The 115,343-nt window shown below is 71.4% G+C and carries 98 protein-coding genes and 1 pseudogene (1 of these 99 running past the window's edge); 71 read left to right on the top strand and 28 right to left on the bottom strand.

The genetic code is table 11. From position 1 onward, the window contains the following. A protein-coding gene (locus ACFWVV_RS18250; protein ID WP_384351862.1) for a NaeI family type II restriction endonuclease crosses the window boundary here: on the top strand, nucleotides 1-2,122 show its end. 2,360 nt of this gene lie to the left of the window's left edge; 2,122 of the gene's 4,482 nt are visible here — the last part of the coding sequence; the start codon falls outside the window, past its left edge; its stop codon occupies nucleotides 2,120-2,122. 32 nt (nucleotides 2,123-2,154) lie between these two features. Here the strand turns inward: ACFWVV_RS18250 and ACFWVV_RS18245 are convergent. Together ACFWVV_RS18245 and ACFWVV_RS18240 are read right to left on the bottom strand one after the other, a co-directional pair. After that, nucleotides 2,155-2,795 (bottom strand): annotated as a pseudogene (locus ACFWVV_RS18245) (IS3 family transposase); the annotation flags it as partial. Between the two features lie 1,366 nt (nucleotides 2,796-4,161). After that, nucleotides 4,162-4,818, bottom strand: a complete 657-nt coding sequence (locus tag ACFWVV_RS18240; RefSeq protein WP_384351859.1) for a hypothetical protein — start codon at nucleotides 4,816-4,818, stop codon at nucleotides 4,162-4,164. Between the two features lie 190 nt (nucleotides 4,819-5,008). On the opposite strand from ACFWVV_RS18240, the gene ACFWVV_RS18235 reads away from it, so the two are divergent. From ACFWVV_RS18235 to ACFWVV_RS18185, 11 genes are all read left to right on the top strand, one after another. After that, nucleotides 5,009-5,212, top strand: a complete 204-nt coding sequence (locus ACFWVV_RS18235) for a hypothetical protein (protein ID WP_384351856.1) — start codon at nucleotides 5,009-5,011, stop codon at nucleotides 5,210-5,212. 30 nt (nucleotides 5,213-5,242) lie between these two features. Continuing rightward, nucleotides 5,243-5,764, top strand: a complete 522-nt coding sequence (locus ACFWVV_RS18230) for a cation-translocating P-type ATPase C-terminal domain-containing protein (RefSeq protein WP_384351853.1) — start codon at nucleotides 5,243-5,245, stop codon at nucleotides 5,762-5,764. 477 nt (nucleotides 5,765-6,241) lie between these two features. After that, nucleotides 6,242-7,321 (top strand): IS110 family transposase, encoded by a 1,080-nt coding sequence (locus tag ACFWVV_RS18225; protein WP_384351851.1) that lies wholly within the window; start codon nucleotides 6,242-6,244, stop codon nucleotides 7,319-7,321. 382 nt (nucleotides 7,322-7,703) lie between these two features. Then, on the top strand, nucleotides 7,704-9,005 hold the full coding sequence (locus tag ACFWVV_RS18220; RefSeq protein ID WP_384351848.1) for an alpha/beta fold hydrolase: 1,302 nt from the start codon (nucleotides 7,704-7,706) through the stop codon (nucleotides 9,003-9,005). Between the two features lie 37 nt (nucleotides 9,006-9,042). Beyond that, nucleotides 9,043-9,675 carry an MBL fold metallo-hydrolase gene (locus tag ACFWVV_RS18215; protein ID WP_384351911.1) on the top strand — a complete coding sequence of 211 codons (633 nt, stop codon included), beginning with the start codon at nucleotides 9,043-9,045 and terminating at the stop codon, nucleotides 9,673-9,675. Nucleotides 9,676-9,731: 56 nt separating this feature from the next. Then, nucleotides 9,732-10,511 (top strand): exodeoxyribonuclease III, encoded by a 780-nt coding sequence (locus tag ACFWVV_RS18210; protein WP_384351846.1) that lies wholly within the window; start codon nucleotides 9,732-9,734, stop codon nucleotides 10,509-10,511. 102 nt (nucleotides 10,512-10,613) lie between these two features. Continuing rightward, complete coding sequence (locus tag ACFWVV_RS18205) at nucleotides 10,614-11,045, top strand: DUF6278 family protein (protein WP_384351843.1); 432 nt, start codon at nucleotides 10,614-10,616, stop codon at nucleotides 11,043-11,045. Nucleotides 11,046-11,279: 234 nt separating this feature from the next. Next, on the top strand, nucleotides 11,280-12,023 hold the full coding sequence (locus ACFWVV_RS18200) for an amino acid ABC transporter ATP-binding protein (RefSeq protein WP_384351840.1): 744 nt from the start codon (nucleotides 11,280-11,282) through the stop codon (nucleotides 12,021-12,023). A gap of 11 nt (nucleotides 12,024-12,034) precedes the next feature. Further along, complete coding sequence (locus tag ACFWVV_RS18195) at nucleotides 12,035-12,940, top strand: glutamate ABC transporter substrate-binding protein (protein WP_384351837.1); 906 nt, start codon at nucleotides 12,035-12,037, stop codon at nucleotides 12,938-12,940. 17 nt (nucleotides 12,941-12,957) lie between these two features. Then, nucleotides 12,958-13,602, top strand: a complete 645-nt coding sequence (locus ACFWVV_RS18190; RefSeq protein ID WP_384351834.1) for an amino acid ABC transporter permease — start codon at nucleotides 12,958-12,960, stop codon at nucleotides 13,600-13,602. Further along, complete coding sequence (locus tag ACFWVV_RS18185; RefSeq protein ID WP_384351831.1) at nucleotides 13,599-14,471, top strand: amino acid ABC transporter permease; 873 nt, start codon at nucleotides 13,599-13,601, stop codon at nucleotides 14,469-14,471. Before ACFWVV_RS18190 ends, ACFWVV_RS18185 begins: the two co-directional genes overlap by 4 nt. 43 nt (nucleotides 14,472-14,514) lie before the next feature. Here the strand turns inward: ACFWVV_RS18185 and ACFWVV_RS18180 are convergent, their stop codons facing one another. Both ACFWVV_RS18180 and ACFWVV_RS18175 read right to left on the bottom strand, forming a co-directional pair. Next, nucleotides 14,515-16,134: a CocE/NonD family hydrolase gene (locus ACFWVV_RS18180; RefSeq protein WP_384351828.1), complete on the bottom strand. Its 1,620-nt coding sequence runs from the start codon at nucleotides 16,132-16,134 to the stop codon at nucleotides 14,515-14,517. Between the two features lie 136 nt (nucleotides 16,135-16,270). Further along, entirely contained in the window at nucleotides 16,271-17,464 is a 1,194-nt protein-coding gene (locus ACFWVV_RS18175) for an Ig-like domain-containing protein (RefSeq protein WP_384351825.1), read from the bottom strand. Nucleotides 17,465-17,721: 257 nt separating this feature from the next. Here ACFWVV_RS18175 and ACFWVV_RS18170 point away from each other — a divergent pair, with 257 nt between their 5' ends. The 33 genes from ACFWVV_RS18170 (at nucleotide 17,722) to ACFWVV_RS18010 (ending at nucleotide 55,913) form a co-directional block, all read left to right on the top strand. Then, a complete protein-coding gene (locus ACFWVV_RS18170) occupies nucleotides 17,722-18,876 on the top strand; it encodes a nucleoside hydrolase (RefSeq protein ID WP_384351822.1) in 1,155 nt (384 codons plus the stop codon). Nucleotides 18,877-19,008: 132 nt separating this feature from the next. Continuing rightward, a complete protein-coding gene (locus tag ACFWVV_RS18165; RefSeq protein WP_384351820.1) occupies nucleotides 19,009-20,169 on the top strand; it encodes a LacI family DNA-binding transcriptional regulator in 1,161 nt (386 codons plus the stop codon). Beyond that, on the top strand, nucleotides 20,159-21,139 hold the full coding sequence (locus ACFWVV_RS18160) for a ribokinase (RefSeq protein ID WP_384351817.1): 981 nt from the start codon (nucleotides 20,159-20,161) through the stop codon (nucleotides 21,137-21,139). Before ACFWVV_RS18165 ends, ACFWVV_RS18160 begins: the two co-directional genes overlap by 11 nt. Beyond that, nucleotides 21,132-21,521 (top strand): D-ribose pyranase, encoded by a 390-nt coding sequence (rbsD, locus tag ACFWVV_RS18155; protein ID WP_384351815.1) that lies wholly within the window; start codon nucleotides 21,132-21,134, stop codon nucleotides 21,519-21,521. The genes ACFWVV_RS18160 and rbsD overlap by 8 nt, the downstream gene beginning before the upstream one ends. Nucleotides 21,522-21,561: 40 nt before the next feature. Continuing rightward, on the top strand, nucleotides 21,562-22,554 hold the full coding sequence (locus ACFWVV_RS18150; protein WP_384351812.1) for a sugar ABC transporter substrate-binding protein: 993 nt from the start codon (nucleotides 21,562-21,564) through the stop codon (nucleotides 22,552-22,554). Continuing rightward, nucleotides 22,551-24,116: a sugar ABC transporter ATP-binding protein gene (locus ACFWVV_RS18145; protein ID WP_384351809.1), complete on the top strand. Its 1,566-nt coding sequence runs from the start codon at nucleotides 22,551-22,553 to the stop codon at nucleotides 24,114-24,116. The genes ACFWVV_RS18150 and ACFWVV_RS18145 overlap by 4 nt, the downstream gene beginning before the upstream one ends. Beyond that, on the top strand, nucleotides 24,113-25,147 hold the full coding sequence (locus ACFWVV_RS18140; RefSeq protein WP_384351806.1) for an ABC transporter permease: 1,035 nt from the start codon (nucleotides 24,113-24,115) through the stop codon (nucleotides 25,145-25,147). The genes ACFWVV_RS18145 and ACFWVV_RS18140 overlap by 4 nt, the downstream gene beginning before the upstream one ends. 120 nt (nucleotides 25,148-25,267) lie before the next feature. After that, nucleotides 25,268-25,858: a hypothetical protein gene (locus ACFWVV_RS18135; RefSeq protein ID WP_384351803.1), complete on the top strand. Its 591-nt coding sequence runs from the start codon at nucleotides 25,268-25,270 to the stop codon at nucleotides 25,856-25,858. A gap of 145 nt (nucleotides 25,859-26,003) precedes the next feature. Next, nucleotides 26,004-26,777: an alpha/beta fold hydrolase gene (locus ACFWVV_RS18130; protein WP_384351800.1), complete on the top strand. Its 774-nt coding sequence runs from the start codon at nucleotides 26,004-26,006 to the stop codon at nucleotides 26,775-26,777. Further along, the gene (locus tag ACFWVV_RS18125; protein WP_384351797.1) at nucleotides 26,774-28,057 is read left to right on the top strand and encodes a cytochrome P450; all 1,284 of its coding nucleotides are present in this window, start codon (nucleotides 26,774-26,776) and stop codon (nucleotides 28,055-28,057) included. Before ACFWVV_RS18130 ends, ACFWVV_RS18125 begins: the two co-directional genes overlap by 4 nt. Before the next feature lie 211 nt (nucleotides 28,058-28,268). Beyond that, nucleotides 28,269-30,116 (top strand): gamma-glutamyltransferase, encoded by a 1,848-nt coding sequence (gene ggt / locus ACFWVV_RS18120; RefSeq protein WP_384351794.1) that lies wholly within the window; start codon nucleotides 28,269-28,271, stop codon nucleotides 30,114-30,116. A 158-nt stretch (nucleotides 30,117-30,274) separates the two neighbouring features. Continuing rightward, entirely contained in the window at nucleotides 30,275-30,667 is a 393-nt protein-coding gene (locus ACFWVV_RS18115; protein WP_384351791.1) for a PPOX class F420-dependent oxidoreductase, read from the top strand. A gap of 204 nt (nucleotides 30,668-30,871) precedes the next feature. Next, a complete protein-coding gene (locus ACFWVV_RS18110; RefSeq protein ID WP_384351788.1) occupies nucleotides 30,872-31,714 on the top strand; it encodes a nitrilase-related carbon-nitrogen hydrolase in 843 nt (280 codons plus the stop codon). After that, entirely contained in the window at nucleotides 31,711-32,994 is a 1,284-nt protein-coding gene (locus ACFWVV_RS18105; RefSeq protein ID WP_384351786.1) for an aspartate aminotransferase family protein, read from the top strand. The genes ACFWVV_RS18110 and ACFWVV_RS18105 overlap by 4 nt, the downstream gene beginning before the upstream one ends. Before the next feature lie 99 nt (nucleotides 32,995-33,093). After that, nucleotides 33,094-34,485: a dihydropyrimidinase gene (gene hydA, locus ACFWVV_RS18100; protein ID WP_384351783.1), complete on the top strand. Its 1,392-nt coding sequence runs from the start codon at nucleotides 33,094-33,096 to the stop codon at nucleotides 34,483-34,485. A gap of 178 nt (nucleotides 34,486-34,663) precedes the next feature. Then, nucleotides 34,664-35,608: an ABC transporter ATP-binding protein gene (locus ACFWVV_RS18095; protein WP_384351780.1), complete on the top strand. Its 945-nt coding sequence runs from the start codon at nucleotides 34,664-34,666 to the stop codon at nucleotides 35,606-35,608. Then, a complete protein-coding gene (locus ACFWVV_RS18090; protein ID WP_384351777.1) occupies nucleotides 35,605-36,429 on the top strand; it encodes an ABC transporter permease in 825 nt (274 codons plus the stop codon). The genes ACFWVV_RS18095 and ACFWVV_RS18090 overlap by 4 nt, the downstream gene beginning before the upstream one ends. 165 nt (nucleotides 36,430-36,594) lie before the next feature. Continuing rightward, a complete protein-coding gene (locus tag ACFWVV_RS18085; RefSeq protein WP_384351774.1) occupies nucleotides 36,595-37,581 on the top strand; it encodes an ACP S-malonyltransferase in 987 nt (328 codons plus the stop codon). Further along, entirely contained in the window at nucleotides 37,568-39,124 is a 1,557-nt protein-coding gene (locus tag ACFWVV_RS18080) for a class I adenylate-forming enzyme family protein (protein ID WP_384351771.1), read from the top strand. Before ACFWVV_RS18085 ends, ACFWVV_RS18080 begins: the two co-directional genes overlap by 14 nt. Next, nucleotides 39,105-39,359: an acyl carrier protein gene (locus ACFWVV_RS18075; RefSeq protein ID WP_384351768.1), complete on the top strand. Its 255-nt coding sequence runs from the start codon at nucleotides 39,105-39,107 to the stop codon at nucleotides 39,357-39,359. The genes ACFWVV_RS18080 and ACFWVV_RS18075 overlap by 20 nt, the downstream gene beginning before the upstream one ends. A 5-nt stretch (nucleotides 39,360-39,364) precedes the next feature. Then, complete coding sequence (locus tag ACFWVV_RS18070; protein ID WP_384351765.1) at nucleotides 39,365-40,543, top strand: PLP-dependent aminotransferase family protein; 1,179 nt, start codon at nucleotides 39,365-39,367, stop codon at nucleotides 40,541-40,543. Next, nucleotides 40,540-42,846: a lantibiotic dehydratase gene (locus tag ACFWVV_RS18065; protein ID WP_384351762.1), complete on the top strand. Its 2,307-nt coding sequence runs from the start codon at nucleotides 40,540-40,542 to the stop codon at nucleotides 42,844-42,846. Before ACFWVV_RS18070 ends, ACFWVV_RS18065 begins: the two co-directional genes overlap by 4 nt. Beyond that, nucleotides 42,846-43,961 carry a 2,3-diaminopropionate biosynthesis protein SbnA gene (gene sbnA, locus ACFWVV_RS18060; RefSeq protein WP_384351759.1) on the top strand — a complete coding sequence of 372 codons (1,116 nt, stop codon included), beginning with the start codon at nucleotides 42,846-42,848 and terminating at the stop codon, nucleotides 43,959-43,961. Before ACFWVV_RS18065 ends, sbnA begins: the two co-directional genes overlap by 1 nt. Continuing rightward, nucleotides 43,958-45,001 carry a 2,3-diaminopropionate biosynthesis protein SbnB gene (sbnB, locus tag ACFWVV_RS18055; RefSeq protein ID WP_384351756.1) on the top strand — a complete coding sequence of 348 codons (1,044 nt, stop codon included), beginning with the start codon at nucleotides 43,958-43,960 and terminating at the stop codon, nucleotides 44,999-45,001. The genes sbnA and sbnB overlap by 4 nt, the downstream gene beginning before the upstream one ends. Then, on the top strand, nucleotides 44,998-45,804 hold the full coding sequence (fabG, locus tag ACFWVV_RS18050; RefSeq protein WP_384351754.1) for a 3-oxoacyl-ACP reductase FabG: 807 nt from the start codon (nucleotides 44,998-45,000) through the stop codon (nucleotides 45,802-45,804). Before sbnB ends, fabG begins: the two co-directional genes overlap by 4 nt. Nucleotides 45,805-45,879: 75 nt before the next feature. Continuing rightward, nucleotides 45,880-46,176: an acyl carrier protein gene (locus ACFWVV_RS18045; RefSeq protein WP_384351751.1), complete on the top strand. Its 297-nt coding sequence runs from the start codon at nucleotides 45,880-45,882 to the stop codon at nucleotides 46,174-46,176. After that, nucleotides 46,173-46,706, top strand: a complete 534-nt coding sequence (gene fabZ / locus ACFWVV_RS18040) for a 3-hydroxyacyl-ACP dehydratase FabZ (protein WP_384351748.1) — start codon at nucleotides 46,173-46,175, stop codon at nucleotides 46,704-46,706. Before ACFWVV_RS18045 ends, fabZ begins: the two co-directional genes overlap by 4 nt. Nucleotides 46,707-46,747: 41 nt before the next feature. After that, complete coding sequence (locus ACFWVV_RS18035; protein ID WP_384351745.1) at nucleotides 46,748-48,835, top strand: GNAT family N-acetyltransferase; 2,088 nt, start codon at nucleotides 46,748-46,750, stop codon at nucleotides 48,833-48,835. 81 nt (nucleotides 48,836-48,916) lie between these two features. Next, a complete protein-coding gene (locus ACFWVV_RS18030; RefSeq protein WP_384351743.1) occupies nucleotides 48,917-49,963 on the top strand; it encodes an aminomethyl transferase family protein in 1,047 nt (348 codons plus the stop codon). Beyond that, nucleotides 49,963-52,413: a beta-ketoacyl synthase N-terminal-like domain-containing protein gene (locus ACFWVV_RS18025; RefSeq protein WP_384351740.1), complete on the top strand. Its 2,451-nt coding sequence runs from the start codon at nucleotides 49,963-49,965 to the stop codon at nucleotides 52,411-52,413. Before ACFWVV_RS18030 ends, ACFWVV_RS18025 begins: the two co-directional genes overlap by 1 nt. An 11-nt stretch (nucleotides 52,414-52,424) precedes the next feature. Beyond that, a complete protein-coding gene (locus tag ACFWVV_RS18020; RefSeq protein WP_384351738.1) occupies nucleotides 52,425-53,177 on the top strand; it encodes a hypothetical protein in 753 nt (250 codons plus the stop codon). After that, complete coding sequence (locus ACFWVV_RS18015; RefSeq protein WP_384351735.1) at nucleotides 53,174-54,385, top strand: hypothetical protein; 1,212 nt, start codon at nucleotides 53,174-53,176, stop codon at nucleotides 54,383-54,385. Before ACFWVV_RS18020 ends, ACFWVV_RS18015 begins: the two co-directional genes overlap by 4 nt. A 43-nt stretch (nucleotides 54,386-54,428) precedes the next feature. Next, nucleotides 54,429-55,913: an MDR family MFS transporter gene (locus ACFWVV_RS18010; RefSeq protein ID WP_384351732.1), complete on the top strand. Its 1,485-nt coding sequence runs from the start codon at nucleotides 54,429-54,431 to the stop codon at nucleotides 55,911-55,913. On the opposite strand, the gene ACFWVV_RS18005 is transcribed toward ACFWVV_RS18010, so the two are convergent. The 3 genes from ACFWVV_RS18005 to ACFWVV_RS17995 all read right to left on the bottom strand — a co-directional run bounded on the left by ACFWVV_RS18005 (nucleotide 55,907) and on the right by ACFWVV_RS17995 (nucleotide 58,937). After that, nucleotides 55,907-56,542 (bottom strand): response regulator, encoded by a 636-nt coding sequence (locus ACFWVV_RS18005; protein ID WP_384351729.1) that lies wholly within the window; start codon nucleotides 56,540-56,542, stop codon nucleotides 55,907-55,909. The genes ACFWVV_RS18010 and ACFWVV_RS18005 overlap by 7 nt on opposite strands. Nucleotides 56,543-56,545: 3 nt before the next feature. Next, nucleotides 56,546-57,766 carry a sensor histidine kinase gene (locus tag ACFWVV_RS18000; RefSeq protein WP_384351726.1) on the bottom strand — a complete coding sequence of 407 codons (1,221 nt, stop codon included), beginning with the start codon at nucleotides 57,764-57,766 and terminating at the stop codon, nucleotides 56,546-56,548. A 193-nt stretch (nucleotides 57,767-57,959) separates the two neighbouring features. After that, nucleotides 57,960-58,937: a UbiA family prenyltransferase gene (locus tag ACFWVV_RS17995; RefSeq protein ID WP_384351724.1), complete on the bottom strand. Its 978-nt coding sequence runs from the start codon at nucleotides 58,935-58,937 to the stop codon at nucleotides 57,960-57,962. Nucleotides 58,938-59,145: 208 nt separating this feature from the next. Here ACFWVV_RS17995 and ACFWVV_RS17990 point away from each other — a divergent pair, with 208 nt between their 5' ends. Further along, on the top strand, nucleotides 59,146-61,086 hold the full coding sequence (locus tag ACFWVV_RS17990; RefSeq protein ID WP_384351721.1) for a BTAD domain-containing putative transcriptional regulator: 1,941 nt from the start codon (nucleotides 59,146-59,148) through the stop codon (nucleotides 61,084-61,086). Nucleotides 61,087-61,153: 67 nt separating this feature from the next. On the opposite strand, the gene ACFWVV_RS17985 is transcribed toward ACFWVV_RS17990, so the two are convergent. Further along, nucleotides 61,154-61,990 carry a helix-turn-helix domain-containing protein gene (locus tag ACFWVV_RS17985; RefSeq protein WP_384351718.1) on the bottom strand — a complete coding sequence of 279 codons (837 nt, stop codon included), beginning with the start codon at nucleotides 61,988-61,990 and terminating at the stop codon, nucleotides 61,154-61,156. 170 nt (nucleotides 61,991-62,160) lie between these two features. On the opposite strand from ACFWVV_RS17985, the gene ACFWVV_RS17980 reads away from it, so the two are divergent. The 9 genes from ACFWVV_RS17980 (at nucleotide 62,161) to ACFWVV_RS17940 (ending at nucleotide 73,659) form a co-directional block, all read left to right on the top strand. Then, nucleotides 62,161-63,396, top strand: a complete 1,236-nt coding sequence (locus tag ACFWVV_RS17980) for a CynX/NimT family MFS transporter (protein ID WP_384351715.1) — start codon at nucleotides 62,161-62,163, stop codon at nucleotides 63,394-63,396. A gap of 240 nt (nucleotides 63,397-63,636) precedes the next feature. Further along, nucleotides 63,637-64,983: a PLP-dependent aminotransferase family protein gene (locus ACFWVV_RS17975; RefSeq protein ID WP_384351712.1), complete on the top strand. Its 1,347-nt coding sequence runs from the start codon at nucleotides 63,637-63,639 to the stop codon at nucleotides 64,981-64,983. A gap of 406 nt (nucleotides 64,984-65,389) precedes the next feature. Next, a complete protein-coding gene (locus ACFWVV_RS17970) occupies nucleotides 65,390-66,565 on the top strand; it encodes an NAD(P)/FAD-dependent oxidoreductase (protein WP_384351709.1) in 1,176 nt (391 codons plus the stop codon). Nucleotides 66,566-66,573: 8 nt separating this feature from the next. Then, nucleotides 66,574-67,506 (top strand): hypothetical protein, encoded by a 933-nt coding sequence (locus tag ACFWVV_RS17965; RefSeq protein ID WP_384351706.1) that lies wholly within the window; start codon nucleotides 66,574-66,576, stop codon nucleotides 67,504-67,506. Between the two features lie 45 nt (nucleotides 67,507-67,551). Continuing rightward, nucleotides 67,552-68,790, top strand: coding sequence for a cytochrome P450 (locus ACFWVV_RS17960; RefSeq protein ID WP_384351704.1), 1,239 nt, complete (start codon nucleotides 67,552-67,554; stop codon nucleotides 68,788-68,790). Between the two features lie 76 nt (nucleotides 68,791-68,866). Further along, on the top strand, nucleotides 68,867-70,015 hold the full coding sequence (locus ACFWVV_RS17955) for a MerR family transcriptional regulator (RefSeq protein ID WP_384351701.1): 1,149 nt from the start codon (nucleotides 68,867-68,869) through the stop codon (nucleotides 70,013-70,015). A gap of 59 nt (nucleotides 70,016-70,074) precedes the next feature. Next, nucleotides 70,075-70,743, top strand: a complete 669-nt coding sequence (locus ACFWVV_RS17950) for a hypothetical protein (RefSeq protein WP_384351699.1) — start codon at nucleotides 70,075-70,077, stop codon at nucleotides 70,741-70,743. A gap of 288 nt (nucleotides 70,744-71,031) precedes the next feature. Beyond that, the gene (locus ACFWVV_RS17945) at nucleotides 71,032-72,036 is read left to right on the top strand and encodes a TIGR03842 family LLM class F420-dependent oxidoreductase (RefSeq protein WP_384351909.1); all 1,005 of its coding nucleotides are present in this window, start codon (nucleotides 71,032-71,034) and stop codon (nucleotides 72,034-72,036) included. Nucleotides 72,037-72,141: 105 nt separating this feature from the next. Then, on the top strand, nucleotides 72,142-73,659 hold the full coding sequence (locus tag ACFWVV_RS17940) for an NCS1 family nucleobase:cation symporter-1 (RefSeq protein ID WP_384351696.1): 1,518 nt from the start codon (nucleotides 72,142-72,144) through the stop codon (nucleotides 73,657-73,659). Here ACFWVV_RS17940 and ACFWVV_RS17935 read toward each other — a convergent pair. Next, entirely contained in the window at nucleotides 73,637-74,620 is a 984-nt protein-coding gene (locus ACFWVV_RS17935; protein ID WP_384351694.1) for a carboxymuconolactone decarboxylase family protein, read from the bottom strand. The genes ACFWVV_RS17940 and ACFWVV_RS17935 overlap by 23 nt on opposite strands. A 301-nt stretch (nucleotides 74,621-74,921) precedes the next feature. Here ACFWVV_RS17935 and ACFWVV_RS17930 point away from each other — a divergent pair, with 301 nt between their 5' ends. Further along, nucleotides 74,922-76,037, top strand: coding sequence for a sensor histidine kinase (locus tag ACFWVV_RS17930; RefSeq protein ID WP_384351906.1), 1,116 nt, complete (start codon nucleotides 74,922-74,924; stop codon nucleotides 76,035-76,037). Then, nucleotides 76,034-76,699, top strand: a complete 666-nt coding sequence (locus ACFWVV_RS17925) for a response regulator (RefSeq protein ID WP_384351690.1) — start codon at nucleotides 76,034-76,036, stop codon at nucleotides 76,697-76,699. The genes ACFWVV_RS17930 and ACFWVV_RS17925 overlap by 4 nt, the downstream gene beginning before the upstream one ends. A 114-nt stretch (nucleotides 76,700-76,813) precedes the next feature. Here ACFWVV_RS17925 and ACFWVV_RS17920 read toward each other — a convergent pair whose 3' ends face one another. Further along, the gene (locus ACFWVV_RS17920; RefSeq protein ID WP_384351687.1) at nucleotides 76,814-78,232 is read right to left on the bottom strand and encodes a phytoene desaturase family protein; all 1,419 of its coding nucleotides are present in this window, start codon (nucleotides 78,230-78,232) and stop codon (nucleotides 76,814-76,816) included. A gap of 128 nt (nucleotides 78,233-78,360) precedes the next feature. Then, a complete protein-coding gene (locus ACFWVV_RS17915; RefSeq protein WP_384351684.1) occupies nucleotides 78,361-79,419 on the bottom strand; it encodes a biotin/lipoate A/B protein ligase family protein in 1,059 nt (352 codons plus the stop codon). 143 nt (nucleotides 79,420-79,562) lie between these two features. Between ACFWVV_RS17915 and ACFWVV_RS17910 the strand changes: the two genes are divergently transcribed. Beyond that, entirely contained in the window at nucleotides 79,563-80,186 is a 624-nt protein-coding gene (locus ACFWVV_RS17910; protein ID WP_384351682.1) for an isochorismatase family protein, read from the top strand. Between the two features lie 187 nt (nucleotides 80,187-80,373). Then, complete coding sequence (locus ACFWVV_RS17905) at nucleotides 80,374-81,189, top strand: inositol monophosphatase family protein (RefSeq protein WP_384351679.1); 816 nt, start codon at nucleotides 80,374-80,376, stop codon at nucleotides 81,187-81,189. Nucleotides 81,190-81,297: 108 nt separating this feature from the next. On the opposite strand, the gene ACFWVV_RS17900 is transcribed toward ACFWVV_RS17905, so the two are convergent. The 6 genes from ACFWVV_RS17900 to ACFWVV_RS17875 form a co-directional block, all read right to left on the bottom strand. Further along, nucleotides 81,298-82,161, bottom strand: a complete 864-nt coding sequence (locus ACFWVV_RS17900; RefSeq protein WP_384351676.1) for an aminoglycoside phosphotransferase family protein — start codon at nucleotides 82,159-82,161, stop codon at nucleotides 81,298-81,300. A 113-nt stretch (nucleotides 82,162-82,274) separates the two neighbouring features. Further along, nucleotides 82,275-82,796: a methylated-DNA--[protein]-cysteine S-methyltransferase gene (locus ACFWVV_RS17895; RefSeq protein ID WP_384351674.1), complete on the bottom strand. Its 522-nt coding sequence runs from the start codon at nucleotides 82,794-82,796 to the stop codon at nucleotides 82,275-82,277. Nucleotides 82,797-82,809: 13 nt separating this feature from the next. Continuing rightward, the gene (locus ACFWVV_RS17890) at nucleotides 82,810-84,279 is read right to left on the bottom strand and encodes an AlkA N-terminal domain-containing protein (protein WP_384351903.1); all 1,470 of its coding nucleotides are present in this window, start codon (nucleotides 84,277-84,279) and stop codon (nucleotides 82,810-82,812) included. Between the two features lie 101 nt (nucleotides 84,280-84,380). Beyond that, nucleotides 84,381-84,911 (bottom strand): O-acetyl-ADP-ribose deacetylase, encoded by a 531-nt coding sequence (locus tag ACFWVV_RS17885; protein WP_384351671.1) that lies wholly within the window; start codon nucleotides 84,909-84,911, stop codon nucleotides 84,381-84,383. Then, nucleotides 84,908-85,624, bottom strand: a complete 717-nt coding sequence (locus ACFWVV_RS17880; RefSeq protein WP_384351668.1) for an NAD-dependent deacetylase — start codon at nucleotides 85,622-85,624, stop codon at nucleotides 84,908-84,910. The genes ACFWVV_RS17885 and ACFWVV_RS17880 overlap by 4 nt, the downstream gene beginning before the upstream one ends. A gap of 104 nt (nucleotides 85,625-85,728) precedes the next feature. Continuing rightward, on the bottom strand, nucleotides 85,729-86,712 hold the full coding sequence (locus ACFWVV_RS17875) for an ArsR family transcriptional regulator (protein WP_384351665.1): 984 nt from the start codon (nucleotides 86,710-86,712) through the stop codon (nucleotides 85,729-85,731). Nucleotides 86,713-86,828: 116 nt separating this feature from the next. Here ACFWVV_RS17875 and ACFWVV_RS17870 point away from each other — a divergent pair, with 116 nt between their 5' ends. After that, entirely contained in the window at nucleotides 86,829-88,067 is a 1,239-nt protein-coding gene (locus tag ACFWVV_RS17870; protein ID WP_384351662.1) for an MFS transporter, read from the top strand. A 107-nt stretch (nucleotides 88,068-88,174) separates the two neighbouring features. Here the strand turns inward: ACFWVV_RS17870 and ACFWVV_RS17865 are convergent, their stop codons facing one another. Together ACFWVV_RS17865 and ACFWVV_RS17860 are read right to left on the bottom strand one after the other, a co-directional pair. Next, on the bottom strand, nucleotides 88,175-88,672 hold the full coding sequence (locus tag ACFWVV_RS17865) for an NUDIX domain-containing protein (RefSeq protein ID WP_384351659.1): 498 nt from the start codon (nucleotides 88,670-88,672) through the stop codon (nucleotides 88,175-88,177). 105 nt (nucleotides 88,673-88,777) lie between these two features. Then, the gene (locus ACFWVV_RS17860) at nucleotides 88,778-90,478 is read right to left on the bottom strand and encodes a BCCT family transporter (RefSeq protein WP_384351656.1); all 1,701 of its coding nucleotides are present in this window, start codon (nucleotides 90,476-90,478) and stop codon (nucleotides 88,778-88,780) included. 148 nt (nucleotides 90,479-90,626) lie between these two features. Between ACFWVV_RS17860 and ACFWVV_RS17855 the strand changes: the two genes are divergently transcribed. Next, nucleotides 90,627-91,817, top strand: coding sequence for a glycerate kinase (locus tag ACFWVV_RS17855; RefSeq protein WP_384351652.1), 1,191 nt, complete (start codon nucleotides 90,627-90,629; stop codon nucleotides 91,815-91,817). Between the two features lie 286 nt (nucleotides 91,818-92,103). Here the strand turns inward: ACFWVV_RS17855 and ACFWVV_RS17850 are convergent, their stop codons facing one another. After that, the gene (locus ACFWVV_RS17850) at nucleotides 92,104-93,318 is read right to left on the bottom strand and encodes a PucR family transcriptional regulator (RefSeq protein WP_384351649.1); all 1,215 of its coding nucleotides are present in this window, start codon (nucleotides 93,316-93,318) and stop codon (nucleotides 92,104-92,106) included. A gap of 217 nt (nucleotides 93,319-93,535) precedes the next feature. Between ACFWVV_RS17850 and ACFWVV_RS17845 the strand changes: the two genes are divergently transcribed. From ACFWVV_RS17845 to ACFWVV_RS17800, 10 genes are all read left to right on the top strand, one after another. Next, the gene (locus ACFWVV_RS17845; RefSeq protein ID WP_384351646.1) at nucleotides 93,536-94,384 is read left to right on the top strand and encodes an ABC transporter ATP-binding protein; all 849 of its coding nucleotides are present in this window, start codon (nucleotides 93,536-93,538) and stop codon (nucleotides 94,382-94,384) included. Continuing rightward, nucleotides 94,381-95,220 carry an ABC transporter ATP-binding protein gene (locus tag ACFWVV_RS17840; protein WP_384351643.1) on the top strand — a complete coding sequence of 280 codons (840 nt, stop codon included), beginning with the start codon at nucleotides 94,381-94,383 and terminating at the stop codon, nucleotides 95,218-95,220. The genes ACFWVV_RS17845 and ACFWVV_RS17840 overlap by 4 nt, the downstream gene beginning before the upstream one ends. Then, complete coding sequence (locus ACFWVV_RS17835) at nucleotides 95,217-96,107, top strand: branched-chain amino acid ABC transporter permease (RefSeq protein ID WP_384351640.1); 891 nt, start codon at nucleotides 95,217-95,219, stop codon at nucleotides 96,105-96,107. Before ACFWVV_RS17840 ends, ACFWVV_RS17835 begins: the two co-directional genes overlap by 4 nt. After that, nucleotides 96,100-97,254, top strand: a complete 1,155-nt coding sequence (locus ACFWVV_RS17830) for a branched-chain amino acid ABC transporter permease (protein WP_384351637.1) — start codon at nucleotides 96,100-96,102, stop codon at nucleotides 97,252-97,254. Before ACFWVV_RS17835 ends, ACFWVV_RS17830 begins: the two co-directional genes overlap by 8 nt. Beyond that, nucleotides 97,251-98,525 (top strand): ABC transporter substrate-binding protein, encoded by a 1,275-nt coding sequence (locus tag ACFWVV_RS17825; RefSeq protein WP_384351634.1) that lies wholly within the window; start codon nucleotides 97,251-97,253, stop codon nucleotides 98,523-98,525. The genes ACFWVV_RS17830 and ACFWVV_RS17825 overlap by 4 nt, the downstream gene beginning before the upstream one ends. Before the next feature lie 725 nt (nucleotides 98,526-99,250). Further along, nucleotides 99,251-101,587, top strand: coding sequence for an ATP-binding cassette domain-containing protein (locus ACFWVV_RS17820; RefSeq protein WP_384351631.1), 2,337 nt, complete (start codon nucleotides 99,251-99,253; stop codon nucleotides 101,585-101,587). Nucleotides 101,588-101,842: 255 nt separating this feature from the next. Beyond that, entirely contained in the window at nucleotides 101,843-102,046 is a 204-nt protein-coding gene (locus ACFWVV_RS17815; RefSeq protein WP_069572018.1) for a cold-shock protein, read from the top strand. A gap of 413 nt (nucleotides 102,047-102,459) precedes the next feature. Continuing rightward, nucleotides 102,460-103,965: a DEAD/DEAH box helicase gene (locus tag ACFWVV_RS17810; RefSeq protein ID WP_384351627.1), complete on the top strand. Its 1,506-nt coding sequence runs from the start codon at nucleotides 102,460-102,462 to the stop codon at nucleotides 103,963-103,965. A 50-nt stretch (nucleotides 103,966-104,015) separates the two neighbouring features. Next, the gene (locus tag ACFWVV_RS17805) at nucleotides 104,016-104,330 is read left to right on the top strand and encodes an SCO5918 family protein (RefSeq protein WP_384351624.1); all 315 of its coding nucleotides are present in this window, start codon (nucleotides 104,016-104,018) and stop codon (nucleotides 104,328-104,330) included. 122 nt (nucleotides 104,331-104,452) lie between these two features. After that, nucleotides 104,453-105,874 (top strand): PLP-dependent aminotransferase family protein, encoded by a 1,422-nt coding sequence (locus ACFWVV_RS17800; protein WP_384351621.1) that lies wholly within the window; start codon nucleotides 104,453-104,455, stop codon nucleotides 105,872-105,874. Nucleotides 105,875-106,041: 167 nt separating this feature from the next. On the opposite strand, the gene pssA is transcribed toward ACFWVV_RS17800, so the two are convergent. The 8 genes from pssA to ACFWVV_RS17760 form a co-directional block, all read right to left on the bottom strand. Next, nucleotides 106,042-106,896, bottom strand: coding sequence for a CDP-diacylglycerol--serine O-phosphatidyltransferase (gene pssA, locus ACFWVV_RS17795; RefSeq protein ID WP_384351619.1), 855 nt, complete (start codon nucleotides 106,894-106,896; stop codon nucleotides 106,042-106,044). Beyond that, entirely contained in the window at nucleotides 106,883-107,554 is a 672-nt protein-coding gene (locus ACFWVV_RS17790; RefSeq protein WP_384351616.1) for a phosphatidylserine decarboxylase, read from the bottom strand. Before ACFWVV_RS17790 ends, pssA begins: the two co-directional genes overlap by 14 nt. Before the next feature lie 170 nt (nucleotides 107,555-107,724). Next, nucleotides 107,725-108,930, bottom strand: a complete 1,206-nt coding sequence (locus ACFWVV_RS17785; protein ID WP_384351613.1) for an acyl-CoA dehydrogenase family protein — start codon at nucleotides 108,928-108,930, stop codon at nucleotides 107,725-107,727. A 2-nt stretch (nucleotides 108,931-108,932) separates the two neighbouring features. Continuing rightward, nucleotides 108,933-109,448, bottom strand: coding sequence for a MaoC family dehydratase (locus ACFWVV_RS17780; protein ID WP_384351610.1), 516 nt, complete (start codon nucleotides 109,446-109,448; stop codon nucleotides 108,933-108,935). A 5-nt stretch (nucleotides 109,449-109,453) separates the two neighbouring features. Further along, nucleotides 109,454-110,431 carry an HpcH/HpaI aldolase/citrate lyase family protein gene (locus ACFWVV_RS17775; protein ID WP_384351607.1) on the bottom strand — a complete coding sequence of 326 codons (978 nt, stop codon included), beginning with the start codon at nucleotides 110,429-110,431 and terminating at the stop codon, nucleotides 109,454-109,456. Further along, a complete protein-coding gene (locus ACFWVV_RS17770; RefSeq protein ID WP_384351900.1) occupies nucleotides 110,428-112,446 on the bottom strand; it encodes a protein meaA in 2,019 nt (672 codons plus the stop codon). Before ACFWVV_RS17770 ends, ACFWVV_RS17775 begins: the two co-directional genes overlap by 4 nt. Nucleotides 112,447-112,508: 62 nt before the next feature. Next, nucleotides 112,509-113,846 carry a crotonyl-CoA carboxylase/reductase gene (gene ccrA, locus ACFWVV_RS17765; protein WP_384351604.1) on the bottom strand — a complete coding sequence of 446 codons (1,338 nt, stop codon included), beginning with the start codon at nucleotides 113,844-113,846 and terminating at the stop codon, nucleotides 112,509-112,511. 417 nt (nucleotides 113,847-114,263) lie between these two features. Further along, entirely contained in the window at nucleotides 114,264-115,109 is an 846-nt protein-coding gene (locus ACFWVV_RS17760) for a TetR family transcriptional regulator (protein WP_384351897.1), read from the bottom strand. Between the last annotated feature and the right edge of the window lie 234 nt (nucleotides 115,110-115,343).

Here is a 115,343-nt window from a genome sequence, read left to right as displayed (position 1 = left end):
TGGAGCGCTGCTGCTGGCCTACCTCTCGGGACAGTGGAGCGACCCAAAGGCCAACAGCTCGGAACATGGCCCTGGGCCCAACCCAGGGATAGCACCGGTGCTCATGAGCACTCTTCGGCGTTGTTTGGAGAAGGACCCCAGCCGCAGACCGACGGCCGCTGCGCTGGGGAAGGCGTTCGCCGCTGGGTACGAAGGCCACACAGCCGACCGAGCATCGACAGGAGCGCCCCCTGTCAGGGCCTCGGGCAAGGACCTCGCGGAGGGAGATCGCTCGGTCGGCAATCCGTTGGCACCAGATGCCGAGGAGACCGTAACGAAGCTGCCCCGTGGCCCGAGAACTCCCGCCGAGGAGTCGGGAACCTTGGTCGAGGGACGCTACCTGCTGACCCAGAAACGGCACGTTGGAATGACGTCGACCACCTGGCAGGCGACGGATGAGCAACAGGGCCGGGACGTCACTCTCAAGCTGTTCAACGCACCGAGGAAGGGCACAGCGTCAGGAGAGGAAAACTTCATCGCGGATGCGGAGCGACTGGCCGCACTCGACATTCAAGGACTCGTACGGGTCACCGGCTATGGGGTGCACGACAGACGTCCGTACCTCGTGACGGATGCCGTCAACGGCGAGGACCTGGAGCAACTGCTCAAACGCGCGCCCGGCACTCTGTCCTTCGACACAATCAGAGACGTCGGCCGGCAGATCGCGCAAGTGCTCGCCGAGTTCCATAGCAACGACTTGCTTCACCTGGACCTCAGTTCCTCAGCCCTGGTGTTGAGCCAAGACGGTCGGGTACTTGTGACCGATCCCGGTCAATGCGTCCGCCGCGTGCCACGCATCGACCTGCATGCGATACGACCAACCCGCAGCCCCTCCCCATTTCTGCCCCTCTACCGGTCGTACGAGGAGATCTTCGAGAACGTCACTGTGGACAGCCGAAGTGACCTGTACTCACTGGGCTGTCTGCTCTACGCCATGGCCACCGGCGCAGCTCCCCTACCACCCACGCTCGCCCCACAAGAAGCAGATACTGACCACGGCCCTCGGCGTCGACCGGAGCTGCCCTTCGGCTTCCCTCCCGATCTCGAATCACTGGTAAGGGACCTTCTGGCGATCAACCCTGAGCATCGGCCAGCCAGCACGACTGCGGTGCTGGACAGGCTGGCGGGTAGGGGTGTGGACGACGAGGAGCTCCTCGCGGCCTACCGAGCACTGCGGGATGCAGACCCGGATGGTGCCCGCATGGGTCGTGTTCTGCGGGATGCCCTCGACGAGGTATTGGACGGCGAGGTGACGGGCCGTTACGACTTGAAGCACATCACCAAGACGGAGCGGACGCACATCGGGGGTCTGGTGCACACCGCGATCCAGCGAGAATTTCGCTTTGAGGACGGCCAGGCTATGGACTTTCGCATCGCCGATGTCGATGTCGACTGCCGGTTCAGCTTTCAATTCGGCGGTTGGATGCTCCCTCCCGGCACGCTGGGGCACCTCTGCCTTCTGGTCTGGGCGGACGACTACCTGAGCCGGTGGAGCGTCGGGTTGCTGCGGGTCAACCGGGAGTTGCTCAACCGAGGGGGCAACAGAGACCTAAGGACGACGCTCAAGGCCGAGCATCGCAACAAGATCGTCTGGCTCTGGCGCGATGCCCAGCTCGCGGAGAACATCCTCCTGCACATCTCCGAGGCCGACCGGGAAGCGGTCTTCGCCAGTGGCTCGGGCCAGGCCCGGCTCAACGAGTTGTTCCGGCGCGTCCAACGGCGCCGGATCGCACGCAACACCGTACGCACCGTGGTGCAGCAGCGGGACTACATGAAGCGCGTTCGTGGAAACGGCGGATCCCGCTCAGCACTTCGGGACGAAGGAATCATCATCTTGGGCGACTACGACTCACATCGGCGCATTGCCCGTCAGCTCGGTCTCCCCGTCCCCAGGGAAGGAGAGTTCATCAGCGCAAGGGTCGCACCGGCTGTGCCTGGGGCTGGCAAGGCTGTCGTGGAGATGGACGGCCGACTTTGGTCTCTGGCCTCGCCCGGAGATCCCGTACACCGTGCGCCGGCGCTTTCTTCGCATCTGCCTCCGACGGCAAGCACTGATCGTGCGGACGGACCCCGCGGGGACTGATGCGGGCTTCGTACTCCCACCGCTGCCAGAACGAACTTGCGGTTGACCAGGTCGTCGGAGGTGACGATGCCACGCAGCTGCTTCACACGCACCGGGCCGGGCAGGCCGTGGATCCCGGCTTGCGTCATGAGTACCGACACAGTCCTGGAGCAGACCTGGATGCCCATGCCCAGGGTGAGTTCGGCGTGGATGCGGCGGTAGCCGTAGGTGCCCCGGGAAGCGACGTGGACCTCCCGGATCAGGCTGGTCAGCCAGTCCCGCCGAAGCTGCCGGGGAGTCCTGGGCGTGCGCTTGTGCTTGTAGTAGTTCTGCCGGGCGACACCAAGAATCCGGCAGCACCGGTCGACCGGTGCCCCGGCATCGACGAGTCGGTCGATCACCGGGTAGAGCCTTTTGGGCGGGGCTTGTCCTCGCCCAGGAACTTCGCCGCCTGGCGGACGATTCCCAGCTCGGTTTCCAGCTCACGGATCCGCCGGCGAGCGGCCCGCAACTCAGCAGACGCACTCGACGGCGTTCCCGCTCGCCGCCCGTTGTCGACGCCGTCCTGCCGCAACCACTTCGACAACGTAACGGGATGGATAGCGAGTTCGACCGCCGTCTGCTTGGCCTGCTTGCCGGCGCGGACCAGCGCGATAGCACGCGCCCGGAACTCCGGAGGATAGGGACGAGGCATGACTGCCAGCCTTCCGTGAAGGACTGCCAGTCAGCCACCAGAACTGGAACCCGGGACAGGGGGGCAGGCCAAGGTGTCACCCGATCGTGCGGCAGACCCATGCCCGCTGTGCGGGTGGGGCACGGGCCGAACCCTTGACCACTACCTGCCCAAGAGAGCATTTCCTGCTCTCTGTGTCGACCCCCTCAATCTCATACCGGCCTGCGGCGACTGCAATCACCGCAAGGGCGAGGTGGCCCCCTCAAGTTCCGAAACCAGCTCCCTCCACCCCTACGTTGACCGCATAGATAACGACTCTTGGCTTCAGGCGCGCATCGTTCATGGCACCCCGACATGGTTGGAGTTCTACGTTGCCCCACCATCATCGTGGGAGCGATGCCTGGCCGCTCGAGTGAAGCACCACTTCGAGTTATTCGATCTGGCACGGCTATACGCCACTCAAGCCAACCGCACCCTCCACGGGATTAAGCGGCTCTTGACCGCAATGCTGGAGGCCGGAGGCAGCAAGGCGGTAACAGCCTATCTCCATGATGAAGCCGATACTCGGTTAATGGACCGGCGTAACGGATGGGAAGGAGTCACCTACCGCACCTTGGCCGAAAGCGATGATTTCTGCGGTGGGGCGTTGACTTACTGAAAATCCATGTCGAGCGATTTGCGGCATCGCGATTATACGAGTGGAGATTGGGCGGTACTGTCGTCAATGACGGGCGGGTTGACCCGGCGTCCGGCCAGTCGCCCCGGAAGGAACGAAGTTCTCCCGATCAGCCACGATGACGACCAGGTGGCCAGCTCTTCATTGCATATGAGCCACACCTAACTGGAAGAACGGGGCCAGCGGATACGCTGACCCCGCTCCGAGGCACACAAGCTCGGTTAGAGCCGACTCTCTCCTTCACTTCGGAAGCCCTCGGGGTCATGAGATCCCGAGGTGATTCGCTCATCCGGCGCGGTCAATGAATCCCGCTCGGTGGCCTCGGCGCTTACGGGCCCACCAAGGTGCCTCCGCCGATCGATAGCGAAGGAAATTCCTTGAAGCGCCAGGCAGCCTACGCCTGCACCCGCAGAGATCCATGTGGCCCAAGCATTCGCATCCATCATCGGTCCTCTTGTCATGTAGGACCGGCACACCACTACGCGGTCAAGCGCCCTCCGCGCTCTCCGCATTGCCGCAGTCGCTTCCGGCCCAAGGTCCTGGGACGAGGAGGGGACGCGCTTGCTGGTGCTCGGGGCACGCAAGGCCCGGCCAGAACCAACTCACCTGGTGGACAGCACGGACGAACAGGGACTGGAACCTCCCGGACCGAGGATTCGTTCCCGTCATCGGACTTGTTGGCGATGGCTTCCCAGAGCACCAGTAGTTCGGTCAAATAGGAAGGCGCGGCACCAAGAATCGCGAGCGCACGCAAGAGGCGAAGAGCTGACTCCGCTTGGCTAAGGGAGATCTCATAAGGTGCGAGAGATCTCCTAGGTCGTCGCGCCCGGCCCGAACCAGAAGCTCCTTTGGCGTCACGGTCTGCAGTTCCGGGAGAGGCATGCCCTGCACAACCTTCAGCACCCACAAGGGAATTTCAGCCTCGGTCAACATCTGCATCCGACGAGGGTGGCGCTGGCTTCGTGCCCTCTGATCAGCTTCGAGCTTTTCGATCTCTGAAGCAGCCCACCACAGTTGCCAAGACACTTCGAGCACCGCACTCGCCAGCATGCAACTGGCAGCAGGATTCCGATCACCGAGAACCAAGAGATCCTCGACGTAGTGCTGGAACCGAGCTGCGTAGTACTCGGGAAGCAAGACGACTACTGATCGAACCAGTTCAGCCCGCTCCCGTGCGCTTACCGACGCGAGAGGGTGCCGTCCTTCCCAGGCTCCCTCGTAGCGAAGGTGGGCGATGTCGTTCCGACCGCGCTTGAGGTTCTCCGCATCAGGGCGGGGAATGGTGGCCATGACCAGCTTGGCCTGACGAGTCGTCAGCGATTCAGTGAGCGTGAAGAATCGCCCGAACTTACGCCCCCAAGCATCCATGGCTTGAGGCTAGCGGATACATCCCTGCTCAGACGTCCGTTCACTCGGTCCAGTCAGAAACTGGACGGAACCGGAAGGCGAGCGCTGCTCTTTGCCGTGGATCGACGCGTTGGTGGTGAGCGTGGGCACCGACGGACGCTCGGCGGACATTGCTTCGGCTGCGTCGCCATGGGCAAATCGGGGAACGGACGTGGCCCGCGAAGCAGCCACGATGGTCCTCACCAACGACAACTTCGCCACCATCGTCTCCGCTGTCTACGCGGGACGACGTGTCTTCGACAACGTCCGCAAGTTCGTGCGCTACATCTTCGCCCACGCCGTCCCTGAAGTCGTCCCCTTCCTCTTCTTCGCGCTCTCCAGAGGCAGCACTCCGCTTCCGCTCGACGTCCTATAGACCCTGGCCATCGATCTCGGCACCGAGACCGTGCCCGCGCTCGCCCTCGGACGCGAACCCGCCGAACCCGGCCTCGTGACCCGCCCGCTCCGCTCCCGTACGGCCGGAGTCATCGACCGGGCCCTCCTCTTCCGTGCCTGGGTTTTCCTCGGGACCCCCTCCGCGATCTTGGCCACGGGCGGATTCCTCCTCACCCTCGATAGGCAGGCTGGCACCTTCGAGGTCCCACGGGCAGCGGCACCGCTCTTCACAGGCATACCTAGAAGCCACAACCGTCACCTTCGTCGCCTGCCAGATCGGCGCGGCAATCGCCGCCCGCACCGATCGCGCCTCCCTGTTCACCGAAGTGGTGAACCGCGCGTGAAGCTTCCTCTTCTTCCGTGTTGTGCCACAGGAACGCACCGAGCGAAGAGAAGAAGTAGCCGCACGTCGGGTGTCCTGGCGGAGGCCGCCGCTGCGGGGCGGCGGCCTCGTGCCCTGTGCCCGCGGCGCCCTGCTGGCACCGCGGGCACTCCCTCCAAGCCGCCGGAGGGATGGGTTACTGGCCTTTAACTCGTGGTGTCGTAGCTGCTGACAGGTCTTCATCCTCGCGGTACGCCGTTGTCATGAGGTATGCGCAGGGTGGCGGTCTGACGGACGAGCGGCGGGAGTTCCTCGAGAGCCTTCGGCTGGTGGCAGCCGCGCGGTTCACCGCCGGCGAGTTTGCGGGTCAGCGTTTAGGGGAGCTGCTCGCCAGCTTGTCCGCGCAGCTCAAGATCTTCCACGGAATTTGGTACGGCGCACCGGGGCGGGCGGGAGGATTGTGGGGTGCTGTCCCGGGTCGGGGTCTGGCTCATGAGATTTCTGATCAGGGTGTCCGGTTCTAGCTTTGCCGGCCGTGGTCGGGGACGGTGCGTTGCTGGTACCGGGCCGGGTGGGCGTGTCTCGATAGGGGCCTGCTGGTCATTCCGGCGTTGTCACAGCTCTGACCGCCCGCGCGGGCCGGTACCGGCAACGTGACGTGGTGTCGTGGCCGGGAGGTGAACGAGTGTGCCTGAGGAGTCCTCCGCTCTGCGTGCCCGCCGACGCTGGCCCACCAGGGAGGTGGTGCTGGGGGTGGACACGCACAGGGATGCCCATGTGGCTGTGGTGCTGTCCCTGGTGGGGGTGGTGATCGGTACTGAGGGGTTCCCGGCGACTGCGGTCGGATACCGTGCTCTGCTGACGTGGGCCCGGGGGCTGGGTGTGGTGCGCAGGGCCGGGGTGGAGGGCACCGGTTCCTTCGGCGCGGCCCTGTCCCGCTACCTCCTGGGCCGGGGCGTGGACGTTTTCGACGTGAATCGGCCCGACCGCACCGATCGCCGTATGCGGGGCAAGTCGGATCCGCTGGATGCGGAAAACGCGGCCCGGGCGGTACTGAGCGGGCAGGCGCGGGCCCGGGCCAAGTCGGGGGACGGGCCGGTGGAGATCGCCCGGATGTACAAACTCGCCAAGACGTCGGCGCTCAAGTCCCGCACCCAGTCGATCAACCAGCTCAAGGCCGTCCTGGTCACCGCCGACCCGCACCTCCGCGAAGCCCTGGCGGGACTGAGCAATGCTGCGCTCTTGCGAACCTGCGCACGACTCGACGGCGACGACAAGGCCGGTGAGGAGACGGTCTTGCAGGCTACTCGGTTGACGCTGTCCCTGCTGGCCCGGCGTATCGCGCAGCTCACCGTGGAGATCCACCACCTGGACCAGCGTCTGGCCCGCCTCGTGGAGCGTCACGCCCCGCAGCTGCTCAAGGTGGTGGGCGTCGGCCCGGACACGGCCGTCACTCTGCTGATCACGGTCGGGGACAACCCGGCGCGGCTGGGCAGCGAGGCGTCCTTCGCCGCGCTGTGCGGCGCCAGCCCCGTTGAGCGTTCCTCGGGCGCCCGGCAGTGCCGCCGGCTCAACCGCGGGGGCGACCGGCAGGCCAATGCCGCCCTGCACCGAATCGTGTTCACCCGGCTGCGCTGGGACCCCCGCACCCAGGAGTACTACCAGCGCCGCCTCAAGGAGGGCAAGACCCGACGCGAAATCATCCGTTGCCTCAAGCGTTACGTCGCCCGAGAGGTCTTCCACCTGCTCCAGCCCGCACAGCCGTAACCCCCGCCGGGGGAACAGCACGATGGGGCCGTCACGATCGCGACGCAGCAGCTTCTGTACCTTCGCCCCGAGGCCCACATGCCCAGGGTGAGGCCACGGCGGCTGGATTTCAGCTGCGGGCCAGTGCCCTTTGGACGTGGCCGGCGGGAGAATGGTGACTGCGACCCTGGCCACGGTCTGACTAGATGGACAGATGATCACGGAGTCTATGCCGAGCTGTGTCGACCGAGGCCAGGGGTGGCACGCTAACGGAAAAGGGCCGGATGGGGGGGCGCCCCGATGCCGGTCGCGCAACTGCACGGCCAGGTGTTCCACCTGGTCAGTGCCGCCCAATCCCCACCCTCGTTATAGGGGCAGCTGTGAGAGATGGCAGCCTGAGCGGGTGACTCAGACGACCGCAGAGACCCTGCAATACCGCTTTGACGGGCCAGAAGACGCTCCGGTGCTCGTCCTGGGCCCCTCCCTCGGTACCACATGGCACATGTGGGACCGGCAGGTACCGGAGCTGTCCCGCACCTGGCGGGTGTTCCGGTTCGATCTGCCGGGGCACGGCGGTGCCCCCGCGGAGCCCGCCTCGTCGGTCGGGGAGCTGACCGCGCGGCTGCTCGGGGTTCTCGACGAGCTGGGCGTCCAGCGGTTCGGGTACGCGGGCTGCTCCATCGGCGGCGCGATAGGCACCGAGCTGGCGCTGCGCCACCCCCACCGGGTGGCCGCCCTGGCGCTGGTGGCGTCCTCGCCCCGGTTCGGCACGGCCGACGAGTTCCGCCAGCGCGGGGTGATCGTGCGGACCAACGGGACGGAACCGATGGCCGCCGCGGCGCCCGGCCGCTGGTTCACCCACGGCTTCGCCGCCGCCCAGCCCGCCATCGTCGAGTGGGCCGTCCAGATGGTCCGCACCACCGACCCCGGCTGCTACATCGCCGCCTGTGAAGCGCTCGCCGCCTTCGACGTACGGCCCGAACTGGGCAGGATCGCCGCCGAGACCCTCGTCGTGGTCGGCGCGGAGGACCAGGTCACCGGGCCCGCCGAGGCCCGCACCCTGGTCGCCGGCATCCCCGACGCCCGCCTCGCGCTGGTCCCCGGCGCCTCCCACCTGGCCCCCGTCGAGCAGCCCGCCGCCGTCACCGACCTCCTGGTACGCCACTTCACCTCCGCCTGGCAGGACTCCAGCACCACTCTCCTCGCGCCCGTCCCGCCACTGCCGACCCCCGTTCCGGCCCCCGCTCCCGTGCCGGAGGCAGTGGCTCCGGTGGATGCGGCGCCCCAGCCGGAGGCCGCGCCCGCGCACCTGCCGCCCGGCCGCCCCGACCCGTACGACGCAGGCCTCAAGGTCCGCCGCGAAGTCCTCGGCGAGGGGTACGTCGACGAGGCGCTGAGCGGCGCCGACGAGCTGACCGGGGACTTCCAGGAGCTCCTCACCCGCTATACCTGGGGCGAGATCTGGACCAGGGACGGCCTCGACCGGCGCACCCGCAGCGTCATCGCGCTCACCGCCCTCGTCGCCCAGGGGCACCAGGAATCCCTCGCCACCCATCTGCGGGCCGCCCTGCGCAACGGGCTCACCCCCGCCGAGATCCGCGAGGTGCTGCTCCAGAACGCCGTGTACTGCGGCGTCCCGGCCGCGCACGCCGCCTTTGCGACCGCCCAGGAAGTGATCCGACAGGAGACCACCCCCCAGCCGTAGCAGGATGGACACCATGAGCAGCAACGACCCGAGCAGCATCGCGCTGACCAAGAAGTCGCACGCCTGCGTCCGCCTGGAGAAGGAAGGGCGCACCCTCGTCCTGGACCCGGGCTCCTTCAGCGAGGCCGACGCCGCGCTCGGCGCCGACGCGATCCTGATCACGCACGAGCACCCCGACCACTTCAGCGAACAGCACCTGCGCGCCGCCCTGGAGGCCGGCCCGGCCACCGAGATCTGGACGCTGCGCAGCGTCGCCGAGAAGATCTCCGCCGCGTTCCCCGGCCGGGTGCACACCGTCGGGCACGGCGACACCTTCAGCGCGGCCGGCTTCGACGTACAGGTGCACGGCGAACTGCACGCCGTCATCCACCCGGACCTGCCGCGCATCACCAACGTCGGCTTCCTTCTCGACGGGAGCGTCTTCCACCCCGGTGACGCGCTCACCGTCCCCGACCACCCCGTCGAGACCCTCCTCGTGCCGGTGATGGCCCCCTGGAGCAAGGTGTCCGAGGTGATCGACTACGTCCGTGAGGTCAAGCCGGTGCGCGCCTACGACATCCACGACGCCCTGCTCACCGACCTGGCGCTGCCGGTGTACGGCCAGCACCTCGGCAACCTCGGCGGCACCACCCACCGCCACCTCGCCCCGGGCGACACCGCACGGCTCTGAGCTGGTCGTACGCCGAGGACACCCCGACTGTCAGACCCGACGAGTAGGTTGAACACATGCGCATCGCCACCTGGAACGTCAATTCGATCACCGCCCGTCTGCCCCGGCTGCTGGCCTGGCTGGAGAGCACCGGCACGGACGTCCTGTGCGTCCAGGAGACCAAGTCGACGGCCGAGCAGTTCCCCGCCGCCCCCCTGCGCGAACTCGGCTACGAATCCGCGGTCGTCGCCGACGGCCGGTGGAACGGCGTGGCGCTGATCTCCCGGATCGGCCTGGAGGACGTGGTCCAGGGCCTGCCGGGCGGCCCGGTGTACGGCGGGGTGCAGGAGCCGCGTGCCGTCTCCGCCACCTGCGGCCCGCTCCGGCTGTGGTCGGTGTACGTGCCGAACGGCCGCGAGGTGGCCCACGACCACTACACGTACAAGCTCGCCTGGTTCGATGCGCTGAAGGCCGCGGTCGCCGAAGACGCGGCGGGAGCACGGCCGTTCGCCGTTCTGGGTGATTTCAACGTCGCCCCGACCGACACGGACGTCTGGGACCCGGCACTCTTCGAGGGCGCCACCCACGTCACGCCGCAGGAGCGCGCCGCGCTGGCGGCACTGCGCGAGACCGGCCTGAGCGACGTGTTCCCCCGCGCCCTCAAGTACGACCACCCCTTCACCTTCTGGGACTACCGCGAGCTCGGCTTCCCGAAGAACAAGGGCATGCGCATCGACCTGGTCTACGGCAACAAGCCGTTCACCGAGGCCGTCAGCGACTCCTACGTCGACCGCGAGGAGCGCAAGGGCAAGGGTGCGTCCGACCACGCCCCGGTGGTGGTCGACCTCGATCTGTGAGGCCACGGGCGCCTTCCGGGACTCCGCGCGGGGCCCCGGGGGGCCGGTCAACCCCCGCGCGCCTGTGGTGTGCAGGCCCATGTGGGTGCGAACCTGAGCGGTATGAATTTCTTGGACACCTGGCGCAAGCGCCTCGGCCCACACGGCGCGGCGGTGGACATGTCCCGCGACGCCGATCAGGCGGGCATCGCCGCGCTCCTCGCCGAGTGCGAGCTGCTCCGTGTCCGAGCGGCCCAGCAGGGACTCGAACTGGACGACAGCCCCGCCTCGTTGGCGGCCCTGGACCAGCTCCCGCCGCGCTGGCGCGACGACCCGGAAGAGATGCCCTGGCTGGGCAACGACGCGGGCCTCTACCTGGGCACCGTCATCGTGCGCACCGTCCCCGGCGCGCACTGGCACCTGTGGCCCAGCGGAACGCCCGCCGTGGTGCTGGCCTCCGGCCGTGACATCGACGTGGTCGGGGCCGGCCTGGACTGGGCGGCGAGCGGAGCCCCGGAACTCTGCCAGGTGTACGCGGAAGCCGCCGAGGTCTAGTCCTCGCCGCGGGGCCTGCACGCGCCGACCGCAGAGCCTGCGCGGGCCACTCCCGGAGCTGCGCGCGCCGACCGCGGGCCCCCGGGTACCGGTGCGCGTCAACCCCGCGCGTCAACCGCGTAAATACGGCTAATGCCTGGCTTGCCCCTCTTGCGCGTGTCGAGCGTGAAGTCCCTTTCCCGGCTGGATAGTTTGCGCTGACCTCGACACAGCTGAGAGTGGGTAGGGCAGCGTATGGCCGTCGATCCGTTGATCGAGCTGGTGGGCGTCAACAAGCACTACGGAAAGTTGCACGTCCTCCAGGACATCGACCTCACTGTCGGCCGCGGGGAGGTGGTGGTGGTCATCGGCCCGTCCGGCTCGGGCAAGTCAACGCTCTGCCGGACGATGAACCGACTGGAGACGATCGAGTCGGGCAGCATCCGCATCGACGGAAAGCCCCTTCCCGAAGAGGGCAAGGCGCTCGCCCGGCTGCGCGCCGAGGTCGGGATGGTGTTCCAGTCCTTCAACCTCTTCGCGCACAAGACCGTACTGGCGAACGTCTCGCTCGCGCAGACCAAGGTCCGCGGCCGGAAGAAGGAGGACGCCGACCGGCGCTCGCGGGAACTCCTGGAGCGGGTCGGACTCACCGGGCACGCCGACAAGTTCCCCGCGCAGATGTCCGGCGGACAGCAGCAGCGCGTGGCCATCGCCCGCGCGCTCGCCATGGACCCCAAGGTCCTCCTCTTCGACGAGCCGACCTCGGCCCTCGACCCGGAGATGATCAACGAGGTCCTGGAGGTCATGCAGCAACTCGCCGCCGAGGGCATGACGATGGTCGTGGTCACCCACGAGATGGGCTTCGCCCGGTCCGCCGCCAACCGCGTCGTCTTCATGGCGGACGGCCGCATCGTCGAGGACCGCACCCCCGAGGACTTCTTCATCCGACCGGAGAGCGACCGCGCCAAGGACTTCCTCTCCAAGATCCTCAAGCACTGAGGGGGCGGACCATGCTGCGTACGAAGACCACCCTGGCCGCCCTCGCGCTGGCCGTCCTCGCCGTCGCCTGCGGCAAGGAGGGCAGCCCGCCGGTCAAGGGCCCCAGCCCCGATCAGCTCCCGGACTACAAGGTCGCCGCAGGCTTCGCCCTGCCCGCTTCCCCCACCTGGCAGAAGGCCAAACGGCGCGGCCGGCTGGTCGTCGGTGCCAAGGAGGACCAGCCCTACATGGGCGAGAAGGACCCGGCGAGCGGGCGCTACTCCGGCTTCGACATCGAGATCGCCAAAATGGTCTCGGCCTCGCTCGGCTTCACCCCCGGCTCCGTCCAGTTCCGCACGATCGCCTCCGCGAACCGCGAGACCGCCCTGCAGAACGGACAGATCGACTACTACGTCGGCACCTACACCATCAACGACAAGCGCAAGAAGCTCGTCGGATTCGCCGGCCCCTACTACATGGCCGGGCAGTCCCTGCTCGTACGCACCGACGAGAAGGACATCAACGGGCCGCAGGACCTGGACGGCAAGCGCGTTTGTTCCGCCGCGGGATCCACCCCGTTCCAGCGCATGCAGGAGAAGTACCCGCGGGCCGACCTGGTCGCCTACGACACCTACTCGGTCTGCGTCGACAACCTGCTCACCTTCCAGGTCGACGCCGTCACCACCGACGACACGATCCTGATGGGGTACGCCGCCAAGGTCCCCGACGAGATGAAGGTCGTCGGCACCCCCTTCTCGAAGGAGCCCTACGGCATCGGCGTCCCGCGCGGCGACACCGCACTCAGGTTCGCCATTGACGACGCGCTCGAAGCACGCGAGAGAGACGGCGACTGGCAGAAGGCGTACGACGTCACGCTCGGGCTCTCCGGCCGCAAGGCCACTCCCGCGCCGCCCATCGACCGCTACCCGGCGAGCTGAGGGACCGGAGAACCCACATGAACGTACTCACCGAGAACTTCTCCCTCTACGGCAAGGGCTTCCTCGGCACCGTCGAACTCACCGTCTACGCCTCCGTGCTGGCCCTCGTCCTCGGCTTCGTCATGGCCTCCTGCCGGGTCTCGCCGGTCGGCTCCTTCCGGGCGCTCGGCACCGCCTGGGTGACGGTGCTGCGCAACACCCCGCTCACCCTGCTGTTCTTCGCGGTGCTGCTCGGGCTGCCGCGCTTCGGCCTGCTGCTGCCCTTCCAGATCTTCGCGGTGCTCGCACTCGGCTGCTACACCTCCGCGTTCATCTGCGAAGCGCTGCGCTCGGGCATCAACACGGTGCCGCTGGGACAGGGCGAGGCGGCCCGCAGCCTCGGCATGACGTTCGGCCAGACGCTGTCCACTGTCGTCCTGCCGCAGGCGTTCCGCTCCGTGATCCCGCCCGTCGGCTCCACCCTGATCGCACTCGCCAAGAACTCCGCGATCGCCGGGGCCTTCTCCGTCACCGAGCTCCTCGGCACCTACAAGACCCTCAACGAGCTGGGGTACAGCGTCATCTGGTCCTTCGTCTGGATCGCGCTGGGCTACCTGATCATCACCCTCACCATCAGCGCGCTCTTCCACGTGCTGGAGACGCGCTGGGGAGTCGCCCGATGAGCCGCGCCCTGTCCACCCGGTCCACCGCCCTCTACGACATCCCGGGCCCCAAGACCCAGCAGCGCCACCTGATGTACGGGATCGCCTCGACGGTCCTGCTGCTCGGTGCGGTCGGCTGGATCGTGTACCTGCTGTTCCACACCGACCAGTTCACGGCGGCAAAATGGACCCCCTTCCAGTACAAGGGCATCCAGGAACTCCTGCTTCACGGACTTGCCAACACGCTCAAGGCGTTCGCGTACGCGGCGGTGCTCTCGCTCGTGCTCGGGACGGTCCTGGCGATGGGCCGCCTGTCCGAGCACCGCCCGCTGCGGTGGGTGGCCGGGCTGTGCGTGGAGTTCTTCCGTGCCATGCCCGTACTGGTGATGATCTTCTTCATCTTCGTGGCGCTGAAGGTCCAGCCGCTGCCCGCGCTGGTGGCCGGGCTGACGCTCTACAACGGCTCGGTCCTCGCGGAGATCTTCCGTACCGGAGTGAACTCCGTGGACCGCGGCCAGCGGGAGGCGGCGTACGCGCTCGGCATGCGCAAGACGCAGGTCATGACGCACGTACTGGTGCCGCAGGCGGTCCGGGCGATGCTGCCGACCATCATCAGCCAGCTGGTGGTCGCGCTGAAGGACACCTCCCTCGGCTATCTGATCACCTATGAGGAGTTTCTCCATGCAGGAAAGCTCATCGCGTCCAATCTCGACTACGATTTGCCCTTCATCCCCGTAGTGCTGGTGATCTCGCCGATCTACATCGGGATGTGCATGCTGCTCTCCTGGTTCGCCAACTGGATGGCCAGGCGCCAGCGGCGCAATCCCAAGACGGAGGCCGTGGACATCGGTCCGGCCGAGGCGGGGACGCTGCTGCCGAACAGGGGGTAGCTCGACACAGAGGAGCGGGAACCCGTCCGGCAGCAGCCGGGGATCACTTGCCCCGAAGCGGTACCGACAGATAACTCGGGTCGGCCGCCAAGGACGAGAAGGTCAGCTGCGCGCCGGACGGGTTGTGCTCGATGTAGAGCGGATCGACGGTGTCGACCACCAGGGCGAGCCGGTGGCCGGCCGGGACGTCGTAGGCCGTGGAGTTCAGCTCCAGGTCCACGCCGAACGGCCGTCCGGGCTGCTGCCCGTGGAAGGTGTACGGCGCGTTGCTGACCAGCTTGCCGACGCCGAGCGGCCCCACGTCGTAGAGGTACGCGACGAGGGTGCCGCTCTCCTTGGTGCTGGTGACCTGTGTGTGCATTCTGGCGGTGCCGCGGATGTGCTGGGGCGTGCTGTAGCGCTCCGACTGCCAGACCGAGGCGTAGGAGCGCGGCAGCAGCGGGATCGACGCCATCGGCGGCAGCTTCACGAACTGGTCGAGCAGGTTGGACAGCAGGAGCAGGCCGCCGTTGGCACCCGAGTCGACGTTCGCGCTGATCTTCTTCGTACCGTCCAGGGCGATCTTCCGCTGCGTGGCGCCGACCGACTTCCAGTCCGGGTAGCCCTCGTAGCCGCCGCCGGTACGGGACTTGAGCTGGACGGGCTGCTCTCGGTCGATGCCGTTGTCGGCGCCCTTGAGGTAGCGGTCGAACCAGCGGTGGGCGTTGGTCCAGACGTCGTTGGGCAGGCCGAGCAGGCCGGTGGCCTCGGCGGTGGCGTGGTCCCCGGGCCGGAACTCCAGGCGCTTGGGACCGGTGAGCTTCTCGTAGAACTTCGCGTACTGGTGGGGCGGGAAGAGGGTGTCGCCCCAGGCGTTGCCCAGCATCAGGGCCGCGCCGTTCTTGTTGATCTCGTTCAGGAACGTGTCGGGGGAGCGCTTCCTGCCCCACTCGATCATGTCCTGTTCCTTGGCCAGGTTGGAGCCGAGGAAGTCCTTGAGGATTTGCTGGAGTTCGGGTCCCGGGCGGCCGGTGAGCTGTCCCGCGGCGCCGAGCATGCCGGCGGCCTGGAGGTGCTGGGTGCGGCCGCCGTAGATGGAATCGATGAGGTTCGCCCAGCCGCTCATCGCGACGACGGCCTTGATGCGCTTGTCGTGCCCCGAGGCGAGCAGGCTGATGCCGGCGCCGTAACTGACGCCCGCCATACCGATCCTGTCCGCGTCTGCCGGGGTGCGGGCGAGCGCCCAGTCGATGACGGCGGACACGTCGGCGGTGTCCGCGGGGCCCGCGACCTCGATCTGGCCGCCGGACAGCCAGAAGCCGCGCGAGGTGTAACTCACCACCACATAGCCGGAGTCGGCGAGCTTCTTGGCCTGGGCGACGTACTCGATCTGCGGCATGGCCCAGCTCGTCGGGAGCACGATCACCGGGAACTTCTGCCCTGCCTGCGCGCCGGACGGGGTGAAGACGTTGCCCTTGAGGGTGATGCCGCCCGAGCCGGGGATGTCGTAGAACTTCAGGCCGCTCGCGGAGGCGGCCTGCCCCGCCTCCTGCGCGGGCGTGGCGGTCGCGGGTGCGGCCGTATGGAAGGTTCCTGCGAGCAGGGCTGCGGAGAGGGTGCCGACCGCGGCCGCCCGCAGGGGCCGGACGCCCTGCGGGGTGGGGGTGGTGCGCGGGTGTCCCATGAATCGCTCCTCGGTGCGCCGGTGCAAAGTGACCCGACGGTAACCGCAAGGGCTTACCTGGGGTAACTGGCCGGTAAGTTACGCGAGGGTAACGATTGGTCGCAGGGGCACCCGCGAGGGTGCTTTCGTGCCGGAATCAGCCCTTCAGGGCGCTCTTGGACTGCCACTCGGCCCAGGAGACGTTCCAGTTGCCGTAGCCGTTGTTGAGTGCCTGGGTGCCCTTGGCGTCGTCGCCCGTGACCTCGAAGGGGTCGCCGACCTGGACCTGGTCGTAGATCCACTTGGCGTCGGCGTCGCTCATGCCGACACATCCTGAGCTCTTGTTCGCGGTGCCGAAGTAGCCCTTGTTCCACGGGGCGGCGTGCGCGTACATGCCCGACCAGGTCATCCGCATCGAGTAGTCGACCATCTTGTCGTACGCGTCGCCCAGGCCGACGGTCTCGGAGCGCATGTTGATGGTGCCCTCCTTCGACATCAGGACCGTCTTGCCGCGCCAGGAGGCCTTCTTGCCACCCGGGGTGCCCGCGGACATGGGCACGTCCTTGAGCTGCGCGCCGTCGCGGAACAGCTTGAGGCGGTGGTTGTCCAGGTCGACCTTGACGACCTGGTTCTTCCCGATGGTGAAATCCGTCCGGTAGTCGCGGACGAACCAGCCGCCGCCCTTGCCGGAGTCGGTTCCGTTCAGCCCCGCTTCGAGGGAGACCTTGGTGCCGGGCTTCCAGTACTCCTTGGGGCGCCAGTCGACCCGGTCCTTGCCGGAGTAGTCCATCATCCAGCCCCAGGAGCCCTCGGTGTTGTTCGAGGTGGTGACCTTGAGCTGCTTCTCCACCGCGGCGCGGTTCTTCACCGGGTTGTCGAAGACGATCGACAGCGGGTGGGCGATGCCGACGGTGGTGCCCTTGCCGGGGGCCATGGTCAGCTTGTTGACCTTGTCCGCGGCGGCCGTGCGGAATGCGGACTTGGCCGCGGTCAGCCCCGCGGCCTTCGCCTCGACCGTGTAGCTGGTGCCGGGGGCGGTGGTGCGCGTGGAGGTCCAGGACTTGCCGTCGGCGGATATCTGGCCGGTCAGCGTGCCGCCCTTGGTGTCCATGACCGAGACGCTGTCCAGCTTGTCCCCTTCGGTCAGGGTGACCTTGACCGGCTCGCCCGCCTTGGCCTGCTCGCCCGTGGCACTCACCGAGACCTTGGTCGCGGCGCGGGCCTCCGCCGCCGCGGAACCGGAACCCTTGCCGGAGCCGCCACAGGCGGTCAGAGCTGCCGCGGCCAGCACCGCGGTGCCGGTGAGGGCGGCGGAACGGAGCCGCGGGCGTGGGCGGCGTATACGGGTCAACTGAAAAACCTCCGTGGGTGGTGCGCGAATGGGTCCCTGTCTGTCCTCTCTCCAGGAGGTAATCCGGAAGGTCCCGGTTGCACCAAATGGAGGTACCGCTTTGTGACAAGTCCCGCACCGGACAAGGACCAAGGTCCCGGGAGGAAGGTCTTTGGGCCCCTTGCGCCGCAACGGTCCCGATGGGTTGCCGTTGACCGGATTGCTTCTCATAATCGCGCGGTCCACGCACCCCCTTTCTCTCCTGTCGGAGGACTCCTGTGCGCAAGAGAACGATCGGCCCGCTGCTCGCCGCCGTCCTGCTCGTCCCCTCGGTCGCGGCCTCGTCGCCCACCGCCGTGTCCGCCGCCCCCGCGCGGACCGCCGCCCAGGCTCCCGCCGGCCTCGTGGCCGGGGACGGCGGCCGCAAGGTCATCCTCGACGCCGACATGGGCGAGCTGAACGACGACGCCGTCACCATGTTCATGCTGGCCAAGGCCCGGGGCGTCGACTTCCTCGGCGTCACGGTGGTCAGCGGCAACACCTGGGTCGAGGAGGGCACCGCCTACGCCCTGCGTCAGCTGGAACTGATCGGACGCACCGACATCCCGGTGGTCGCGGGGGCCGGCGAGCCACTGATGCCCGGCCGGCAGGAGCGGCTGGACGCGGAGAACGCGCTGTACGGCAAGGCGCCGTGGGCCGGGGCCTTCGACTCCCGGCGCCCGCCGTCGTACGACAAGCTGGCCAGGCCCCCGTACGGCGGCTACCCGAGGACCGCACCGAAGAAGGACACGGCCGCCGCCGACTTCATCGTCGAGCAGGTCAGGCGCCACCCGCACCAGGTGACCGTCTTCGCCGACGGGCCCGCCACCAACCTCGCGCTCGCCGTGCGCACCCACCCCGAGATCGTGCCGCTGATCAAGGAAGTCATCTACATGGGCGGCGCCTTCGACAAACCCGGGAACATCACCCCGGCCGCCGAATTCAACTGGTGGTTCGACCCCGAATCGGCGCGGATCGCGCTGCGCACCCCCTTCCGCAGGCAGACGATCGTGCCGGACGACGCCGCCCAGCACGTGATCTACGGCAAGAAGGAGTACGACCGGATCGTCGCCGGGAAGCAGACCCCGATCAAAAAGATGTTCAAGGACCTGCAGGGCCCCGAGTTCGAGAAGAACCCGCAGGCCACCCACCTCCTCTGGGACGCGATCACCGCCGCCGTCTTCCTCGACCCGGCCGTCGCGAAGCGGACCGAGGTGCGTTACGTCGACGTGGACGCCAACTTCGGCGCGAACTACGGACGTTCACTGGGCTACCCGCTCGCCGAGTTCGACGCGCCCCGCAACCCGAAGGGCACCCGCAAGGCCGGAATCGTCCTCGACGTGGACGCCGAACGGTTCTGGAACCTCTACATCGGGCTGCTGCGCAGCGCATAGCCGTCGACGCACACCCCTTGCGGTTGCGCGGGTTGCTTCTCATAATCCGCCGCAACACGAGTTGCCAACTCGTGTTGCGGCAGTCGGGGTTTCCGTACTGCGGAAAAGGCACGCACGGAACTCGGGGCCGGGATGGCAACGCGCCAGGACGTCGCACAGCTCGCGGGCACCTCGCCCTCGGTCGTCAGCTACGTGCTCAACAACGGACCGCGCTCGGTCGCCCCCGCCACCCGCGAGCGCGTCCTGGCCGCCGTCCACCAACTCGGCTACCGGCCCAACGCCGTCGCCCGCTCGCTGCGGATGAGCCAGACGATGACCCTGGGGCTGGTGGTGCCGGACGCCGCGAACCCCTTCTTCGCCGAGCTGGCCCGCTCGCTGGAGGACCACGCCTGGGCCGCCGGGTACACCCTCCTGGTCGGCAACAGCGGCGACGACCCCGACCGCGAAGCCGGATACATCCGCACCTTCGTGGACCGGCAGGTCGACGGCCTCGTCCTGATCCCCTCCCGCGGCGACCTGCCCTGGCGCGCCGAACTCGCCCGCTCCGGTGTTCCCGGCCTGGTCTTCGACCGCGAACTCGACGGTGTGGCCACCAGCTACGTCCTGGTCGACAACGCCGCCGGGGCCCGCACCGCCACCGAACACCTCCTGGCGCACGGCCGCCGCCGGGTCGGCTGCATCGCGGGCCCGCTCGGCATCCACCCCACCGTCGACCGCGTCGTCGGCTGGCGCACGGCGCTGGAGCAGGCGGGGCTGCGGGCCGGCAGCGGGTCGGGCGGCCGCACGGGCTGGGAAGCCGTACCGGACGCGGCACCCCTGCTGCACGGCTCCTTCGGGCGGCTCGACGGGTACCGGTCCGGGCTCGCGCTGCTCTCGCGGGACCGCTCGGTGGACGCCCTGTTCGTCACCTCCGACGAACAGGCGGCCGGCGTGCTGCGGGCGGCCACGGAACTCGGCATCCGGGTGCCCGACGACCTCGCCCTGGTGTCCTTCGACGGCATCGCGGCAGGCGCCTACACCTCTCCGGCCCTGTCCACCATGGGCCAGCCGTACGAGGAGCTGGGACGGGTGGCGGTACGCCGGCTGCTGGAGCGGATGAAGGACCCGGACCTGCCGCCGACCAGGGACGTCCTGCCGGTGACCCTGCTGGCCCGCGGCTCCTGCGGCTGCCCGGACCCGGCGGGCGGCGAGGCGCCGGACCCCCGTACGACGACACCCCTGGCGGCTCCCGCCCTCGCGCCCCCCACCTCGTACCGCATCCCGGAAAGAACGGTGATACCCCGTGAGCAGTGAGCGACTGGTCGTGGTCGGCAGTCTGAACATGGACCTGTCGGTCACCGTGCCCAGACTGCCGCGGCCGGGTGAGACCGTGTGCGGCGCCGACGTCGTGCGCGGCGCGGGCGGCAAGGGCGCCAACCAGGCCGTCGCCGCCGCCCGGCTCGGCGCCGAGGTACGCATGATCGGCCTGCTCGGCGACGACGCGCTCGGCGGCGAACTGCGCGAACGGCTCGCACAGGAGGGCGTGGACGACGGGGGAGTGGCCCAACTCCCAGGCGTGGCAAGCGGACTGGCGCTCATCGTCGTCCAGCAGGACGGCGAGAACACCATCACCCTCTCACCGGGCGCCAACCACCACCTCGACGTACCCGCCCTGGACACCCTCACCGGCGGCATCGTCGCCGGCCCCGCCGACACCCTGCTCCTCCAGCTCGAAGTGCCCCTGCCGACCGTCACCGCCGCGGCCCGTGCGGCCCGCGGGTCCGGTGCGCTGACGGTGCTCAACGCGGCCCCGCTGCCCCCTTCCGCCCGGCCGGACCTGGACGATCTGCTGCGCTGTGTCGACGTCCTCGTGGTCAACGAGACGGAAGCCGCCGGTCTGCTCGCGCCCGCCCACGGCGACTGGGCGGCGCACGCCACGGCCCTGCGGGCCCTGGGCCCCGGCACCGTCGTCGTCACCCTCGGCGCGGACGGAGCGGTCGCCGCGGGCCCCGAGGGTGCTTGTACGGAGCGGGGGTTCGCGGTCGACGCCGTCGACACGGTCGGCGCGGGCGACGCCTTCTGCGCCCAGCTCGCCCTCTCCCTGGGCGCCGGTACGCCGCTGCCCGACGCGGTCCGCCGCGCCTGCGCGGCCGGCGCGCTGGCCACCACCCGCCCCGGCGCCCAGAGTTCGCTGCCCTCCGCCACCGAGGTCGACGCACTGCTCGCCGACTCCACCGACGTGCCCCCGCAGACACCCACGACGAACGAGGTGCACCATGCGTAACGACGGCCTCTGGCACCCCAGGTTGCTGGAGATCATCACCTCCCTCGGCCACGGTGACCTGCTGGTCGTCGCGGACCCGGGGCTGCCCGTGCCGCCCGGGGTGGAGACCGTCGACCTGGTGTGGCGGCGCGACGATCCCCCCTTCCTGCCCGTACTCGAAGCGGTGCTCGACGAACTCGTGGTGGAACACGCCACCGTCGCCCACGAGGCAGCCGACCCCGGCCTGCTGATGATCTTCGAACAGCAGTTCGCGGGCACCCCCCTCGACCGGGTGCCGCACGCCCGGCTCAAGAAGCTGACCCGGCGGGCCCGCGCGATCGTGCGGACCGGGGAGAGCACGCCGTACGCGAACGTCGTACTGCGCGCGGGCGTCCCCTTCTGACCGAGTGCTCGACCCACCGCACACGGAAGGCAGTTCCCCGATGAACCGCAAGCAGCTCTCCCGCGCCGCCGCATCCGCCACCGCCCTCCTGCTGGCCACCGCCCTGACCGGCTGCGGCCAGGAGGGCGGTTCGGGGGGCGGGGCGTCCGCCAAGCCCAAGAACGGCAAGCCGGTCGTCTGCCTGGTCATGAAGTCGCTCGGCAACGAGTTCTTCCAGACCATGCAGAAGGGCGCCGAGGCGCATGCCAAGAAGCTCGGCACGCTGGAGCTGAAGTCCAGCGGCATCCAGAACGAGACCGACATCGACGGCCAGGTCGCCGCCATCAACCGCTGCATCACCGAACAGGCCGACGCCCTGGTGCTGGCCCCGGCGGACTCCAGGGCGCTGGTCGCCCCGCTCGGACGCGCCGCCAAGGCGGGCATCAAGCTCGTCAACATCGACGTCAAGCTGGATGACGGCGCACTGAAGTCGGCCGGCCTGAACGTGCCCTTCGTCGGCCCCGACAACGCCGAGGGCGCCCGGCTCTCCGGCGAGGTCCTCGCCAAGAAGCTGGGCAGGGGCGGCAAGGTCGTCATCCTGGAGGGCAACCCCGGCGCGGCCAACGCCACCCAGCGCAAGGAGGGCTTCCAGAAGGCCGCCACCGACGGCGGACTCAAGGTCGTGGAGTCCAAGACCGCGCACTGGGAGACCGACGAGGCGTACACCGTCCTGTCGAACCTGCTCACCGCGCACCCCGACATCCAGGGCGTGCTGTCCTCCAACGACTCGATGACCCTCGGCGCGGTGAAGGCGATCGGCGCCGCGGGCAAGAAGGGAAAGATCCCGGTCGCCTCGTTCGACAACATCGCGGCCGTGGCACCCCACCTCAAGGACGGCAGCGTCGTCGCCACCGTCGACCAGTTCGCCGCCCAGCAGGCCGCCGACGGCATCGACGTGGCACTGAAGGCGATCAAGGGCGAGAAGTCCCAGGCCTGGGTGAAGACCGACGTCGAGGTCGTCACGGCGGCGGACGCGGGCACAGCGGGCCGATGACCATGGACGACCCGAACACCACGCGCGCGGCCGACGGCGGATACGTCCTCGAGGCCGCCGGGATCAGCAAGGCATTCCCCGGCGTCAAGGCACTGGACGGCGTCCAGCTCCAGTTGCGCCCCGGCGAGGTGCACGCCCTGCTCGGCGAGAACGGCGCGGGCAAATCCACCCTCGTGCGCATCCTGGCCGGCATCCAGCCCCCCGACGCGGGGGAGATGCGGCTCGGCGGGAAGACGTACGCGCCCAAGGACGTGGCAGCGGCGATGCGCGCCGGAGTCCAGGTCGTCCACCAGGAACTCAACCTGCTGCCCCAGCTGACCGTCGCCGAGAACCTCTTCTTCCAGCACCTGCCCCGCCGGTTCGGGATCGTCGACCGCCGCACCCTCAACCGGCGGGCGGCCGAACTCCTCGACGAGGTCGGGCTCGACGTCGCCCCGGGCACCAGGGTGGAGCGGCTCGGCATCGCCCAGATGCAGCTCCTGGAGATCGCCCGGACCCTGTGGCAGGACTGCCGGGTCCTGGTGATGGACGAACCGACCGCCACCCTCACCGCCCGCGAGACCGAACGGCTCTTCGCGGTGATGCGCCGGCTCACCGCACGCGGCACCGCCATCCTCTACATCTCGCACCACCTGGCGGAGGTGTTCGAGATCGGCGACCGGATGACCGTCTTCCGCAACGGCGGCCATGTCGTCACCAAGGACCTCGCGGGCACCGACACCGCCGAGGTGATCCGCCTGATGGTCGGCCGTGACCTCGCCCAGGAGTACCCGCCGTACGTGGCACGGCGTCCGGGCCCCGAACTGATCAGGGCCGACCGGCTCCACCCGCGCGGCGGCAGCCCCCTCTCCTTCGCCCTGCACAGCGGCGAGGTCGTCGGGGTCGCGGGCCTGGTCGGCTCCGGCCGCACCGAGACCGTCCGCGCACTGTTCGGCGCGGACCCGCACGACGGCGGGCAGGTCTACGTCAAGGGCGAGCCGGTCCGCATCCGCACCCCCAGGGACGCGGTGCGCCACGGCATCAGCCTGCTCACGGAGGACCGCAAGGGCCAGGGTCTCGTCCTCGACATGCCGGTCGCGGCGAACATCACCCTCGCCGCGACCCGCAGGATCTCGCGCGGCGGACTGCTCAGGCGCGCCGAGGAGGACCGGTACGCCCACGAGGCGGTGCGGGGGCTCGGAGTGCGGACCCCGGGAATCCGCACCGCGGTGCGCACCCTCTCCGGCGGCAACCAGCAGAAGGTCGTCCTCGGCCGCTGGCTGCTCGCGGGAACGGACGTCCTGGTCGTCGACGAACCCACCCGGGGCATCGACGTCGGTGCCCGCTACGAGATCCACCAGCAGCTGACCGGCCTCGCGGGCGACGGCAAGGCGCTTCTGGTGGTCTCCTCCGACCTGCCCGAACTCATGGGCATCTGCGACCGGATCCTGGTCTTCTCACGCGGCCGGATCGCCGGCGAGGTGGCCCGCGCCGACTTCGACAGCTCCCGCATCCTCGCCCTGGCCTACTCGGGGTACGTCGCCGACACCCCCGCTTCCAAGAACGGTGAGCCCACCTCATGACCCCACCGACTCCCGCCGCCAAGGTTCCTGCCGCACCCCGCCGCACCGCACGCACCCTCAGCCGGCAGGTGATGGGCGAGGCGGGCATCGGGATCGCGCTGCTGGCCCTCGTCCTGATCTTCACGCTGGCCGCGCCCAAGTTCGCGACCTCCGAGAACCTCACCAACATCGCCACCGAGATCACCCTCAACACCATGCTCGCGGTGGGCATGACCTTCGTCATCCTGGTCGGCGGCATCGACCTCTCCGTCGGTTCGGTGATGGCGCTCTCGGCGGTGGTCTCCGGCGAGATCCTCACCACCACCTCCCTCGCCACCCCGGTCGCCGTACTGCTCGCGGTCGTGGTCGCCGCACTCGTCGGCATGGCCTGCGGGTTCGTCAACGGCTTCGTGTCGGAGAAATGGCGGGTGCCGTCCTTCATCGTCACGCTCGGCATGCTGAACGTGGCGCGCGGCGCGGCCCTTGAGTACACCGGCGCCCAGACGCGGTACGACTTCCCGCCCGGCTTCAGCCACTTCGGCACCTCCACCCTGCTGGGTATCCCCTCCCTCTTCTGGATCGCGCTCCTCATGGTCGTGGTCGGCCACTTCGTGCTCACCCGCACCGTGTTCGGCCGGCTCGTCTTCGCGATCGGCTCCAACGAGGAGGCGGTACGGCTCTCCGGGCACCGTACGAGCATCGTGAAGGTGTCGGTGTTCGTCATCGCCGGATTCGCCGTGGGCATCGCAGCCGTCACCTACATGGCACGGCTGAACATCGCCAGCCCGATCGTCGGCAGCGGCTACGAGCTCTCCGCCATCGCGGCCGTCGTCATCGGCGGCGCCTCGCTCTCCGGCGGCAAGGGCTCGATGATCGGCACTCTGCTCGGCGCTTGCCTGCTCGGCGTCCTCACCAACGGACTGCTCCTGCTCGGGGTCTCCGACTTCCAGCGGCAGATGATCACCGGAGCGGTCATCATGATCGCCGTCGTCGTCGACCACTACCGGGGCAGGCTGGCGGCCAGGATGCCGGAGAGGGCGGTGGCGGGCTGAACCCGCAGGCCCGGGGCGAACCCGCAGGCCCGGGGCGCGACGTGGCCGGAACCTGTGGCGGACCCGGCCGGCCGCCGTCCGGTACTGGTGCTCGGGCCGCACAGCACCGAAGCTCTCACCATGAGGCATGAACAGGATCCGCGGGGCCCGCAGGACGGGACGGACGCGGCGGTCACCCGCATCGAGCTGCCGCTGAGACGGGTACTGGTGGCCCTGCCGGTCGCCGCGGTGGTGGTCACCGTGCTGTGGGGTTACACCATCGCCGCCGTCCTCGAAGGACCGGACCCGGCGCTCTCCGCCACCCTGATGTCCGCGCTCGGCTCGCTGCTCCTCTTCGTCGCCGTGACGTACGTGGGGTACGCGGTCCGGCCGCTGAGCATCGCCGCCGGGCCGAGCGGCCTGTCGGTGCGGCTGCCGCTCTACCCCGAACGCACGCTCCCCTGGGACGACGTGCTGTCGGTGCGGGCGATGGGAGTGCGCGGCGCCCAGTTCGTCGTCGTCGAGGCCCGCGAGTCCGCGGGCTCGCTGCCGTACGTCTGCCGGCCAAGGGCCGCGTACCGCAGGCTCTCCCTGATGACCGGGACCGCCATGCAGGTCAAGGAGGGACTGTGCTTCGAACGGCAGGTCTTCGAACTGGTGCCGGAGGACGTGCTCGGGATGGTCAGGTCGTACGCCCCCGCGCGGCTTCAGGTGGTGGACCAGCGGCGCTGAGCCCGGCCCGGACGCAGGCGGGCGCGGCGTCCGTGGGCCTGCCCCTCCACCGGGATCGCGGTCTTGCCCCGGGGCGGGCGGCCGCGCCACCTTGGGACACGGCGTCACCCGCCGGTGGCGTACGGACCGTGTGATCGGAGACCCCGTGACCCCCTTCGTCCCGCCCCACTCCCTCCTCGGCGACGGCCCGCACCCCGTGATCGCCGTGCACGGCTGGCTCGCGGACCGCGCGGACTACGCCGCCGTCCTGCCCGACCTTGACCTGGAATCCTTCCGCTACGCCTTCGTCGACCTGCGCGGCTACGGAGAGGCGAAGGACCAGCCGGGCGCCTTCACCACCGCCGAGGGCGCCGCCGACCTGCTCGCCCTCGCCGACCAGCACGGCTGGGACCGCTTCTCGCTGATCGGGCACTCCATGGGCGGTGCCGTCGCCCAGCGCGTCCTGGCGGTGGTCCCGCAGCGGGTGCGGCGGCTGGTGGGCATCTCGCCCGTGCCGGCGAGCGGGCTCGACCTGCCGCCCGAGTCCTGGGAACTGTTCGCGGGAGCGGCGGAGCGGGCGGAGAACCGGCGGGCCATCATCGACACCACCACCGGCGGAGTGCGGCCCGGCGCCTGGCTCGACCGGATGACCCGGCAGTCCGTCGAGCGCAGCGACCCCAAGGCGTTCCGGGCCTGGCTGGACTCCTGGGCGCGGGAGGACTTCCACACCGACGTCGAGGGCGCGCCCTGCCCGGCGCTCGCCGTCGTCGGCGCACTCGACCCGGCGCTGAGCGCGGAGGTGATGCGGCAGACCTGGATGCGCTGGTACCCGCACGCCGAACTCGTGGAAATCCCGGGCGCCGGCCACTACGCCATGGACGAGACCCCGCTCCAGCTGCTGCGCACCGTCGAGGACTTCCTGCGCGCGGACGCCGCATGAGCGACGACGTCCTGAGCCGCACCTGTGGCGTCGTCCCCGATGTCTTCGACCCGCGCCAGTACGCCAGGGGCATCCCGCACGAGGCCTACCGGCAGCTGCGCGACACGCGTCCGGTGGCCTGGCAGGACGAGTACGAGGTGCTGGGCTGGCCGGCCGGACCCGGCTTCTGGGCGGTCACCCGGCACGCCGACGTCGTACGGGTCCTCAAGGACGCCCGCGCCTTCTCCTCCCGGGCCGGCGCCACTCAGATCCGCGATCCCGACCCCGACGACCTCCCCTTCATCCGGCGCATGATGCTCAACCAGGACCCGCCGGACCACGGCAGACTGCGACGGCTGGTGAGCCGGGCCTTCACCCCCGGCCGCACCGACCGCTTCGAGTCGCGGGTGCGCGAACGCGCCCGCACCCTCCTCGAAGCGGCGGTGCGCGGGGCGCGGGAAGGCGGTGACGGGGTCCTCGACCTGGTGGCCACCGTCACCGACGACTACGCCCTGCTCAACCTCTGCGACCTGCTGGGCGTGCCCCGGAGCGACCGCGCACTGCTCCTGGAGTGGACCGAGCGCGTGATCGCGTACCAGGACCCGGACGAGCGGGCGCAAGCGGTGCGCGGCCCCGACGGGCGGCCGGTGAACCCGCGTTCGCCCGCGATGCTCGGCGAGATGTTCGCGTACGCGCGGAAGCTGGCGGAGTACAAGCGCAGGTTCCCCAGCGACGACATCATGACGGCGCTCGCGCACGCGGCGGGGGACGGGACCCGGCTCGGCGGCCCCGAGCTGGAGATGTTCTTCTTCCTGCTCACCGTCGCGGGCAACGACACGGTGCGCAGCGCGGCACCGGGAGGTTTCCTGGCCCTGGCCGGGGACGCCCGGGCGCAACAGGCGATGCACGGCGTCCGGACGGCGACGGCCGTCGAGGAGCTGCTGCGCCACCACCCGCCCGTCCTCAGTTTCCGGCGCACCGTCACCGAGGACACCGAACTGGCCGGGGAGCGGTTGCGCGCGGGCGACAAGATCGTGGTCTTCCACGCCTCCGCCAACCACGACGAACGCGTCTTCGCCGACCCGCACCGCCTGGACCTGACCCGCGAGCCCAATCCGCACGTGTCCTTCGGGGACGGTCCGCACGTCTGTCTCGGCGCGCACTTCGCCCGGCTGCAACTGCGCGTTCTGCACGAGGAGGCCCTGCGGACACTGCCGCCCTACCGGTTGGCGGCTCCGCCGCGCCGTCTGGTCTCGCACTTCATCAACGGCATCAAATCCCTGAAGCTGGCGCTGGACTGACGGGCCATCGGATTGCGTGTCCGGGTGACCCGCCCCTACGCCGGTCGGCCGACGGCGCGGTGCGCGTTGCGCGGGGCGCGGCCAGGGGGTCTGCGCCGTCCGTGTCACAGGATCGCTGTCGTGGGCGAGGGGCCGGACGCGCTCGCGGGTACCTGGCACGGGAGGGTCGCTGCGGCTACGCTGCGCGGACGCCGTTCGCCTGGAGGTACGCATGCGTCGACCCACCCGGCCCGCCGTACGGGCACTGTCTCTGCTGGCCGCGACCGCGGCAGTCGTCACGGTGGGGGCGGCCGCGCCACCGGGCGCCGCGGCGCCTGCCGCGCAGGCCACTTCGGCATTTCCCGCCGCTCCCGCCACCCCGCCCGCGAAGGTTCCGGTGGCGGTCGGGCACGGCGGTGCGGTCGCCAGTGTGGACGCCGACGCCTCGGCGGCCGGTATCGAGGTGCTGCGGGCCGGCGGCAACGCCGTCGACGCGGCCGTGGCCACGGCCGCAGCGCTCGGTGTGACGGAGCCGTACTCCGCGGGCATCGGGGGCGGCGGCTACTTCGTCCACTACGACGCCAAGTCCCGCAAGGTGCGCACCATCGACGGCCGCGAGACCGCCCCGCGCAGCGCCGACAGGAACCTCTTCCTGGAGAACGGCAAACCCATCCCCTTCGCCGAGGCCATGACCAGCGGCCTCGGCGTCGGCACCCCCGGCACCCCCGCCACCTGGGCGGCGGCACTGGACTCCTGGGGCTCCAAGCCGCTGCGCACCCTGCTGAAGCCGGCTGAGCGGCTGGCCCGCGACGGCTTCACCGTCGACGCCACCTTCCGCGCGCAGACGCAGGGCAACGAGGCCCGCTTCCGGGACTTCCCCGCCTCGTCCAAGCTCTTCCTTCCCGGCGGTCAACTGCCCGTCGTCGGTTCGACGTTCAAGAACCCGGAGCTGGCCCGCACCTACGAGAAGCTGGGCCGCGAGGGCGTCGGCGCGCTCTACAGGGGCGACCTGGCGCGCGACATCGTCCGTACGGTGAACAGGCCCCCACTCGCCCCCGGCTCGCAGCGCAAGGTGCGCCCGGGCGACCTCACCGAGCGCGACCTGCGGCGTTACGAAACCGAACGGCCGGCCCCGACGAAGGTGCACTACCGGGGGCTCGGTGTGTACGGCATGGGCCCCTCCTCGTCCGGCGGCACGAGCGTCGGCGAGGCACTCAACATCCTGGAGCGGACCGACCTGTCGAGGGCGTCCCAGGCGAAGTACCTGCACCGGTTCATCGAGGCGAGCCGGATCGCTTTCGCGGACCGGGGCCGCTGGGTCGGCGACCCGGCCTTCGAGGACGTACCGACGAAAGAGCTCCTCTCGCAGCGGTTCGCCGACTCGCGCGAGTGCCTGATCAAGGACGACGCGGTGCTGGTGAGCCCGCTGCCGCCGGGTGACCCGCGGCACCCCTCGCGCACGTGCCACAGCTCGGGGCAGGCCGCGCCGACGCCGTACGAGGGGGAGAACACGACCCACCTCACGGCGGCCGACAAGTGGGGCAACGTGGTCGCCTACACGCTGACCATCGAGTCGACCGGCGGCAGCGGGATCACCGTGCCGGGGCGTGGCTTCCTGCTGAACAACGAGCTGACCGACTTCTCCTTCGCCCCCGCGAACCCGGCGGTCCACGACCCGAACCTGCCGGGACCCGGCAAGCGGCCGCGCTCCTCGATCTCCCCGACGATCGTCCTGGACCGGCACGAGCGTCCCGTACTGGCGCTGGGCTCCCCGGGCGGGGCCACGATCATCACGACGGTGCTCCAGACCCTGACCGGCCACCTGGACAGGGGCCTGCCCCTGGTCGAAGCGATCGCTGCGCCCCGCGCGAGCCAGCGGAACGCGGCGGCCACCGAGCTGGAGCCCGGCCTCTGGAACAGCCCCGTGCGGGGCGAACTGGAGGCGCTCGGCCACGTTTTCAAGCTCAACCCCGAGATCGGGGCGGCGACCGGCGTGCAACGGCTGGGGGACGGTCGCTGGCTGGCGGCGGCGGAGAAGACGCGCAGGGGCGGCGGCTCGGCGATGGTCGTACGGCCTTAGCGGGCGGGAACGTACGCCCGGCAGGCCCTGCCGGGGCGGGGGTGCAGACCCATGGGATCCGCCCCCGCCCCGCTGGACGCGGCCCGTGCGCGCGGGCCCGCGAGGACCCTCCCGGGCTCCTTGCGGCGCGGTTGCGGGAGCGCACGTAGGGTCGGGCCATGGATATCCCTGCCGCACGCGCCGCGTTCGCCCGTACGCGCTACATCAGCCTCACCACCTACCGCAAGGACGGCACGCCCGTCGCCGTTCCCGTCTGGGTCGCCGGTGAGGACGGGGTGCTCTACGTGTGGACCAACTCCGGGACCGGAAAGGTCAAGCGCATCCGCCGCGACGGCCGCGTCACGATCGCCCCGTGCGACATCCGCGGCAACATCAAGCCGGGCATACCCTCCGTCGAGGGCAAGGCCACCCTCCTCGACGAGGACGCGCTCGGGAAGGTGCGCAAGCTCATCGCCCGCAAGTACACCTGGCAGTACTGGTTCACCGACCTGTCCGCCACCCTCGCCCGCCGGGGCAAGCGCCCGCACACCGCGATCAAGATCGAAATCTAGGCCTGGTGATCGAGGCGCGGCGGCCGGTCCTTCACCCCTGCGGGTGTGAAACAAGATCGACTCCGCGGGTTCACGGTGATGGTCTTGCCCCGCTCTCCCCGGCGGCTTACGTTCAAGGATCCACGCCCCAACTCTACGGGCGTAGAGGGTCTCTGACGTCCCGTCGGGAACGGGGGACGTCGTCCGGTCGAACGGAGACGAGTCATGGCCACTGTCGTACGCGCCGCCCTGGTCCAGGCCACCTGGACAGGCGACACCGAATCCATGATCGCCAAGCATGAGGAGCACGCCAGGGAGGCGGCCCGGCAGGGGGCGCGGATCATCGGCTTCCAGGAGGTGTTCAACGCCCCCTACTTCTGCCAGGTGCAGGAGGACGAGCACTACCGGTGGGCCGAGGCGGTCCCCGAGGGCCCCACCACCGTGCGGATGCAGGCACTCGCCCGCGAGACCGGCATGGTGATCGTGGTCCCGGTCTTCGAGCGCGAGAGCTCCGGCTTCTACTACAACACCGCTGCCGTCATCGACTCCGACGGCAGCTACCTCGGCAAGTACCGCAAGCACCACATCCCCCAGGTGAAGGGCTTCTGGGAGAAGTACTACTTCAAACCGGGGAACGCGGGCTGGCCGGTCTTCGACACGGCCGTCGGCAAGGTCGGCGTCTACATCTGCTACGACCGCCACTTCCCCGAGGGCTGGCGGCAGCTGGGCCTCGGCGGCGCCCAGATCGTCTACAACCCCTCCGCCACCTCCCGCGGCCTCTCCGCCCACCTCTGGCAGCTGGAGCAGCCCGCCGCGGCCGTCGCCAACGAGTACTTCGTCGCCGCGATCAACCGCGTCGGCCAGGAGGAGTACGGCGACAACGACTTCTACGGCACCAGCTACTTCGTCGACCCGCGCGGTCAGTTCGTCGGGGACAAGGCCAGCGACAAGGCCGAGGAACTCGTCGTCCGGGACCTGGACCTGGACCTCATCGAGGAAGTCCGCCACCAGTGGGCGTTCTACCGCGACCGCCGACCCGACGCGTACGAAGGACTGGTTCAGCCGTGACCGACCTGCACTCCCGCCACCAGGCCGTCCTGCCCGAGTGGCTCGCCCTGTACTACCAGAACCCGATCGAGCTCACCCACGGCGAAGGCCGTCACGTCTGGGACGCCGAGGGCAACAAGTACCTCGACTTCTTCGGCGGCATCCTCACCACGATGACCGCCCACGCCCTGCCCGAGGTCACCAAGGCGGTCTCCGAGCAGGCCGCCCGCCTCGTCCACTCCTCGACCCTCTACCTCAACCGCCCGATGATCGAACTGGCGGAGCGCGTCGCGCACCTGTCCGGCATCCCGGACGCCCGCGTCTTCTTCACCACCTCGGGCACCGAGGCCAACGACACCGCCCTCCTGCTGGCCACCTCCTACCGCCGCTCGAACCAGCTCCTGGCGATGCGCAACAGCTACCACGGGCGCTCCTTCGCCACCGTCTCGCTCACCGGCAACCGGAACTGGTCGCCCACCAGCCTCTCCCCGCTCCAGACGCTGTACGTGCACGGCGGCGTCCGGCACCGCGGCCCGTACGCGCAGCTCTCCGACGCCCAGTTCATCGAGGCGTGCGTCGCCGACCTGGAGGACCTCCTCGGCCAGACCCGGGGCCAGGTCGCCGCCCTCATCGCCGAACCCGTCCAGGGCGTCGGGGGCTTCACCTCCCCGCCCGACGGCCTGTACGCGGCCTTCCGCGAGGTGCTCTCCCGCCACGGCATCCTCTGGATCGCCGACGAGGTGCAGACCGGCTGGGGCCGCACCGGCGACCATTTCTGGGGCTGGCAGGCACACGCCGAGAACGGCCCGCCGGACATCCTCACGTTCGCCAAGGGCATCGGCAACGGCATGTCCATCGGCGGTGTCGTCGCCCGCGACGAGATCATGAACTGCGTCGACTCCGGTTCCATCTCCACCTTCGGCGGATCGCCGATCACCATGGCGGCGGGCCTCGCCAACCTCACCTACCTCCTCGAGCACGACCTCCAGGGCAACGCCCGCCGCGTGGGCGGTCTCCTGCTGGAACGACTGCGGGCGATCGGGGCCGCGGTTCCCTGCGTACGGGAGGTGCGCGGCCGGGGCCTGATGGCCGGCATCGAGATCGTCCGTCCGGGCACCGACGAGGCCTGGCCGGAGGCGGCGGGCGCCGTCCAGGAAGCGGCCCGCGAGGGCGGTCTCCTGCTCGGCAAGGGCGGCGGCCACAACACCAGCGTGCTGCGCATCGCACCGCCGCTCACTCTCACGGTGGCGGAGGCCGAACAAGGCGCGTCCGTCCTCGAACGGGCGCTGCACCGGGTATAGCTCTGCACCAGGTACGACCGGCCACTGGCCGAGGACTCGTTTCGGCACGACAACCCAGCCCGGGACGGCGGGACACCCGGCACCAGGAGGCGCACGCACATGACACGCACTCTGATCACCGGCGGTCTCGTCGTCACGGCCGCCGAGGAGATCCACGCGGACGTACTGATCGAGGGCGGCCGGATCGCCGCCCTGGCGGCCCCCGGCACCCAGCAGTGGACGGCGGACCGCGTCCTCGACGCCACGCACAAATACGTCATCCCTGGCGGCGTCGACGCGCACACCCACATGGAGATGCCCTTCGGCGGCACCTTCGCCGCCGACTCCTTCGAGTCCGGCACCCGGGCCGCGGCCTGGGGCGGCACCACCACGATCATCGACTTCGCGATCCAGTCCCCGGGGCAGAGCCTGCGCGCGGGCCTGGACGCGTGGCACGCCAAGGCCGACGCCAAGTGCGCGATCGACTACGGCTTCCACATGATCATGGCCGACGTCAATGAGTCGTCGCTCAAGGAGATGGACCACCTGGTGGGGGAGGGGGTGACCTCCTTCAAGCTGTTCACCGCCTACCCCGGGGTCTTCTTCAGCGACGACGGCCAGATCCTGCGCGCCATGCAGAAGGCCGCGTCCAACGGCGGCATGGTCATGATGCACGCCGAGAACGGCCTGGCCATTGACGTCCTCGTCGAACAGGCCCTGGCCCGTGGTGAGACCGACCCCCGCTACCACGGCGAGGTCCGCAAGGCCCTCCTGGAGGCGGAGGCCACCCACCGCGTCATCAAGCTCGCCCAGGTCGCCGGCGCACCCGTCTACGTCGTCCACGTGTCGGCCGAGGAAGCCCTCAACGAAATCGCGGCGGCCCGCCACAAGGGCCTGCCGGTCTTCGGCGAGACCTGCCCCCAGTACCTCTTCCTCTCCACCGACAACCTCGCCGAGCCGGACTTCGAGGGCGCGAAGTACGTGTGCTCCACCCCCTTGCGACCCAAGGAGCACCAGGCCGCCCTGTGGCGCGGCCTGCGTACCAACGAACTCCAGGTGGTCTCCACCGACCACTGCCCCTTCTGCTTCACCGGCCAGAAGGAAATGGGCCGCGGCGACTTCTCGAAGATCCCCAACGGGCTCCCCGGCGTGGAGAACCGCATGGACCTCCTCCATCAGGCCGTCGTCGACGGGCACCTCACCCGCCGCCGCTGGATCGAGATCGCGTGCGCGACGCCGGCGAGGATGTTCGGCCTGTACGGGCGGAAGGGGACCATCGCGCCGGGCGCGGACGCCGACGTGGTGATCTACGACCCGCACGCCGAGCAGGTGATGTCCGCCGCCACGCACCACATGGCCGTCGACTACTCGGCGTACGAGGGGCGCAGGGTCACCGGGCAGGTGGAGACCGTGCTGTCGCGGGGCGAAGTGGTGGTCGCGCAGGGCGAGTTCAAGGGGCGGTCGGGGCACGGGGCGTACCTCGCCCGTGCCACTTCCCAATATCTGGGGTAGGCGGTTGCCGGCTCCGCGGTCGAGGAGCGGGTGGCCGGGGCTTCGCCCGGCGGGTGGCGGGTGCAGCGGGGCGAGGGTAGTGACGCGATAGGGCGCGGATGGCGGCGGGCGGGAGAGTGGTTCTCGCCGGTCAGGCCCCGTCCGGACCGGGCCCCCTCACTCCTGATAAGGAACTTCGATGCTGCACACCCCCCAGAGTCCGGTGCGGAAGGAGGTGACGTCTCCGGATGCCGCCGTGCTCAGCAAGGTGGTCAAGCGGTTCACCAGCGCCAAGGGCGAGGAAATCACCGCCGTGAACGGGCTGGACCTACGGGTCGGGCGCGGCGAAGTGGTGGCGTTTCTCGGCCCCAACGGCGCGGGTAAGACCACCACGATCGACATGCTGCTGGGGCTGTCCCGCCCCGACTCCGGCACGGTGGAACTCTTCGGCCTCCCGCCCCAGCAGGCGGTACGGGCGGGAAGGGTGGCCGCCGTCCTCCAGAGCGGGGGACTGCTGCCCGACCTGACCGTCGCGGCCACGGTACGGATGCTGGGTTCCCTGCACCCCGGCGCCGACATCGAGAAGGTGATGGCCAGGGCGGGCGTCACCGCACTGCGCGACCGCAGGGTCGCCGAGTGCTCGGGCGGCGAGCAGCAGCGGCTGCGGTTCGCCCTCGCGCTGCTCAGCGACCCCGACTTCCTGGTCCTGGACGAGCCCACGGCGGGCATGGACGTCGTCGCCCGGCGGAACTTCTGGGCCGCTGTCCGCGAGGACGCCGCACGCGGCATGACCGTCATGTTCGCCACCCACTACATGGAGGAGGCCGATCAGTTCGCCGACCGGGTGGTCCTGGTCGACCGGGGGAACGTCGTCGCCGACGGGTCGGCGTCCGCGCTGCGGGCCTCCCTCAGCGGACGCACCGTCTCCGCGCGGATCGCCCCGCGGGAGGCCGCCGCCGTCGCCGCCCACCACCAGGTCCGCTCCTGCGTGCCGCGCGGTGACCGCCACTACTTCGACTGCGCCGACTCCGACGCCCTGCTCAGGCTGCTCCTGGAGCGCACCTCGGCCACCGAGATCGAAGTCACCCCGCGCAGCCTCGAAGAGGCCTTCATGGCCCTCACCACCCAGGAGGAGTCGCGATGACCGCCACCGACCGCGCCGAACGGGCCGCCACCGGCCGGGCCGCCGGGGAAGGCCGTACCCGCACCTCGCCGTTCGCCGGGGTGAACCCGGTCTTCCTCCGCCACGAACTGGCCCGCCGCTTCAACCGGCAGACCACGATCTTCACGCTGCTGCTCCCGGCAGTGCTCTACCTGGCCCTCTTTCGCACCGCCCCGACCGGTGCGACCCTGCCGCACGGCAACTTCGCGGCCTGGATGATGACCGGCATCGCCGTCTACGGCGCCGCGATGGCCGCCATCAGCTCGGCGGCCACCATCTCCGTGGAGAAGTCCGCGGGGTGGATGCGCACCATCGCGCTCAGCCCGCTCGCCCCGCCCGGCTATCTGCTGGTCAAGGTGGTGAGCTCGGTGGTGATGGCGGCCGTGCCCGTGATCATCGTCGGCGGGCTCGGGGCGTTGACCGGGGCCCGCGCCGACACCGGCGTGTGGGTGTCCTCGCTGCTGGTCGCCTGGCTCGGGGCCGCCGTCTTCGCTGCTCTCGGCATCGCGCTGGGCCTGGCCATGAAGCCCGAGGTCGTGATGCACATGCCCGGTCTGACCATGACCGCGCTGGCCTTCCTCGGCAACCTGTTCATCCCGCTCGAAGGGATCATGCTGGAGGTCTCCCGGTACTCGCCGATGTACGGAGTCGCCACGCTGGCCCGTTACGCGCTCACCGAGGGCTACTCCTTCGAAGGCACGCACTCCTCGCTGACCGGCGCGGTCGTCAACGTCGCCGCCTGGTTCGCCGCCTTCTCCTTCATGGCGGTACGCCGCTTCCGCAAGAGCACCGGACGTCTGTAGGCGGCACCCGGCCCCCCGGCCCCCCGGCCCCCCGGCCCCCCGGCCCCCCGGCCCCCCGGACCCCCGGGCCCGCCGCCCCGCCCCCACATCCCCCGTTTCCTCGTACCGCACCTCCCGTCGGCCCTGGCCGGACGGTGGGCACCTCACACGATGGAGGTAGGACAAGTGTTCGTATTCATCGCGCCGGGACAAGGCTCCCAGACCCCCGGAATGCTGGCCCCGTGGTTGCGCGACCCCGAGCACGCCGCACGCGTACGGGACTGGTCACAGGCGGCCGACGTCGATCTTGCCCACCTGGGCACCCGGGCCTCCGCGGCCGAGATCGCCCGCACCGAGAACACCCAGCCCCTGCTGGTCGCCCACGCCCTGCTCGCCCACACCGCGCTGGGCGGGGCGGGGGCCGGGCACCCGGTGGCGGCCGGTCACTCCGTCGGCGAGCTGGCGGCTGCCGCCGTCGCCGGAGCCCTGGACCCGGCGGACGCGATCCGGCTGGCAGCGGTACGGGGCCGGGCCATGGCCGCCGCCTGCGCCGAAGCCTCCACCGGACTGACGGCCGTGATCGGCGGCGAGAAGGACCAGGTACTGGACCGGCTCGCCGAACTCGGCCTGAGCGCCGCCACGTTCAACGGACCCGGCCAGATCGTGGCCGGTGGCCCGGTGTGCGACCTGCGGCGGCTCGCCACCGCACCGCCGCCCGGCGCCACCGTCAAAGCGCTGCCGGTTGCCGGGGCCTTCCACACCGCCCACATGGAGTCCGCACGGCGCACCGTCGCCGACGCGTTCGCCGCCACCGCCTTCCGCACCCCGCACGGCGCGCTGATCTCCAACGCCGACGGCGCCCTGGTGACCTGCGCCGACGAGATCCGCGACCGGCTTGTCGGCCAGGTGACCCGCCCGGTGCGCTGGGACCTGTGCCTGGAGACCCTGGGCGGGCTCGCCCCCGCGCTGGTGGTCTCGCTGCCGCCCACCCGCACGCTGACCGCTCTCCTGCGCCGCCGGCTCCCGGACCTCACCGTCCTCCCGGCCAACACCCCCAGGGACCTGGCCACGCTCCGGAACCGGCTCGATTCCGTACCGCCCGCTCCCGTACGGCCCCTTCCCGTTCACCCCGTTCCCGTACGCATGGAGGAGCGCGCCCGTGCCTCTGCATGAACTCCTCGACCGCGCCCGCGCCGAGCGCCCCGCCCACCCGGCGGTGGTCGACTCCGACGGCAGCCTCACCTACGCCGGACTCGGGACCGACGTCGACCGTGCCGTCGGCTGGCTCCGCGCGCAGGGCGTCACCGCAGGACAGCGGGTGGTGTACGCAGGCGGCAACGACCGTACCTTCGTCACCCTGCTGCACGCGGCCTTCCGCACCGGCGCCGTACTGGTCCCCGTCCACCCGGGCCTGACCGTCCCGCAGATCGCCCACATCGTCGCCGACTGCACGGCGGCCCTGGCCGTCTGCCCGCCAGGTGCGGGCGACGGCGCGGGACGCACCGTGGACGTCGACCGGGCCCGCCGGGAGATCCGGGACACCGACCCCGACGACTTCACCGCGCAGGTCGATGAGGACGACGTCGCCACCCTCATCTACACCTCCGGCACCACCGGCCGCCCCAAGGGGGTCGTGTGCCCGCACCGGCAGACGGCCGCGGCCGTCGAGGCAGTCAACGCCCGCCTCCGCTACCGCCCCGACGACGTGGTGCTCTGCCGGCTCCCGCTCTCCTTCGACTACGGCCTCTACCAGGCCCTGCTGTGCGCCCGCACGGGCAGCACCCTCGTCCTGGCCGAACGGACCGGGGACCACGCCCTGTTGAAGGTGATCGCGGACCACGGTGTCACCGTCGTCCCGCTCGTCCCCTCGCTTGCCCAGCTGCTCACCCTCCTCCAGCGCAGGAAGCGGTACCCCGCCCAGGTGCGGCTGTTCACCAACACCGGTGCCCGCCCGGGGCGTTCGGTCACCGCCGAGCTCCTCGCGGCCTTCCCCGGATCGTCGTTCGCCTCGATGTACGGCATGACCGAGTGCAAGCGCATCTCGATCCTCGACCCCGCACGGTACGAGGAGCGCCCCGACTCCGTCGGCCCGGCCATCCCCGGCGACACGGTGCGCGTCGTCGACGCGCACGGGCGCACCCTGCCCGCCGGGCAGCGCGGCGAGATCGTCGTGCACGGCGCCACCGTGATGGCCGGCTACTGGGGCGTGCCGCTGGAGGACCAGCGGCGGTTCGTGCGCCACCCCGACGGCTCCCTCGAACTGCACACCGGCGACCAGGGCCACCTGGACGCCGAAGGGCTGCTCTACTTCGCCGGCCGCGACGACGACATGATCAAGCACCGCGGCACCCGGATCGGGCTCACCGAGATCGAGGACGCCGCCGAGCGCATCCCCGGCGTGAGTGCCGCGGTCGCCCTGCGGCCCGCCCGCGAGGGCGCCCCGCTGCGGCTGGCCGTGTGCACCGCGCTCGCCCCGCACGAGGTGCGCGAACTGCTGGCCCGCAGCCTCGACGCGGCCCGGCTGCCCGACCGCATCGTCCCGCTCCCCTCCGTACCCCTGACCGCCAACGGCAAGCCCGACAGGGCCGCCGCACAACGGCAGGCCGACGCGCTCGAACAGGCCTCGGCCGCCGTCCGCCCGCAGCCCACCAAGGCGCCGACGGCCCGTCCGGCCGCCCACACGACGAGGACCCTCCATGCAGCAGCAAGAGTTTGACCGGCTCGTCGAGCAGACCTGCTCGGTCACGGTCACCGACCCGACGGCCCCGCTCGTCGACCTCGGCGTGGACTCGCTCCACACCATCGCCCTGGTGATGGCCGTGGAGGAGGCGTACGGCATCGAGTTCGACCCCGACACCCTCACCCGGCTCCCCCTCACCTCGTCCGCTGCGCTGCGCGAGGCCGCCGAGGACCGGGCAGCCGCCACCGCACTCACCGGGACGGGGAACTGACCGTCATGTGGACCGACTCCCGGCCGACGGCCGGGATGCCCCAGCTCTTCGAGCGGGCCGGCGACGTGATCTCTTTCGCCGGCGGCCTGCCCGACCTGGACCTGCTGCCGCTGCAGGAGATCTCCGCCCAGCTCTCCCGGCTCGTACGCGTCGGCGGCCGGGTGGCCCTCCAGTACAGCACCCCGCACGTCGCCACCTCCCTCGTCCCCGCGATCACCGACCTGATGGCCCGCGAGGGCGGCCGCACCAATGCGCAGAACCTGGTGCCCACCGGCGGCTCCCAGATGGGGCTGCTCGCCGTCGGCCTCTCCCTCGCGGAGCCCGGAGAGACAGTCCTGTGCCAGACCCCCGCCTACCCGGGCGCCGCGGCCGCCTTCCGCACCGCGGGCCTGACCCTGCGCGCCGTCCCCGAGGACGCCCGCGGACTCGACCCCGAAGGGCTGCGCGACACCGTGCTGCGCCTGACGGCCGAGGGCCGCACCACCCGGCTGCTGTACTGCAACCCCACCTTCCAGAACCCGACCGGCGCCACCCTCTCCGCCGAACGCCGGGTCAGACTCATGGAGGTCGCGCAGGAACTCGGGCTGCTGATCGTCGAGGACAACCCCTACGGTCTGCTCGGCTTCGACGGGCGGACCACCCCCACCCTCCAGGGCCTCGACCCCGAGCGGGTCGTCTACCTGGGCACCTTCTCCAAGGTGTTCGCTCCCGGGTTGCGCTGCGGCTGGATCGCCGCACCCGAACACCTCGCGGCCGCTTTGCGCCGCACCACCGAGGTCATGACCCTCTCGCCGTCCCCGCTGGCTCAGGCCGCCCTGGCCACGTTCCACGCCAGGACCGGCTGGACGGGCCTGGTCGACGGCTACCGGGCCGCCTACCGGGAGCGCCGCGACCTGATGTCCGACGCGCTGGAGAGCGAACTCGGCCGGGGCGGCGACTGGCAGTGGGAGCGGCCCGAAGGCGGCTTCTACCTGTGGCTGCGCCACCGCGACGGCGCCGACACCGCGCGCTTCGCCGCACCGGCCGCCGACCACGGCGTCTCCTTCGTCCCCGGCAGCCACTTCGGCATCGACGGGGAGCACGCGGACGCACTGCGGCTGTGCTTCAGCAACGCGCCCAAGGAGCGGATCGCCGAAGGTGTGGCACGCCTGGCGGCGGCCTTCCGGGACGGGGCGAGCGGATGACTACCCCGTTCGGGCCCGTATACCCGTTGGACGGCGGGGACTGGCAGGTGTGGGGGCAGGGGCTGCTGCGCAGCGCCGGATTCCCGGTCGCCGGTCTGGAACTGCTCGGCGGGCCGAACGCAGCCCGTGCCGCCCAGCCCGTCCCCGACAGTCCCGACGCGCGGGCCGCGTTCGGCGAGGCCTACCGGGCCGACGCCGCCGCAGAGTCCGCCCGGCTCGCGGTACTCGCCCGCGACGAGCGGGTGCGCACCGCCATCGCCTGGCAGAACCGCACCGTGTACCGCGTCCTCGACGCGCTCGCCGCGGGCACCGGCAAGGACTCCAAGCGCAAGCAGCGCGAACGCACCCTGGCCATGTACTGGCTCCGGTACTGCGCCAAGGCCGAGACAATCGGGTTCTTCGGCCCCGCCGCCTGGATCGAGGTCGGCAGCCAGAGGCGCGCCCTGGACTTCCAGCCCGGACCCGGCCTCACCCACCGCAGCCGCACCTCCTTCGAACGCTGGGCGGTGGCCGCGCTGGCCGACACCATGGCGGCGCTTCCCGGCGCCCGCCGGTGGTTCCCGCCGGTGCTGCGCCCCGACGTGCACCTCGACGGCGACCGGCTGGTGCTGCCCGGCGGACGCACCCTCGCCCTGCGTCCGGACGACGTCCGGGTGCTGGCGTACGCGGACGGCGACCGCAGCGCCCAGGCCGTCACCGACGCACTCGTCGAACGGGACGGGTGGGAGGCGGCGGGCGCGCGAGCGCGGGTCGAGAGGATCCTGGCCCGGCTGGTCAGACAGCGGGTGCTGTCCTGGGACGCCAACATCCCCGTCGACGTACGGGCGGAAGCCGTGCTGCGGCGCCGGATCGCTGCGGTGGGCGACGCGGAACTGCGGTCCCGCTTCGAGACCACCCTCGCCGAGCTGGACGCGCTGCGGGACGCCGTGGACACCGCCCCCGACTCCGGGCGGCTCGTCGCCGCGCTGGACGCGCTGGACGCGTACTTCGTCCGGGCGACCGGACTCGACGCCTCCCGGGAGGAGGGCAAGGCCTACGCCGGACGCACCCTCGTCTACCAGGACGCGCTGCGGGACTGCCACATCGCGCTGGGCGGCGACTTCCTCGACCGGATCGCCCGCCCGCTGTCGCTGGTGGCGGACGCGGCGGACTGGTTCGGCAACCGGCTGGCCGCACTCGTGGAGGCGGAGGTCGCGGCCTTCGTGCGCGACACGCACACACCGGCCGGACGCGCGTTGACCCTCGCCGACGTCTGGAGCCGGGTGCTAGGTCTGTTCTGGGGTGAGAACGCCACCCCCGTACAGCAGGCGACCCGGGAACTGGCCGCCAAGTGGCGGCAGTTGCTGGACGTCGACCCGGTGGCTGCGCTGCCGGAGCGGCTGGACCTGACGACCGCCAGGCTCGCCGCACGGGCCCGGGAGGTCTTCGCCACCGGACCGGTCGGCTCCCCGCACCTGGCTGTGCACAGCCCCGACCTCCAGGTCGTCGCCGACTCCGTGGAAGCCTTCGACGCCGGAGAGTACACGGTGGTACTCGGCGAGCTGCATGCCTGCCTGGCCACCTGCGACCTGCCCTTCCTGGACTGGACCACCGACGACGGGCAGTCGCTGCGCGACAAGGTCAACACGGCCGTCGGCGCACCCCGCCTCGTGCCCCTGCTGCCCGTCGAATGGAAGCGCAACAGCGGGCGCATGGTGCCCGCCCCGATCGGCGCGGGCGACCGCCTGATCGGCTTCACCAGGGCCCCGTACGACGACCGCTCCCGGATCGACCCCGCGGTCTCCTTCACTCTGGCGGAGGCCGGAGGCAAGGTCACCGCGACCGCCCCCGACGGGCGTGCGTGGAGCCTGCCGGAACTGCTGGCCGTGCCGGTCTCGATCATCGCGGCCGACGCGTTCAAGATCGGCCTCGACCGGGCGCACGCGCCCCGGGTCACGCTCGACGGGACGGTCCTCTTCCGGGAGTCCTGGCGGCTGCCGGCCGGGTCCGTGCTGCTGCCCGCGAAGCCGGACCGGGAGGACGACTACCTGGCGGTACGCCGCTGGGTGACCGAACACGTGCTGCCGGAGCGGGCGTTCGTGAAGTTTCCGCAGGAGACCAAGCCCTCGCTGGTCGACTTCACCAGCCCGACCGTCGTGCTCTCCTTCGCCAATCTCGTGCGCCGGACGTGCCGCCTCGACCCCCACGCCCACATCGGCGTCAGCGAGCCGCTGCCCGCTCCCGAGGGGGCCTGGCTGCCCGACGCGGACGGCGGGCGCTACGTCAGCGAGCTGCGGCTCCAGATCAGCAGAAAGACACCGTGATGACCCTTCTCGCCCCTGACGGCACGGGTGCCGCCGTCCGCGCGGACCGGCCCGCGCGCTCCCGGGCGCCCGCCCCCGCTCCTGCCCCCGACATCGTCGCGACCATCGGCCGCACCCCGCTCGTCGCGCTCGACCGGCTCTTTGCGCCCGCCCGCTTCCAGGTGTACGGCAAGTGCGAACGGTTCAACCCGGGCGGCAGCATCAAGGACCGCGCCGCCCGCTCGATGATCGAACACGCCTTGTCCATCGGGGAGTTGGTGCCCGGCGTCTCCACCGTCGTCGAGTCGTCCTCGGGCAACCTCGGCATCGCGCTCGCCCAGCTCTGCAACTTCTACCGGCTCGGCCTGATCTGCGTCGTCGATCCCCGCACCACCGCCCAGAACCTCGCGCTCATGCGGGCGTACGGGGCACGGGTGGAGGTCGTCGACCGGGACCCGGCCACCGGCGAGTACCTTCCGGCCCGCATCGAACGTGTCCGCGCCCTGCTGGCACGCGTCCCCGACGCGTACTGGCCCAACCAGTACGCCAACGAGCGCAACGCGTTCGCGCACCACGACACGATGCGCGAAATCTGCGAGGCGCTGCCCGGCGGCCCCGACTACCTCTTCCTGGCGGCCGGAACCACCGGAACGCTGCGCGGCTGCGCGGAGTACATCCAGCGACACGGCCTGACGACGAAGGTCGTGGCGGTGGACGCGGTCGGCAGCGTCATCTTCGGTCCGCCCGCGCCGTGGGAACACGGCCACCGGCGCAGCATCCCCGGCCACGGGGCGGCCGTGGTGCCGCCGCTTGCACGCCCCGGGCTCGCCGACCGGGTGGTCAAGGTGACCGACCGGGACTGTGTACGCGGCTGCCGCCAACTGCTGGCCAAAGAATCTGTCCTGGCCGGGGGGTCCTCCGGGGCGGTGGTGGCCGCACTGCTGGACGCCGCCTCCTGGATCGAACCGGGTGCGACCTGTGTGGCGGTCCTGCCGGACGGCGGCGACCGGTACCTCGACACCGTCTACTCCGACACCTGGGTGGCATCCCGCCTCGGCACGGCCCCGGATGCGCCCCACACCCCCGATTCGCCCCCCGCCCACGCCACTTCCTCGGAAAGGAGCCACCAGTCATGAGGATCCTCGGTCGCGACGACGTCCGGGCCGCGCTCGACGGGCTCGATCCACTCGTCCTCGACGCCGTGCGGGACGCCTACCTCCTGCACGGGAAGGGCGATTCGGACCTGCCGTTCTCCAGCTTCCTGCGGCCTCCCCGGCCCGCCGGCTCCAGGATCATCTCGCTGCCCGCCTACCTCGGTGGGGACGAGCCCGTCATGGGGCTCAAGTGGATCTCGTCGTTCCCGGCGAACGTCGCCCAGGGCCTCCAGCGGGCCTCCTCGGTGCAGATTCTCAACGACCTCGCCACCGGCTACCCCGTCGCCCTGCTCGAAGGCAGCCGGATCTCCGCCTCGCGGACCGCGGCGAGCGCCGCGCTCGCCTCCCGGGCGCTGCACGGCGAACGGCCGGTGCGCGCCGCGTCCCTGATCGGCTGTGGCACCATCAACCTGCGCGTCGTCGACTTCCTGGCGCTCACCCACCCCGAGCTGGAGACGGTCGTCCTCCAGGACGCCGTACCGGGCCGGGCGGAGTACCTGACCGCCGAACTGGCCGCGGAACACCCGCGGCTGACCTTCCGGGCCGGTGGTCTCGACGAGGCGCTCACCGCCCCGACCGTGTCCGTCGCCACCACCGACTCCGGTTACTGGCTCGACCTGGCCGACCACCCGGACCGCCCGGCGGGCCAGGTGATCCTGCACCTGTCGCTGCGCGACCTGAGCACCGACTCCGTCCTCGGCGCGTACAACGTGGTCGACGACGCCGACCACGTCCTCCGCGAGCAGACCTCGCTGCACCGCGCCGAACAGGTGGTGGGGCACCGGGAGTTCGTGCACCAGGAGATCGCCGCCGTGCTCGTGGGCGAGGCGACGGCTGCCCCCGCGGGCCAGACGGCCGTCTTCTCCCCGTTCGGGCTCGGCGTGCTGGACCTCGCCGTCGCACGCACCGTACTGCGGGCCGCCGACCGGGCGGGCCTGGGCACGGAGGCCGACGGTTTCGACCCGGGGGACCACCCGGTCACCTCGGGGACCGGGGGCCGGGGCACCGGGGTGACGGCATGAGCGGGGTACTGGCAGACAGTACGGGCACGGCACCCGCCACTTCAGGTGTGCCCGGCTGCTTCCCCGAGGGCAGCAAGGCTCTGGTGACCGGCGCCTCGCGCGGAATCGGCGCGGCCGTCGCGCTCGCCCTGGCCGCCCAGGGCTGCGACGTCGCCCTCAACTACCGCTCCCGCACCAAGGAGGCGGAGGAGGTGGCGGAGCGGATCCGGGCGCTCGGGCGCCATGCCCTGCTGGTGCAGGCGGACGTGTCCGACGAGGCCGCCGTGACCGCGATGTACAAGCGCATCAGGACGGAGTGGGGGCGGCTGGACGTGGCCGTGCTGAATTCCGGGGTGACCTCCGACGGCCACTTTGCCGCGATGAGCAGCGCCAAGTGGCAGGAAGTGATCTCCACCAACCTCACCGGCGCCTTCCTCACCGCCCGCGAGGCCACCAAGCAGATGTACGCGACCGGCGGATCGATCGTTTTGATCGCCTCCACCAGCGGCATCGCGGGCCGCGCCGGGCAGGCCAACTACGCCGCCAGCAAGGGCGGCGTGATCTCCCTGGCGAAGTCCCTGGCGCAGGAGGTTGCCCCGCGCGGCATCCGGGTCAACGTCGTGGCCCCCGGGTTCATCGACACCGACATGGCCAGGAAGGTTCCCCCGGCCCACCTGAAGGAGGCCGTGCGGGCCATTCCGCTCGGCCGGATGGGGACGGCGCAGGAGGTGGCGCAGGCCACCGCCTTCCTGGCGGGACCCGCCGCCTCGTACATCACCGGCAAGGTCCTCACCGTCGACGGCGGCATGATTCCCGTCAACTGACCTTCGACAACACACATCTGACGTTCGGTCAACGAACCAGGACGAATCAGGTCAATGAATGAGAGAGGTATTTCCGTGTCTTCTGCCACCTTCGAGGACGTCCGTACCCGCGCGGAGGCGCGTCTGGAGCGGAACACCATGGTCAAGTCGATGATCATCGACCGGCTCGGCCTGGACGTCGCGCCGGACGTCGTCTCCGACAACCAGCCCCTGTTCGGCAGGGGCCTGGAGATGGACTCGCTGGACACCCTGGAGATCGTCGTTATGGTCAACAACGAGTTCGACGTACTGATCAGCGACGACGACTTCGAGGCATTCGGCTCCATCAACGCCCTCGTCGACTTCATCGAGGACCGGGAGAACGCGGCGTGACGACCGCCCTCAGCCCCGGTGTGCCCGTGACGGGGAAGCCCGCGACGCGGACGTTCGACTACTCCTCGGACGACATCAAGCGGATGCTGCCGCACCGCTGGCCGATGCTGATGATCGACCGGGCCTACGACGTCGTACCGGGCGTCTCGGGACGCGGCATCAAGAGCGTCTCGGTGAACGAGCCGTTCTTCGCGGGCCACTACCCCGACCACTCGATCATGCCCGGCGTGATGATCGTCGAGGCGATGGCCCAGCTGGTGGCCGTCGTGTACGTCGCCGAACTCCTGGAGTCCACCGAGCCCGCCCAGGGCGACCCGGCCGACAGCGTCGGCTACCTCGGGTCGATCAGCTCGATGAAGTTCTCCCGGCTGGTCGTCCCCGGCGACCGGCTCACCCTTCAGGCCCGGCTCGGCCAGCGGCTCGGCGGACTGCGCCAGGTGCAGGTGAAGGCGAGCGTCGACGGCGAGAAGGCCGCGTCCGGCTCGCTGATCGTAAGCACCGGCCGTGCCGGCACCGGCCGCACCGGCTGACGCGGAGCGGAAGAAGGAGGAGACCGAGAAGGAGATACGTCATGTCACTGACGATCCGTCCCTACCAGGACACCGACGCGCGCGACATCGCGGCGCTCTACAACCGGCACCGGGACAACCCCAACCCCGTGACCGGCGGCATCACCGGCGCCGAACTCGGGCGGGAGCTCACCGAACGCGACACCGCGCTGTTCCTCGTCGCCGTCGAGGGCGGCCAACTGGTCGCCACCTTCGGCCTGTTCCACACGACCGGCCGCCGTACCGCCCGCGCCGGCGAGCTCATCGCCGACATGTTCTTCGTCGCCCCGGCCCACCGCAACGGCGTCCTCACCGGACGGCTGTTCACCGAGGCGGTCGAGTGGATGGTGAGCTCCGGCTGCCTGGTGCTGCGGCTGACCGTCAACCCGGCGAACTCCGTCGCCTTCCGGCTCTACCGCCGGGTCGGCTGCGTCTCCGTAAGCCGCACCGTGCCCGGCGAGGACGGCAACGTCGAGCTCCACAACTACATCCCGCTGATCCTGCGCAGCGTCTTCGCCGACCTCGGTGACGAAGCGAAGGCGGCCCTGGGCGGCCTGAGCAGCTTCGCCACCGTGGCGGGCGGCCGGGACGACGAGCTGCGCACCGACATCACGGTGCTGGACGGAGTGCGCACCGTCGCCCACACCCTCTCCCTGGGCGACTTCCGGCTCGCCGCGAGCGTGGACGTCGACCGGGGCGCGGTCCGCGAGGCCGCCCTCACCGGACCCGACGGGAACGTCCGCGCACTGCGGCTCACCCCGCCGCCTCAGTACGCCCGCACCGCCGCCCCGGCGGCCCCGTACCGCTTCGGGGAGGGCGCGCTCAGCGCCGAACTCGACGCCGTGGACGGCACGCTCCGAGTCTGGGCGGACGGCCACCACGGGCCGCTGCTCGTCTCCACTTGGCCGGCCTGCCTGGCCGCGAGCGAGGCGGGCTGGCGCGAGGCCGAACCCCGCGACCTGGAGGTCACCCCGCGCGAAGACGGTCTGCGGGTCGTCGAGCGGTGCGGCGACGACCGGGTCACCTGCGAACTCACCCTCGTCGGCGGCATCCTGGAGCAGGCGTTCACCTGCACCCGCACGCCCGGCCGGATCTTCCAGCACGTGGGCCTGCGGCAGGGGTTCCTGGAGTACGAGGCCGGGGAGCGCCACCCCCTGGGCACCGGCCTCGGGGTGCGGGACGCCTCGGAGGTGGTGGCCGCCGGGCACGAGGCCCCCGCGGGCACCGGGCTCACCTGGGGCGGCGCGCGCTGGACAATCGGCCTGACGGTCGAAGCACCGCTGCGGCTGGTCCACGGCACGCTGCTGGAGCGACGTGCGGTGCCGGGCGCGGACGGGGTGTCCCGGCTGCGGACGGTGTTCCGTAGCAAGGCCGCCGCGGTCGAAGCCGTACCTGCTGGGGCCGCCGCCGGCGCCGCAGCCGGTCCCGCCCCGGGCGGCTCCCGCACGGTGGACCTGCGCGCCGCCGTCGGAGGCGTCACCGTCTGGAAGGAAGGGGCGGTACGCGTCCTGCGCAGCCCGTATCCCCGCAGCCGGGTGTTCGGCTGCAACCCGCGCTGGACGGCCGGGATGTGGGTGACCGGCGAACGCGGACGTGCCGACCGGGCCGACGGCCTGGGGTGGGGCGTGCGCCCGTCCGGCGGCTGGGAGGAGAAGGGGCCCCGCGCCCTGTACGCCCCAGCCGACGGGACCGGCTGGGAGGTTTTCGCACCCGAGGACCCGGCCGAGCCGGTACGGGTCGCCGTCCGCCACCGCCCGCAGGGCCTGCCGGACGGAGAACCGGGCGAGCGTCGCGCTGCCGGTGCGGACGAGGCACGGGACACCGTCCTGTGGCTGACCCCGCACACCCCGCAGCGGACCTCCGTGGTCTTCGAGTCCGCCGGGATCCGCTGGGAGCGGGACTCCTCGCAGTTCCGCCAGGTGTGGGCCGACGCACTCTCGCTGCGGCTCACCGACGGCGGCTGGCTGCACTGCCGCCCGGCCCCTGGGGCGCCCCAGGAGGCCGAATTCGTCCTCCGTACCACCTCGGCGGGACTCATCGTCGGCTGTGCGACCCCCACCGGCACGGACGCCGACTGGCACCTGTCCGTGCACGACGCGCCGCTCACCTGAAGCGCGCGAACCCTCAACCCACCTGGACATCAGGCGACTTCGACGGTTGCCGCCCCATTCTTCCCGAAGGAACCACACATCATGACCACGCTCACCGCCGCCACCGCCGCCCGCACCCTCACCGAGGACTACGCCACCCTGCGCACCGCCGTCGGGGCCTACCGCGTCCAGGCTCCGCTGGTCCGGCTGACCGGGGACGAGCGGCTCACCCTGCTTGACCGGCTGCTGGCCAAATCCGCCGACTTCGTCGAGCCGGAGACCGTCCGCGAGGTGCTGGCGCTGAACGCCGACGGCAGCCCGTTCGCGCTCCTGCTGCACTTCGAACTCGCCGACGAGTCCTGGCTGCTGCCGCGTACCCACGTCACCGCCGACGCGCTGCGCGCCCACTTCGAGACGGTCGGCGTTCCGGCCGGTGCGCACGTCGAGGTCGAGCCCGGGGGCTGGGGTGCGAGCGCCTTCGAAGGCCCGACCGCCTGGTCCGCAGCGGCCGGATTCCTCGACTACGACATCTCCGGCCTGCCGCTGCACGGCATCGCCGCGTCCGGACTGCCCGGGGAGCCCGCCGCCCTCGCCCACCTCGCCCGGGTCGGCACCACCGGCGAGTACGGCTATCTGCTCCTCACCAATGCCCCCGACGCCGCCCACGAGGCCGTACTCGCCGCCGTGGCGGCACAGGACGGCGCGCCGGTCGGCCCCGAGGCGCTGGCCCGGGTGCAGGCGGAGGCGGGTATGGGCGTCTTCGGGTCCGGCTTCGGCGGCCTCACGGTGAACCGGGCCGACCTGTCCTGGCTGGTCGACTGGGACCGGATCGGTGAGTTCCACGGCTCGGACGACCTGGTCGCCCCGGGCGCGGGCGAGACCAGGCTGGCCGCCGTCGCCGCCCCGGCGGGTGCCGGCTTCACCGCCGGGACCCCGGTCACCGTCGCAGGCCGCACAGTGGGCACCGTGCTGTGGCAGGCCCCCTCCGCCAATCCGGAGGAGGAACTCCTGCTGGCCGTCCTCGACAGCCCGTTCGGCGTCCCGGGTCTCGACCTGACCGCCCAGGACGAGCAGGACGCCGACCGCCCGGTGCGCACTGTCACGCTGCCCCGCGTCGTCGCCCGCTCGCTCACCACGAAGATCGCCTGATGGGCAACGGCACGCACGCCCCGACGGGCGAGAAGACGCACGCCCCGACGGGCGAGAAGACGCACGCCCCGACGGGCAAGGAGGCGAGAACCGTCATGAGCACGGGTACGCGCACCAGCCCGGCCGTCGGCGCCCCGGCGGACCGGACCATCGCCCTCACCGGCCTCGGTCTGATCACCGGCGCCGGGGACGACGTCGAGAAGAGCTGGGCGTCCATCGCCTCCGGCACCTCCGGCATCCGTACCAACACCCTCTTCGACACCTCCGAGCTGCTGACCGACTGGGCGGGCATGGTCACCGGCGGACAGCCCGCCGGGCTCGACCGGTGCTACGCCCTCGCCTCCGCCGCCATCCGGGAGGCCCTGCACCACAGCGGACTCGACCTGGACACCGTCGACCGGGACCGCGTAGCCGTCGTCGTCGGTTCCAGCCTCGGCGCGATGCCCACCCTGGAGAGCGTGCACCGGGAGCTGGTGCACGAGGGCCGGCTCGACGCCGAACGGGCTGCAGCCGCCCAGCTTCCCTGCGTCGGCGACCACATCGCCGCCGAGTTCGACCTGCGCGGCCCCCGCGTGGTCCTCTCCAACGCCTGCGCCGCCAGTGCAGTCGCCCTCGGGTACGCGGCCGAACTGCTGTGGAAGGGCGAGGTCGACCACGTCGTCTGCGGAGGCGTCGACCCCCTCGCCGAACTCTCCGCGTACGGCTTCAGCGCACTGGGCGCACTGGATGAGGAGCCCTGTTCGCCGCTGGCCGCCTCCACCGGGCTCACGCTCGGTGAGGGCGCCGGGTTCATGGTGCTGGAGTCGGTGCGGCGGGCAGAGGGGCGTGGCGCGCGGGTGCTCGCCGAGCTCGGCGGGTACGGGCTCTCCTGCGACGGCTACCACCAGACCGCCCCCGACCCCAGCGGCAAGGGCGCCTGCTCCTCCATGGCGCAGGCCCTGGACACCGCCGGGCTCACCCCGAAGGACGTCGACTACCTCAACCTGCACGGCACCGGCACCCCTGCCAACGACGCCTCCGAACCCAAGGCCCTGAAGCTGCTGTTCGGGCCTGACATCCCGCCCGCCAGCTCCACGAAGTCGATCATCGGGCACACGCTGGGTGCGGCCGGCGCGGTGGAGGCCGTCGTCAGCATCCTGGCCCTGGACCGGGGCGTACTGCCGCCGACCGTCAACTCCCGCGGCGTGGCCTCGCCGTTCGGCCTGGACGTCGTACCGGAAGCGGGCCGGAAGGCACAGCCGCAGGTAGTGCTCTCCAACTCCTTCGCGTTCGGCGGCAACAACGCCTCCGTCGTCCTCAACAAGCCCGGCAGAACTGCCCGCCCGGCCCGCCACCCCGCTGCCGAGCACGAGGTGGTCGTCACCGGCGTCGCCGGCCTCGCGGGCTCCGCGGGCGACACCGAGTCCCTCCTCGAAGCGCTGCGCGAGAACCGCCCCTGCTTCGGGGCGACCGAGCACGTGGAGGGCATCGGCGACGTCCCGGTCGGCCGGGCCGACATCAAGGCCGCCGCGCGCGGCACCAACCCCAGCCGGGCCCGCCGGATGGACCCGCTGAGCCTGCTGGCCGCCTCCGTCGTCGGCGACCTGTACGCCCGCCACGGCAAGCCGTCCCGTACGGAGGCGGAGAGCACCGGCATCGTCTTCGCCACCGGGTACGGCCCGGTGACCTCGGTGCTCCAGTTCCACGAGGGCGTACTGCGCCGGGGCATCACCGGCGCGAACCCCTCCCTCTTCGCGAACACCGTCGTCAACGCGGCGGCCGGGCACGTGGCGATGCTGCACCGCTACCGGGGCTACACCGCCACCATCGCGGGCGGCGGCACCAGCTCGGTCCTCGCGCTCCAGCTAGCCACCCGGGTCATCGCCCGCGGCGCCGCGACACGGATCATGGTCGTGATCGCCGACGAGTTCCCCGCCCAGGCACTCGCCACCCAGGCGGCCCTGCCCGGATACGCGCGCTCCCTGCCGGTCGTGCCCGGCGGCCGTACCGGAACCGTCCTCAGCGAGGGCGCCGCCGCGATCCTCCTGGAGAGCGACACGGCGGCGCGGGCGCGGGGTGCGGAGCGGCTCGCCACCGTCCGGGGCTTCGGAGCCTCCGGCGAATCGGTCGGCATCGGACGGCTCGGCCGCGACGGCCTGGCGTGGGCCCGCGCGGTCCGCTCCGCGCTGGCCGACGCCGGGGCGGCCCCCGAGGAGATCGGCACCGTCGTCTCCGCCGCATCGGGCCACCCCTTGGTGGACCTGAACCAGGCCCGTGCCCTGCGAGCCTCCGGTCTGGACGGCCGCCCAGTGCTGGCCCCGAAGGCGGTGCTCGGTGAGACGTACGGCAGCGCGGGTGCGCTCGGCCTGATCGCCGCGCTCGCCGCTCCGGCCGCCCCCGGCCCCGTACTCCTCTCCTCCTTCGCCCACGGCGGCAGCTACGCGGCGGCCGTGTTCGACACGGGGGCGTGATGGGCACCCTGATGAGCCTGATTGCCGACCCGGTGATCCGGGGCGGCGCCGGAGAGCGGCACGCGGCCGGTGCCGGAGCGGGTGCGGCCGGTCCCGCCCCCGCCCCCCTCGGGCGCCCCGGCATCGACCTCCTGATCACCCACCATCCCCGACTGCCCCGCGACCGCACGGGACGCCGCCTCCACGGATCCGGCCGCGCCCTGATCGTCGCCGCCCTGGACACGCTGTACCGGGCTCCGGTCACGGGCGCGGGCCTCGTGCGGGACGCGCACAAGCGGTGGTCGCTGCCCGAGTACGGGCTGTCGGTCTCGGTGGCGCACTGCGACGCGTACAGCGCCGTGGCCTTCGCCGCCGGGCCGCACGTCGGCGTGGACCTCCAGGACGAGCGGGACCGGCCGCACGCCATGCGCTGGCTCGGCACCCTGCTCGGCCGCGAACAGCCAGCCGCGCTGCGGGACTTCGCCGAGTGCGAAGCGCTCATCAAGGCCTCGCACCTGGCCAAGGAGACCTTCGCCGGTACCCGCCTGCCCGATTGGCGGCCCGGCTGGCGCACGACCAACGTCCCCGCCTACCAAGTGAGTTCGACACACCTGGGTGCGCTGCCGGCACCCGCCGCACTCCGTGCGGCGCCCGGCGGCACCCCCGCGCCCGTCCTGCACCTCGCCCTCGCCGCTGACGCCGCCGCCGACGTACGCCGGTGGTGGCAGCCGGGCCCCGGCGAACCCGTACTGCGCCTCGGCGCCCCGACCCCGGAGCCGGTATGACCACCGCCGCCGTACACCCGTCCGGCCGGGCGGCAGCCCCGTACACCTACGTCCGGCGCATGTCGCAGATCGAGCGCGGGTACCTGAACGCCGCCGCGACCGGAGTGCCCCAGCTGATCCAGATGGTGGTCGAGGGAGAGGGCCGGATCGACGCCGGGGAACTGCGGGAGGCGGTACGCGTCGCCACCCTCGCCGGCCCCGGACTCGCCGTGCGGCGGCGCGGGGCGTCCTGGCGGGCGGACGGTCCGCCGCCGTCCGTGACCGAGCTGCCGTACGACGCGGGGTACGACCTGCCGTTCCTGCGGGGCGACCTGGACGTCGTCACCGGGCCGGTCTGCGAGGTCGCCCTGATGACGGGACAGGCACGGGAGCCCGCCGACGCCACGGCCCCCGCCCCCGTCCGGCTCGTCGTGCGGGCCAGCCACGTCGTCACCGACGGGCGCGGGCTGAGGCAGTGGATCGCCGACGTCTTCCGGGCGCTGCGCGGCGAGGAGCCCGTCGGCGCGGACTCCCTCGTCGACGACACCCACTTCCGTACCGCCGCCGGACGCGTAGCGCCCCTGGAGCCGCCCGCCAGGCGGGCCGGGCTGCCCGCGGCCCTCGGGCACGGCCCGTCGGACGGCGTGCCGCTCTGGGTCCGGCGACGGGTAGCGGCCCCTCCGTCCGCCGTCACCGCCCGCATCGCCGCCGCCCTCGCGGGTGCGCTGCCCGGCGACGAGGGCCGCCTGATAGTCCCCGTGGACCTGCGTCGCCATGACCCGGCGGTGCGCTCCAGCGCCAACCTGACCTCCCAGCTGGTGCTGGACTTCACTCGCGACGACACCTGGAGCGTCCTGCACGGCCGCCTCGTGCGTGCCCTGCTGCGCAAGGCCGACGTCGCCTCCCTCGAACGCGACTTCCTGCGCCGCAACCCCTTCGCCAACACCCTCGCGGAAGCAAGGGGGCTGGACGGCACCCGCTTCCCGTGCACCGCCATCGTCACCGACCACGGCCGGATCGACCTCGACGATCTCTCCACCGGCCGCTTCCGCCCCATTGCCTTTTACACGCTGCCCATGCTCGTTCCGTACGCCGAGATGTTCCTCAGCACCTGCCGGATCGGCGACGAGACCGAGGTGACCCTCTCCTGCCGCGACCGGGCCGGTGCCCGTGAGGCGGCCGAGCGGGTCCTCGACGCGATCGAACGCGCCCTCACCGACGGCGTCTGAAACCGGCCCCCCGCGCCCCCTTCCTGAAGGACGACTTCCTGCCATGTCCCTGACCCAAGACACCGAACCCATCGACCCCGCCCCGCCCGAGGAGCCGGAGGCCGCGCCCGCCGGAGCCGCCAGGAGCGGTCCCTCGCCCTTCCTGACGATCGCCGTCGCCGTCGCGGGCGGGTTCCTCGCGCTGCTCGACACCACCATCGTGAACGTGTCCCTGGAGGAGACCACCGCCCGGTTCGGGGCGCTCACCCAGGTGCAGTGGGTGGTCACCGCGTATCTGGTCGCGCTGGCCGCGTCGATGCCCGCCAGCGGCTGGCTGGCCAACCGGTTCGGCGTGCGCAGGGTCTTCGCCGCCTCCGTGGCGGTGTTCGCGATCGGCTCCGCAGCCTGTGCGCTCAGCCCGAGCCTTCCCTCACTCATCGCCGCCCGCGGTCTGTCGGGGGGCGCCGCCGGTCTCCTCGTCCCCGTGTCGACGATCCTGCTCACCAGCGGGATGCCCCGCGAACACCTGGGCCGGGTACAGGCGTTGAACGGCAGTGTCATGCTGATCGGCCCGCTGCTCGGGCCGACGATCGGCGGACTCCTGGTGAACTTCTGGGGCTGGTCCTCCGTGTACGCCGTCAACGTCCCCCTGTGCGTGCTGCTCCTCGTGGCCACCGTGCGCTGGGTGCGCCCCGACGCACCGGCTGCCGGCCGGAGCAAGCCGCTGGACGTGCTGGGGCTGCTGAGCGCGGCCGCCTGCACGGTGTGCACCGTCCTCGCCGTGCACGCCTTTTCCGAGACCGGAACGAGCGCGGACCCCGCCCTGATCACCCTGCTCGCCCTGGCCGCGCTGAGCGGCACGGTCTTCGTCGTACGCGAACTGCGCACCCCGCACCCCCTGCTCGACCTGCGGCTCTTCCAGCACGGCGTCTACCGCACGGCCGCGGTCAACATCTTCTGCCTGGGCTTTGTCCTGTACTCGCCGATGATGCTCATCCCGCTGTACTTCGAGTCCGCGCGCGGCGAGAGCCCGGTGGCCACCGGGCTGCTGATGTCCGTCGGCGGCATCGGCGTGGTGATCGCCGGAGTCGGCTGCCGACCGGTCATGAAGCGCCTGGGCGGCGGTCGTACCGTCGTGCTCGGCATCCTGCTCACCATGCTCGCCACCTGGCCGCTCACTTCGCTGACTGCGGACACCTCCTACCTGCTGGTGTGCGGAGCCCTGGTGGTGCGGGGCCTGGGCACCGGACTGACGATCGTGCCCGCCATGACCCGGGCCTTCGAGTCGATCCGCCCTGAGTCCATCCCGGACGCCTCCGCCCAGCTCAACCTGCTCCAGCGCATCGGCGGCGCTCTGGCGATCGCGGTCGTGACCGTGGTGCTCAGCAACGCCGCGCACGAGACGCACGGCCTGGTGGCGGAGGCCTTCGCCCGCTCCTTCGGCTGGCTCCTGTGGGTGTACGGGGCGACGCTGCTGCCCGCTCTGGCGCTGTACGCGGCGGACCGCGCACAGCGGCGTTCCGCCGTCGACGGGCCGCGCGGTCAGTAAGTACGGGCGGAACGGACCCGGTTGACGGCGTCGAGACGGGAGCTGGCGCCCAGCTTCTCGAACACGTTGCGCAGATGGCGCTTGACGGTTCCCTCCGTGATGCCGAGACGACTGCCGATCTGGCGGTTGCTCAGCCCCTGCGCGACGAGTTCCATCAATTCCCGCTCGCGCGGGGTCAGCGGCGGCGGAGCGGGCTGGTGCCCGGGGCCCGTCGTCGGCCTGGGCAGGAACGTGGTGGTGCCGCCCGCCATGGCACTGCGGATGGCGGAGACCAGGATCTCCCGGTCCACCTCCTTGTGCAGATAGCTGGCGGCGCCCCCGGCGAGCAGCGCCTCGATCAGCCGGGGGTCGTCATGCATGGTCAGGAACATGACCCGGGCGCCCGGGGCGGCCCGCCTGATGTTGCGCAGGTTGGCCATCGGGCCGGGCCCCGGCATTTCCACGTCGAGCAGGACGACATCGGGGCGGTGCAGGGCGGCCAGCTCGACGGCGGCTTCGCCGTCGTTGGCCTGGGCGACCACGGTCAGGCCGTGGTACAGGTCGAGGAGTTCGCTGAGCGCCTGGCGCATCAGCCGGTGGTCGTCCACCGCGAGGATGCGGATGGTCTCGGAACCCGCGGAGGTGCCCATGAGTCAGACCGTCCGCTCGGCGGCGGAACCGGGGGTCCCGGTGGTCCCGGTGGTCCCGGCGGTCCCGGCAGGCACGACGGAACCGGCGGCCCCGGTGGGCGCTTCGTCCGCCGGGAGCGGTATCCGGAACCGGACCTCGGTGCCCTGCCCCCGGGCGCCGACCAGCTCCAGGGTGCCGCCCAGCCCCGTCACCCGCTGGCGCATGGCGATCAGACCGGACCCGCCGGATGCGGAGCACGCCCGGTGTTCTGCCCCGTCCGCCGACGCCAGGGCGTCCGGCAGGCCCACTCCGTCGTCCGCGACCACCCCGTGCACCGCCTCGGGGAAGATGCTGACCGAGATGTCGATGTGCTCCGCCGCCGCGTGCGCGAAGGCATTGCGCAAGGCTTCCCGTACCACCAGGAACACCTCCTGGCGGAAGCGCTCGGGCAACCAGGTCTCATCACCGTCGATCCGGGTCCGTACGTCGGCCGGCCCGGCGGAGGCGGTGGCGCTGTAGGAGTCGATCTCCTGCTTCAGGTTGTCGTGCAGTTCGTTGGCGCGCAGACCGCTGACCAGCGACCGGGTGAGGCGGAACACGTCCCGCAGGGCCTGGCGGGCGTCCGCGAGCCGGTCCCGGCTGCCGTGCACCCCGGTCTCCTGCTCCATCGCGTACAGGTCGAGGCAGCGCAGGGCGAGGCCGATGCTGCTGCCGACGTGGTCGTGGAGATCACGGGCGAGCTGGTGGCGGCGCTGGTTGCTGGCCTCGCCGACCCCGCGCAGAGTGGCCGAGTCGTATCCGATGGCGGCGGCGCCCACCCGGGTGGAGATGGCGCGGTGCAGGGTGCGCACCGCGCTCATGAGTCGGGGCAGGGCGAGTTCGGCGGGCAGGGCGCCGGCGGCCTCCTGCATGGTCGTCACCGCGGCGTCGAACAGGACCCGTGCCGCGTGCACCGAGTCGACGGGGGACACCTCGTCGTGCGAGCGCCGCACGCCCAGCGCCATCGAGACGAACTCGGCGTCCCGGGACACGTCTTCGTCCGCCCCGTACAGCGCGCCCAGACACTCGGTGAGGATCTCCCGGCCCTGCCGCTCGCAGGAGGACCACAGCTTGGGGTGCAGCACCAGCGGGCTGCCGGCCTCGCGGAGCGCCTGGGCGTAGACGCCGAGTGTGATGTCGACGAGCTGTTCCAGTCCCGGCGGCTGCTCGCCCGCACGGGTCAGCTGCTCGGTGGATTCTCCCACGGTCCCCGTCTCCCTTGGTCAGACATGTGGGGTGATCGTAGCAACGGTGTACGAACCGGCGGTTCGCGGCTTTCCGCAGGTGGGAGCGGTCGGACGGCAATGGGCGGCAGGCGGCGGGCCCGGTGCGTCCGGCAGCGGGGGCAGGCGGTGGCCCCGGTGCGCCCCGGCAGCGGGGGCGGGCGGCCTGCCGGGCTCACTCCGGCAGCAGCAACGCCGCCAGTGCGATCAGGTGCACCGCGTACTGCGTGACCATCCAAGTGCGGTACGGGGCTCGGGCGTTGACCTCCGGGTCGGACACGTGCAGGCACCGCATCGCGAGCCACCCCGCTCCCACCACCAGCACCGCGGCCGAGAGGTCCAGCGGCAGCCGGTGCACGAAGACGGCCGCCCCCGCGAGCCCCAGTGCCAGCACCCCGCCGAAGACCGCGCAGAACACCCGCGCCGCTCGCTCCCCGCGCACCACCACCAGGGTCCGCCGGCCGCCCAGCGCGTCACCCTCCGCGCTGCCCAGGTCCTTCGCCACGGCGGCGATCAGCCCCACCCCCAGCGAGAGCACGGTGGCGAACACGATGACCTCCGCGGTCAGTGCGCCGCCCGCCGCGGACGCCCCGGCCAGGTACGTCGTCGCGGCAGCGGCACTGGTGACCAGCGAGGCCGACCAGGAGCGGCGCTTGGCGGCCACCGGGGGCGCGGAGTAGGCGAACCCCAGCGCGAGAAAGACCAGGGCCGACTCCGCCACCACCAGACCCGCGGCACACGCCGCGAGCAGTGCCGTCGCGGCCAGCGCGCCCACCACCCGGCGGGCCGTGCGCTCGCTCAGCACGCCCCTGGCCAGCGGTCTGGCGGAGCCGTTGGCCCGGTCCTCCGGGAGGTCGGTCACCCCGTTGAAGAGGTAGACGCAGGTGGTCGCCGCCCACCAGCAGAGCAGTCCCGGCAGCAGGTGCCGCACGTCCGGGAGCCGGTGGGCCTCCGAGGCGGCCAGCAGTGCGCCGGTGGTGAACCGCAGGACGAACATCACCTGCACCAGCGGGCGGGCTTCCGCCAGGCAGTGTCTCAGGCGGGCGGGGAGGAACGCCCCCGCGCGGGCAGCCGGTCGCGCCACCGGGCGAGTGGCCGGACGAGGCAAGGACGGCTGCGCCAGCGATGCCTGAGAAAGCGTTATGTGGGACATGATGTGAACGTATGTGTGGAACCAGTGGTTCCGACGTGCCTCTTTGGAGGTACGCGCATGTGTCCTGCGAGGCAGGTCCATGGAGGGGGAGCGCCGTGGCCGCCTAGCGTCGCCGATGTCCTGAGAACCCGGTCCGCATTCCGGCCCGAGCTCCGGGACGAGTCCGGGAGGAGTCCGGACGGCGGCGGCGGGGGAGAGGGAGAAGGCCATGGAATTCCAGGTCCTGGGGACGCTGGAGGCATGCGAGGACGGGGTGCCCGTCCTGCTGCGCGGCATGCGCAGACAACGTCTGCTGGCCCTGCTCCTGCTGCACGCCAACCGGGTCGTCCCCCTGCGGGTGCTGGTGGAGGAGCTGTGGGAGGACCCGCCGCACTCCGCCCGCCAGCAGGTCCACAACGCGGTCCGCGACCTGCGCCAGGCGCTCGCCGGGGCACGGGACGTCACCCTGGTCACCGCCGACGTCGGCTACCGGCTCCAGGTCCCCGCCGGCGCAGTGGACGCCCACCGCTTCACGGACCAGGTCCGGGCGGCCGGCGCGGCCGACCGGGAGGGCCGCACCGGCGAAGCGGTACGGCTGCTCCAGGACGCCGTCGACCTGTGGCGCGGCGAAGCCTGGACGGGCATCGACTGCCCGTCCGTCGTCGCTGCCGCGATCCGCCTCGGCGAGCAGCGGCTGGCCGCCCTGGAGACCCTCATGGAACTCCGTCTGCGCATGGGCGAGAGCGCCACCCTGGTCGGCTACCTCTCCGAGCTGGTGGCCGGACACCCGCTGCGCGAGCACCTGCGCGGCAGCCTGATGACCGCGCTGCACCGCAGCGGACGCCAGGCGGACGCGCTGCGCGTGTACGAGGAGGGCCGCCGCTTCCTCACCGAGGAACTCGGGCTCGTACCGGGCCCGCGCCTGCGCCGCCTGCACGCGGAGGTGCTGGCGGACGACTCCTTCCACGGCGACGCGGCGAGCGGCCCGGACGGGCCGGATGCCGTACGGGAGTCGACCGCGGGTGAGTCCGAGCCGACTGGCCCGGACGGGCCGGAAGCCGTACGGGAGTCGACCGCGAGTGAGTCCGAGCCGACTGGCCCGGCCGAGCCGGACGCCCCGAGCGGACCGGGAGAGAACACGGCATCCGACCCCGCCCCCTCGGGCGGCGGCAACTGTCTTCCGCACAGCATCGCCGACTTCACCGGCCGCGCGGGCGAACTCGCCCGCCTCGACGGCATGACCGCCACCGGACGGAGCGGTGAGGACCCCCCGGTGATGGTGGCGATCGACGGCATGGGCGGAGTGGGCAAGACCACGCTGGCCGTACGGTTCGCGCACCGGGTGGCCACGCGTTACCCCGACGGTCAGTTCTACGTGGACCTGCACGGCTACAGCCCCACCCAGGCGCCGCTTCCCGCCCGCGAGGCGCTCGGCATGCTGCTGCGCGCCTCCGGGCTCGAACCCGCCCGGATCCCCGACGCTCTGGCAGAACGCAGCGCCCTGTGGCGGGCGCGGCTGGCGGGGATGCGCTGCCTGGTCGTAATGGACGACGCGGCGGACAGCGACCACGTCGCACCGATGTTGCCGGGCGCCGGGGACACGCTCGTCCTGGTCACCAGCCGACGCAGGCTCACCGCGCTGGACGGAGCGTTGCCGCTGCACCTGGACGTACTGCCGCGGGACGACGCCGAGACGCTGTTCCGCAGGATCGCCGGGGAGCGGCGCACCGCCCCGGAGCCCGCCAGGACCGCCCAGGCAGTCGAACTCTGCGGACGGCTGCCGCTCGCGGTACGGATCGCCGCGACCCGGCTGCGCGACCGCCCCGCCTGGACGCTTGCCGACCTGATCGGCAGGCTCTCCGGCGCCGGCGCGCGCATCCGCTTCCTGCGGACCGCCGACCGTGACCTGATGGCCGTCCTGCGGGTGTCGTACGAGCGTCTGCCCGCGGCCCAGCGGCGGCTCGGCCGCCAACTCGGCCTGCACCTGGCCCCCACCTGCGACGTGGCGCAGGCCGCAGCCCTCACGGGGCTGCCGGACGAGGAGGTGGAGCGCTGCTTCGAAACCCTGGTGGAGGACAACCTCGCCCAGGAGGTGGCCCCGGCCCGGTACGCCCTGCACCGCCTGCTCCGGGACTGCGCACTCACCCTGCCGCTGCCCGCCGCGGGCTGAACGCACGGCCGCTCGCCGCCGCCGGCCGCATGCACCGGGCCCAGGAAGAGATACCGCGGAACGGCCGCTACGAGATGGAACGGAGGCGGCCGTGGGCCTGGTGCTGGAGCTGGTCGATGGCCTGGCTCGTCCGGTCGTCGGCAGGGAGGAAGACCACGAGTTGCTGGGTGTCCGTGGGTAGTTCGAGCGTCTCGCGGACCAGGCGGAGCTGGTGCCCGGACGGGTGGCTGAGGCGGAGAACGCCCCGGCGCGGGACCACGGGGCGGTGGAGGCGGCCGGTGAAGTCCGCTCCGGCGACCGGGGAGAGCTCGGCGGTCAGCCATTCGAGGTTCTCCAGCGACGGGGCGTGCCAGAGGTCGAAGGCCTGCTCGTCCGCGACGTCGTCCCAGTCGACGAAGAACGACCGGGCGCGGGGGTCGGTGAACAGAAAGCGGTTGAGGTTCGGGTGGGCGGCGTCGAGCAGCCCCGTCCCGGTGGTCACCGACCGGTAGCCGCTGGTGTGGGCGAGGACGTCGCCCAGCCTGTTGGTCACCATGGCGACACCGGGTTCCAGCAGGGCGAGGGTCCGCAGCACGGAGGGCCGTACCTGACGGGGCGGCGGCACCGGCCGGATGTGCACCGAGCACTCACCACCGGTGATCTTCGCCAGATAGCGCAGGTGATTGCGCTCCGACGGCTCCAGGCACAGCGCGTCGGCGAGTGCCTTGACCACCATCGGCGAAGGATTCCGGTCGCGGCCCTGTTCGATGCGGGTCAGATATTCGACACTGATACCGGCACACGTCGCGAGGTCCAGACGGCGCAGACCGGGAGACCGGCGGCGCTCACGCACCGGCAGCCCCAGGGATTCCGGCTGGACGCTGTCGCGCTTGGCCCGGATGAAATCCCCCAACGGCGTCCCCATGCGGCCAAGGTACAGCCCCTGTGGCCGGGCGCGCAGGGGCTCGTCGGAGCATGGCTGGTACGAGGGGAGCGGGGGGAGCGGGGGCGGCCGGCCGGGCCGAGGGTGGCCCTGGCGGGGCTAGCCTCGGCACGGCCTCGTTGTCACCGTCGCACGGCTCGATGATGGCCGCCATGGAGAACACGTCGACGAAGCGCTCCGGACAGGCCCTGCTCGTGTTCGCGCTGCTCGTGGTCGCGGCCAACCTGCGGGCGAGCCTGACCGGTGTCGGACCGTTGCTGGACCGCGTACAGGCCGATCTGGGACTGGCCCCGGCCATGGCGGGCCTGCTCAACACCCTGCCGCTGCTGGCGTTCGCGGCCCTGTCCCCGATGGTGCCGCGGCTGTCCGCACGATGGGGGGCCGAACGGCTCCTCGGCGGGGCGCTGGTGGTGCTGACCCTGGGGATCGCGATCCGGTGGGTCCCCTCGGCAGCCGGACTGTTCGCCGGGACCGTACTGATCGGGGCGGGCATCGCGGTCGGCAACGTCCTGCTGCCGAGCCTCATCAAACGCGACTTCCCCACCAAGGTGGGCCTGCTGACCAGTGCGTACGCCACGGTCATGGGCGGTGTCGCCGCGGTCGCGTCCGGGGTGGCGGTGCCGATCAGCGAGGCCGCGCCCGGTGGCTGGTCCACCGCGCTCGGCTGCTGGGTGCTGATCGCGCTGGTGGCCGTCCTGGTGTGGCTGCCGCAGATGCGCGGCTCGCGGCCCGCGGCGCAGGCGCTCCGCGGCCACCGGCTGCCCTGGGGCTCCGGGCTGGCCTGGGCCGTGACGGCGTTCATGGGACTGCAGTCGCTCGGCTTCTACGTCGTGGTGACGTGGCTGCCCCAGGTCTTCCAGGACAACGGGGTCAGCCCGGCCGCGGCGGGATGGCTGCTGTTCCTCTTCCAGGCGGTCGCGGTGCTCACCAGTCTGGCGGTGCCCGGCGCGCTGCGGTGGGCCGGTGACCAGCGTGCGCTGGCGGCGGTCTGCTCGGCGATCCTGTTCGCCGGATATCTGGGGCTGTTCCTCGCCCCTGGCTGGGCCCTGCTGTGGAGCGTGGTGCTCGGCCTCGGCGGCGGAGCCTGCCTGGTACTCGCCCTGGCGTTCATGAGTATGCGTGCCAGGGACGCCGCTTCGGCGGGCGCGCTGTCCGCGATGGCGCAGTCGATCGGGTACCTGCTGGCCGCCGTCGGACCGGTGGTCTTCGGACTGCTGCACACCGTCAGCGGTGGCTGGAAAGTACCGCTCCTGCTGATGTGCGTCGCCGCGGCCGGCCAGACCGCCGTCGCCCTGGTGGCCGGGCGGGGGACGGTGCGCCCGGTGGGCGACGGAGAGTCGGAGAAGGTCCCGCCGACGCCGGAAGGCGCCTCCTCGCCGGGGCGCTGACGGACCGGGCGTCGCGAGTCCGGACGCCGGGGCCCACGGATGGGCGCCGTCACGGGTCCGGACGCCGGGGCCCCGGGAGCCTGCGGGACCAGCCGTCTTCGTCCCGCGAGAGATCCATTTCCGTACGGTGGGAAAAGTGGTGGCCGGCCGGGGGAGGGCGCCGCGCGCGGCCGGCGCAGAGCGGTACACACGGGGGAAGAGTTGTTACCCATAGCCATAGACAGGAATGCGCGGTGCTCCATGGCCGTGCAGATCCAGTCGGCCATCAGAGAACGTATCCAGGACGGCACGCTGCACCCGGGTGTCCGGCTGCCGTCGAGCCGTGACCTGGCCGGAGACCTCGGGGTCTCGCGCAGTGTCGTCGTCCAGGCGTACGCCCAGCTGATCGCCGAAGGCTGTCTGCGTGCCACCCAGGGGTCGGGCACCACGGTGGCGACCCATCTGCCGCGGCTGCGGCGTATCGCACCCCGGCCGGACGGCGGCCCGGAAGCACGCTACGACCTGCGGGTCGACGCGATGGGATCGGCCTTCTTCCCCGCCCGCGAGTGGCTGCGGGCCTACGAGGCAGTGGGCCGGTCGATCGGCGGGGCCGGACCGCGCCGGCACCCGCTGGGGGTTCCCCGGCTCCGGGAGGAACTCGCCGTGTACCTCGGCCGTTCCCGGGGCGTCCTGGCCACCGCCGCCGAGGTCGCCGTCACCGCGGACTTCGACCACACCGTCGGCGTGCTGTGCCACGTCGTCCTCGGTGGACTCGGCATCCAGCACATCGCCGTCGAGAACCCCGGCCTGCCCTGGCAGGTCGGGCTCGCCAAGCACGCCGGACTGCGGGTGACGGGGGTGCCGGTGGACCAGGAGGGCATCGACGTCGAGGCGCTCGCCCGCTCGGGAGCGCGTGCCGTACTGGTCACACCGGTGTCCCAGGTGCCCACCGGAGCCGTACTGTCCCCCGGCCGCCGGGAGGCGCTGCTGCGCTGGGCCGACGCCGCGAACGGCTGGATCATCGAGTACGACCGTGAAGGGCACCTGTGGTTCGGTGCCGGCAGCGGCCCGCTCGCCCTGCAACGGCACCGGCCGGAACGGGTGATCTACACCGGATCCACCGGGGCCCTGCTCGGTCCGTGCGTACGGCTCGGCTGGGCGGTGGCGCCCGCCGCGGTGACCGCCCGGCTCGGCCGGACCCAGCTCGGTGCGCCCGACCCGCTCACCCAGCTGACGTTCGCCCGGTTCCTCGCCTCCGGACTGCTGGACCAGCACGTCCGCCGGATCAGGGGCGTCTTCAGGACACGGCGCGCGGCGCTGGCGGACGCCGTCGAGGAGCATCTGCCGGGCGCCCGGACCACCGGCGGCCCCTCGGGTACGCACGCCTACGTCCAACTGCCGTGCGGGGTCGATGACGTACGGCTGGCCGGCCTTGCCCGCGCCGGGTCGGTGCTCGTGCACCCCGGCCGTCAGTTCCAGCTCGGCCGGCGCCCCACTGCACCCGCGATCGTGCTCGGCTACGGCGCGGTACGCAGCGGGTTGCTCCCCGAGGCGCTCGGCGTGCTGGGCACGGCGCTGCGGCGGGCGGAGGGAGCACTCGCGGTGTGATGCGCCCGGCGCGGTGATCCACCTGCCCCGCACCCGCGGGGCCCGGCGCACTGCCGGGCCGGGCGACCCCTTCCACCTGCACCGATACGTCACCTCGCGTACGCGACACCGGCGTTGGACGGCCGGACCAGTTGGCCTCGTACCGACCGGACCACTGGGGTGATTCGTTGCGCCGCGGCCGAAGACTGTGATGGCCTGCGGCTGGCGAGGAACCCGGGTTGCCCGCCTCCCGGCCACCCCGGGCGGGGACGGGAAAGCAGCCAGGGTCTCCGGCTTTCCGATTCCCCGGCATCCCGGCTCTTCGACTCTTTCAAGCCCCCTTCGATTCGACCTCTTCGCACTCGCCGTAGCGACCACACCCGAACAACGCGTCCGATTCGTGCACGCCCGAAACCTGGAGGGGATTGTGAAAACTGTAGGCGTGGTGGGGGCCGGTGTCATCGGAGCCTGTGTGGCCTTCTGCCTTGTGCAACGCGGAGTGCGGGTGCACTGCGTGGAGCGGGCACGGCCGGGAGGGCTGACGTCCGAGGTCAGCTTCGCCCGGCTGAGCGCCTACCAGCAGCCCACGTACGCGAGGTTCGAGCTGAGCCACACCGGCATCATCGAACACGCGCACTTTGCCCGGCAGTTCGACGTCGCTCCCTGGTGGCACCCCACCGGCAGTCTGGCCTGGAGCGACGCCCAGGGCTCCGGTGGGGGCGTGGCCGGCGACGACCGGTCGTTCGCGGAGATCGTCGACCGGCTCAGCGCCTGGGGGTACCGGGTGAGCCGCACCGACGCGGCCCGGGTGAACCGGGAGTGGGAGCCGGGCATCGCCTTCCCGGACGCCCGCACCCCGGCCGTGCTCTTCCCGGACGAGGGCTGGATCGACGGACCCGTACTGGCCTCCGCGCTGATCGAGGCATCGCAGCGGACGGGACTGCTGTCCTTGTCGCACAGCACGGTCGACGACATCGAGGTCGCGGGCGGACGCGTGGTGGCGATGCGGCTGGAGAACGGCGAGCGCATCGGCGTTGACCACGTCGTCAACGCCGCAGGACCCGAGGCCCCCACCGTGGCCAAGATGCCCGGAGCCCCCGTAACCTCCGCCTTCGCACCCGGCGCGGTCGCCACCCGCAGCAGCCTCGTGGTCGACCTCCTGACCGGCTCCGATCCGGTGGCCCACGTTCTGCGCGGCGCCGAGGCGCACGCCAGGCCGGCAGGTCCGGGGCGGGTGCGGGTCCGCTCCGATCAGGTCGACGCCCGGCTCGCCGCCGGGCTGGGGCCCGACCCCGGCGACGAGGTCGTCAAGGAGCTCCTGGAGCGCGCGTACCGCACGGTCCCGGCACTGGAGTCGTCCACCGTCGCGCGGGCGCGCATCGCCACCGCCGTGTTCCCGGCCGACGGACTTCCCAGCGTCGGCGCACTGTCCAGCGTCCCCGGCTACTACGAGGCGTTCGCCAACAGCGGTATCACCCTCGCTCCTTTCATCGGGCGAACGCTGGCGACGCAGATCACCACGGGGGAGACGCACCCCCTGTGGGCCCGGTGCTCCCCCGACCGTCTGCGGGCGACACCCCGCACGACGTCCGACCCCAAGTGAGGAATGACATGTCCGCCTACCCCGAACTCAGGGAACTCATCGCCGGCTCCATGTCCGAGGAGCCCTCGGAAATACGGAAGATGCGCACGGGAACCCTCCCCGACCTACCCGGTTCGTACGACCAGTACTTCACCGCCTGGGACTTCTCGAACAGTGTGGTCCGCGACTATTCGATGAACCTCTACCAGTTGGTGAAACTGGCGGCGGACGAGAGCGTTCCGGTCGAGAACGTACTGACGGTGTGGCGCACGCTCGACCCCATATACAGCAGCTTTCTCGGCTACAACGGATTCCCGAAACTGGCCGAGTACGCGGAGAAGATCGGACAGCCGGTCGAGGACCGGCGCGCACTGCTGGACAGGCTCTCCACTTTCACCGAGTACGTGAACCGCCTGACGGCCTGGTCGCACCACTACTTCCCGTGGCACGTGGGCGAGCACTACCGCTACGACACGGACGACGTCGCGAAACGGCCGGAGTACAGGCCCGCCCCGGTGGACACCGAGGACGACCCGCTGCTGCGCGTCCCCGTCAAGCTCACCTGGCAGCCGCTGGGGGTGGAGGTCCGCGCCGAGATCGCCTGTGACCTCAACGAGGAACTCTGCGCGGACTTCCTCAAGTCCCTGCCGTTCACGGTGTTGCAGGACCACGCGGTCGTCAGCGGCGAGTCGATGTACGCCTGGGCGCCGCTGGTGAGCCTGGCGCCGACGCCGGTGCGCGAACGCATCTGCGACGCGCCCATCGGCAGGCTGAGGTTCAGCCAGGCGACGGGCAACAAGCTCGTCGTCCAGTACGGGCCGACCTCCGAAACGCTCAGCAACGCCGTGCTGGGCAAGGTGATCGAAAGCCACACCGACCGGCTTCCCGAGGTGGGCAAGGCGGTATGGGAAAGCACTTTCCGCACCAAGGAGCTCATCTGGCTCACGGTCGAACTCCTGTAGAAAAATCCGGCGACAGGGTGTGCGGCACGTCAGAAGGGGTGGGGCATGACCAGCAATCCGAGCATTCCGAGCAATCCGGGAAATCCAAGGACACCGGCCGATCCGGTCAACCCGGGCAAGCCGACCAGGGATCTCCTCTTTCCCGAGCTGGGTGATTCGATCGAGTCACGCATCTCCTGGTTCCAGCACATGCAGAAGAACGAGCCGTTGCGCTTCCGGCCCGAATACAACCTCTGGGAGGTGTTCCGGTACGAGGACGTGCAACACGTCCTCAAGAATCCGGACATCTTCTCCGTGACCAGCAAAACCCATATGGGACTGCCGTTCTCCTTCGGCAGGGCCGACATACCGGAGCACCGTTTCCTGCGCGGCTTCGTGGGCCGTTCCTTCGTACCGGGAAACATCGAGCGCCAAGCGCCGGAATTCACGGCGATGGTCGACTCGCTGCTGGAGCCCGCCCTGCGTACCGGCGGCATGGAAATGCTCGGCGAGTTCTGCTATCCGCTCATGGAACGCGTCGTCGCGGACATGTTCGGCCTGCGGATACCGGGCGTGGGCCGCTTCCGGGAATGGTCGGACCAGATGTTCGGCCAGCTGATCGGGGTGCGCTCTCCCGACCACGCCGACGTGGTGCAGATGTTCAGGGAACAGCTCGAAGCGCGCAAGCACACCCCGGGCGACGACCTGATGAGCGCACTGCTCGCCGAGCGGGGCAAGGACGACCGGCTGGCCGAGGAAAAGATCATCCACATGTGCCTGGACCTGGCGACGGCAGGCAACGCCCCGCTGTCCCTCATGCTGGGCTACGCCTTCGCGCGCTTCTGCCGGGACCCGGAGTTCTTCCAGACCCTGCGGAAGGACCCCTCGCTCATTCCCGGAGCCATCGAGGAGATCCTGCGCTACGACTTCTCGTGGTTCAACCTGTGGCGTGCGGCCCGGCACGACACCGTGCTGGGCGGTCACGAGATCGAGGCCGGTCAGCACGTCGTGGTCTGGGACTCGTCGGCCAACTTCGACGAGAGCCACTTCCCGCAGGCCGAACGGTTCGACATCAGGCGCTCCCCGAACCCCCACCTGACCTTCGGGCAGGGCATGTACATCTGTCTCGGGCTGCCCCTGGTACGGGTGCTGGGACGCATCGTGCTGGAGCGGATCGTCACCTCCTTCTCCGACATCCGCTTCGACGCGGAGAAACCCCTGACGTCCCTGGACCGGATGAAGGACTACCTGGTCTCGCTGGACGTCGTCCTGACACCGGCGCAAGCGAAAGCCACCGCCTTGTGACGACTGCCTCGTGACGGGAGGTTCGTGCGGTCGGCTGTTTGACCTTCAAGCCGCTTGAAAGCCGACAATCGGCCGCATGGACGACAGAAACGACCCCGACGCCCTGATGGGCATCGGCGCCTTCGCCCGCAGAGTGGGGCTCGCACCCAGTGCGCTGCGGTTCTACGACGACTGCGACGTGCTGCGTCCCGCCCGCGTGGACGAGGTGACGGGCTACCGGTACTACGCCCCCGGCCAGGAAACCCGGGCGGTCACGGTCCGGCGGCTGCGGGAGGCCGGGCTGCCGCTCACCGAGGCGTCGGCCGTACTCGACGGCCCTCGCGAGGAGGCGCGGGCCGTGCTGGAGGCGCACGCCAGGAAGGCGCGGGAGGCCGCGGACTCCGCGCGGTCGGTGATCGAGGACATCCTCGGCGGGCTGCCGGGAGAAAACGGAACGCCGCGGGCGGTGGTAAGGCTCGGCGGGGCGGAACTGGCCAGCGCGGTGCGCCAGGTCGCACCAGCTGCCGCGGGCGCTGCCGCACGCGAGGAGTTCCCCGTACTGGGCCACGTACTCCTCGAATGCGAACACCACGAAGTGCGCCTGGTGGCCACCGACCGCTACCGGCTCGCGGTCCGCGCTCTGCGGCCCGCGGACTTCCGGGGTGTCGCGTGCCACGCGCTGCTGAACGTCCGCGGACTGAGCGCTCTCGCCTCCTGGGCGGTCCGGCAGCCCGAACTCTCCGTCGAAATCGGTGAGAAGGAGGTCCTGCTGCACGGGGACGGAAGCACGCGGCAGCTGCGCAGCGCCGCAGGACCTTTCCCCGACTACCGCCTGATGCTGGACAACCTGCCCGCCGCCCGGCACCGGGTCATCGCGGACCGTACGGCACTCGTGGCCGCACTGGTGGAGGCGGCCGGGGAGGGGCCCGGGGAGAGTGCCCCAGCGGCCGCAGGCAGCGCGGCCACTACCGGCGGCCCCGTCTCACTGCGCACCGACCAGCGACAACTCTGGGTCGACGGCGGTGCGTTGTCGGTGGCTCTGCCGACAGCCATCTGCACCGGGCCGCCCGTCACCCTCGCCTTCGACCCGGCCGTACTCCTCCCGGCGCTCGACGCCGGAGTGGGGCCGGACGTGCTGCTGGAGATCTCCGCACCCCACCGGCCCGTGGTCGTGCGCTCCGCCGACCAGGGCAGCTTCACCACTCTGGTGATGCCGGTCCGGCAGGACGCGCCCGCCGAGCGATGAGCTCGCCCCGCCGGTACATCCGCACCCGCCCCGCCCCTCCGGACCTGAAGGATGCCCCCATGGACCCCCACCACCCCGTCGTCCAGCTCTGCTCGCACGGCATGCGGGCCGAGGCCGAAGGGCGGGACGACGACGCCCGCGGTCTCTTCCAGCAGGCCTGGGACCGGGCGGAGGACGACTACACGGCCTGCATCGCCGCGCACTACCTCGCGCGCCACCAGCCCACCCCGGAGGCGACCCTGCACTGGAACCAGGAGTGCCTGACCCGCGCGGACCTGGTCGGTGACGCCCGCGTCAGCGGCTTCTACCCGTCCCTGCACCTCAACATGGCCAAGGTGTACGGCGACCTGGGCTCGCCGGACCGGGCGCGCGAGCACTACGCGTCGGCAGCCGCCCACGCGGACGCGCTGCCGCAGGGACCGTACGGCGACGGGATACGGATGGCGATCGCCGAGGGGCTGCGCACCGCCGACGGGACGGGAGGGCCGCGTTACGGCGCCGACGGCATCCTCGCGGATCTCCTCCGGAACCTGTGCGCACGCGGCGACCTCAAGGCACTCGCGCTGATCCTGCCCGCCCACCTCACCGACCTCGGCACCGAGGAGGACCGGGCCAGGCTGGTCACCGCCCTGCACATGGTGCACGCGGGCCGATGGCTGCCGGACGACGAGCAGACGGCCCTGGGCTCCGCCATCGGCGAGCTGACCGTCACCGCCGGCACCGCCTGACGGGGCCAGCGACCCGGCCCCGTGCCCCGTCGCCGGCGACAGGTGGACGCGCGTCGACCGCTTGCTGCCGGGCCCTTGCCAAGGCCCGGTGGCGGGTCCACGATTGATCCCTTCCCGGCCCGCCCGGGAGCTGTCCCAAGGCCGCCCGCGGGTCTCGTCCGGCGGGGTTCGGCGCGGCCCGGAAGTGGAAGGAACCAGCGGACCGGAACGCATCGCACCGTGCGTGTGTCTACTCCCGACCCACCCGCGCGGCGCGTACCTGAACCAGGAGGCACCCCCTTCATGCCGATGGACTTCGGACTCGTACTGCAAACCGATCCGCCCGCGTCCGAGGTCGTCGGCCTGATGCGCCGCGCCGAACGCAACGGCTTCCGCTACGGCTGGACCTTCGACTCCGCCGTGCTGTGGCAGGAGCCGTTCGTCATCTACAGCCGCATCCTGGAGCACACCGAACGGCTCATTGTCGGCCCCATGGTCACCAACCCGGGCACCCGCACCTGGGAGGTCACCGCCTCCACCTTCGCCACCCTCAACGACATGTACGGCAACCGCACCGTCTGCGGCATCGGCCGCGGTGACTCCGCCATGCGGGTGGCCGGCCGCAAACCCAACACCCTGGCCCGGCTCGGTGAGGCCATGGAGGTCATCCGGGACCTCGCCGAGGGCCGGGAGGCCGAGGTCGGCGGGCAGCCGCTGCGGATCCCCTGGGTGCGGGACGGGAAACTGCCGGTGTGGATGGCGGCGTACGGGCCCCGGGCACTCGCCCTCGCCGGGGCGAAGGCCGACGGATTCATCCTCCAGCTCGCGGACCCGTTCCTGACGGAGTGGATGATCAGGGCGGTGCGCGACGCCGCCACCGAAGCGGGCCGCGACCCGGCGGACGTCAAGATCTGCGTGGCCGCCCCGGCGTACGTCGGTGACGACCTCGCGCACGCCCGCGACCAGTGCCGGTGGTTCGGCGGAATGGTCGGCAACCACGTCGCGGACCTGGTCGCCAAGTACGGTGCCGACTCCGGCTTCGTACCCGCGGAACTCACCTCGTACATCGAGGCGCGGCAGGGGTACGACTACGCGCACCACGGGCGGTCGGGGAACCCGGACGCCGACTTCGTACCGGACGACATCGTGGACAGGTTCTGCCTGCTGGGGCCCGTCGAGGCACACATCGAGAAGCTGCGCGCACTGCGGAAGCTGGGCGTGGACCAGTTCGCCGTCTACAACATGCACGACGCGCGGGAGACGACCATCGACGCGTACGGAAGTGCGGTCATCCCGGCCCTGGCCGACGCGTGACCACCCCTCCCGCAGGGCCGCCCGACCACTACCCGCCTGGCCGCCTGACCACCCCGAGGCATTCGAATTTCTGAACTCCCTTACCCCGACGAAGGGTTCAGCCGCATGACCGCGACCGCTCCAGGAAGCCCCCTCTTCGATGCCGCACCCGACGGCCGTGTCGAGCTGGCACCCGGGGCGGTCCCGGCCGACCCGCGCTTCGTGAACGACGACCTGCTCCCGGTACCGGTGGCCCGCCGCCGCTGGACCACGTACAACTTCGCTGCCCTGTGGGTCGGCATGGCGCACAACATCCCCTCCTGGCTGCTGGCCTCGGGGCTGGTCGCACTCGGGATGGACTGGGTCCAGGCCGTCGTCACCATCGCCCTGGCGAACCTCATCGTGCTGGCCCCGATGCTGCTCACAGGACACGCCGGACCCAAGTACGGGATTCCGTTTCCCGTGCTGGTCAGGGCGTCGTTCGGGCTGCGCGGGGCGAACCTGCCGGCGCTGATCCGGGCGGCGGTGGCATGCGCGTGGTTCGGCATCCAGACCTGGATCGGCGGCCAGGGCATCTTCGTCCTGCTGGGAAAGATCTTCGGCGGATGGGCGGAGGCGTCGAGGATCGGCGGGCAGCCGTGGACGCTGTGGCTGTGCTTCGTCATCTTCTGGGCGGTCGAACTGGCCATCATCTACCGGGGGATGGAGACGCTGCGGCGGTTCGAGAACTGGGCGGCCCCGTTCGTCATCGTCGGGGCCCTGGTGCTGCTGGCGTGGATCACCGTCAAGGCGGGCGGGGTCGGCCCGCTGCTCGACCAGCCCTCGAAGCTGGGCTGGGGTGCGGACTTCTGGCCCGTCTTCTTCCCCTCCCTGATGGGAATGATCGCCTTCTGGTCCACGCTGAGCCTGAACATCCCGGACTTCACCCGCTTCGCTGCCGGTCAACGCGCCCAGGTCTGGGGGCAGTCGCTGGGCCTGCCGACCACCATGACGCTCTTCGCGCTGCTCTCGGTCTTCGTCACCTCCGGCTCCCAGGCGGTCTACGGCGCGCCGGTCTGGGACCCGGTGGCGCTCGCCGCGAAGACCGACAACGTCTTCGGGCTGCTCTTCGCGCTGGTGACCGTGCTCGTCGCCACGATCTCGGTGAACCTCGCGGCGAACGTCGTCTCCCCCGCCTACGACCTCGCGAACCTGGCCCCCAAGCTGATCAACTTCCGGACGGGCGCCCTGATCACCGGAGTTGTCGGCGTACTGATCATGCCGTGGAAGCTCACGGAGACACCCGAGCTGTACATCTTCACCTGGCTGGGGGTGGTGGGCGGACTGCTCGGCACGGTTGCCGGGATCCTGATCGCCGACTACTGGATCGTCCGCCGTACGGTGCTGGAACTCGCCGACCTGTACCGGCCCGAGGGGCGCTACTGGTACACGGGCGGCTGGAATCTGCGAGCGGTCGCGGCCTTCGTCGTGGGCGGCGTGCTCGCGGTCGGCGGGTCCCACTCCGCCCCGGGGAAGGGGCCCTTCCCCGAGGACGGACTCATCCCGCTCCTGAGGCCGCTCGCGGACTACGGGTGGGCGGTGGGACTGGCGGCCTCGCTGCTGCTGTACGCGGCACTGATGGTCAAGCGGGGCTCCCGGCACTGATCAGGCGGGCGGCCTGGCGCTCCGTGGCGGCCATGGCGCCGTACGCGACGAGGTGCACCAGACAGTGCTCGCTGTACGGCGGCACCAGCCATGCCTGTACGTCCGCCTCCGTGAGGTGGTGCGGGGCCAGCGCGGCGAGCAGGGCGATGCGCGCACCGGGGCGGTCCGCGCGTGCGGGCAGCCAGGATGCGTCAGGGGCCGGCTGGGCAAGTCCGTCCCAGGCTTCGACGGTCTTGGCGACGTATGCCACGTCGTCGTCCGCCAGGAGTCCCGCGCCCAGTGCGGCGGCTTCGCGCAGGCCCGCGTAGGCGATCGCGACGGCGGAGCCGGGGACGGCCCAGGGCGGAGCCTCGCCCTCGGTGCGCAGCAGGGCCAGGCTCTCCCCGGGCACGGGTTCGCTCCTGAGGGTGGCGGAGAGGTGCCGGCCCGGTGCAGTGGCCAGGAGCCGGCTGCGGCGGTCGGCGCCGTCGAGCGGCGGGCGGGTCAGGAGCGTGTCGGCGATGCGGTTCATGAAGTGGAAGGCGAGCGCGGTGCCGATGAACTCCTCCGCGTGGGCGGCGGGGAACGGCTGCTCGGTTCCGATGTCCCTGCCCCAGCCCAGGAGCCCGGCCTGGTACGGGTCTTGGGGAGCCAGGCCCTCGCCGATGCGCGTCGCGAGGCGGGATTCGCCGCCGGCGTGCAGGAGGAAGAGGTGGGCGTTGACGCAGAAATGGCAGCCGTTGGCGAGGGAGGTTCCGGTGGCGACGAGTTCCTTGTCGGTGCGCGAGACCTCTCCGCAGATCAGGGCTTCGCGCGCCAAGGCCCAGAAGCCGGTGAGGAGTTGCGGTGAGGGGGAGAGGACCGCGAAGGTGGGCGGATTCGGGACGCCGAAGTCGGCGAGCACCTGTGCGTAGACGTCGGCAGTCGTCCCGGTGGCGGACTCGGGCGACTCGGGCGAGGTGAAGCGAAAGGGTCCGGTCATGGGGACGATGCTCGCTGCAGGCGGGGCGGCGGGGCATCGTACGGGCGGAGTCTCTTCGGCCTGCGCCGGCCAACCCGGGTGCGAGGCGGGCTACTTCGCCGGGAGTAGCGGGAACTTCCCCATCGGGGAGGAGGCGGGGCGGCGAGACGGGGGAGAGGCTGGGGTGCCGGGGATTCCGGGTGTGGTGGCTGCTGTGAGCGTGAGGGGGTCGCCCGTGGTGCGGTTGTTCTCCCGCCCCGCCCGGCGAAGAGCCGGGGCCCGCCCCGCCCGGCGAGGGGTCGGGGCAGCGGGGCGCCATGCCCTGCTCGATCTCCTCCTCGCGGTCGTCATCTGCGGTGCCGTGCTCCTCGCCTCGCTCACCGGGCCCGGGCTCGACCCCCTCGGCGGGCTGCTCGTCGTCTGCGGCTCGCTCGTGCTCGCGGTGCACCGCTGGGCACCCCTGCCGGTCCTGGCCGTCTCGGCGGTGTGCATGCTCGGATACGTCGTGCACGCCCAGCCGGGCACCTCGGCCGCCTTCCCCGTCGTGGCCGGGGTGCACGCGGTCACCCGGCAGGGGCACCGGGCGGGGGCCGTGGTGGTGGGCGTGCTGTTCCTGGTGGGGTTCTTCCTCGCCGAACCTTCGGGCGGCGGGCTGGAACGGACCCTGCTGCTGCACGGCTGGTTCATCTGTGCCGGGATCACCGGACTCGTCGAGAAGAACTGGCAGGCGTACCTGCGGCAGACCGAGCAGCGGGCCGCCGAGGCCGAGCGCACCCGTGAGGAGGCGGCGCTGCGCAGGGCCGGCGAGGAACGCCTGCGGATCGCCCGCGAACTGCACGACTCGCTGACCCACAGCATCTCGATCGTCAAGCTTCAGGCCGGGGTCGCGGTCCATCTGGCCCGCAAGCGCGGTGAGGACGTACCGGCGGCGCTGATCGCCATCCAGGAGGCGAGCGGGGAGGCGATGCGCGAGCTGCGGGCCACCCTCGAGGTGCTGCGGACCGATGTCGTCCCGCCGGGAACCGGCCTCGACCGGCTCCCCGAGCTGATCGAACGGGCCCGTGCGGCGGGGCTGGCCGTAACGGTGACCCGCACCGGGGAGGAGCAGGAGCTGCCCGGTGCGGTCGACCGGGCCGCGTACCGGATCGTGCAGGAGGCGCTGACCAATGTGGCCCGGCATGCGGGGAGGGCCAAGGCGGACGTCCAATTCAACTGTGCGGCGGACGTGTTGACCGTACGGGTCGAGAACGACGGGGACGAGCGCGCCGCCGCGCCGCCGCCTCCGGGGACCGGGCTGACCGGGATGCGGGAACGGGTCGCCGCGCTGGGCGGGGAGCTGGACGCCGGGCCGCGCGAGGGCGGAGGGTTCGTCGTGCAGGCGCAACTCCCCCTGACGGCAGGGATATTCGAACCGAGTGGTGCAAGGGGGAGCGAGTGATCCGCGTGCTGATCGTCGACGACCAGGCGCTGATGCGGGCCGGGTTCAGGGCACTGCTGGCAGCGGAGGACGACATCGAGGTGGTGGGGGAGGCGGCCAACGGGCGCGAAGGAGTCGAACTGGTCCGCAGACTCGTGCCGGACGTCGCACTCGTCGATGTGCAGATGCCGGTCATGACGGGCATCGCGGCGACCCGTGAGATCGCCGCCGACCCCGCCCTCGCCGCCACCCACGTGGTCATCCTGACCAACTACGGCCTGGACGAGTACGTCTTTGACGCCCTGCGCGCGGGGGCGGCCGGATTTCTGCTCAAGGACACCGAACCGGACGAACTGCTCCAGGCGATCCGGATCGCTGCCAGGGGTGACGCACTGCTCTCCCCCTCGGTGACCCGGCGGCTGATCACCGAGTTCGTTTCGCGCCCGCCGGACCGGCACACCGCCCCGGGATTCGAGAGCCTGACGCGGCGGGAGGGCGAAGTCACCGGGCTGGTGGCGCGCGGCCTGACCAACGAGGAGATCGCCACCCACATGGGCATCAGCCCGCTGACCGCGAAGACCCATGTGAGCCGGGCGATGGTGAAACTCGGCGCCCGGGACAGGGCCCAACTGGTCGTCTTCGCCTACGAGTCGGGACTGGTCACACCCGGGCCGGCCGCCTGACGCGGTCTCCCGTGCGGCACTTTCCCCGGGGCGGTCGGCCGTGCCATGCCCTGCTCCTGACGCGGTCGGCCGCGCCGCGCCCCTCACCTGACGTGGTCGGCCGCGCCGTGTCCCTCACCTGACGCCGTCGGTCTCCCGGAGCCTTCGCCAGACCGCCTTCGCCGCGTTGTGGCCCGACATTCCGTGCACCCCCGGCCCCGGCGGAGTGGCCGACGAGCACAGGAAGACGGCGGGGTGCGGGGTGCTGTACGGGAACAGCGACAGCTTCGGGCGCAGCAGCACCTGAAGGCCGGAGAAAGCGCCGCACGCGATGTCGCCGCCCACGTAGTTCGCGTTGCGGGCCATAAGCTCGCGCGGGCCCGCCGTGGCGCGCGCCAGTACCCGGTCGCGGAAGCCGGGCGCGAAACGCTCGATCTGCCGCTCGATCGCCTCCGTGAGATCGCCCTGCCAGTTGTGCGGGACGTGCCCGTACGCCCAGAAGACCTGCTTGCCCTCCGGCGCCCGGGACGGGTCGGCGAGGCTCGGCTGCGCGGCGATCAGGAAGGGGGCCTCGGGGGCCGTCCCCGTGGACACCTGGTGCAGCGCCCTGCCGATCTCGCCCTTCGTCGGGCCTAGCTGTACCGTCCCCGCCCTGCGGGCCTCGTCGGCGGTCCACGGCACGGGTCCGTCCAGCGCATAGTCGATCTTGAAGACGGAGGCGCCGTAGCGGTAGTTTCCGTACGCGTTGCCCAGGCCGGCGATCCGGGCCAGAGCGGTGGGAGAGGTGTCGAAGACGTACGCGCGGGCCGGCGGCAGGTCGTCGAGCCGCTTCACCTCGTACCCGGTGTGCACGACTCCGCCCAGGTCGCGCAGGTAGCCGGTCAGCGCGTCCGGGATGGACTGGGAACCCCCGCGCGGGGCGGGCCAGCCGTTGGCGTGCGCGGCCAGCGCGAACATCAGACCGACCGCACCCGTGGCGACCCCGCTCAGCGGCGCGATCACATGCGCCACCAGGCCCGCGAACAGGGCCTTCGCCTTCTCGTCGCGGAACCGCCGCATCAGCCAGGTCGACGGCGGCAGCCCGGTGAGACCGAACCTGCCCAGCGTCACCGGGTGGCGCGGCAGCGCGGTCAGCGGCAACGACATGAAGTCCCGGGAGAGCGTGTCCCACCTCCCGAGGTACGGGGCGACCAGCCGGCGGTACGCACCCGCGTCCCGCGTACCGAACGACGCGGCCGTCTCCGCGACCGACCGGGACAGCACGGCCGCCGTGCCGTCGTCCCACGGGTGCGCCATCGGCAGCTCGGGGTGCAGCCACTGGAGCCCGTACCGCTCCAGCGGCAGGTCGCGGAACGCGGGCGAGCCGATGCCCAGCGGATGCACCGCCGAACACGGGTCGTGCAGGAAGCCCGGCAGGGTGAGCTCCTCGGTCCGGGCCCCGCCGCCCACGGTCTCCTTCGCCTCGAAGACCTCCACGGAGAAGCCGCGGCGGGCCAGCTCGACGGCTGCGGTCAGTCCGTTGGGACCCGCCCCCACGACCACTGCATCCAGCATCGGCGACACCTTGGACTCCTTACGCCACTTCGCACCAGGGATCCCAGAGTATTCCCGTGCCCGGGCGACCCCCGAGGCGGTGGGGCCCCGGCGGGTGCGCAGAGGCCCGCTCCCCGTCCCCCGGCTGCCTACGGCACCCGCGCCGTCCACTCCGGGGTGCCGAACTTCGACGCGGCGAGTTCCCGTGCCCGGGCCATCTCCCCGTCGCCGACCCTGCCCGTCTCCAGCCCGTACCGGCCCCGGAACGAGGCGATCATCCGCTCGATGACCGCCTCCCGCGCCAGACCCGTCTGGCGGCGCAGCGGATCGACGCGCTTCTTCGCGCTCCTGGTGCCCTTGTCGGAGAGCTTCTCGCCGCCGATGCGCAGGACGTCCGTCATCTTGTCGGCGTCGATGTCGTACGCCATCGTCACGTGGTGCAGCACCGCGCCGCCCGCATCGCCGACCATGCGCTTCTGGGCGGCGCCCGCGATCTTGCCGGCGTCGGTGGCGATGTCGTTCAGCGGCTGGTACCAGGCCTTCACGCCCATGTCGCCGAGCGCGCCGAGCACCCAGTCGTCCAGGTAGGCGTAGCTGTCGGCGAAGGAGAGGCCCTGGACCAGAGCGGCCGGGACGGAGAGCGAGTACGTGATCGTGTTGCCCGGCTCGATGAACATCGCGCCGCCGCCACTGATCCGGCGCACCACCTGGATGCCGTGCCGCTCGGCGGCGGCCGGGTCGACCTCGTTGCGCAGGGACTGGAAGCTGCCGATCACGACGGCCGGCGCACCCCACTCCCAGACGCGCAGAGTGGGCGGCCTGCGGTCGGCCGCGACCTCGGCGGTGATGACCTCGTCGAGCGCCATGTGCAGGGCGGGGGACTGCGGGGAGTCGTGGACGAGCTGCCAGTCGTAGTCCGTCCAGTCCGTGGCGTGCGCCAGGGCGCGGCGGACGGCGACGGCGATCCCGTCGGACGTGAGGCCGAACATGACGGTGCCCTCGGGGAGGGCCGCGTCGATCCGGGCGGCGAGCCCGGCGGCCTCGGTGTCGGCGGAGGCACCATCGAGCGCCCGGTTGATGGCGAGGATCGCCTCGTCGGGTTCGAGGAAGAAGTCGCCCGCCACCCTCACATTGCGCAGTGCGCCGTCCGCGACGTCCAGGTCGACGACGACGAGCTTGCCGCCGGGGACCTTGTATTCACCGTGCACCGTGCTGCCTCCGTGTTGCTGACCGTGTGTGAGCGTTGCTGACCATTTGATCGCCGATTGCCCGACTCGTCCGAGAATCGGCTGCGACGAGGGACAACGCAAATCCCGGGACGTGCATTCCGGCAGTGGCGCATCATGGCCCGATGACCACCCCTGCCGCCGCCCCCGCGCCCGCCGCTCCTGCCCTGCTCCTGGTCGACCTGATGCCCCGCGTCCTCGGCCTCCCGCTCGCTCCGTACGACGGCGACCTGGTGCTCCGGCGCTGCCGCGCGCTGGCCGCCTGCTTCCGTGCCAGGGGGCTGCCCGTGGTGCAGATACGGGTGGACCGGCCGGGTGTCGACCAGCAGCCACCCGGCAGCGGCTTCGCCGAAGGCCTGGTGGCGCCGGGGGACGTGGAGATCGTCAAGCAGACGCTGGGCGCGTTCCACGGGACTTCGCTGCACGAGGAACTCGGCCTGCGGGGCGTGCGCACGGTGGTGCTCGCCGGAGTGGTGACCACCATGGGGGTGGAGTCCACCGCGCGGGCCGCACTCGACCTCGGCTACGACGTGGAATTCGTGGCCGACGCCATGTCCGGCTTCGCCGCCGACGAGCACGACCTCACCGTGCAGCGGATCTTCCCGCGGCTCGGTGAGGTGCGGAACGCCGCCGCGTACGGCGCGCTCCCTGCCGGGCCCGCCGGGCCCGCCCACAGCCGTACCGCCGGGCCCGCCCACAGCCGTACCGCCGGGCCCGCCGACTCCCGTACCGCCGAAGTCTCCGGCTGAGGAAGGGCACGCACATGTTCACCACACGGCCCACTCTCCGGGGCACCTTCGGCATGGTGTCCAGCACGCACTGGCTCGCCGCAATGCAGGGGTACGCGGTCGGGCGATGACAGCGAGGCGGCCTCGGGGCGCGGTGCCCGACGCTGTTCGATGGCCTGTTGTCACAGGGGCGTGCTTTGCTGGAGACATGATCGAGAACACGCTTGTCGCCCAGGTCGAGGCAGCTGTGCGCAAGGCCGCCGCCGACGAGATCATGCCGCGCTTCCGGCAACTGGCCAGCCACGAGGTGCTGGAGAAGAACGGCCCGCACGACCTCGTCACGGTCGCCGACCGGGGGGCCGAGGAACACCTCACCGCCGCGCTCACGGCACTGCTGCCCGGCTCCGTCGTCGTCGGCGAGGAGGCGGTGCACGCGGACCCCTCCCGTTACGGGGCGATACGGGGCGACGCGCCGGTGTGGATCGTCGACCCGGTCGACGGGACCAGGGAGTTCGTCCGCGGCGACCCGGGGTTCTGCACGCTGGTGGCGCTGGTGCACGGGGGTGTCGTACAGGCGTCCTGGACGTTCGCCGCAGCCAGGGAGGAGATGGCGGTGGCGGTACGAGGACGGGGCGCGCACCTCGACGGGGAGCGGCTGCGGGCGGGGACGCCGGAGCCGGGCGCGCCGCTGCGGATCGCGATGTCGCATCCGGACTACACGACGGGCGAGCAGAAGCGTGCGCTGCTCGGCCTGCGCGCCGAAGGGGTGGAGGCGCGGCCGTGCGGGTCGGCGGGGCTGGAGTACCTGGCGGTCGCCAAGGGCGAGTTGGACGCGGTGGCCTTCAGCTGGGAACTGGCCTGGGACCACGCCGCGGGGCTGCTGCTGGTGGAGGAGGCGGGGGGTACGGATCTGACGCTGACGGGGGAGCGGTACCGGATCGTCGGTGACAACGCACTGCCGTTCACGGCGGCCAGGGACGCGAGGACGGCGGGAGCGGTGCGGGGGCTGTTGACAGCCAAGTGAACATGCCGGGCCCCGTTCTGGAGGGTGGTGCGCGGCACGCCCGGCCTCGGAGGGGGACGCGCCGCATGAGGCCTGCGCTTCTTCGTGGCCTGCGCCCCTCCGGGCCGGTTAGGCTCCCCCGGCCAGTAGCCCCGCCAGGACGTGCCGGGCCTTCTCGCCCATGCTGATGTTCTCCGTGCGGTACGCCCTGAGCTCGTTCAGGGCGATGGAGAGCGCCCAGCCGCGCCCCCGCTCCCATGCCGCCGCGTCCGCCCCGGTCGCCGCGCGGAAAGCCTCGCGTGCGGGCGGGGTCAGCAGGTACCAGGCCGCGATGAGGTCGACCGCGCGGTCACCGAGGCCCGCGCAGCCGAAGTCGATGACGCCGCTCAGCCTGCCGTCGGCGACCAGGACGTTCCCCGGCTGGAGGTCGGCGTGGATCCACACCGGCGGGCCCGCCGGACCAGGAACGCGCAGCGCCCTTTCCCACACCCGCAGCGCCGCGTCCGCGTCGACCTCCCGCGCGAGGTCCGCGACGGCCTCGCGGGTGGACGCGTCCCGGTCGACGAGGCTCTCGCTGCGGTAGGAGGGCGGGCCGCCCGCCGGGTCGACGGCGTGCAGCGCGGTCGTGAAGGCGGCCAGATCCTCCGCCAGCTCCTCGCCGCCGCCGACCACCTCCGGATGGGCGCCGTCGAGCCAGCGGTAGACACCCCAGGGAAGCGGGAAAGCGGGTTCCGGTTCGCCGCTCGCCACAGGTGCCGGAATCGCAACCGGCAGGCCGGGCGCGAGCCTCGGCAGCCAGTGACGCTCCATCCGGATGTCCTCGGCCGCACCTTCGTGGCGCGGGAGCCGCACCACCAGGTCCCGGCCCAGCCGGAACATCGCGTTCGCGGTGCTCTCCGCACCTGCCGCGATGACCGGGAGTCCGGCCCACTGCGGGAACTGGTCGCGGACAAGCTCCCGTACCAGAGTCACCGAGGTCTCAAGAGTCGTCATGCGTGCCTTCCGTGTGAGAGCGGGGAGAGTGTAGGAGCAGGGAGCAGGGAGCAGGGAGCAGGGAGCAGGGGGAGCAGGCGGGGGCGGCGCTCACCGTAGCTCCCCGGCAGCACTCAGAACAGCAGGTTTTCCCCGCGCTCCCCGCTCTGCGCACGCACCCCGCCCTCCAGCGCCAGCAGCGCCCGCTTGCGGTCGAGACCGCCGCCGTACCCCGTCAGGCTGCCGCCCGAGCCGATCACCCGGTGGCAGGGGACCACGATGCTGATCGGGTTCTTGCCGTTGGCGAGCCCGACCGCGCGGGACGCACCCGCCTTGCCCAGCTGCGCCGCGAGCTGCCCGTACGACCGGGTCTCGCCGTAGGGAATGGTCAGCAGCTGCTCCCAGACGGACCGCTGGAAGGGGGTGCCGGCCAGATGGAGGGGAAGGGTGAACTCCGTCAACTCGCCCTCGAAGTAGGCGTTCAACTGCTCGACGACCTGGGGGAACGGCCCGTCGTGCCGGTCGCCGAAGGTCTCCGGCGACGGCATGTGACGGTGGTTGACCATGTACACCGCGGACAGGACGCCGTCGGTCGCCACCAGGGTCAGCGGCTCGTACGGGCTGTCGATGACGGTGTGCTGCTTCAACGGGGACATACCGGTAACTCCTCTACTCGGGAAGGTGGTTGATGGGGTGGGAGTCGGTCGCCCACAGGTACTGCACGGCGTACGCCCGCCACGGCCGCCACCGGGCGGCCCGCGCGGTGAGCGCCGCAGGAGTGTGCGGCAGCCCCAGCCCTTGGGCCGCGCGCCGGATGCCGAGGTCCGACGGGAGGAAGGCGTCCGGATCGCCGAGGGCCCGCATCGCGATCACCTCCGTCGTCCACGGCCCGAAACCGGGCAGTGCCAGCAGCCGCGCCCTGGCCGCATCCCAGTCGCTGTCCAGATCGAGGGCCAGGGTGCCGTCCGCGAGCGCGCCGACCAGCGTCGTCAGCGTGGTGCGGCGGCTGCGCGGCAGGGCCAGCGCCTCGGGGTCCAGTGCGGCCAGCGCCGCGCTGGACGGGAAGAGGTGGGTCAGGCCGCCGCCCGCCGGATCCTCGACCGGCTCGCCGTGCGCCGTCACCAGCCGGGCCGCGTGCGTGCGGGCCGCCGCCGTCGACACCTGCTGGCCCAGGACCGCCCGTACGGCGAATTCGGCGGCGTCCACCGTCCGCGGCACCCGCCGCCCCGGCGCCCCGTCCACCAGTGGCGCGAGCAGCGGATCGGTGCGCAGCCGGTCGTCCACCGCCACCGGGTCGGCGTCCAGGTCCAGCAGCCAGCGGCACCTGCTGATCGCCTGGGTCAGGTCCCGCAGGTCCGTGAGGGAGAGCAGGCAGGCGATGTGGTCCGGCCGCGGGGTGAGCGTGGCGATGCCGTGCCCGTACGGCAGCCGCAGGGTGCGCCGGTAGGAGCCGTCCCGCCATTCCTCCACGCCCGGCACGCCGGTCGCGGTGAGGTGCCCGAACAGGTTCGAGGGCTCCAGCGGCGCCCGGAACGGCAGCCGCAGCGCGATCGCGCCAGGCGTCCGCGGCAGGTTCCGGCGGCCACGTGCCCGCAGTTCGGTCGGCGACAGGGCGAAGACCTCGCGCACCGTGTCGTTGAACGTACGGATCGAGGCGAAGCCGGCGGCGAACGCGATGTCCGCCATCGAAAGGCCGGTCGTCTCGATCAGCAACCGCGCCGTCTGCGCCCGCTGGGCCCGTGCCAGGGCGAGGGGCCCCGCCCCCAGTTCGGCGCGCAGCTGCCGCTCGATCTGCCGCGTCGAGTAGCCCAGCCGCCTCGCCAGTCCCGGCACGCCCTCCCGGTCCACCACCCCGTCCCGTACGAGACGCATGGCGCGGGCGACGACGTCGGCGCGGGCGTTCCATTCGGGCGACCCCGGACTGGTGTCGGGCCGGCACCGCTTGCAGGCCCGGAAGCCGGCCTGCTGACAGGCCGCGGCGCTCGGGTAGAACGACATGTTCTGCGGCTTGGGGGGTACGACCGGGCAGCTCGGACGGCAGTAGATACGGGTGGTGAGGACAGCGGTGAACACCCAGCCGTCGAACCGTGCGTCCTTGGACTGCACGGCCCGTACGCAGCGCTCGGTGTCGGTGTGCATGGCGGAAGGCATGACTCAAGAATGGGGCACGGGGGGTGCGGTCGCTGGCGGAAATCCGACACCGGCGTGCGGTGGCCTGGGATGCGCCGGGCGCCGGTCTGCTAGCTCCCCGCGCGCAGCGCCCGCTCGAAGTGCGCGTACGCCTCCGCGTCGAACAGTACGAAGCGCACCTCGGTCAGCGGTGGCCCCGCCGCCTCCCGGCACGCGGCCACCGCGATCCGGGCGCCGTCGTCCATCGGCCAGCCGTAGATCCCGGTGGAGATCGCAGGGAACGCGACCGTGCGCGCGCCCAGCTCCCTGGCGACCCGCAGCGACTCCCGGTAGCAGGAAGCGAGCAGGTCCGAGCGATCGGCACCCGGCCGGTACACCGGCCCCACCGTGTGGACGACGTGCCTGGCCGGCAGATTCCCGGCCGTGGTCGCCACCGCGTGTCCGGTCGGCAGGCCCTTGCCGTAGTGGGAGGCCCGCAGCCTGCGGCAGTCGGCGAGGATCGCGGGGCCGCCGCGGCGGTGGATCGCGCCGTCGACACCGCCCCCGCCGAGCAGGGAGGAATTGGCGGCGTTCACCACCACGTCGGCATCCTGCTCGGTGATGTCGCCCTGCACGAGGGTCAGTTCGACGTCGTAGGTCACAGCGACTCCAGCAGTGCGGGCAGCGAGCTGCCGATGGGTTCGCGGACCACCAGGTCCGCCCGGTCGTCGAACGGCGTCGGCTCGCCGTTCACGACGATCAGCCGCGCCCCGTTGTCCGCCGCCACCTCCGGCAGGCTCGCGGCGGGAAAGACCTGAAGGGAGGTACCCACGGCGATGAAGACCTCGCAGGCCTTGGCAATGCCCACCGCCTCGGCCAGCACGCCAGGGTTCAGCTGCTCGCCGAACAGCACGGTGGACGGCTTGAGTATGCCGCCGCACAGCTCGCACGGCGGGTCGCTTTCGCCCGCCTCGACCCGGGCCACCGCATCGGTCACCGGGCCGCGCGCCCCGCACTCCGTACAGGTCACCGACCTGGCACTGCCGTGCAGTTCGATCACCTTGCGGTCCGGCATTCCGGCCGCCTGGTGCAGCCCGTCGACGTTCTGCGTGATCACCCGCACCGCGACACCGGGCCGCCCGTCGAGCGCCGCGACGGCCCGGTGCGCCGCATTGGGCTCGGCGTTGCGCAGGACATCGGAGCGGCGCACCTGCCAGGCCCGGCGGCGGATCTCCGGATCGTTCATGTAGTGGCTGTACGTGGACAGCTTCTCGGCCTCGGGGTCGCGCACCCACACACCGTTCGGCCCCCGGTAGTCGGGGATGCCGGAGTCGGTGGAGATGCCGGCGCCGCTGAGGATCGCCACGAGTGTCATGCCGCGAGATTAGGGCCGGGCCACCGCTCGCGCGAACGGAATTCGCCGGTCAGGACCCGGACAGGCCTCGGCCACGCGCGGTGTCCTACCCGCCTCGGGCGGCGTCAACCGAGTTCGTCGTGCTGCGAGTCGACCAGTACGTCACCGGCCTCCGTCCGGTAGTAGAGCACCGACCTTCCTGCCCTTCGGCGGCGCACCAGGCGGGCGTCGAGGAGCACCTTCAGGTGGCGGCCCACAGAGCCCAGTGCGAGTCCGGTCAGGGCGACCAGCTGGGTGGTGCTCTTGGGGGAGGCGAGGAGACCGAGGAGGCGGGCCCTGGCCGGGCCGAGCAGGGCGCCCAGGGCGTTCAGGGCGGGCGGTCCGTCCGGTTCTGCCAGCGCGCCCGCACACGGGTAGACCACCGCGTACCGGTGCCGCCCCTCCCAGGCGACCCAGCTCGTCGGGAACGTGACCGGGACGAACAGCAGTTGCGCGCCGGAGATCTCGCGCGGCGGCAGGTCCCGCGTATTGATCTGGAGCCGGTCGCCGCCCAGCCAGCGCATTCCGGGACGCATACCGTCCAGCGCCGTCGCCCAGCCGCCCCGGCTCAACTGGGCGGTGCGCGCGACGATGTCCGCCTCCAGCACCCGGCGCCGGCGCGGCCACTGCGGCAGCACCGTCTCCTGCCACACCCACTCCAGCAGGTCGGCGGCGCGGTCCGCCAGGTCGGTGCGGTGCAGGGCGGCGGGCGGCGGACCGCCCAGGGCGAAGGCCAGGTCGTCCAGTACCGACCCCGCAGGGGTGGCACGCATCCGGTCCAGCTCCCGGGCGAAACTCCGCTCCTCGTCGGCGAGGGGGGCCGGGGTGATGAAATCGGCGTTCCAGGTGGGGCGGAAGGCGGACTCCAGGAGGAGCGCGGTCAGCGGGTCGCCGGCCAGCCGACGGCGGAAGGCGGGGAGGTGGGCGTCGAGCCAGGCGCGCTCGCCCGGGTGGGAGAGGGGGCCGTGCGGCGACAGCAGCATCTTGACGCACGAAATGGCCTCCGTGAGCGGCGAGATGACGAACCGTCCGCCCGCGAGGGTGTCGGCGTTGACCTGCCACCAGCCCATCCGCCCGCCACCCCTCCCCGGCCCCGGTGCCCGCGCCGCTCGGGGACCTTCCCGGGGCTTTCGCGTACGTGCGAAACAGTAACGCCGCCCCGGCCCGGCTGCCGAGACTCCTGCGCATGCGCACCTACCGCGAGTTGTTCCGGCAGCCGGAGTTCACCCCGCTCTTTCTCACCGTCTCCGTCAAGTCGGCGGCCCAGACCGTCACCGGCCTCGCCCTCGGCACCCTCGTCTACGCCAGGACGGGGTCACCGCTGCTGTCCTCCCTCGCGATGTTCGGCCCCTCCCTCGCCCAGCTGCTCGGCGCCACCACCCTGCTGTCCGCGGCGGACCGGCTGCCCCCGCGCGCCGCACTCACCGGCCTGGGACTGGTCTTCGGCGCGGCCACGGCGGTGCAGGCGGCCCCCGGACTGCCCGTGTGGGCCGTCTTCGCCGTCCTGCTGGGGCTGGGCGTCCTCGCCTCGCTCAACGGCGGCATCACGTACGGGCTCCTCAACGAGATCCTCGTACGCAAGGGCTTCCTGATCGGCCGCTCCGTGCTGAACATGGCCAACGGCACCATGCAGATCTGCGGGTTCGCCCTCGGCGGTCTCCTCATCCACGTACTCACCGCCCGCGGCACGCTTCTCGTCGGCGCGGGCCTCTACCTGGCCTCGGCCGCGTTCGCCCGCTTCGGCCTGACCCACCGGCCGCCGCGTGCCGCAGGACGCGCGTCCGTCGCCGAGACCTGGCGGACCAACGCCCTGCTCTGGTCGTCGAAGCCACGCCGCTACGTCTACCTCGCGCTGTGCGTGCCCAACGGCCTGATCGTCGGCTGCGAGTCCCTCTACGTGCCGTACGCACCGCAGCAGGCCGGACTCCTGTTCGCCTTCGCGGCGTGCGGAATGCTGATCGGGGACACGGTCGTCGGCCGCTTCGTGCCGGCCGCCTGGCGGGCCCGCGGCGGGCCGCTGCTGCGGCTGCTGCTCGCCGTCCCCTACCTGGTGTTCTTCCTGCACCCCGCATTGCCGTTCGCCCTGGCGACCGTGCTCGTCGCCTCCATCGGCTTCGCGGCGACCCTGCTGCTCCAGGAACGGCTGATGGCCCTGACCCCCGACGCGCTCAGCGGCCACGCACTGGGACTGCACACCTCGGGAATGCTCACGATGCAGGGGGTGGGCGCGGCCCTGGCCGGCGGTGTCGCCCAGTTCACGTCACCGGCGACGGCGATGACGCTGCTCGCGGCGGCCTCGGTCGTGGTGACCCTCGCGCTGGAACGGGGACTGCGCCCCGACCGCGCACCGGCCGACGCGACGACGGCCTGCGGGCAGGCCCCTCGCCCGGCCCCGGTCCGGGAGGACGGCACTCCCACGGGCTGACCGCACGGGCCCTCGCCCCGCGACCTGACCCGCACGGGCCCTCGCCCCGCGACCTGACCCGCATGGCCTGCGCCCCGCGACCTGCCCCGCCTGGCCTTCGCCCCCGTCTACCCGACCCGCCGCCCGTCCACCAGCTCCACCGCTCCCGCCCCGTCCGCCAGTGCCGCGAGCCCCGCCAGGATGCGGTCCCCCAGCGAGCCCCGTGCGTACGACTTCACCTCGTCCACCGGCACCAGCCGCCAGGACAGCAGTTCCTCCTCCTGCAACCGGATGGCCGCCAGCCGCTCCGCGTCGAGCACCCCGCCGTCGTACAGATAGGCGGCGATCGGAGGGCGGCCCTCGCCACGTGCCCAGTCGGCGACGAGCAGCCGGCCCAGCTCGACGTCCAGCCCGATCTCTTCGAGCGTCTCGCGGCGCGCCGCCTGCCGCGGCGTCTCCCCGCTGTCGGACTCGATCGTCCCACCGGGCAGCGCCCAGCCCTCGCGGTAGTTGGGCTCCACCAGCAGCACCCGCCCCTCGGCGTCACGGAAGAGGGCGGCCGCCGCGGCCAGCACCCGGGGGAGCGAGGCGATGTACGTGTCGTAGTCGGACGGTTCTTGGCTCATCCGCAAAGCCTAGGCCTCGCCCGGCCGTCCCCACTGCACCGCACCCCGGCCTCGGCCGTCCGTACGTCCCCCCGTGCCTTCGCCGTCCGTACGCCACCCCGGGCCTCAGTCGTCCGTACGGGACTTCGCCGCCCGCCGCAGCCGCGGGTGCCTGCGGTCCGGGCCCTGTTCGCTCATCGCGTCGCCGACCATCGCCCGTACCGCGTCCCGCAGCCCGTGCAGCGCGTGGTGACGGGCCGGACCCGCGCCCGGGTCCTCGCGCAGCTCCTTGATCAGCGCCCAGCACAGGCCGAGCATCACCAGGACGAAGGGCAGGGCCACCAGGATCGTCGCCGTCTGGAGGGAGTTGAGCCCGCCCGCGACCAGCAGCCCGGCCGCGACCGCCGCCATCAGCACGCCCCACAGCACCACCAGCCAGGTCGGCGGGTGCAGGGCGCCCCGGCTGGTCAGCGACCCCATCACCAGCGACGCCGAGTCGGCGCTCGTCACGAAGTACGTCATCACCAGCAGCATCGCGATGCACGCGGTGACCGTCCCGAGCGGAAGCGCCTCCAGCAGGGCGAACAGCGAGGCCTCCGCCCCCTCCTTCGCCGAGCTCGCCATGTCCGCCACCCCGGTCTGGTCGAGCCGGATCGCGGAGCCGCCCATCACGCAGAACCACACCACGGTCGCGCCGCTCGGCACCAGCAGCACACCGATCAGGAACTCGCGGATCGTGCGGCCCCGGGAGATCCGCGCGATGAACGTGCCGACGAACGGGGCCCAGGACAGCCACCACGCCCAGTAGAAGATCGTCCAGGTGCCCAGCCACTCACTGTCACCGAAGGCCCCGGTGCGGGTGGCCATGGGCAGCAGGTCGTTGAGGTAGCCGCCGACCGCCGCGGGGATCGCGTCCAGGATGAACACGGTCGGGCCGAGCACGAACACGAACAGCATCAGCAGCGCGGCCAGCACGATGTTCGACGTGCTGAGCCACTTCACGCCCTTGTGCAGACCGGAGAACGCGGACAGCACGAACGCGGCCGACAGCGAACCGATGATGATCAGCTCGACGGTCAGGCTGTCCTCGACGCCCGTGACGATGTTCAGGCCCTTGGACACCTGGAGGGCGCCCAGGCCGAGGCTGGTCGCCGTGCCGAAGACGGTCGCGAAGACGGCGAGCAGGTCGATGACCTTGCCCTGCCAGCCGTCTGCCCGCCGCTCGCCGAGCAGCGGTACGAAGGCGGAACTGAGCCGGTTGCCGCGCCCCTTGCGGAAGGTGGCGTACGCGAGGGCGAGCCCGGCGACGCCGTAGATCGCCCACGGGCCGAGCGTCCAGTGGAAGAAGGAGTACTCCAGGGCCGCGCGGGCGGCCTCCCCGGTCCCGGCCTTCGCACCGCTGCCCGGGGGCGGGGTGAAGTAGTGCTGGAGCGGTTCGCCCACCCCGTAGAACATCAGGCCGATGCCCATGCCGGCGCTGAACATCATCGCGATCCAGGCCAGGTTGGTGAACTCCGGCTCCGCGTCGTCCTTGCCCAGCCGGATTCTGCCGAACCGGCTCAGTGCGATGAACAGGCACATCACCAGGAAGACGTCGGCCGCGACGACGAAGAGCCAGGCGAAGTTGTCCAGGACCCAGGCGAGCGCCGATGACGAGACGCTGTCGAACGAGTCCTGACCCACGAAGGCCCAGACGACGACGGCGGCCACCGCGAGCACACCGACGCCGATGACCGTGTGGTCGGGCGTGCCGTCCTCGTGGGGGTCGCCCGCAGTGGTGCCCGGTGCGGTCGGCGACGGGGGCGGATCAAGGGATTCCGTACTCATGGCGGACACCTTATGGTGCATCATGTCGTGATATTGACGGTTGGCGCGCCGCCGGCAGAGGGGTACGGACCCGATCACCATGGGCAGGGGGCGGGTACGGCGGTTATGGTCGGGGCGGCGCGACTGCCTGTTCGAAAGCAAGGGATGCATGGTGGCGGACGGAGCAGTACACACAGCAGTGGAGGGGTCGGGGAGCGGCGGGGCGCATGTGCTCGTCGCGGCCGACAAGTTCAAGGGCTCGCTGACAGCCGTGCAGGTCGCGGAGCGGGTCACCGCGGGGCTGCGCCGGGCGGTGCCCGGCCTGAGCGTCGAGGCGCTCCCGGTCGCCGACGGCGGCGACGGAACGGTGGCGGCGGCCGTTGCCGCGGGCTTCGAGCGCCGGGAGGTACGGGTCACGGGCCCGCGCGGCGAAGGGCTGACGGCGGCGTACGCCTTCCGCGGCTCCGACGGCACCGCGGTGGTGGAAATGGCGGAGGCGTCCGGCCTCCAGCACCTCCCGCCCGGCGTCTTCGCGGCCACCACGGCCACCACGTACGGCTCGGGCGAACTGCTCAGGGCCGCACTCGACGCGGGCGCGAAGACGATCGTCTTCGGTGTCGGCGGCAGTGCCACGACGGACGGCGGGGCCGGCATGCTGGCCGCGCTCGGCGCACGCTTCCTGGACGCGCAGGGGCAGCCGGTGGGCCCGGGGGGCGGCGCGCTCGCCTCCGTGGCCACGGCGGACCTGTCGGGTCTCGACGCGCGGTTCGGCGCCGCAGGCGGAGTCGACCTGGTGCTGGCCAGCGACGTGGACAATCCGCTGACCGGGCCCAAGGGCGCGGCGGCGGTGTACGGCCCGCAGAAGGGTGCGTCCGAGGAGGACGTGGCAGCCCTGGACGCCGCGCTCGCCCACTTCGCGTCGGTGCTGGGCCCCGCCGCGGACGGTCCCGATGTGGCCGGCTCACCGGGAGCGGGAGCCGCGGGCGGCATCGGCTACGGGGCGCTGACGGCGCTCGGCGCGCGGTTCCGCCCCGGCATCGAGGTCATGCTCGACGTACTGGGCTTCGCCCCCGCGCTGGAGCGGGCCACCCTCGTGATCACCGGCGAGGGCTCGCTCGACGCGCAGACCCTGCACGGCAAGGCCCCGGCAGGCGTCGCCGCGGCGGCCCGCGCACAGGGCATCGAGGTGGTCGCGGTCTGCGGCCGGCTCGCCCTGCCGCCGGAGGAGCTGGGCCGCGCGGGCATCCGCCGCGCCTACTCCCTGAGCGCACTGGAACCGGACCCGGCCCGCAGCATGTCCGAGGCGGGCCCGCTGCTGGAACGGGTGGCGGAGCAGATCGGCCGCGACTTCCTGAGCTAGCGAGAACGGAGCGGCGGGCGGGGCGGGACCACGCGGGCCGAGCGACGGGCGGGGGAGGGCCGGCACAGGCTCCTCCCGCCCGCCGCACGCCCGTGCCCGCTCGCCGCCCGTGCCCGCCCGGCAGCGCGCGACATGCGAACGCCGTACGGCACCCCCATGGCCGCCGGGCCCTGCCCGGTGTGCCGTGCCCGTCCTGCCCCCGCCACCGACCGGCGCCCCGTGCCCGCCCGGCTCTGCCCGGCACGCGAACGCCGTACGGCACCGCCATGGCCGCCGGGCCCGCCCCCTACCCCGCCGCCAGCCGGAACGCGTCCAGGGCCAGCGTCATCTCCGTGAGGTCCCGGGGGCGGGACAGCGACCGCGAGGTCAGCTGTTCCAGCCTGCGCAGCCGGTTGAACACCGTGTTCCGGTGGCAGTAGAGGCGAGTGGCGGCCCGCCCCGCCGAGCCCTCCGCCACCAGCCACGCCTCCAGCGTCTCCAGCAGCACCGCCCGGTCGCCGGGGTCCAGCTCCAGCAGCGGACCGAACACCTCCGCCACCAGCCGCGCCGCCAGCTCCGGCTGGCCGACCACCAGCGCGGTCGGCAGCCGCTCGTCCAGCCGCACGATCCGCGGCGCGTCGGAGAGGTCGGGCGAGGCGCACGCCCAGGTCCGCAGCGCCGTCTCCGCCAGCCGCAGCGCCAGCCCCAGGTCGCCGAGACCGGCCACCACCGGGCTCATCCCGCCCGGCCCCGCCCGCCGCCGCTCCAGCTCCGCCGCCAGCTCCGCGAGCCCCGTCCCGGCGCCCAGCGCGACCACCGCCACCTCGTACTCGGTGCGCATGCGCCAGAAGAAGCGCATCCCGGCGGCGGCCGTCACCCGGTGGAACTCCCGGCCGTCCCGCCGCTCGACCCGCAGGGCCACCACCGCGTACCGCCCCTGCTCGGGCAGATCGAGCCCGGCCGCGGCCCGTGCGACCAGCGCCGCCGAGGTCTGCCCCTCCAGGAGGGCGTCCAGCAGGGCCTGGACGCGTTCGTCGGTGCGCCGCTGCATGTCCTCCTCCGTACTCCGGTATGCGTCCGCGACCGTCGCCACCTGACCGTCCACCGCCGCCCACACCTGGGCCGCCGTGTGCACGAGGACGGGCAGCGCCTCCGGGTCCTCGGTCCGTACGGTCTCCAGGAGCTCGTCCCACACCAGATAGCCCGCCTTGCGGTACGCGTGCAGCAGCAGGTCCAGCGAGAGGCCCTGCTCGGCGCGCCGCCGGCCCAGCCGCTCGGCGTACTCCAGGTCGCGGCGCGGCGCCGAGCGGGGGGCCGCGATGGCCTCGATGCCGTACTTCAGCGCCTCGTTGATCTGCTGCCAGTGTTCGTCTGCCGGTACGGCGATGTCGTATTGCGGGGAGTGCGCGCGGAGCTCGCCGATGAGCAGGTCGGTGAGATGCCCCGCCCGCTCCACCAGCACCTGGGACGCGCTCGCCAGCACCGACCACTCGCGATCCGTACGTGCTCTTCGGCCACTCATGATCGGTGAGGATGCCACCGCCGGAGGCTGCTGGACAGACCCTTTGTGCCCGAGCACAACGGCCGCCGCCCGGCACTGGTCATCCGCAGCGATTCCAGCATACCCGCTGGACGGTTACTCGTGTCAGCTGTTGGTCTGTGCACCCGCGGGCCCCTCAGGACGCGGTCCCAGCAGGTCAGCGGGGTCACCACAGTGCGTTGGTAAGGAGGTTGGTCCCATGGCTTCACCCACGGATACCGGCACCGCGGCGGCTGCCGCAGCGTCGGCGTCCGCCCTGGAGGTACGGGGTCTGTCCGTCGGCTACGGCCCGGTCCGGGCTCTGCACGAGGTCTCCCTCGACGTTCCCGCAGGTGCGGTGGTCGCCGTGCTGGGCGGGAACGGAGCAGGCAAGTCCACGCTGCTGAGGGCCATCTCGCGCACCCTCGGCTACCACCGGGGCGCCGTCACCGGCGGCACCGTTCGCTACGGCGGACGCGACCTGGGCGGAACGAGTGCCGCCAGGGTGGTGGCCGGGGGAATCGTCCAGGTGCCGGAGGGGCGGCAGGTGTTCGCCCGGATGACGGTCGCCGACAACCTCCGGGCCGGGGCCCTCGGCTCCCCGGGCGGACGGGACGCCGCGCGCAGGGCCCTGGCCCGGGTCCACGAACTCTTTCCCGTACTCGCCGACCGCGCCCGCCAGCACGCCGGCCTGCTCTCCGGCGGCGAACAGCAGATGCTGGCCATGGGGCGGGCACTGATGTCCGGCCCCCGGCTCCTGCTGCTCGACGAGCCCTCCCTGGGTCTCGCGCCGCTGATGGCCGCCCGTATCGCCGAGACCGTCCGGCACATCAACACCACCGGCACCTCGGTCCTCCTCGTCGAGCAGAACGCGGCCCTGGCACTGCGACTCGCGACCACGGCGTACGTACTGGACGTCGGCGAGGTCGCCCTGCACGGCCCCGCCGCCGAACTCGCCGCCTCCGACGAGGTGCGGCGCCGCTACCTGGGCGTCGTCGACGAAACGGCCGCCGAGGACGCGGGACGCGCGCAGAGCGCCCCGGCGGCACTCAGCAGGTGGACCGCATGACCACCGGCCCCACAAACCCCACCGGCTCCTTCGACCGAGCCGACAGCGCAGGCACCGCCGACAGCGCCGACGCGACCCTCCAGGTCCGTGACGTCACCGTCAGATTCGCCGGCCTCACCGCCCTCGACCAGGTCTCCTTCACGGTCGAGCCGGGCAGTGTGCACGCCGTCATCGGCCCCAACGGGGCGGGCAAGTCCACCTGCTTCAACGTCCTGTCCGGGGTCTGCCGCCCCGCAGCGGGAAGTGTCCGCTTCGGCGCCGAGGAGCTCACCGGGCTGCCCCCGCACCGCATCGCCGCCCTCGGGGTCGCCCGCACCTTCCAGAACCTCGCGCTCCCGCCGACCGCCACCGTCGCCGACAGCCTGATGCTGGGCCGCCACCGGCTGACCAGGGCGGGCTTCGTCGCCACCGGACTCCGGCTGCCCTCCGCAGCCCGCGAAGCACGCCACCACCTCGAGCGGGTGCGGGAGATCGCCGACTTCGTCGGTCTGGCCGCCGACCTCGACCGGCCCGCCGGAGTACTCCCGTACGGCAAGCAGAAACTCGTCGAGCTCGCCCGGGCCCTGTGCATGGAACCGCGACTGCTCCTCCTGGACGAACCCGTCGCGGGCATGACCGCCGACGAACGGCGTGCCACCGCCGCCGTCGTCGCGGGGGTACGCGACAGCCTCGGCATCTCGATCGTCCTTGTGGAACACGACATGGGGGTGGTGATGCGGCTCGCGGACGCGGTGACCGTACTCGACTTCGGAAAGCGCATCGCGGGCGGCACACCCGCCCAGGTGCAGAACGACCCGGCCGTCATCGAGGCCTATCTGGGAGCTCCCACACCATGACGACCCTTGTCGAACTCCTCCTCGGCGGCCTGTCCATGGGCGCCGTCTACGCGCTGATCGCGCTCGGCTTCGTGGTCATCTTCAAGGCCACCGAGGTCGTCAACTTCGCCCACGCCTCCCTCCTGCTGGCCGGGGGCTACCTCACCGCGGTCCTGCACGACGACCTCGGCTTCTGGTTCGCCATGGCCGTCGGCATCGCAGGCGCCGCCGTCGTCGGCGCGGGAGTGGAATTCCTGGTCATGCGCCGCTACCGGGGCAGCGACCACAGCGTGCTGGCCATCGTCACCATCGGCGTCGACATCCTGCTGATCACCGAACTGACCCGCCGTATCGGCACCCGCGTGCTGTCGCCCGGCGACCCCTGGGGCGACAAGGTCGTCACGATCGGCTCGATCTCCATGGCCCAGACCCGGATCGCCGCCCTGCTCGCGGCGGCCGTCCTCATCACCGCGTTCCTGCTCGCCTTCCGCTACACCTCGTGGGGCGTCGCGATGCGCGCCGCCGCCGAGAACCCGCAGACGGCGGCCCTGATGGGAATCAGGCTCGGCAGGGTCTCGCTCTCCGCCTGGGCGGTCGCCGGCGCGCTCGCCGCCGTCGCCGCGCTCTTCCTGACCGTCTTCCCGACCCCGGGACTCGAACGCACCACCGCGCTCGCCGCGATGAAGGCGTTCCCCGCGGCCATCCTCGGAGGCCTGGACTCCACCACCGGCGCCCTGGCCGGCGGGCTGATCGTCGGCGTCGTGGAATCCCTGGCCACCGGCTACCAGAACGAGCTGTCCTTCCTGGGCCGCGGCATCGGAGACCTCGCCCCCTACCTGGTGATGGTGCTGGTCCTGCTGATCCGCCCGGCGGGCCTCTTCGGAACGAAGGAGCCGGCCCGTGTCTGACACCGTGACCCGCACCAGGTCCGTCGCGACCCCGCCGGCCGCACGCACCACCCGGTGGCGCACGCCCCGGCCGTACCTCTGGACCGCCTGCGGCCTCCTGCTCCTCGCGCTGCCCTTCTACCTCGACCGCTTCTGGCTGCAGGCCGGACTGTTCGCCATGGCCGCCGCCATCGCCGCCCTCGGCCTCAACCTGCTCACCGGCTCCACCGGCCAGCTCTCCATGGGGCACGCCTTCTTCCTCGCCGTCGGCGCGTACAGCTACTGCGTGTTCGCCGCCGACAGCAGCACCGAGAACGGGCACGCCCTCACCGGCTTCGGCCTGCCCAGCTGGCTCGCCGCCCTCCTCGCGGTGGGCGTGGCCGGGCTCGCGGGTGGACTCTTCAGCCCCATCGCGGGACGGCTGCGCGGCGCCTACCTGGGCATCGCGACACTCGCGCTGATCTTCATCGGACAGCACGTCCTGAACAACGCCCGCGAGCTCACCGGCGGCTTCAACGGGCGCGCCGTACCGCCCCTTTCGCTCCTCGGCATCGACTTCGACAACTCGCAGTCCGTCGTCCTGAACGTCCCCTTCGAAGCCACCGAGAAGCTCTGGTACGTCGGCCTGGCCGCGCTCCTGCTCTGCGCGCTCTTCGCGCGCGGCGTGCTGGGCGGCCGACCGGGGCGCGCCATGAACGCGATCCGCGACCACCGCATCGCGGCCGGCGTGATGGGCGTGCCCGTCGCCCGCTACCGGGCCTCCGTCTTCGTGCTGTCCTCGATGTACGCGGGCCTCGCCGGGGTGCTGGTCGCGCTGGTCTTCGAGCGGACCGTCCCCGAGTACTTCGGGATGATCCTGTCCCTGGAATTCCTCGCGATGATCGTCATCGGGGGCCTGGGATCGGTGCGCGGCGCGGTGATCGGCGCCGCCTTCGTCTCGCTGCTGCCCCAACTGCTCACCCGCTACAGCGATGCGCTGCCGCTGGTCACCGCACCCGGCTCGGGCGCCGGAGGCATCACACCCGGCGAGGCGGCCCGCTATCTCTACGGCGCGGCGGTCGTCGCCGTGGTCCTGTTCCTGCCGGGCGGGCTGGCCCGCCTCCGCATCCGCCTGCCGATCCGTACGCCGGTCCATCCGAACCGTCCGCCGCGAAAGGGCTCGAAATGAAGGTACGTACCGTACGGAAGAACCGCACGCGCGCCGCCGTGCTCGCCACCGCTCTCGCCCTGACCCTCGCCGCCACCGGCTGCAGCAGCAAGGCCGGCACCGGCAGCGGGGGCAAGGAGGACGCCAAGGGCGTCAAGACCGGTGACGGCGTCACCGACAAGGTGATCCCGCTCGGCATCCTCACCGACCAGACCGGCGTCTACGCCTCCCTCGGCAAGAGCGTCACCCAGGCCCAGCAGCTCTGGGCGAAGGAGGTCAACGCGGCCGGCGGCATCTGCGGCCGGAAGATCGAACTCATCGTCCGCGACCACGGGTACGAGCCGCAGAAGGCCGTCTCCGCCTACACCGAACTCGAACCGCAGGTGCTGGGTTTCGCCCAGTTCATCGGCTCGCCCTTCGTCGCCGCCGTCAAGCCGCGCATCGACGGGCAGGACAAGGGTCTTGTCCTCCCGCAGGCCTGGTCCGCCTCACTGCTCGGCAGCCCGTACGTCCGCGTCATCGGCGCCACGTACGACATCGAGACCATCAACGCCATCGACTACCTCCTCACGCAGAAGCGCATCGCCAAGGGCGACAGGATCGGCCACGTCTACTTCGAGGGCGACTACGGCGAGAACGCCCTCCAGGGCTCCAAGTACGCGGCCCAGCAGGCGGGCCTCACGGTCGTCGAGCAGAAGATCAAGCCCACCGACAACGACATGTCGGGCCAGGTCACCGCGCTCAAGAAGGCCGGCGTCAAGGCCATCGTCATCAGCGCCGGACCGCGCCAGGCGGCCTCCCTGGTCGGTGTCGCAGCGGCGGGCGGCTTCCAGGTCCCCGTCGTCGGCAACAACTCCGCCTTCGCGCCCCAGCTCCTGGCCACCCCGGCGGGCCCGGCCCTGACGAAGGACTACTACGTCGCCTCCTCCACCCTGCCCATCGGCTCCCCGGAAGCAGGGCCGTCCGGTCTGGCCAAGGCCTATGCGAAGGCCTACCCGAAGGACGGACTCGACAACGGCGTCGTCGCCGGGTACTCGGCGGGCAAGGTCTTCGGTACGGCACTGACCAAGGCGTGCGAGGCGAAGGACCTGACGCGGGCAGGGATAGGGAAGGCGCTGCTGACGATGAAGTCGTTCGAGAACGGGTTCGGGATCACGCACGACTTCTCGGATCCGAAGGCGGCTTCGACGCGGCAATCGGTGATCATGAAGCCCGACGCCAAAACCCCCGGCGGCCTCAAAGTGGTCCAACCCCCCACCGCAGCCCCCTCCACCGAGACCTACACCCCCTGACGAGCCCACCCCTCCACCCGCAGCCGGGGGTCGCCCTACCCCCTCGCCCTCTTGGGCGGCGCGGCCGCCCTGATTACCCCCGCCCCCTTGGGCGGCGGGGCCGCCCCAACCCTTAGCCCCCCAGCCCCCTTGGGCGGCGGGACCGCCCTGATTACCGCCGCACCCTTGGGCGGCGGGGCCGCCCCCCGGGGGCGGGACGGGCGGGCAAGGGGGCGGCCCCCGGCGGAGCCGCACCCTCGGGCCCCGCCCCGCCCCGGCTCCGCCATAAAGGTTCCGCTCCACCCCGGGAGTGGTCCGCTGCGCGGGGCCTCACCCCACCCCGCCCCTTCCCGACTGTGACACTTTGCGGCTCCGCCGCGCGGGTGGCTCCGCCCCGGACCCCCAGGTGGCAGCCCGGCCAGGGGCGGGTGGGGGTGTGCGGGCGGAGTGTGGCTGGCCGCGCAGTTCCCCGCGCCCCTGAAGGGGCACGGTGGGCAGGCCACGCCCACGCGGCGGAGCCGCACAGAGACACAGCCCCGCGCCCCTAAGGCACGGTGTGGCCGACCCCGCCCACGAGGCCCGCGACCAAAGACACAGCCCCGCGCCCCCGACAGGCTCAGCCGCGCCGTACGGCCGCACAGTGACCCGGCCCTGCACCCCAAAGGGCCGCCCCCCGCCCCCGCCCCCAACCCCGGCGCACGCGAATTTCCCGGACGGCTGTCAGTGGCGGCCTCTAGGGTCGGCACATGCCTTCGGACCCCGCCCGCACGACCGCATCCCCGCAGCAGCCCCAGCCCCAGCCCCAGTCCGCCCCTCACCCCGCCGACAGCCACGGCCTCATCCAGGTCCGCGGTGCCCGCGAGAACAATCTGCGCGACGTCTCCGTGGACCTCCCCAAACGCCGCCTCACCGTCTTCACCGGAGTGTCCGGCTCCGGCAAGTCCTCACTCGTCTTCGGCACCGTCGCCGCAGAGTCGCAGCGGCTGATCAACGAGACGTACACCGCCTTCCTGCAGTCCTTCATGCCCAGCCTCGGCCGCCCCGACGTCGACGGCCTGCACAACCTCAGCGCCGCGATCGTCGTCGACCAGGAGCGGATGGGCGCCAACTCCCGTTCCACGGTGGGCACGGCCACCGACGCGTACGCCATGCTGCGCATCGTCTTCAGCCGCGTCGGCACCCCGCAGATCGGCGGCGCGGGCGCGTTCAGCTTCAACGTTCCCGAGGGCATGTGCCCCCGCTGCGAGGGCATCGGCCAGGTCTCCGAGATCGCCGTGGACGAGCTGGTCGACCGGGAGAAGTCCCTCAACGAGGGCGCGATCACCGTGCCCGGCTTCGCCGTGGACTCCTGGCCCTGGCAGATCATGGCCAACTCCGGCTTCTACCACCCGGACACCAAGCTCAAGGACTTCACCGAGCAGGAGTGGGCGGACTTCCTGCACAAACCGCAGGTGAAGGTGCGGGTCGGCAAGAACAACTTCACGTACGAGGGCCTGGTCGTGCGGGTCCAGCGGACCATCCTGGTCAAGGACCGCGACTCGATGCAGGCCCCCACCAAGGCCTTCGTCGACCGCGCGGTGGTCTTCGCCGACTGCCCGGACTGCGGCGGTACCCGGCTGACCCGGGCGGCCCTCTCCTCGAAGATCGCCGGGGTGAACATCGCGGAGTGCGCGGCGATGCAGATCAGCGACCTGGCCAAGTTCGTCCGGGGCATCGAGGAGCCCGGAGTCGCCCCGCTCCTGGCAAGCCTGCGTGACCTGCTGGACTCCCTGGTCGAGATCGGCCTCGGCTATCTGAGCCTGGACCGTCCCGCGGGGACGCTGTCCGGCGGCGAGGCCCAGCGCGTCAAGATGGTCCGCCACCTCGGCTCCCCGCTCACCGACGTGACGTACATCTTCGACGAACCGACCACCGGACTGCACCCGCACGACATCCGCCGCATGAACGACCTCCTGCTCCGCCTGCGCGACAAGGGCAACACCGTGCTGGTCGTCGAGCACAAGCCCGAGGTCATCGAAATCGCCGACCACATCGTCGACCTGGGGCCGGGGGCCGGTGAGGCGGGCGGCGAGCTCTGCTACAGCGGCGATCTCGCCGGCCTGCGCATCTCCGGCACCCTGACCGGGGACCACCTCGCGCACCGCACCGCACTGCGCGCCGACGTGCGCCGGCCGACCGGGCGGATCTCCATCGAGAACGCCGGCCAGCACAACCTGCGCGACGTCAGCGTGGACATCCCGACCGGCGTCCTGACCGTCGTCACGGGCGTAGCGGGCTCCGGCAAGAGCTCCCTCATCCACGGCAACCTGCCCGGCCGCGAAGGCGTCGTGATCGCGGACCAGTCACCGATCCGCGGCTCGCGCCGCTCCAACCCGGCCACCTACACAGGTCTGCTGACCCCCATCCGCAACGCCTTCGCCAAGGCCAACGGGGTCAAGGCCGCCCTGTTCAGCGCCAATTCCGAAGGCGCCTGCCCGCACTGCAACGGCCTCGGACTCGTCTACACCGACCTCGCGATGATGGCCCAGGTCGCCTCTGTCTGCGAGGTCTGCGCCGGCAAGCGCTTCACCGCGGAGGTCCTCGCCTACACGCTCCACGGGAAGAACATCAGCGAAGTCCTGGGCATGTCGGTGACCGAGGCCCACGGCTTCTTCACCACCGGCCAGACCAGGACCCTGCTCTCCCGCCTCCAGGACGTCGGGCTCGGCTACCTCCGCCTCGGCCAGCCCCTCAACACCCTCTCCGGCGGTGAGCGCCAGCGGATCAAGCTGGCCATCCACATGGCGGAGAAGGCGGCGACGTACGTTCTGGACGAGCCGACCACCGGACTGCACATGGCGGACGTCGACAAGCTGCTCGCCCTGCTGGACCGGCTCGTCAACGACGGCAACACGGTGATCGTGATCGAGCACCACCAGGCGGTGATGGCCCACGCGGACTGGCTGATCGACCTGGGGCCCGGCGGCGGCCACGACGGCGGCCGGGTGGTCTTCACCGGCACCCCGGCAGAGCTGGTCGCGAAGGGCGACACGCTGACGGCACAGCACCTGCGCGAGTACGTGCACGGGGCGGGCAAAGCCTGATTCCCCGGGCCGCTGTCCTGCCCTTCTCCCGCAAACTGTCACGGCCGCAACAGATAACCTTTCCCGACGACGGGGATGAAATCGGTGGGGAATGTCTGGGCATGCCGGAGCTGAATTTCCGTGCTACTGTCGATCTCAGTTGCAGTTGTGGTTCCCAAAGATTTTGTTTCCGGCTCACGCCGGACGGGGCAATCATCACGGCGACACGAGGCCCGCGCAGTGCGGGTCCCGGGTACTGCCCCAAGGAGATTAGACATGGCTACTGGCACCGTTAAGTGGTTCAACGCGGAAAAGGGCTTCGGCTTCATCGAGCAGGACGGTGGCGGCGCTGACGTCTTCGCCCACTACTCGAACATCGCCGCCCAGGGCTTCCGCGAGCTGCAGGAGGGCCAGAAGGTGAACTTCGACGTCACGCAGGGCCAGAAGGGCCCGCAGGCCGAGAACATCACCCCCGCCTAAGCATCACAGGCAAGCATCACGCAGCTGGGGCCCGCACCTTGGGGTGCGGGCCCCAGCTCGTTGCTTTTTCCGGGCCCGGGCCGTCGTCCGCCCCGCCCCGTTCTTCCCCCGCAGTGCCTCAGCCGCCCCCTGGGCGGCGCACCGCGGTGCTCGCTTCCCCGCCCCGTACCCCGCGCCGCTGTGCCCCACGGCACGCCGCACCGTGCGGCGGGTTTCTTCCCCCGCGGCGCCCGGCCATTCCGGCTCGGTACCGCTCACTGGCTATTCGAATTCGGTCGCATTTTCGGCCCGGTCGAACACCAGCATTCGTATTCGTATTCCCGGCTCGTTCCTGCGATTCCACGCGGTGTTCACCTGCTGACCGCCGCCCGGAATTCCTCGATACGTGCCGCATCGAGGAAAGGTTCCGACGCATGGACCGCACCACCCGTACCGCTCGTACCAACGACCGGTTCTCCCGTACCCGCACCGGCGGCTCCACCGGATCGGCCGGATCCGGCCGTGGCGGCTACCGTTCCGCCCCCGCGAACCGGTCCCGCTCCGGCGGCTACGGACGACGTCCCGCAGCGGTGCAGGGCGAGTTCGCCCTGCCGGTGACCGTGACCCCGCCGCTGCCGGCCGTCGAGTCCTTCGCCGACCTGGACATGCCCGCGCCGCTGCTGGCCGCACTCGCCGTCCAGGGCATGACCGTGCCCTTCCCGATCCAGGGCGCGACGCTCCCCAACTCCCTCGCCGGGCGCGACGTGCTGGGCCGCGGCCGGACCGGCTCCGGCAAGACCCTCGCCTTCGGCCTGGCCCTGCTCGCCCGTACCGCCGGCAAGCGCGCCGAGCCCCGTCAGCCGCTGGCCCTGGTGCTGGTGCCGACCCGCGAGCTCGCCCAGCAGGTCACCGACGCGCTCACCCCGTACGCCCGCTCCCTGCGGCTGCGCCTGACCACCGTCGTCGGCGGCATGTCGATCGGCCGTCAGGCGAACCAGCTGCGCGGCGGCGCGGAAGTCGTCGTCGCTACGCCCGGCCGGCTGAAGGACCTCATCGAGCGCCGCGACTGCGCCCTGGACCAGGTGGAGATCACCGTCCTCGACGAGGCCGACCAGATGGCCGACATGGGCTTCATGCCGCAGGTCACCGAACTCCTCGACCTGGTGCGCGCCGACGGCCAGCGGATGCTGTTCTCCGCGACGCTCGACCGCAACGTCGACCTGCTCGTACGCCGTTACCTCAGCGACCCGGTGGTCCACTCGGTCGACCCGTCGGCCGGCGCGGTCACCACCATGGAGCACCACGTGCTGCATGTGCACGGCACCGACAAGCACGCGACCACCACGGAGATCGCCGCCCGCGACGGCCGGGTGATCATGTTCCTGGACACCAAGCACGCGGTCGACAAGCTGACCGACCACCTGCTCAACAGCGGGGTCCGGGCGGCGGCGCTGCACGGCGGCAAGTCCCAGCCGCAGCGCACCCGCACCCTGGAGCAGTTCAAGACGGGCCATGTCACCGTGCTGGTGGCGACCAATGTGGCCGCGCGCGGCATCCACGTCGACAACCTCGACCTGGTCGTCAACGTGGACCCGCCGACCGACCACAAGGACTACCTGCACCGCGGCGGCCGCACCGCCAGGGCGGGGGAGTCCGGCAGTGTCGTCACCCTGGTCACGCCCAACCAGCGCCGCGAGATGACCCGGCTGATGCACGCCGCCGGCATCACCCCGCAGACCACCCAGGTCCGCTCCGGCGAAGCCGAGCTGAGCCGGATCACCGGGGCCAAGACGCCGTCCGGAGTGCCGGTGGTCATCACCGCGCCGGTGTCCGAGCGGTCCAAGCGCGGCGGCTCGGCGGCACGCGGCCGCCGCCGCCCCTCGCAGGCACGGCGCACCGGCGGAACCTCGCAGCAGGCCCCGGTCCGCAACGCCGCCTGATTCGCTTCCGTACTGTCAACTCTCCATCCCTTCCACCTTGTTGAGGCACCATGCGTGTAGTCATCGCCCGCTTCCCCTTCGAGCTGGTCAAGAGTGAGGTGCAGGACGCGATGAAGGGCATCAAGCCCGAACCCGTCGTCACGGGCGAGGCCGTCACCATCGGCCGCCGGACCTACCCCGTCAAGCAGGTCGGCGAGGTCATCACCCGGCAGGACCGCAGGGACTTCAGCGCGGGCGAGGTCGTGCGGGCACTGACCCGCCTCGGCTTCACCTGCCGCGACACCCAGCCGCCGGTGGCCCCCGTCCGGGCACTCAGCCCGCTCGAGAACGCGTCGCACCTGCTGGGCTCCGCGGCGCACGTCTGACCGTAGCGGCACCCGGTACAGCGGGGGCGGCCCGTGCACACGCACGGGCCGCCCCTGCTGCCGTACCCCGGCCCGATGCTGCCCGCCCCGGCTCCCAAAGGCCCACGGTAGAGTCCCGTTCCATGCCGGAATCATGGGTCAATTCCGCCGAACGCATCGGTGCGGACCTCCACTTGCACCTCCCCGCCGACAAGGGCGGCAGACAGGCCTCCCTCACCCGCGCGCTGCGCGAGGCGATCCGTGAGGGCCGGCTCGCCCCCGGGACCCGGCTGCCGCCCTACCGCTCGCTCGCCGCCGACCTCGGCATCGCCCGCAACACCGTCGCCTCCGCCTACGCGGAGCTCGTCGCCGAGGGCTGGCTCGCCGCCCGGCAGGGCTCCGGCACCCGCGTCGCCGAACGTGCCGCGCCGCCCCGCCCCGTACGCGCAGCCAAGAAGGCTCCGTCGGCCCCGCCCCGGCCCGCGCACGACCTGCGCCAGGGGCAGCCGGACGCCGCCTCCTTCCCCCGCACCGCCTGGCTCGCCGCCTCCCGTCGCGCACTGACCGCCGCCCCGAACGAGGCGTTCGGCCCCGGCCACCCGCAGGGCCGCATCGAACTGCGCCTGGCCCTCGCCGAGTACCTGGCCAGGGCCCGCGGTGTGCGCACCACCGCCGACCGCATCGTCATCTGCTCGGGCTTCGCCCACGCGCTGCGGCTGCTGTACGGGGGCGTGCTGCGCGGCCCGCTGGCCGTGGAGGAGTACGGGCTGCCCTTCCACCGGGAGCTGCTGGGCGCGGCGGGCGCGCGGACCGTCCCGCTGGGCATCGACGAACAGGGCGCGCGGACAGCCGAGCTGGCGGGCCACAAGGGGCTGCGGGCGGTGCTGCTCACGCCCGCGCACCAGTTCCCCACCGGAGGCCCGCTGCACTCCGAGCGGCGGGCCCAGGTGATCGACTGGGCGCGGTCGCAGCAGGCGCTGGTGCTGGAGGACGACTACGACGGCGAGTTCCGCTACGACCGCGAACCGGTGGGCGCGCTGCAGGGGCTGGACCCGGAACGGGTGATCTATCTCGGCTCGGTCAGCAAAAGCCTGTCACCGGCGGTCCGGCTGGGGTGGATGGCGCTGCCCGAGCACCTGGTCGGGGCGGCCGTGGAGGCGAAGGGGCAGCGGGAGGCATGGGCGAGCGTGCTCGATCAGCTCACGCTCGCCGACTTCCTCTCCTGCGGCCACTACGACCGGCACGTCCGCCGGATGCGACAGCGCTACCGGGCCCGCCGCAACCAACTGGTCGCGGCGCTGGCGGCGTCCGCCCCGCACGTGCACGCCACCGGTGTCGCGGCCGGCCTGCACGCCGTGCTGAGGCTGCCGGACGGGGCCGAGGGCGACGCCCTGCGGGCCGCCGCGCACCAGGGGCTCGCACTCGACAGCCTGGCCCCCTTCCGGCACCCGGAAGCGGATACTGCGGCGCCGGCCGGACTGGTCGTCGGTTACGCCACCCCGCCGGACCACGCGTACCAGGCGGCCCTGGACGCCCTGTGCAGGGCGCTGGGGCCGACGGCATAACCCTGGGCCCGCCGAGAGTCCTGGGCCGCCTGGCGCCCCTCTGAAGCCTCTGCGAGGGCATCCGAGGGGTGCCAGGGCCACCGCCCCCGGCAGCACCACACGCAAGAGGGCCCCGGGGCGGTGATCGACCCGGGGCCCTCTCTTCGTACGGCACACGCAGTCGCGCGCTACGGCAGTTGTGCCGCCCGTGCCTCGCGACGGTTGCCGCGGAAGGTGTTCACGCGTCGCGCGGTGGCGAAGAGCGGAATCACCGCACCCATGACCACCTGGAGCGCACAGCCGGTCTGCAGGAGCAGCTGGCCGCCGGGGGCGTCGAACGCCCACGCCGCCAGCATGCCCATCGCACCGACGATCCAGCTGAGCATCGCGACCGCGAGGATGCCCCGCGGCTTCGGGTACTCGACCCGGCTCACCATCAGCCAGGCCACGCCCAGCACGGCGAGCAGGGTCGGGACGAAGGGCAGCTCCAGCAGCACGATCGACACGACCGTCAGGGCTCCGAAGGGGCTCGGCATGCCCTGGAACATGCCGTCCTTCATCACGACCACCGAGAATCTGGCCAAACGCATGATCACGGCGAGCAGCACCACGATCGCCGCGAGCGCCGCCACCTTCTGCTGTGCGTCGTCCGCCACCATTCCGTACACGAGTACGAAGTAGGCGGGGGCGAGCCCGAAGCTGATCAGATCGGACAGGTTGTCCAGCTCCGCGCCCATCGGCGAGCTGCGCAGCTTCCGGGCCACCAGGCCGTCGCACAGGTCGAAGATCGCGGCGAGGAGCATGAGGATCACGGCGGTGGCGGCGCTGTTGCGCGCCATGCCGCTCTCCTGGCTGCCCTGGAGGTGCGGAATGAGGATTCCGGTGGTGGTGAAGTACACCGCCATGAACCCGCACGTCGCGTTACCGAGGGTGAGGGTGTCCGCTATCGACAGCCGCAGACTGAGCGGCATGTCCTCCGCGGTGTCCTCGTCCTCGGCCTCCGGGACCCAGCCGGCCTGTGTCTCTGGATCAGTCACGGTCAATTCGAGTCACCCCCGCGGTAGTGGTTTGGCCCACCTCGACCGCGACCTCGACACCTTCCGGAAGGTAGATGTCGACCCGCGAGCCGAAGCGGATCAGGCCGATCCGCTCACCCTGCTCGACCTTGGTCCCCTGCGGGAGGTACGGCACGATGCGCCGGGCCACAGCGCCTGCGATCTGCACCATCTCGATGTCACCGAGCTCGGTGTCGAAGTGCCAGACAACGCGCTCGTTGTTCTCGCTCTCCTTGTTGAACGCCGGAACGAAACCGCCGGGCACGTGCTCGACGGACGTCACCGTGCCGGCCAGGGGCGCGCGGTTGACGTGCACGTTCAGCGGGCTCATGAAGATCGCGACGCGGGTGCGCCCGTCCTTCCACGGCATGATGCTCTGCACCACACCGTCGGCCGGCGAGATCACCCGTCCCTGGGCGATCTCGCGCTCGGGGTCGCGGAAGAACCACAGCATCCCCGCCGCGAGAGCGGTGGTGGGAACGGCTGCGGCGGCCCAGCGGCCCGACTTGCGCGCCTTGGCCAGGGTGAGGGCCGCGGTCGCGACGGTCGGCAGGAGCCACGGCGATGCTCCGCGAGCAAGGCGGCCCTTGGGAAGGAGACCCGAGGACTCGCCGTCGCGTGGTGCAGAGGTTTGGCTGTGGGGCATGGATGACCTTCGTAGCGGATGATGCCGCGCAGAGACGGGGGAGGTGGCGGCTTTCCGGCGATGGTATCGGTTGCGGGGTGCAACTGGGCAAGCCGGAAAGCGAGTCAGAGTCCGGAAGACGATGACAGGGTGTGATCTTCTTCGCGCCGAAATCTACGCAAAGGGAACAATCAGCCCTGGAGTCGATATTCTTCCAGCAGGCGCCTACCAATGATCATTTTCTGGATCTCGGCGGTACCTTCACCGATCAGCAGCATGGGCGCCTCGCGGTACAGACGCTCGATTTCGTACTCCTTCGAGAAGCCGTACCCGCCGTGAATGCGGAAGGCGTCCTCGACGACCTCCTTGCAGTACTCGGAGGCCAGGTACTTGGCCATCCCTGCTTCAAGGTCGTTTCGTTCCCCGCTGTCCTTTTTGCGTGCTGCATTAACCATCATCGCATGAGCAGCCTCGACCTTGGTGGCCATCTCGGCCAGTTTGAACTGGATGGCCTGGTGCTGGGCGATCGGCTTGCCGAAGGTGTGGCGCTGCTGGGCGTACGAGACCCCCAACTCGAAGGCACGCTGAGCGACTCCGCAACCACGCGCCGCGACGTTCACCCGGCCGACCTCTACGCCGTCCATCATTTGGTAAAACCCTCGGCCGGTGGTCCCGCCGAGTACGCGATTGGCCGGAATGCGCAGTCCGTCCATGATCAGCTCGGTGGTGTCGACGCCCTTGTAGCCCATCTTGTCGATTTTGCCGGGAATGGTGAGACCCGGGCGGACTTCGCCGAAGCCCGCTTCCTTCTCGACCAGGAACGTCGTCATCGACTTGTGCGGGGCGGTGCCCTCGGGGTGACCCTCGTCACTGCGACACAGGACCGCGACCAGCGTGGAGGTGCCGCCGTTCGTCAGCCACATCTTCTGGCCGTTCAGCACGTACTCGTCGCCGTCGCGGACGCCCTTGGAGCTGATCGCGGAGACGTCCGAGCCGAGCGCCGGCTCCGACATCGAGAACGCGCCGCGCACCTCGCCCAGCGCCATCCGCGGCAGGAAGGTGTCCTTCTGCTCCTGCGTGCCGTGCTGCTTGAGCATGTACGCCACGATGAAGTGCGTGTTGATGATGCCGGACACGCTCATCCAGCCACGCGCGATCTCCTCCACGCACAGCGCGTACGTGAGAAGCGACTCACCCAGACCCCCATACTCCTCGGGAATCATCAGCCCGAACAGGCCGAGCTCCTTGAGCCCTTCCACGATCTGCGCGGGGTACTCGTCGCGGTGCTCCAGCTGCGTCGCGACCGGAATGATCTCCTTGTCGACGAAGTCCCGGACGGTGGCCAGGATTTCCTGCTGAACGTCGGTCAGACCGGCGGTCTGGGCGAGACGGGCCATGGCTACTTCTTCTCCTGGATCTTGGGCTCGGGGCGGCCCGGCTGCTCGCCGCCGCGCTCCTTGATGTACGTCTCGGTGGGGACCATCACCTTGCGGCGGAAGACGCAGACGACCGTGCCGTCCTGCTTGTAGCCCTTCGTCTCGACGTAGACGATTCCCCGGTCGTTCTTCGACTTCGAGGGGGTCTTGTCGAGGACGACGGTCTCGCCGTAGAGCGTGTCGCCGTGGAAGGTCGGCGCGATGTGCTTGAGCGACTCGACCTCCAGGTTGGCGATCGCCTTGCCGGAGACGTCCGGCACGGACATGCCCAGCAGCAGGGAGTAGATGTAGTTGCCGACGACGACGTTCTTGCCGAAGTCGGTGGTCTTCTGCGCGTAGTTGCTGTCCATGTGGAGCGGGTGGTGGTTCATGGTGAGCAGGCAGAAGAGGTGGTCGTCGTACTCGGTGACCGTCTTGCCCGGCCAGTGCTTGTAGACCGCGCCGACCTCGAACTCTTCGAAGGTGCGTCCGAACTGCATGGTGATCAGGCCTCCGGGGCTTCGAACTTCGAGGTGCGCTTCAGGCCGGCCGCCCGGCCCTTGCCCGAGACGACGAGGGCCATCTTGCGGCTGGCCTCGTCGATCATCTCGTCGCCGAGCATCGCGGAGCCCTTCTTGCCGCCCGCTTCCGACGTGTAGTAGTCGTACGCGTCGAGGATCAGCTCGGCGTGGTCGAAGTCCTCCTGGGACGGCGAGAAGATCTCGTTCGACGCCTCGACCTGGCCCGGGTGCAGCACCCACTTGCCGTCGAAGCCGAGCGCCGCGGCGCGCTTGGCGACCTCGCGGTAGCCGTCCACGTTGCGGATCTGGAGGTAGGGGCCGTCGATCGCCTGGAGGTCGTTGGCGCGGGCCGCCATCAGGATCTTCATCAGGATGTAGTGGTAGGCGTCGGCGCCGTAGCCGGGCGGCTGCTCGCCGACGACCAGGGTCTTCATGTTGATCGACGCCATGAAGTCGGCCGGGCCGAAGATGATCGCCTCGGTGCGCGGCGAGGCCTCGGCGATGGCGTTCACGTTGTTGAGACCGCGCGCGTTCTCGATCTGTGCCTCGATGCCGATCCTGCCGACCTCGAAGCCCATCGTCTTCTCGATCTGGGTGAGCAGCAGGTCCAGCGCGACGATCTGCTGGGCGTCCTGGACCTTCGGCAGCATGATGCAGTCGAGGTTCGGCCCCGCGCCCTCGACGACCGTCACGACGTCCCGGTAGGTCCACTCGGTGGTCCAGTCGTTGACCCGCACCACGCGCGTCTTGCCGGTCCAGTCGCCCTCGTTGAGGAACTTCACGATGGTGTGCCGTGCCTCGGGCTTGGCGAGCGGCGCGCAGGCGTCCTCCAGGTCGAGGAACACCTGGTCGGCCGGCAGGCCCTGGGCCTTCTCCAGGAAGCGCGGGTTCGACCCGGGGACCGCGAGACAGGAGCGGCGGGGGCGAAGACGGTTCACGGCGGTGCCGTCGGTGCTGGTCATGCGGGGACCTCCAGAGGGTCGAGCTTGTTCGCTTTCCGGATCTCGTCGACGATACGGCCGATGATCTCCGTGATCCCGAAGTCCTTCGGGGTGAAGACGGCGGCGACTCCCGCCCGCTTCAGTTCTTCGCCGTCGGCGTTCGGGATGATCCCGCCGACGATCACCGGGAGTTCGGGCGCGCCCGCCTCCCGCAGCCGTTCCAGCACGTCGGGCACGAGCTCCGCGTGCGACCCCGACAGGATCGACAGGCCCACGCAGTGCACGTCCTCGGCGAGGGCCGCACTCACGATCTGCTCCGGGGTGAGCCTGATGCCCTGGTAGACCACCTCGAAGCCGGCGTCACGGGCCCGTACGGCGATCTGCTCGGCGCCGTTGGAATGCCCGTCGAGGCCGGGTTTGCCGACCAGCAGCCGCAGCCGTCCGGAGCCGAGTTCGTCCGCCGTCCGCTTCACCTTCTCCCGCACGAGGGCCAGCGGTGTGCCGGGCTCGGCCGTGACGGCCACCGGGGCGGACGACACGCCGGTCGGGGCGCGGAACTCGCCGAACACCTCGCGCAGCGCCCACGCCCACTCGCCGGTGGTGACACCGGCGCGCACGCACTCCAGGGTGGCTTCCATGAGGTTCTCGTCGGTGGCGGCGGCCTCCTTGAGCAGCTCGATGGCCTGCGCCGTGGACGGGTACACCAGCGGATCGCCGAGTCCCTGACGCTCGTTGGAGGCGTCACGCGTGCTGCGCCACTCCCCGAGGGCGGCCACCACCCGTGCCTCGACGGCCGGGTCGACCGTCATGATCGCGGTGTCCACGTCCGCGGTGAGCGGGCTCGGCTCGGTCGACTCGTAGGCGTTGACGCCGACGATCAGTTCCTCGCCGGACTCGATGCGGCCCCGGCGCAGCGCGTGCGAGGAGACCAGCTCCGACTTGAGGTAACCGGACTCGACGGCCGCGAGCGCGCCGCCCATGTCCTGGATCCGGTCGATCTCCTTCAGGCACTCGTCCACCAGGGAGGAGACCTTGGCCGCGATGACGTGCGAGCCCTCGAAGATGTCCTCGTACTCCAGCAGGTCGCTCTCGTGCGCGAGGACCTGCTGGATGCGCAGGGACCACTGCTGGTCCCAGGGGCGGGGCAGGCCCAGCGCCTCGTTCCAGGCCGGGAGCTGGACCGCGCGGGCACGGGCGTCCTTGGAGAGGGTGACGCCCAGCATCTCCAGCACGATGCGCTGGACGTTGTTCTCCGGCTGGGCCTCGGTCAGACCGAGCGAGTTGACCTGTACGCCGTACCGGAAGCGGCGCTGCTTGGGGTTCTCGATCCCGTACCGCTCGCGGGTGATCTTGTCCCAGATGCGGCCGAAGGCGCGCATCTTGCACATCTCCTCGATGAACCGGACGCCCGCGTTCACGAAGAAGGAGATACGGGCGACGACGTCACCGCGCCGCTCGTCCGGGATCTGCCCGGAGGCGAACACCGAGTCCAGCACGGCGATGGCCGTGGACATCGCGTACGCGATCTCCTGGACCGGGGTGGCCCCCGCTTCCTGGAGGTGGTACGAGCAGATGTTGATGGGGTTCCACTTGGGGATGTTGTTGACCGTGTAGCAGATCATGTCGGTGGTCAGCCGGAGCGAAGGTCCCGGCGGGAAGACGTGCGTCCCGCGTGACAGGTACTCCTTCACGATGTCGTTCTGGGTGGTGCCCTGGAGCAGGCGGATGTCCGCGCCCTGCTCCTCGGCGACCACCTGGTAGAGCGCGAGCAGCCACATGGCGGTGGCGTTGATGGTCATCGAGGTGTTCATCTGCTCCAGGGGGATGTCCTGGAACAGCCGCCGCATGTCGCCGAGGTGCGACACCGGGACCCCGACCCGGCCGACCTCGCCGCGGGCGAGGATGTGGTCGGGGTCGTAACCGGTCTGGGTGGGCAGGTCGAACGCGACCGACAGCCCGGTCTGGCCCTTGGAGAGGTTGTTACGGTAGAGCGCGTTGGACGCCTCGGCGGTCGAGTGGCCTGCGTACGTCCGCATGAGCCAGGGACGGTCCTTCTGCCGCGCGTCCTTCTGCTGCCCACCGGGCTGACGGCCCGTCATCAGATGTTCCGGAAACGGTTGATCGCGTCGAGGTGGGTCTCGCGCATCTCCTGGTTCCGCACACCCAGGCCCTCACGCGGGGCGAGGGCGAGGACGCCGACCTTGCCCTGGTGCAGGTTGCGGTGGACGTCGTAGGCCGCCTGGCCGGTGTCCTCGAGGGAGTACACCTTCGACAGGGTCGGGTGGATCTTGCCCTTGGCGATCAGACGGTTGGCCTCCCACGCCTCGCGGTAGTTGGCGAAGTGCGAGCCGATGATGCGCTTCAGCGACATCCAGAGGTAGCGGTTGTCGTACTCGTGCATGTAGCCCGAGGTCGAGGCGCAGGTGGTGATCGTGCCGCCCTTGCGGGTGACGTAGACGCTGGCGCCGAAGGTCTCGCGGCCGGGGTGCTCGAAGACGATGTCGATGTCCTCGCCGCCGGTGTACTCGCGGATGCGCTTGCCGAAGCGCTTCCACTCCTTGGGGTCCTGGGTGTGCTCGTCCTTCCAGAACTTGTAGTCCTCGGCGTTGCGGTCGATGATCGCCTCCGCGCCCATCGAGCGGCAGATGTCCGCCTTCTGCTCGCTGGAGACCACACAGATCGGGTTGGCGCCGCCGGCGAGGGCGAACTGGGTGGCGTAGGAGCCGAGGCCGCCGCTGGCGCCCCAGATCAGGACGTTGTCGCCCTGCTTCATGCCGGCGCCGTTGCGGGAGACCAGCTGGCGGTACGCGGTCGAGTTGACCAGACCGGGTGCCGCCGCCTCCTCCCAGCTGAGGTGGGCGGGCTTGGGCATCAGCTGGTTGGACTTGACCAGTGCGATCTCCGCCAGGCCGCCGAAGTTCGTCTCGAAGCCCCAGATGCGCTGCTCGGGGTCGAGCATCGTGTCGTTGTGGCCGTCGCTGGACTCCAGCTCGACGGACAGGCAGTGCGCGACGACCTCGTCACCGGGCTGCCAGGCGTTCACGCCCGGTCCTGTGCGCAGCACGACGCCCGCCAGGTCGGAGCCGATGATGTGGTACGGCAGGTCGTGACGCTTCGTCAGCTCGCTGAGCCGCCCGTACCTTTCGAGGAAGCTGAAGGTCGACACCGGCTCGAAGATCGAGGTCCAGACCGAGTTGTAGTTCACGGACGAGGCCATGACCGCCACCAGGGCCTCGCCCGGGCCGAGCTCGGGGACCGGCACGTCGTCCAGGTGGATCGACTTGCGGGGGTCCTTCTCGCGGGTGGTGAGACCGGCGAACATCTCCGTCTCGTCCTTGTGCACGGTGATCGCGCGGTAGGACTCGGGGAGCGGCAGGGCTGCGTAGTCCGCGGCAGTCGCTTCCTGCGACTGGATCGCGTCCAGGATTTCCTTCACGGTGTGCCTCCGGCGAAGCGTGTTGAGCGCTTGAGGGTTACGTCGGGGTGCTCACGGGGAGCGGGGTGGAGGTGTGCCGTCGGTTCGGCGGTGGGACGGTGCTGCGGCGGCGGGGGGTGGTGCGCGGGAGGGTGCCTGTGACGCAGGCGTCCGGGCGGCGCACACCGGCAGGAGTGCGGGGACAGCCGGCGTACGAGAGATCTCTGCACGCCGGCCGCCCGGACACTCTCAACGTAATGGCACCGCGTGCCAACGGCAAGACACTGCGTGCCATTATTTTATGAACGATGATCGATCATTGCAGGTCAGGGGTGGTGTGCCCGGCCGGACAGCATGCCGCCGCACAGGATTCCGCCCAAAAATAAGCCCCGCCAGTCACCACAGGGGTGAGGCGGGGCGGCGCGGCGCGAGGCGGGATCAGTCCTTCGCCAGGGCCCTTTCGATGGTCTGCATGATGTCCTCCAGCGGGGCGTCCGTACGGGCCACCGTGACCAGTACCTCGCCGGAGACGGACGCCGAGGCCACCGGAGCGGCCGGGCGCCCGGAGGTGGCGGGCTCCGGGGTGCTGCGGCCCGCGCCGATGCCCGACCCGAAGGTGCGGCGGACGATCGAGAACGCGTGGTCGAGCTGGGTCTCCACGTCGCCCTGGCCGCCGGCCCGCAACCAGCGCCGCAGCACGTGGTTGTGGGCCGTGACGACCGCGGAGGCCGCGACCTCCGCGAGAAGAGGGTCGTCGTTGCCGGGGTGGTGGTCGTGCTCGTCGAAATGGCCCAGCAGATAGCGCGTGAAGAGACGTTCGTAGCGGGCCACCGAGGCGATCTCCGCCTCGCGGAGGGTGGGCACCTCGCGGGTCAGCTTGTAGCGGGCGACGGACACGGCGGGGGCAGCCGCGTACATCCGCATGACCTCCTTGATGCCCCGGCACACCGTGTCGAGCGGGTGCTCGTGCGGAGGTGCCGCGTGCAGGACGGCCTCGGCCCGTACGAGGGTGTCGTCGTGGTCCGGGAAGATCGCCTCTTCCTTGGAGCGGAAGTGGCGGAAGAAGGTGCGGCGGGCGACCCCGCCCGCCGCGGCGATCTCGTCGACCGTGGTCGCCTCGTACCCCTTCGTGGCGAAGAGCTCCATCGCCGCGGCGGACAGCTCACGGCGCATCTTGAGCCGCTGCGCGGCCGCGCGGGTGCCCGCGGCACTTTCCGGGGCGTCGGGCGCGGAGCTGGTTCGAGGAGTCCTGGGGGCCTGGGGCATGCCCTGAACGTAACCCATCGGAGCGGGGCCCCGCGCCGTAGGGGGCGGGCCGCCCGCGGGCCGCAGCAGCCCGCCCCAGCCGTCCCTGCCGCCCGCGGCGGAGGCCACCGGGGACCCGCCGGCCACCGGGTCGCCGTCGGTCACGCCGGACCCGCCGCTCACCGGGTCGCCGGCCCCGGACCCGCCCGGTCCGGAGCCGGGGGGGGGGGTGGGCGCGCGCGGGCGGCACCACCCCCCCGCCGGCTAGGCCGC

The sequence above is a fragment of the Streptomyces sp. NPDC058663 genome (assembly GCF_042716745.1).
Taxonomy (GTDB): Bacteria; Actinomycetota; Actinomycetes; order Streptomycetales; family Streptomycetaceae; genus Streptomyces.
The sequence above is the reverse complement of the archived record's forward strand: the minus strand, read 5'-3'. Positions and strand labels throughout refer to the sequence as shown.

Coding starts and splice junctions, on each gene's coding strand:
- ACFWVV_RS18240 (WP_384351859.1), bottom strand. CDS start 4,818: ATGGATGCTTGGGGGCGTAAGTTCGGGCGATTCTTCACGCTCACTGAA.
- ACFWVV_RS18210 (WP_384351846.1), top strand. CDS start 9,732: ATGCGCATCGCCACCTGGAACGTCAATTCGATCACCGCCCGTCTGCCC.
- ACFWVV_RS18205 (WP_384351843.1), top strand. CDS start 10,614: ATGAATTTCTTGGACACCTGGCGCAAGCGCCTCGGCCCACACGGCGCG.
- ACFWVV_RS18200 (WP_384351840.1), top strand. CDS start 11,280: ATGGCCGTCGATCCGTTGATCGAGCTGGTGGGCGTCAACAAGCACTAC.
- ACFWVV_RS18195 (WP_384351837.1), top strand. CDS start 12,035: ATGCTGCGTACGAAGACCACCCTGGCCGCCCTCGCGCTGGCCGTCCTC.
- ACFWVV_RS18190 (WP_384351834.1), top strand. CDS start 12,958: ATGAACGTACTCACCGAGAACTTCTCCCTCTACGGCAAGGGCTTCCTC.
- ACFWVV_RS18185 (WP_384351831.1), top strand. CDS start 13,599: ATGAGCCGCGCCCTGTCCACCCGGTCCACCGCCCTCTACGACATCCCG.
- ACFWVV_RS18180 (WP_384351828.1), bottom strand. CDS start 16,134: ATGGGACACCCGCGCACCACCCCCACCCCGCAGGGCGTCCGGCCCCTG.
- ACFWVV_RS18165 (WP_384351820.1), top strand. CDS start 19,009: ATGGCAACGCGCCAGGACGTCGCACAGCTCGCGGGCACCTCGCCCTCG.
- rbsD (WP_384351815.1), top strand. CDS start 21,132: ATGCGTAACGACGGCCTCTGGCACCCCAGGTTGCTGGAGATCATCACC.
- ACFWVV_RS18150 (WP_384351812.1), top strand. CDS start 21,562: ATGAACCGCAAGCAGCTCTCCCGCGCCGCCGCATCCGCCACCGCCCTC.
- ACFWVV_RS18145 (WP_384351809.1), top strand. CDS start 22,551: ATGACCATGGACGACCCGAACACCACGCGCGCGGCCGACGGCGGATAC.
- ACFWVV_RS18140 (WP_384351806.1), top strand. CDS start 24,113: ATGACCCCACCGACTCCCGCCGCCAAGGTTCCTGCCGCACCCCGCCGC.
- ACFWVV_RS18135 (WP_384351803.1), top strand. CDS start 25,268: ATGAGGCATGAACAGGATCCGCGGGGCCCGCAGGACGGGACGGACGCG.
- ACFWVV_RS18125 (WP_384351797.1), top strand. CDS start 26,774: ATGAGCGACGACGTCCTGAGCCGCACCTGTGGCGTCGTCCCCGATGTC.
- ggt (WP_384351794.1), top strand. CDS start 28,269: ATGCGTCGACCCACCCGGCCCGCCGTACGGGCACTGTCTCTGCTGGCC.
- ACFWVV_RS18115 (WP_384351791.1), top strand. CDS start 30,275: ATGGATATCCCTGCCGCACGCGCCGCGTTCGCCCGTACGCGCTACATC.
- ACFWVV_RS18110 (WP_384351788.1), top strand. CDS start 30,872: ATGGCCACTGTCGTACGCGCCGCCCTGGTCCAGGCCACCTGGACAGGC.
- hydA (WP_384351783.1), top strand. CDS start 33,094: ATGACACGCACTCTGATCACCGGCGGTCTCGTCGTCACGGCCGCCGAG.
- ACFWVV_RS18095 (WP_384351780.1), top strand. CDS start 34,664: ATGCTGCACACCCCCCAGAGTCCGGTGCGGAAGGAGGTGACGTCTCCG.
- ACFWVV_RS18090 (WP_384351777.1), top strand. CDS start 35,605: ATGACCGCCACCGACCGCGCCGAACGGGCCGCCACCGGCCGGGCCGCC.
- ACFWVV_RS18075 (WP_384351768.1), top strand. CDS start 39,105: ATGCAGCAGCAAGAGTTTGACCGGCTCGTCGAGCAGACCTGCTCGGTC.
- ACFWVV_RS18070 (WP_384351765.1), top strand. CDS start 39,365: ATGTGGACCGACTCCCGGCCGACGGCCGGGATGCCCCAGCTCTTCGAG.
- ACFWVV_RS18065 (WP_384351762.1), top strand. CDS start 40,540: ATGACTACCCCGTTCGGGCCCGTATACCCGTTGGACGGCGGGGACTGG.
- sbnA (WP_384351759.1), top strand. CDS start 42,846: ATGACCCTTCTCGCCCCTGACGGCACGGGTGCCGCCGTCCGCGCGGAC.
- sbnB (WP_384351756.1), top strand. CDS start 43,958: ATGAGGATCCTCGGTCGCGACGACGTCCGGGCCGCGCTCGACGGGCTC.
- fabG (WP_384351754.1), top strand. CDS start 44,998: ATGAGCGGGGTACTGGCAGACAGTACGGGCACGGCACCCGCCACTTCA.
- ACFWVV_RS18035 (WP_384351745.1), top strand. CDS start 46,748: ATGTCACTGACGATCCGTCCCTACCAGGACACCGACGCGCGCGACATC.
- ACFWVV_RS18030 (WP_384351743.1), top strand. CDS start 48,917: ATGACCACGCTCACCGCCGCCACCGCCGCCCGCACCCTCACCGAGGAC.
- ACFWVV_RS18025 (WP_384351740.1), top strand. CDS start 49,963: ATGGGCAACGGCACGCACGCCCCGACGGGCGAGAAGACGCACGCCCCG.
- ACFWVV_RS18020 (WP_384351738.1), top strand. CDS start 52,425: ATGAGCCTGATTGCCGACCCGGTGATCCGGGGCGGCGCCGGAGAGCGG.
- ACFWVV_RS18015 (WP_384351735.1), top strand. CDS start 53,174: ATGACCACCGCCGCCGTACACCCGTCCGGCCGGGCGGCAGCCCCGTAC.
- ACFWVV_RS18010 (WP_384351732.1), top strand. CDS start 54,429: ATGTCCCTGACCCAAGACACCGAACCCATCGACCCCGCCCCGCCCGAG.
- ACFWVV_RS18005 (WP_384351729.1), bottom strand. CDS start 56,542: ATGGGCACCTCCGCGGGTTCCGAGACCATCCGCATCCTCGCGGTGGAC.
- ACFWVV_RS17995 (WP_384351724.1), bottom strand. CDS start 58,937: ATGTCCCACATAACGCTTTCTCAGGCATCGCTGGCGCAGCCGTCCTTG.
- ACFWVV_RS17990 (WP_384351721.1), top strand. CDS start 59,146: ATGGAATTCCAGGTCCTGGGGACGCTGGAGGCATGCGAGGACGGGGTG.
- ACFWVV_RS17985 (WP_384351718.1), bottom strand. CDS start 61,990: ATGGGGACGCCGTTGGGGGATTTCATCCGGGCCAAGCGCGACAGCGTC.
- ACFWVV_RS17980 (WP_384351715.1), top strand. CDS start 62,161: ATGGAGAACACGTCGACGAAGCGCTCCGGACAGGCCCTGCTCGTGTTC.
- ACFWVV_RS17975 (WP_384351712.1), top strand. CDS start 63,637: ATGGCCGTGCAGATCCAGTCGGCCATCAGAGAACGTATCCAGGACGGC.
- ACFWVV_RS17965 (WP_384351706.1), top strand. CDS start 66,574: ATGTCCGCCTACCCCGAACTCAGGGAACTCATCGCCGGCTCCATGTCC.
- ACFWVV_RS17960 (WP_384351704.1), top strand. CDS start 67,552: ATGACCAGCAATCCGAGCATTCCGAGCAATCCGGGAAATCCAAGGACA.
- ACFWVV_RS17955 (WP_384351701.1), top strand. CDS start 68,867: ATGGACGACAGAAACGACCCCGACGCCCTGATGGGCATCGGCGCCTTC.
- ACFWVV_RS17950 (WP_384351699.1), top strand. CDS start 70,075: ATGGACCCCCACCACCCCGTCGTCCAGCTCTGCTCGCACGGCATGCGG.
- ACFWVV_RS17945 (WP_384351909.1), top strand. CDS start 71,032: ATGGACTTCGGACTCGTACTGCAAACCGATCCGCCCGCGTCCGAGGTC.
- ACFWVV_RS17940 (WP_384351696.1), top strand. CDS start 72,142: ATGACCGCGACCGCTCCAGGAAGCCCCCTCTTCGATGCCGCACCCGAC.
- ACFWVV_RS17935 (WP_384351694.1), bottom strand. CDS start 74,620: ATGACCGGACCCTTTCGCTTCACCTCGCCCGAGTCGCCCGAGTCCGCC.
- ACFWVV_RS17920 (WP_384351687.1), bottom strand. CDS start 78,232: ATGCTGGATGCAGTGGTCGTGGGGGCGGGTCCCAACGGACTGACCGCA.
- ACFWVV_RS17910 (WP_384351682.1), top strand. CDS start 79,563: ATGACCACCCCTGCCGCCGCCCCCGCGCCCGCCGCTCCTGCCCTGCTC.
- ACFWVV_RS17905 (WP_384351679.1), top strand. CDS start 80,374: ATGATCGAGAACACGCTTGTCGCCCAGGTCGAGGCAGCTGTGCGCAAG.
- ACFWVV_RS17900 (WP_384351676.1), bottom strand. CDS start 82,161: ATGACGACTCTTGAGACCTCGGTGACTCTGGTACGGGAGCTTGTCCGC.
- ACFWVV_RS17895 (WP_384351674.1), bottom strand. CDS start 82,796: ATGTCCCCGTTGAAGCAGCACACCGTCATCGACAGCCCGTACGAGCCG.
- ACFWVV_RS17890 (WP_384351903.1), bottom strand. CDS start 84,279: ATGCACACCGACACCGAGCGCTGCGTACGGGCCGTGCAGTCCAAGGAC.
- ACFWVV_RS17880 (WP_384351668.1), bottom strand. CDS start 85,624: ATGACACTCGTGGCGATCCTCAGCGGCGCCGGCATCTCCACCGACTCC.
- ACFWVV_RS17875 (WP_384351665.1), bottom strand. CDS start 86,712: ATGGGCTGGTGGCAGGTCAACGCCGACACCCTCGCGGGCGGACGGTTC.
- ACFWVV_RS17870 (WP_384351662.1), top strand. CDS start 86,829: ATGCGCACCTACCGCGAGTTGTTCCGGCAGCCGGAGTTCACCCCGCTC.
- ACFWVV_RS17865 (WP_384351659.1), bottom strand. CDS start 88,672: ATGAGCCAAGAACCGTCCGACTACGACACGTACATCGCCTCGCTCCCC.
- ACFWVV_RS17860 (WP_384351656.1), bottom strand. CDS start 90,478: ATGAGTACGGAATCCCTTGATCCGCCCCCGTCGCCGACCGCACCGGGC.
- ACFWVV_RS17855 (WP_384351652.1), top strand. CDS start 90,627: ATGGTGGCGGACGGAGCAGTACACACAGCAGTGGAGGGGTCGGGGAGC.
- ACFWVV_RS17850 (WP_384351649.1), bottom strand. CDS start 93,318: ATGAGTGGCCGAAGAGCACGTACGGATCGCGAGTGGTCGGTGCTGGCG.
- ACFWVV_RS17845 (WP_384351646.1), top strand. CDS start 93,536: ATGGCTTCACCCACGGATACCGGCACCGCGGCGGCTGCCGCAGCGTCG.
- ACFWVV_RS17840 (WP_384351643.1), top strand. CDS start 94,381: ATGACCACCGGCCCCACAAACCCCACCGGCTCCTTCGACCGAGCCGAC.
- ACFWVV_RS17835 (WP_384351640.1), top strand. CDS start 95,217: ATGACGACCCTTGTCGAACTCCTCCTCGGCGGCCTGTCCATGGGCGCC.
- ACFWVV_RS17825 (WP_384351634.1), top strand. CDS start 97,251: ATGAAGGTACGTACCGTACGGAAGAACCGCACGCGCGCCGCCGTGCTC.
- ACFWVV_RS17820 (WP_384351631.1), top strand. CDS start 99,251: ATGCCTTCGGACCCCGCCCGCACGACCGCATCCCCGCAGCAGCCCCAG.
- ACFWVV_RS17815 (WP_069572018.1), top strand. CDS start 101,843: ATGGCTACTGGCACCGTTAAGTGGTTCAACGCGGAAAAGGGCTTCGGC.
- ACFWVV_RS17810 (WP_384351627.1), top strand. CDS start 102,460: ATGGACCGCACCACCCGTACCGCTCGTACCAACGACCGGTTCTCCCGT.
- ACFWVV_RS17805 (WP_384351624.1), top strand. CDS start 104,016: ATGCGTGTAGTCATCGCCCGCTTCCCCTTCGAGCTGGTCAAGAGTGAG.
- ACFWVV_RS17800 (WP_384351621.1), top strand. CDS start 104,453: ATGCCGGAATCATGGGTCAATTCCGCCGAACGCATCGGTGCGGACCTC.
- ACFWVV_RS17790 (WP_384351616.1), bottom strand. CDS start 107,554: ATGCCCCACAGCCAAACCTCTGCACCACGCGACGGCGAGTCCTCGGGT.
- ACFWVV_RS17785 (WP_384351613.1), bottom strand. CDS start 108,930: ATGGCCCGTCTCGCCCAGACCGCCGGTCTGACCGACGTTCAGCAGGAA.
- ACFWVV_RS17780 (WP_384351610.1), bottom strand. CDS start 109,448: ATGCAGTTCGGACGCACCTTCGAAGAGTTCGAGGTCGGCGCGGTCTAC.
- ACFWVV_RS17775 (WP_384351607.1), bottom strand. CDS start 110,431: ATGACCAGCACCGACGGCACCGCCGTGAACCGTCTTCGCCCCCGCCGC.
- ACFWVV_RS17770 (WP_384351900.1), bottom strand. CDS start 112,446: ATGCGGACGTACGCAGGCCACTCGACCGCCGAGGCGTCCAACGCGCTC.
- ACFWVV_RS17760 (WP_384351897.1), bottom strand. CDS start 115,109: ATGGGTTACGTTCAGGGCATGCCCCAGGCCCCCAGGACTCCTCGAACC.